The organism is Buchnera aphidicola (Chaetogeoica yunlongensis) (assembly GCA_039829965.1).
GTDB classification, from domain to species: Bacteria; Pseudomonadota; Gammaproteobacteria; order Enterobacterales; family Enterobacteriaceae; genus Buchnera_B; species Buchnera_B aphidicola_BA.
On record CP139909.1, the window covers coordinates 403,701 to 519,043 of the forward strand.

At 23.7% G+C, this 115,343-nt stretch carries 107 protein-coding genes, 9 tRNA genes, 2 rRNA genes, 1 other RNA gene and 1 pseudogene (2 of these 120 cut by a window edge); 50 read left to right on the forward strand and 70 right to left on the reverse strand.

From position 1 onward, the window contains the following. From alaS to UAR70_01815, 6 genes and pseudogenes are all read left to right on the forward strand, one after another. Window positions 1–1,235: the final stretch of an alanine--tRNA ligase gene (alaS, locus tag UAR70_01790; GenBank protein XBC39600.1), read on the forward strand. Its footprint begins 1,402 nt before the window's first position; 1,235 of the gene's 2,637 nt are visible here — the last part of the coding sequence; its start codon lies off the left edge, out of view; the stop codon is at window positions 1,233–1,235. A 186-nt stretch (window positions 1,236–1,421) separates the two neighbouring features. Then, a complete protein-coding gene (gene csrA, locus UAR70_01795; GenBank protein ID XBC39601.1) occupies window positions 1,422–1,613 on the forward strand; it encodes a carbon storage regulator CsrA in 192 nt (63 codons plus the stop codon). Between the two features lie 165 nt (window positions 1,614–1,778). Continuing rightward, window positions 1,779–1,866 (forward strand) — tRNA-Ser (locus tag UAR70_01800). Window positions 1,867–1,886: 20 nt separating this feature from the next. Next, a tRNA-Arg gene (locus UAR70_01805) sits at window positions 1,887–1,960 on the forward strand. Window positions 1,961–2,097: 137 nt separating this feature from the next. After that, window positions 2,098–3,672 carry a glutamate--cysteine ligase gene (gshA, locus tag UAR70_01810; protein XBC39602.1) on the forward strand — a complete coding sequence of 525 codons (1,575 nt, stop codon included), beginning with the start codon at window positions 2,098–2,100 and terminating at the stop codon, window positions 3,670–3,672. A gap of 154 nt (window positions 3,673–3,826) precedes the next feature. Beyond that, a pseudogene (locus UAR70_01815) lies at window positions 3,827–4,542 on the forward strand (endonuclease). A 258-nt stretch (window positions 4,543–4,800) separates the two neighbouring features. On the opposite strand, the gene rpiA reads toward UAR70_01815, so the two are convergent. The 4 genes from rpiA to UAR70_01835 all read right to left on the reverse strand — a co-directional run bounded on the left by rpiA (window position 4,801) and on the right by UAR70_01835 (window position 6,014). Continuing rightward, the gene (gene rpiA / locus UAR70_01820; protein XBC39603.1) at window positions 4,801–5,460 is read right to left on the reverse strand and encodes a ribose-5-phosphate isomerase RpiA; all 660 of its coding nucleotides are present in this window, start codon (window positions 5,458–5,460) and stop codon (window positions 4,801–4,803) included. Between the two features lie 236 nt (window positions 5,461–5,696). After that, window positions 5,697–5,768: transfer RNA gene (locus UAR70_01825), tRNA-Gln, on the reverse strand. 44 nt (window positions 5,769–5,812) lie between these two features. Next, window positions 5,813–5,896 (reverse strand) — tRNA-Leu (locus UAR70_01830). A gap of 44 nt (window positions 5,897–5,940) precedes the next feature. Next, a tRNA-Met gene (locus UAR70_01835) sits at window positions 5,941–6,014 on the reverse strand. Window positions 6,015–6,188: 174 nt separating this feature from the next. Between UAR70_01835 and glnS the strand changes: the two genes are divergently transcribed. Then, entirely contained in the window at window positions 6,189–7,841 is a 1,653-nt protein-coding gene (glnS, locus tag UAR70_01840; GenBank protein ID XBC39604.1) for a glutamine--tRNA ligase, read from the forward strand. A gap of 1,646 nt (window positions 7,842–9,487) precedes the next feature. Further along, window positions 9,488–10,780, forward strand: coding sequence for a phosphopyruvate hydratase (gene eno / locus UAR70_01845; GenBank protein ID XBC39605.1), 1,293 nt, complete (start codon window positions 9,488–9,490; stop codon window positions 10,778–10,780). Window positions 10,781–11,199: 419 nt separating this feature from the next. Here the strand turns inward: eno and UAR70_01850 are convergent, their stop codons facing one another. Together UAR70_01850 and mutS are read right to left on the reverse strand one after the other, a co-directional pair. Continuing rightward, window positions 11,200–11,367 carry a hypothetical protein gene (locus tag UAR70_01850; protein XBC39606.1) on the reverse strand — a complete coding sequence of 56 codons (168 nt, stop codon included), beginning with the start codon at window positions 11,365–11,367 and terminating at the stop codon, window positions 11,200–11,202. 583 nt (window positions 11,368–11,950) lie between these two features. After that, window positions 11,951–14,359 (reverse strand): DNA mismatch repair protein MutS, encoded by a 2,409-nt coding sequence (gene mutS / locus UAR70_01855; GenBank protein ID XBC39607.1) that lies wholly within the window; start codon window positions 14,357–14,359, stop codon window positions 11,951–11,953. Between the two features lie 194 nt (window positions 14,360–14,553). Between mutS and UAR70_01860 the strand changes: the two genes are divergently transcribed. Then, complete coding sequence (locus tag UAR70_01860; GenBank protein ID XBC39608.1) at window positions 14,554–15,186, forward strand: DsbA family protein; 633 nt, start codon at window positions 14,554–14,556, stop codon at window positions 15,184–15,186. A gap of 109 nt (window positions 15,187–15,295) precedes the next feature. After that, window positions 15,296–16,216 (forward strand): 5'-3' exonuclease H3TH domain-containing protein, encoded by a 921-nt coding sequence (locus UAR70_01865; GenBank protein ID XBC39609.1) that lies wholly within the window; start codon window positions 15,296–15,298, stop codon window positions 16,214–16,216. A gap of 285 nt (window positions 16,217–16,501) precedes the next feature. Here UAR70_01865 and yihA read toward each other — a convergent pair whose 3' ends face one another. Further along, complete coding sequence (yihA, locus tag UAR70_01870; GenBank protein XBC39610.1) at window positions 16,502–17,095, reverse strand: ribosome biogenesis GTP-binding protein YihA/YsxC; 594 nt, start codon at window positions 17,093–17,095, stop codon at window positions 16,502–16,504. A 256-nt stretch (window positions 17,096–17,351) separates the two neighbouring features. Between yihA and typA the strand changes: the two genes are divergently transcribed. After that, window positions 17,352–19,181 carry a translational GTPase TypA gene (gene typA / locus UAR70_01875; GenBank protein ID XBC39991.1) on the forward strand — a complete coding sequence of 610 codons (1,830 nt, stop codon included), beginning with the start codon at window positions 17,352–17,354 and terminating at the stop codon, window positions 19,179–19,181. Window positions 19,182–19,231: 50 nt separating this feature from the next. Here typA and gmk read toward each other — a convergent pair whose 3' ends face one another. The 6 genes from gmk to prfB form a co-directional block, all read right to left on the reverse strand. Continuing rightward, complete coding sequence (gene gmk, locus UAR70_01880; GenBank protein XBC39611.1) at window positions 19,232–19,855, reverse strand: guanylate kinase; 624 nt, start codon at window positions 19,853–19,855, stop codon at window positions 19,232–19,234. A 132-nt stretch (window positions 19,856–19,987) separates the two neighbouring features. After that, a complete protein-coding gene (thyA, locus tag UAR70_01885; protein XBC39612.1) occupies window positions 19,988–20,782 on the reverse strand; it encodes a thymidylate synthase in 795 nt (264 codons plus the stop codon). Next, window positions 20,730–21,650 carry a prolipoprotein diacylglyceryl transferase gene (lgt, locus tag UAR70_01890; protein ID XBC39613.1) on the reverse strand — a complete coding sequence of 307 codons (921 nt, stop codon included), beginning with the start codon at window positions 21,648–21,650 and terminating at the stop codon, window positions 20,730–20,732. Before lgt ends, thyA begins: the two co-directional genes overlap by 53 nt. A gap of 255 nt (window positions 21,651–21,905) precedes the next feature. Beyond that, window positions 21,906–23,108: a diaminopimelate decarboxylase gene (gene lysA, locus UAR70_01895; protein ID XBC39992.1), complete on the reverse strand. Its 1,203-nt coding sequence runs from the start codon at window positions 23,106–23,108 to the stop codon at window positions 21,906–21,908. Window positions 23,109–23,286: 178 nt separating this feature from the next. Beyond that, window positions 23,287–24,774, reverse strand: a complete 1,488-nt coding sequence (gene lysS, locus UAR70_01900) for a lysine--tRNA ligase (GenBank protein ID XBC39614.1) — start codon at window positions 24,772–24,774, stop codon at window positions 23,287–23,289. A gap of 64 nt (window positions 24,775–24,838) precedes the next feature. Beyond that, window positions 24,839–25,940, reverse strand: a protein-coding gene (prfB, locus tag UAR70_01905; GenBank protein ID XBC39615.1) for a peptide chain release factor 2 whose coding sequence is annotated in 2 segments (ribosomal slippage) — window positions 24,839–25,873 and window positions 25,875–25,940 — 1,101 coding nt in all. Because the reading frame shifts where the segments join, the coding sequence is not laid out codon by codon here. A 246-nt stretch (window positions 25,941–26,186) separates the two neighbouring features. Between prfB and ygfZ the strand changes: the two genes are divergently transcribed. The 9 genes from ygfZ to tusA all read left to right on the forward strand — a co-directional run bounded on the left by ygfZ (window position 26,187) and on the right by tusA (window position 35,913). Further along, window positions 26,187–27,155, forward strand: coding sequence for a tRNA-modifying protein YgfZ (ygfZ, locus tag UAR70_01910; GenBank protein XBC39616.1), 969 nt, complete (start codon window positions 26,187–26,189; stop codon window positions 27,153–27,155). A gap of 128 nt (window positions 27,156–27,283) precedes the next feature. Beyond that, window positions 27,284–28,621: a tRNA (N6-isopentenyl adenosine(37)-C2)-methylthiotransferase MiaB gene (gene miaB / locus UAR70_01915; GenBank protein XBC39617.1), complete on the forward strand. Its 1,338-nt coding sequence runs from the start codon at window positions 27,284–27,286 to the stop codon at window positions 28,619–28,621. Between the two features lie 83 nt (window positions 28,622–28,704). Then, window positions 28,705–29,187, forward strand: coding sequence for an rRNA maturation RNase YbeY (gene ybeY / locus UAR70_01920; protein ID XBC39618.1), 483 nt, complete (start codon window positions 28,705–28,707; stop codon window positions 29,185–29,187). A 58-nt stretch (window positions 29,188–29,245) separates the two neighbouring features. Continuing rightward, entirely contained in the window at window positions 29,246–30,097 is an 852-nt protein-coding gene (corC, locus tag UAR70_01925) for a CNNM family magnesium/cobalt transport protein CorC (GenBank protein ID XBC39619.1), read from the forward strand. Between the two features lie 45 nt (window positions 30,098–30,142). Beyond that, complete coding sequence (locus UAR70_01930; GenBank protein ID XBC39620.1) at window positions 30,143–30,727, forward strand: hypothetical protein; 585 nt, start codon at window positions 30,143–30,145, stop codon at window positions 30,725–30,727. Then, window positions 30,715–31,662 carry an apolipoprotein N-acyltransferase gene (gene lnt / locus UAR70_01935; GenBank protein XBC39621.1) on the forward strand — a complete coding sequence of 316 codons (948 nt, stop codon included), beginning with the start codon at window positions 30,715–30,717 and terminating at the stop codon, window positions 31,660–31,662. The genes UAR70_01930 and lnt overlap by 13 nt, the downstream gene beginning before the upstream one ends. A gap of 48 nt (window positions 31,663–31,710) precedes the next feature. Further along, complete coding sequence (gene leuS, locus UAR70_01940; protein XBC39622.1) at window positions 31,711–34,287, forward strand: leucine--tRNA ligase; 2,577 nt, start codon at window positions 31,711–31,713, stop codon at window positions 34,285–34,287. A 47-nt stretch (window positions 34,288–34,334) separates the two neighbouring features. Further along, window positions 34,335–35,333 carry a DNA polymerase III subunit delta gene (holA, locus tag UAR70_01945; protein ID XBC39623.1) on the forward strand — a complete coding sequence of 333 codons (999 nt, stop codon included), beginning with the start codon at window positions 34,335–34,337 and terminating at the stop codon, window positions 35,331–35,333. A 334-nt stretch (window positions 35,334–35,667) separates the two neighbouring features. Next, window positions 35,668–35,913 carry a sulfurtransferase TusA gene (gene tusA, locus UAR70_01950; GenBank protein XBC39624.1) on the forward strand — a complete coding sequence of 82 codons (246 nt, stop codon included), beginning with the start codon at window positions 35,668–35,670 and terminating at the stop codon, window positions 35,911–35,913. Window positions 35,914–36,060: 147 nt separating this feature from the next. Here tusA and asd read toward each other — a convergent pair whose 3' ends face one another. Next, entirely contained in the window at window positions 36,061–37,170 is a 1,110-nt protein-coding gene (gene asd, locus UAR70_01955; GenBank protein ID XBC39625.1) for an aspartate-semialdehyde dehydrogenase, read from the reverse strand. 371 nt (window positions 37,171–37,541) lie between these two features. Between asd and UAR70_01960 the strand changes: the two genes are divergently transcribed. The 8 genes from UAR70_01960 to UAR70_01995 all read left to right on the forward strand — a co-directional run bounded on the left by UAR70_01960 (window position 37,542) and on the right by UAR70_01995 (window position 50,528). Beyond that, on the forward strand, window positions 37,542–38,144 hold the full coding sequence (locus tag UAR70_01960; protein ID XBC39626.1) for a YhgN family NAAT transporter: 603 nt from the start codon (window positions 37,542–37,544) through the stop codon (window positions 38,142–38,144). 233 nt (window positions 38,145–38,377) lie between these two features. Further along, window positions 38,378–39,556: a phosphoglycerate kinase gene (locus UAR70_01965; protein ID XBC39993.1), complete on the forward strand. Its 1,179-nt coding sequence runs from the start codon at window positions 38,378–38,380 to the stop codon at window positions 39,554–39,556. Window positions 39,557–39,631: 75 nt separating this feature from the next. Then, entirely contained in the window at window positions 39,632–40,711 is a 1,080-nt protein-coding gene (fbaA, locus tag UAR70_01970) for a class II fructose-bisphosphate aldolase (protein ID XBC39627.1), read from the forward strand. A 147-nt stretch (window positions 40,712–40,858) separates the two neighbouring features. After that, complete coding sequence (mscS, locus tag UAR70_01975; GenBank protein ID XBC39628.1) at window positions 40,859–41,719, forward strand: small-conductance mechanosensitive channel MscS; 861 nt, start codon at window positions 40,859–40,861, stop codon at window positions 41,717–41,719. A gap of 2 nt (window positions 41,720–41,721) precedes the next feature. After that, entirely contained in the window at window positions 41,722–45,054 is a 3,333-nt protein-coding gene (locus UAR70_01980; GenBank protein ID XBC39629.1) for an exodeoxyribonuclease V subunit gamma, read from the forward strand. A gap of 49 nt (window positions 45,055–45,103) precedes the next feature. Beyond that, window positions 45,104–48,655, forward strand: coding sequence for an exodeoxyribonuclease V subunit beta (gene recB / locus UAR70_01985; protein XBC39630.1), 3,552 nt, complete (start codon window positions 45,104–45,106; stop codon window positions 48,653–48,655). A 53-nt stretch (window positions 48,656–48,708) separates the two neighbouring features. After that, the gene (locus UAR70_01990) at window positions 48,709–49,986 is read left to right on the forward strand and encodes an AAA family ATPase (GenBank protein ID XBC39631.1); all 1,278 of its coding nucleotides are present in this window, start codon (window positions 48,709–48,711) and stop codon (window positions 49,984–49,986) included. Then, window positions 49,956–50,528 carry an ATP-binding domain-containing protein gene (locus UAR70_01995; GenBank protein ID XBC39632.1) on the forward strand — a complete coding sequence of 191 codons (573 nt, stop codon included), beginning with the start codon at window positions 49,956–49,958 and terminating at the stop codon, window positions 50,526–50,528. The genes UAR70_01990 and UAR70_01995 overlap by 31 nt, the downstream gene beginning before the upstream one ends. A gap of 46 nt (window positions 50,529–50,574) precedes the next feature. Here the strand turns inward: UAR70_01995 and UAR70_02000 are convergent. Beyond that, window positions 50,575–50,651: transfer RNA gene (locus UAR70_02000), tRNA-Met, on the reverse strand. A gap of 82 nt (window positions 50,652–50,733) precedes the next feature. Between UAR70_02000 and mltA the strand changes: the two genes are divergently transcribed. The 4 genes from mltA (at window position 50,734) to nusB (ending at window position 54,264) form a co-directional block, all read left to right on the forward strand. Next, on the forward strand, window positions 50,734–51,792 hold the full coding sequence (mltA, locus tag UAR70_02005) for a murein transglycosylase A (GenBank protein XBC39633.1): 1,059 nt from the start codon (window positions 50,734–50,736) through the stop codon (window positions 51,790–51,792). Window positions 51,793–51,848: 56 nt separating this feature from the next. Then, window positions 51,849–52,334: a 6,7-dimethyl-8-ribityllumazine synthase gene (gene ribH, locus UAR70_02010; protein XBC39994.1), complete on the forward strand. Its 486-nt coding sequence runs from the start codon at window positions 51,849–51,851 to the stop codon at window positions 52,332–52,334. A gap of 178 nt (window positions 52,335–52,512) precedes the next feature. After that, window positions 52,513–53,748 carry a bifunctional diaminohydroxyphosphoribosylaminopyrimidine deaminase/5-amino-6-(5-phosphoribosylamino)uracil reductase RibD gene (ribD, locus tag UAR70_02015; protein ID XBC39634.1) on the forward strand — a complete coding sequence of 412 codons (1,236 nt, stop codon included), beginning with the start codon at window positions 52,513–52,515 and terminating at the stop codon, window positions 53,746–53,748. Between the two features lie 87 nt (window positions 53,749–53,835). After that, complete coding sequence (gene nusB / locus UAR70_02020; protein XBC39635.1) at window positions 53,836–54,264, forward strand: transcription antitermination factor NusB; 429 nt, start codon at window positions 53,836–53,838, stop codon at window positions 54,262–54,264. 239 nt (window positions 54,265–54,503) lie between these two features. Here nusB and UAR70_02025 read toward each other — a convergent pair whose 3' ends face one another. Beyond that, entirely contained in the window at window positions 54,504–55,709 is a 1,206-nt protein-coding gene (locus UAR70_02025; GenBank protein XBC39636.1) for an MFS transporter, read from the reverse strand. Window positions 55,710–55,824: 115 nt separating this feature from the next. Between UAR70_02025 and UAR70_02030 the strand changes: the two genes are divergently transcribed. Beyond that, window positions 55,825–56,109 carry a TusE/DsrC/DsvC family sulfur relay protein gene (locus UAR70_02030; protein ID XBC39637.1) on the forward strand — a complete coding sequence of 95 codons (285 nt, stop codon included), beginning with the start codon at window positions 55,825–55,827 and terminating at the stop codon, window positions 56,107–56,109. Between the two features lie 53 nt (window positions 56,110–56,162). Here UAR70_02030 and cyoE read toward each other — a convergent pair whose 3' ends face one another. The 5 genes from cyoE to cyoA form a co-directional block, all read right to left on the reverse strand. After that, on the reverse strand, window positions 56,163–57,017 hold the full coding sequence (gene cyoE / locus UAR70_02035) for a heme o synthase (protein ID XBC39638.1): 855 nt from the start codon (window positions 57,015–57,017) through the stop codon (window positions 56,163–56,165). Between the two features lie 2 nt (window positions 57,018–57,019). Then, window positions 57,020–57,349 carry a cytochrome C oxidase subunit IV family protein gene (locus UAR70_02040; GenBank protein ID XBC39639.1) on the reverse strand — a complete coding sequence of 110 codons (330 nt, stop codon included), beginning with the start codon at window positions 57,347–57,349 and terminating at the stop codon, window positions 57,020–57,022. A 7-nt stretch (window positions 57,350–57,356) separates the two neighbouring features. Further along, entirely contained in the window at window positions 57,357–57,941 is a 585-nt protein-coding gene (locus UAR70_02045) for a cytochrome c oxidase subunit 3 (GenBank protein ID XBC39640.1), read from the reverse strand. 37 nt (window positions 57,942–57,978) lie between these two features. Next, the gene (cyoB, locus tag UAR70_02050; GenBank protein XBC39641.1) at window positions 57,979–59,964 is read right to left on the reverse strand and encodes a cytochrome o ubiquinol oxidase subunit I; all 1,986 of its coding nucleotides are present in this window, start codon (window positions 59,962–59,964) and stop codon (window positions 57,979–57,981) included. Between the two features lie 61 nt (window positions 59,965–60,025). Continuing rightward, entirely contained in the window at window positions 60,026–60,889 is an 864-nt protein-coding gene (gene cyoA / locus UAR70_02055; GenBank protein ID XBC39642.1) for a ubiquinol oxidase subunit II, read from the reverse strand. 313 nt (window positions 60,890–61,202) lie between these two features. On the opposite strand from cyoA, the gene UAR70_02060 reads away from it, so the two are divergent. The 7 genes from UAR70_02060 to UAR70_02090 all read left to right on the forward strand — a co-directional run bounded on the left by UAR70_02060 (window position 61,203) and on the right by UAR70_02090 (window position 72,015). After that, window positions 61,203–61,526, forward strand: coding sequence for a BolA family protein (locus UAR70_02060; GenBank protein ID XBC39643.1), 324 nt, complete (start codon window positions 61,203–61,205; stop codon window positions 61,524–61,526). A gap of 599 nt (window positions 61,527–62,125) precedes the next feature. After that, window positions 62,126–62,746 (forward strand): ATP-dependent Clp endopeptidase proteolytic subunit ClpP, encoded by a 621-nt coding sequence (gene clpP, locus UAR70_02065; protein XBC39644.1) that lies wholly within the window; start codon window positions 62,126–62,128, stop codon window positions 62,744–62,746. A 105-nt stretch (window positions 62,747–62,851) separates the two neighbouring features. Next, window positions 62,852–64,135, forward strand: coding sequence for an ATP-dependent Clp protease ATP-binding subunit ClpX (gene clpX, locus UAR70_02070; protein XBC39645.1), 1,284 nt, complete (start codon window positions 62,852–62,854; stop codon window positions 64,133–64,135). 176 nt (window positions 64,136–64,311) lie between these two features. Next, a complete protein-coding gene (gene lon / locus UAR70_02075) occupies window positions 64,312–66,642 on the forward strand; it encodes an endopeptidase La (GenBank protein ID XBC39646.1) in 2,331 nt (776 codons plus the stop codon). A gap of 149 nt (window positions 66,643–66,791) precedes the next feature. After that, on the forward strand, window positions 66,792–68,255 hold the full coding sequence (locus tag UAR70_02080) for a SurA N-terminal domain-containing protein (protein XBC39647.1): 1,464 nt from the start codon (window positions 66,792–66,794) through the stop codon (window positions 68,253–68,255). Window positions 68,256–68,559: 304 nt separating this feature from the next. Further along, on the forward strand, window positions 68,560–70,305 hold the full coding sequence (locus UAR70_02085; protein XBC39648.1) for an ABC transporter transmembrane domain-containing protein: 1,746 nt from the start codon (window positions 68,560–68,562) through the stop codon (window positions 70,303–70,305). Between the two features lie 21 nt (window positions 70,306–70,326). Further along, window positions 70,327–72,015 (forward strand): ABC transporter transmembrane domain-containing protein, encoded by a 1,689-nt coding sequence (locus UAR70_02090; GenBank protein XBC39649.1) that lies wholly within the window; start codon window positions 70,327–70,329, stop codon window positions 72,013–72,015. A gap of 87 nt (window positions 72,016–72,102) precedes the next feature. Here UAR70_02090 and ffs read toward each other — a convergent pair. Next, window positions 72,103–72,198: signal recognition particle sRNA small type (gene ffs / locus UAR70_02095), an RNA gene on the reverse strand. Between the two features lie 159 nt (window positions 72,199–72,357). Here ffs and dnaX point away from each other — a divergent pair. The 4 genes from dnaX to UAR70_02115 all read left to right on the forward strand — a co-directional run bounded on the left by dnaX (window position 72,358) and on the right by UAR70_02115 (window position 76,729). Then, on the forward strand, window positions 72,358–73,464 hold the full coding sequence (dnaX, locus tag UAR70_02100) for a DNA polymerase III subunit gamma/tau (GenBank protein XBC39650.1): 1,107 nt from the start codon (window positions 72,358–72,360) through the stop codon (window positions 73,462–73,464). 224 nt (window positions 73,465–73,688) lie between these two features. Then, a complete protein-coding gene (locus UAR70_02105; protein XBC39651.1) occupies window positions 73,689–74,024 on the forward strand; it encodes a YbaB/EbfC family nucleoid-associated protein in 336 nt (111 codons plus the stop codon). Between the two features lie 106 nt (window positions 74,025–74,130). Further along, a complete protein-coding gene (gene htpG, locus UAR70_02110) occupies window positions 74,131–76,038 on the forward strand; it encodes a molecular chaperone HtpG (GenBank protein ID XBC39995.1) in 1,908 nt (635 codons plus the stop codon). A gap of 28 nt (window positions 76,039–76,066) precedes the next feature. Beyond that, the gene (locus tag UAR70_02115) at window positions 76,067–76,729 is read left to right on the forward strand and encodes a nucleoside monophosphate kinase (GenBank protein XBC39652.1); all 663 of its coding nucleotides are present in this window, start codon (window positions 76,067–76,069) and stop codon (window positions 76,727–76,729) included. Between the two features lie 12 nt (window positions 76,730–76,741). On the opposite strand, the gene UAR70_02120 is transcribed toward UAR70_02115, so the two are convergent. Next, window positions 76,742–76,815, reverse strand: a tRNA-Arg gene (locus tag UAR70_02120). 120 nt (window positions 76,816–76,935) lie between these two features. Here UAR70_02120 and folD point away from each other — a divergent pair. Next, window positions 76,936–77,796 carry a bifunctional methylenetetrahydrofolate dehydrogenase/methenyltetrahydrofolate cyclohydrolase FolD gene (gene folD, locus UAR70_02125; GenBank protein XBC39653.1) on the forward strand — a complete coding sequence of 287 codons (861 nt, stop codon included), beginning with the start codon at window positions 76,936–76,938 and terminating at the stop codon, window positions 77,794–77,796. 30 nt (window positions 77,797–77,826) lie between these two features. Here the strand turns inward: folD and cysS are convergent, their stop codons facing one another. Continuing rightward, entirely contained in the window at window positions 77,827–79,227 is a 1,401-nt protein-coding gene (cysS, locus tag UAR70_02130) for a cysteine--tRNA ligase (protein ID XBC39654.1), read from the reverse strand. A 404-nt stretch (window positions 79,228–79,631) separates the two neighbouring features. On the opposite strand from cysS, the gene ybeD reads away from it, so the two are divergent. Then, window positions 79,632–79,901: a DUF493 family protein YbeD gene (gene ybeD / locus UAR70_02135; protein XBC39655.1), complete on the forward strand. Its 270-nt coding sequence runs from the start codon at window positions 79,632–79,634 to the stop codon at window positions 79,899–79,901. Window positions 79,902–80,011: 110 nt separating this feature from the next. Here ybeD and cspE read toward each other — a convergent pair whose 3' ends face one another. From cspE to aroE, 5 genes are all read right to left on the reverse strand, one after another. Beyond that, entirely contained in the window at window positions 80,012–80,221 is a 210-nt protein-coding gene (gene cspE / locus UAR70_02140; GenBank protein XBC39656.1) for a transcription antiterminator/RNA stability regulator CspE, read from the reverse strand. A gap of 262 nt (window positions 80,222–80,483) precedes the next feature. Next, a 5S ribosomal RNA gene (gene rrf, locus UAR70_02145) occupies window positions 80,484–80,599 on the reverse strand. 102 nt (window positions 80,600–80,701) lie between these two features. Further along, window positions 80,702–83,665, reverse strand: a 23S ribosomal RNA gene (locus UAR70_02150). Between the two features lie 167 nt (window positions 83,666–83,832). Further along, window positions 83,833–83,905: transfer RNA gene (locus UAR70_02155), tRNA-Glu, on the reverse strand. 174 nt (window positions 83,906–84,079) lie between these two features. Next, the gene (gene aroE, locus UAR70_02160) at window positions 84,080–84,913 is read right to left on the reverse strand and encodes a shikimate dehydrogenase (protein XBC39657.1); all 834 of its coding nucleotides are present in this window, start codon (window positions 84,911–84,913) and stop codon (window positions 84,080–84,082) included. Between the two features lie 633 nt (window positions 84,914–85,546). Here aroE and def point away from each other — a divergent pair. Both def and fmt read left to right on the forward strand, forming a co-directional pair. Next, window positions 85,547–86,053, forward strand: coding sequence for a peptide deformylase (def, locus tag UAR70_02165; protein XBC39658.1), 507 nt, complete (start codon window positions 85,547–85,549; stop codon window positions 86,051–86,053). Continuing rightward, window positions 86,043–87,011, forward strand: coding sequence for a methionyl-tRNA formyltransferase (gene fmt / locus UAR70_02170; GenBank protein ID XBC39659.1), 969 nt, complete (start codon window positions 86,043–86,045; stop codon window positions 87,009–87,011). Before def ends, fmt begins: the two co-directional genes overlap by 11 nt. A gap of 1,074 nt (window positions 87,012–88,085) precedes the next feature. On the opposite strand, the gene rplQ is transcribed toward fmt, so the two are convergent. The 36 genes from rplQ to UAR70_02350 form a co-directional block, all read right to left on the reverse strand. Further along, a complete protein-coding gene (gene rplQ, locus UAR70_02175; GenBank protein XBC39660.1) occupies window positions 88,086–88,475 on the reverse strand; it encodes a 50S ribosomal protein L17 in 390 nt (129 codons plus the stop codon). Window positions 88,476–88,522: 47 nt separating this feature from the next. Further along, window positions 88,523–89,518 carry a DNA-directed RNA polymerase subunit alpha gene (gene rpoA, locus UAR70_02180; GenBank protein XBC39996.1) on the reverse strand — a complete coding sequence of 332 codons (996 nt, stop codon included), beginning with the start codon at window positions 89,516–89,518 and terminating at the stop codon, window positions 88,523–88,525. Between the two features lie 27 nt (window positions 89,519–89,545). Further along, on the reverse strand, window positions 89,546–90,166 hold the full coding sequence (gene rpsD, locus UAR70_02185; protein ID XBC39661.1) for a 30S ribosomal protein S4: 621 nt from the start codon (window positions 90,164–90,166) through the stop codon (window positions 89,546–89,548). Window positions 90,167–90,205: 39 nt separating this feature from the next. Further along, entirely contained in the window at window positions 90,206–90,595 is a 390-nt protein-coding gene (gene rpsK / locus UAR70_02190; GenBank protein XBC39662.1) for a 30S ribosomal protein S11, read from the reverse strand. 14 nt (window positions 90,596–90,609) lie between these two features. Beyond that, entirely contained in the window at window positions 90,610–90,966 is a 357-nt protein-coding gene (gene rpsM, locus UAR70_02195; protein ID XBC39663.1) for a 30S ribosomal protein S13, read from the reverse strand. A gap of 143 nt (window positions 90,967–91,109) precedes the next feature. After that, a complete protein-coding gene (gene rpmJ / locus UAR70_02200) occupies window positions 91,110–91,226 on the reverse strand; it encodes a 50S ribosomal protein L36 (GenBank protein ID XBC39664.1) in 117 nt (38 codons plus the stop codon). A 25-nt stretch (window positions 91,227–91,251) separates the two neighbouring features. Beyond that, window positions 91,252–92,580: a preprotein translocase subunit SecY gene (gene secY, locus UAR70_02205; GenBank protein XBC39665.1), complete on the reverse strand. Its 1,329-nt coding sequence runs from the start codon at window positions 92,578–92,580 to the stop codon at window positions 91,252–91,254. 25 nt (window positions 92,581–92,605) lie between these two features. Then, the gene (gene rplO / locus UAR70_02210; GenBank protein XBC39997.1) at window positions 92,606–93,046 is read right to left on the reverse strand and encodes a 50S ribosomal protein L15; all 441 of its coding nucleotides are present in this window, start codon (window positions 93,044–93,046) and stop codon (window positions 92,606–92,608) included. Window positions 93,047–93,056: 10 nt separating this feature from the next. Continuing rightward, window positions 93,057–93,233, reverse strand: a complete 177-nt coding sequence (gene rpmD / locus UAR70_02215) for a 50S ribosomal protein L30 (GenBank protein XBC39666.1) — start codon at window positions 93,231–93,233, stop codon at window positions 93,057–93,059. After that, window positions 93,226–93,741, reverse strand: a complete 516-nt coding sequence (gene rpsE, locus UAR70_02220; GenBank protein XBC39998.1) for a 30S ribosomal protein S5 — start codon at window positions 93,739–93,741, stop codon at window positions 93,226–93,228. Before rpsE ends, rpmD begins: the two co-directional genes overlap by 8 nt. Before the next feature lie 10 nt (window positions 93,742–93,751). After that, window positions 93,752–94,120 carry a 50S ribosomal protein L18 gene (rplR, locus tag UAR70_02225; GenBank protein ID XBC39667.1) on the reverse strand — a complete coding sequence of 123 codons (369 nt, stop codon included), beginning with the start codon at window positions 94,118–94,120 and terminating at the stop codon, window positions 93,752–93,754. 1 nt (window position 94,121) lies between these two features. Next, window positions 94,122–94,661, reverse strand: coding sequence for a 50S ribosomal protein L6 (gene rplF, locus UAR70_02230; protein XBC39668.1), 540 nt, complete (start codon window positions 94,659–94,661; stop codon window positions 94,122–94,124). Window positions 94,662–94,678: 17 nt separating this feature from the next. Beyond that, on the reverse strand, window positions 94,679–95,071 hold the full coding sequence (gene rpsH / locus UAR70_02235; protein ID XBC39669.1) for a 30S ribosomal protein S8: 393 nt from the start codon (window positions 95,069–95,071) through the stop codon (window positions 94,679–94,681). 29 nt (window positions 95,072–95,100) lie between these two features. Further along, window positions 95,101–95,406: a 30S ribosomal protein S14 gene (gene rpsN, locus UAR70_02240; GenBank protein XBC39670.1), complete on the reverse strand. Its 306-nt coding sequence runs from the start codon at window positions 95,404–95,406 to the stop codon at window positions 95,101–95,103. Window positions 95,407–95,426: 20 nt separating this feature from the next. Continuing rightward, window positions 95,427–95,966: a 50S ribosomal protein L5 gene (gene rplE / locus UAR70_02245; protein XBC39671.1), complete on the reverse strand. Its 540-nt coding sequence runs from the start codon at window positions 95,964–95,966 to the stop codon at window positions 95,427–95,429. Window positions 95,967–95,988: 22 nt separating this feature from the next. Next, window positions 95,989–96,303: a 50S ribosomal protein L24 gene (gene rplX, locus UAR70_02250; GenBank protein ID XBC39672.1), complete on the reverse strand. Its 315-nt coding sequence runs from the start codon at window positions 96,301–96,303 to the stop codon at window positions 95,989–95,991. Window positions 96,304–96,317: 14 nt separating this feature from the next. Further along, window positions 96,318–96,686, reverse strand: coding sequence for a 50S ribosomal protein L14 (rplN, locus tag UAR70_02255; protein ID XBC39673.1), 369 nt, complete (start codon window positions 96,684–96,686; stop codon window positions 96,318–96,320). 180 nt (window positions 96,687–96,866) lie between these two features. Continuing rightward, window positions 96,867–97,115 (reverse strand): 30S ribosomal protein S17, encoded by a 249-nt coding sequence (gene rpsQ / locus UAR70_02260; GenBank protein ID XBC39674.1) that lies wholly within the window; start codon window positions 97,113–97,115, stop codon window positions 96,867–96,869. After that, on the reverse strand, window positions 97,105–97,305 hold the full coding sequence (gene rpmC, locus UAR70_02265) for a 50S ribosomal protein L29 (GenBank protein ID XBC39675.1): 201 nt from the start codon (window positions 97,303–97,305) through the stop codon (window positions 97,105–97,107). Before rpmC ends, rpsQ begins: the two co-directional genes overlap by 11 nt. Beyond that, entirely contained in the window at window positions 97,302–97,715 is a 414-nt protein-coding gene (gene rplP / locus UAR70_02270; protein XBC39676.1) for a 50S ribosomal protein L16, read from the reverse strand. The genes rpmC and rplP overlap by 4 nt, the downstream gene beginning before the upstream one ends. 11 nt (window positions 97,716–97,726) lie before the next feature. Then, window positions 97,727–98,428 (reverse strand): 30S ribosomal protein S3, encoded by a 702-nt coding sequence (gene rpsC / locus UAR70_02275; protein ID XBC39677.1) that lies wholly within the window; start codon window positions 98,426–98,428, stop codon window positions 97,727–97,729. A gap of 27 nt (window positions 98,429–98,455) precedes the next feature. Next, window positions 98,456–98,788, reverse strand: coding sequence for a 50S ribosomal protein L22 (gene rplV / locus UAR70_02280; GenBank protein XBC39678.1), 333 nt, complete (start codon window positions 98,786–98,788; stop codon window positions 98,456–98,458). Window positions 98,789–98,821: 33 nt separating this feature from the next. Further along, window positions 98,822–99,100 carry a 30S ribosomal protein S19 gene (gene rpsS / locus UAR70_02285; protein XBC39679.1) on the reverse strand — a complete coding sequence of 93 codons (279 nt, stop codon included), beginning with the start codon at window positions 99,098–99,100 and terminating at the stop codon, window positions 98,822–98,824. Window positions 99,101–99,120: 20 nt separating this feature from the next. Continuing rightward, window positions 99,121–99,942 (reverse strand): 50S ribosomal protein L2, encoded by an 822-nt coding sequence (gene rplB, locus UAR70_02290; protein ID XBC39680.1) that lies wholly within the window; start codon window positions 99,940–99,942, stop codon window positions 99,121–99,123. A gap of 35 nt (window positions 99,943–99,977) precedes the next feature. Continuing rightward, complete coding sequence (gene rplW / locus UAR70_02295; protein XBC39999.1) at window positions 99,978–100,280, reverse strand: 50S ribosomal protein L23; 303 nt, start codon at window positions 100,278–100,280, stop codon at window positions 99,978–99,980. An 11-nt stretch (window positions 100,281–100,291) separates the two neighbouring features. Continuing rightward, window positions 100,292–100,900: a 50S ribosomal protein L4 gene (gene rplD / locus UAR70_02300; protein XBC39681.1), complete on the reverse strand. Its 609-nt coding sequence runs from the start codon at window positions 100,898–100,900 to the stop codon at window positions 100,292–100,294. 12 nt (window positions 100,901–100,912) lie between these two features. Then, window positions 100,913–101,551, reverse strand: a complete 639-nt coding sequence (gene rplC / locus UAR70_02305) for a 50S ribosomal protein L3 (protein XBC39682.1) — start codon at window positions 101,549–101,551, stop codon at window positions 100,913–100,915. 35 nt (window positions 101,552–101,586) lie between these two features. Next, window positions 101,587–101,898 carry a 30S ribosomal protein S10 gene (gene rpsJ, locus UAR70_02310; protein ID XBC39683.1) on the reverse strand — a complete coding sequence of 104 codons (312 nt, stop codon included), beginning with the start codon at window positions 101,896–101,898 and terminating at the stop codon, window positions 101,587–101,589. Window positions 101,899–102,372: 474 nt separating this feature from the next. Then, window positions 102,373–103,557, reverse strand: coding sequence for an elongation factor Tu (gene tuf / locus UAR70_02315; protein XBC39684.1), 1,185 nt, complete (start codon window positions 103,555–103,557; stop codon window positions 102,373–102,375). Between the two features lie 55 nt (window positions 103,558–103,612). Beyond that, window positions 103,613–105,742 carry an elongation factor G gene (gene fusA / locus UAR70_02320; GenBank protein ID XBC39685.1) on the reverse strand — a complete coding sequence of 710 codons (2,130 nt, stop codon included), beginning with the start codon at window positions 105,740–105,742 and terminating at the stop codon, window positions 103,613–103,615. Window positions 105,743–105,829: 87 nt separating this feature from the next. Beyond that, complete coding sequence (gene rpsG, locus UAR70_02325) at window positions 105,830–106,300, reverse strand: 30S ribosomal protein S7 (protein ID XBC39686.1); 471 nt, start codon at window positions 106,298–106,300, stop codon at window positions 105,830–105,832. 85 nt (window positions 106,301–106,385) lie between these two features. Continuing rightward, entirely contained in the window at window positions 106,386–106,757 is a 372-nt protein-coding gene (rpsL, locus tag UAR70_02330) for a 30S ribosomal protein S12 (protein ID XBC39687.1), read from the reverse strand. Window positions 106,758–106,846: 89 nt separating this feature from the next. After that, window positions 106,847–107,134, reverse strand: a complete 288-nt coding sequence (gene tusB, locus UAR70_02335) for a sulfurtransferase complex subunit TusB (GenBank protein ID XBC39688.1) — start codon at window positions 107,132–107,134, stop codon at window positions 106,847–106,849. Between the two features lie 18 nt (window positions 107,135–107,152). Continuing rightward, on the reverse strand, window positions 107,153–107,515 hold the full coding sequence (tusC, locus tag UAR70_02340) for a sulfurtransferase complex subunit TusC (GenBank protein XBC39689.1): 363 nt from the start codon (window positions 107,513–107,515) through the stop codon (window positions 107,153–107,155). A gap of 11 nt (window positions 107,516–107,526) precedes the next feature. After that, window positions 107,527–107,919 carry a sulfurtransferase complex subunit TusD gene (tusD, locus tag UAR70_02345; GenBank protein ID XBC39690.1) on the reverse strand — a complete coding sequence of 131 codons (393 nt, stop codon included), beginning with the start codon at window positions 107,917–107,919 and terminating at the stop codon, window positions 107,527–107,529. 76 nt (window positions 107,920–107,995) lie between these two features. Beyond that, on the reverse strand, window positions 107,996–108,787 hold the full coding sequence (locus tag UAR70_02350) for an FKBP-type peptidyl-prolyl cis-trans isomerase (GenBank protein ID XBC39691.1): 792 nt from the start codon (window positions 108,785–108,787) through the stop codon (window positions 107,996–107,998). Window positions 108,788–109,456: 669 nt separating this feature from the next. Here UAR70_02350 and tsgA point away from each other — a divergent pair. Continuing rightward, on the forward strand, window positions 109,457–110,620 hold the full coding sequence (gene tsgA / locus UAR70_02355) for an MFS transporter TsgA (GenBank protein XBC39692.1): 1,164 nt from the start codon (window positions 109,457–109,459) through the stop codon (window positions 110,618–110,620). On the opposite strand, the gene trpS is transcribed toward tsgA, so the two are convergent. The 4 genes from trpS to aroK form a co-directional block, all read right to left on the reverse strand. Next, on the reverse strand, window positions 110,617–111,624 hold the full coding sequence (gene trpS / locus UAR70_02360; protein ID XBC39693.1) for a tryptophan--tRNA ligase: 1,008 nt from the start codon (window positions 111,622–111,624) through the stop codon (window positions 110,617–110,619). The genes tsgA and trpS overlap by 4 nt on opposite strands. 116 nt (window positions 111,625–111,740) lie before the next feature. After that, complete coding sequence (rpe, locus tag UAR70_02365; GenBank protein ID XBC39694.1) at window positions 111,741–112,439, reverse strand: ribulose-phosphate 3-epimerase; 699 nt, start codon at window positions 112,437–112,439, stop codon at window positions 111,741–111,743. 99 nt (window positions 112,440–112,538) lie between these two features. Continuing rightward, on the reverse strand, window positions 112,539–113,621 hold the full coding sequence (gene aroB / locus UAR70_02370; protein XBC39695.1) for a 3-dehydroquinate synthase: 1,083 nt from the start codon (window positions 113,619–113,621) through the stop codon (window positions 112,539–112,541). Between the two features lie 23 nt (window positions 113,622–113,644). Beyond that, entirely contained in the window at window positions 113,645–114,178 is a 534-nt protein-coding gene (gene aroK, locus UAR70_02375; GenBank protein XBC39696.1) for a shikimate kinase AroK, read from the reverse strand. A gap of 478 nt (window positions 114,179–114,656) precedes the next feature. Here aroK and UAR70_02380 point away from each other — a divergent pair. Continuing rightward, window positions 114,657–114,746 (forward strand) — tRNA-Ser (locus tag UAR70_02380). Window positions 114,747–114,847: 101 nt separating this feature from the next. Here UAR70_02380 and deoD read toward each other — a convergent pair. Then, window positions 114,848–115,343, reverse strand: the 3' portion of a protein-coding gene (deoD, locus tag UAR70_02385) for a purine-nucleoside phosphorylase (protein XBC39697.1). It continues 224 nt past the right edge of the window; the window shows 496 of its 720 coding nt (coding positions 225–720); its start codon lies off the right edge, out of view; it ends in the stop codon at window positions 114,848–114,850.

Below are 115,343 nucleotides of genomic sequence, written 5' to 3' on the forward strand. Positions count from 1 at the left end.
ACACTACATCAATTATTAATTCAATTATTGTTGACGATAATATAGATATCTGCATTAAAAAAGATCAACATGGAATAGTATTTTTAGAAAAAACTACTTTTTATGGAGAAGCTGGTGGACAAATAGGAGATACAGGAATCATTAAAAATGATACAGGGACGTTCATAGTAAACGATACTAAAATATTTGGAAACAAAATAGGTCATATAGGAAAAATAACATCAGGATATCTTAACAAAAATGATATTGTAAATGCTGAAATTGAAATATTAAAGAGAAAAAAAATACAAAATAATCATTCAGCTACTCACTTATTACACGCATCACTTAGAAAAATATTAGGAACACATGTATTTCAAAAAGGATCATTTATTTCAGACAAAATTATAAGATTTGATTTTTCTCATGACAATTCCATAAGTTTAAGTCAACTTCATAAAATAGAAACAATTATTAATTCAAAAATACAAGAAAATATTTTAATTCAAACAAAATGTACTATTTTAAAAAAAATAAAGAACAAAAATATCATGGCGTTATTTCAAGAAAAATATAAAAAAATAGTACGAATGGTTTCCATAAATAATTTTTCAATAGAGTTATGTGGTGGCACACATACAAAAAATACAGGAGATATTGGTATTTTTAAAATTATTTCTGAAAATAATGTATCTTCAGGTATTAGAAGAATTGAAGCAGTCACAGGAGAACAAGCATTACTTGAAATTCAAAAACAAGAAAAAACTATACAAAAACTGTGCATTACATTAAATACCAATAAAATTAATATTCAAACAGAAATTAATAAATTATTAAATAAATATCAAATTCTAGAAAAAAAGACTAATACTTTAATTCAAAAACAAATCAATAATACAATTTCAAAATTAAGCAAAAAATCTATCTTAAAAAAACACACAAATATTATTATAGAGTGTGTTTACGATGAAAATATCTTGTCGCTAAGAAATATAATAGATCAATTAAAAAATAAATTTAAATCTAGTATTATTGTTATAATAAATTTTTTAGAAAATAAAGGTATTATAATAATCGGAGTAACACATGATTTAATACATAAATTTTCTGCAAAAAAAATGCTAAAAAAATTTATTGAAAAATTAGGAGGTGAAGGAGGCGGTAAACATAATCTCGCTGAGGGAAAAATTAAAAATTTAACATTATTACCAAAAGAATTAAAAAAAATAAAAAAATGGATTGACTCTAAATTATAAATTAGACATATTTGTAAACATACGTTAATTTTTAAAAAAAATATTTATTCACAAATATTTAAAATATATAATTTATAATTTAATCTTATCAAAATACTTTATTTATTTAGTTTGTGTTTAGTCTTGTATATTGCATAATGCCAACAAACGGATAGGCACAATCTTCTAAAATTTTAAGGAAAAAAAATGCTTATTCTAACTCGTCGAGTTGGTGAGACACTTATAATTGGTGACAATATATCTATTACTGTATTGGGAGTAAAAGGAAATCAAGTTAGAATTGGTGTAAATGCTCCAAAAGAAATATCAGTACATAGAGAAGAAATTTATCAAAGAATTCAAGCTGAAAAAAAAACAAAAAACAATACAAACCAATAATAAACATAAGCATCTTGCCAATTACCAATGCAAGATGCTGTTTTATGTTTTAAGTTGAAAACATAAAATAAAGTAATATTTTTAAGAAACATATATACATCTATTTAAATAATATGATATATTTAAAATCAAAAAATATACAAATTTAACATCAACTTTTTTATAGGTGAGATGGCCGAGCGGTTTAAGGCGCTCCCCTGCTAAGAGAGTATGCAAAAAAATTGCATCGAGGGTTCGAATCCCTCTCTCACCAAAACAAAATACTAATTTTTAGCATCCGTAGCTCATTAGGATAGAGCACTCGGCTACGAACCGAGAGGTGAAAGGTTCAAATCCTTTCGGATGCACAATAATATAATATATAAAAATTACATTAAAGTTTTTTATTCTACGTTATAAATTAAATATATTTTTTTGAATCAAAAAAAAATTGATATATTATACACTTAAAAAATTATTTTATATCCTTGAAATAGAGGTTAATTTGATTCCTACAATCTATAAAAAAATTAGTTGGTTACAATCTAATCCAACTATACTAAAAAAAATATTCAGAGGTATCGAACGAGAAACATTAAGAACTACTAAATACGGAGAAATAATTAATAAACATCATCCATATAATACATTAGGTTCATCTTTAACACATAAATGGATTACTACTGATTTTTCTGAATCTTTGCTGGAATTTATCACTCCAACTCATATAAATATAAATTATACACTAAAATTTTTACAAGATATCCACAAATTCGTTCAAAATAATCTCAATAAAGAATACTTTTGGCCATTAAGTATACCTCCATATATAAAATCTATAAATTCTATACTGCTCGCTAAATATGGAACATCTAATATTGGAAAATTAAAAACATTATATAGAAAAGGATTACAAAATCGTTATGGAACACTAATGAATATAATTTCAGGAGTTCATTATAATTTTTCATTTTCAAATAATTTTTGGAACTTATGGATAAAAATAAAAAACATAAAAAACTCTAAATCAAACTCGATTTCTAAAGGATACTTATGTTTAATTAGAAATTATCATAGATATGGATGGATTATACCTTATTTATTTGGTGCTTCACCAGCAATAGAATCTTTTTTTTTAAAAAATAAACAAAATATCTATAATTTAAAAAAACACAAAAAAATATTATATTTACCATGGTCTACGTCTTTACGATTAAGTAATTTAGGACACACTAATCTTACTATAAATAAGCTATCACTAACTTTTAACTCCCTATCTGAATATCTTTCAACATTAAAATATTTTATGCATACTTCATCTAAAAATTTTGAAAATATAGGAATGTATGATAACGAAGGTAATTTAAAACAAATAAATACTAATTTATTACAAATAGAAAATGAGCTTTATACCTATATTAGACCAAAACCAAAATTTAAAAAAAATGAAAAATTATCTGTTACTCTAAAAAAAAAGGGAATTCAATATATTGAAATAAGAACGTTAGATATAAATCCATTTTCATGCATAGGTATAGAAAAAAATCAAATACTTTTATTGGACTTATTTTTAATTTGGTGTATACTAATTGAATCACCAAAAATATGTCAAAATGAACTCAAATCACTAATAGAAAATTGGAATATTGTAATTTTAAAGGGACGTAAGCCACAACAAAAAATAAATATTTATACTTACAATTGTAAAAAAACTATTGAAACTATTGGAAAAAATTTATTTCAAGATTTTTTTTATATAGCTGAAATTTTAGATTATCAATCCAAAACAAATAATTATCAAAAAGCATGTAATCAATTAATAAACTACTTTGACCATCCTGAATTAACTTATTCTGAAAAAATTCTTAATCACTTTATAAATTTTGGAATACATGAAACAGGCATGATTCTTTCTTCAAAAAACAAAAAAAAAATCAATCGCACACCATTTAAGAAAATGTCAAATAAAAAATTAAAAAATGAAGTATTACAATCAAAAATAAATCAAAAAATAATTGAAACTGAAGATAAATTAAATTTCGAACAATACTTAAATTTATACTATAACACTAATTTTTAAGTAAACAAAATAACAAAAATTTTTATATAAAATATTCTAAGTAATAATACTTTTCAATATCAAAAATTTTTATCAACTAAAAAAATTCTAAAAAAATTATATTCAAAAATTTAAAATTTTTTCTTAACTATAATAAATACAGTAAATTTTTATGATATTTAAATTAATATTTTTTTTTGTAATCTTAATATTTAGTACATCATCTTTATCAAAAAAAAAAATTTTTATCCAAAAAATTTTTTCCAAATCAAAAAAATAGCACAAAAAATACACGCTAACTCACCAGGTACTTTTTACTGTGGTTGTAAAATATTTTGGACAGGTAAAAAAGGCATACCAGAATTAAATAGCTGCGGATATAAAATTAGAAAAAATAAAAATCGAGCTACTCGAATTGAATGGGAACATGTTGTACCAGCATGGCAATTCGGACACATAAGATCTTGCTGGAAAAATGGAGGAAGGAAAAACTGTACACATGATTCTAATTACAAAAAAATAGAAACAGATCTCCATAATCTACAACCCGTTATCGGAGAAATAAACGGAGATCGAAATAATTTTATGTACAGTCAATTTCAAGATATATTTTTAAAAAAACAATACGGAGAATGCTCTATGAAAATAGATTTTAAAAATCGATTAGCTGAACCACCAGATAGATCAAAGGGAGCCATCGCTAGAATTTATTTTTATATGAGTAAAATGTATCATTTAAAATTATCTAAAAAACAAAAAAAATTATTTTCAATATGGAATAAAAAATTTGAAGTAAATACTTGGGAATGCAAAAGAGATGAACTAATTTTTAAAATACAAGGTAATCACAATCCATATGTAAATCAACCATGCAAAAAAATACTAAAATAAATAAAACATAATTACATACATTATTAAATAAAATTTTAACATATGTATTTTTATAAAATTTATATCAACTTTAGTATTAAAGTAATTACTCTAACATTATAGTAATTTGTTATTTACATAAAAAATAACTTATAAAAATAAAAAATTTTTTTATAAGTCTCAACTTAATAATCACAATAAAAAATATATTTTTAAAAAAATAAAAAAACAAACTTATCACACACTTAAACTAAACATTAAAATTAAAAACTTAATTAACTAACTAATAACTTGTATGTTTCCAGAATATTTGCTAATAAGTACAATATCTGCTTTTCTGTTCGCGAATATACCGACACTAACTACTCCAGGAAAAGAATTAATTTTGTTCTCCAGAGATACTGGATTTTTTATTTTTAAATTAAATATATCAACAATAATGTTGCCATTATCTGTAATAACATTATTTCTAAATTTAGGTATACCTCCTATTTGAATTATTTGTTTATAAATATAAGATTTAGCCATAGGAATAATTTCAACTGGAAGAGGAACATTTCCTAATATATCTACCTTTTTAGACTCATCTACTATACATATAAAAGTTTTAGCTGTAGCTGCAATTATTTTTTCTTGGGTTAAAGCAGCTCCTTTACCTTTAATCATTTGCAATTCAGAGTTTATTTCATCAGCGCTATCAATATATAACATTAAAGAATTAATCTCACACAAATTATATACAGGAATTCCTATTTTTTTTAAATATAACGTAGACACTCTAGAACTAGATACAGCTCCCGAAATTAGATTTTTCATAGCACCTAACGCTTCAATAAAATATGAAATCGTCGTTCCAGTTCCAATTCCAATAATAGATCCAGGATTAATATATTTTATAGCTTCTTTTGCTACTAATTTTTTTAATTTATCGATATTCATAAAACGATGAACCTATAACTAAATAATTTAATTAAAAAAATATCTCACAAAAACTATGCATAAATATGAAAATAGTATTTTGATTCTAATTAAAATTTTTAAAACTAAAAAACATTCTTATATAAAATACCAATAATTAAATTAATTATCAAATTTATATCAACTAAAACAATGAATATCATAAAAAATTTTTTTATAATATCGCTCATATTTTTATAAAAACAATAATATATTTACTGGGATACCTGGATTCGAACCAGGGAATGCCGGTATCAAAAACCGGTGCCTTACCACTTGGCTATATCCCATCTTTAAAATTTATAAATAAACATACTAAAAATACAATATAAAATACGGAAGGCGAGACTCGAACTCGCAATGTCTAAAAGACGCCAGAACCTAAATCTGGTGCGTTTACCAATTTCGCCACTTCCGCATAATAATAATTTTATTTATAGTATAAAATATATAACACTTATTTAGCTACGACAGGAATTGAACCTGTGACCTCAGCGTTATGAGTGCTGTGCTCTGACCAACTAAGCTACGTAGCTATAACAAAAAAATTTATAAATAAAATATTTAAATGCTTTATTATAAAAATCTATTTAAAATTAAAGAAAAAAATTATAACATAAAAATAAAATAAAATATATACTTTAATATAATACGTTCTTTTTAAAAAATTTTATGCGTATATTTTTAATATAAAACTATAAAACAAAAATATGAAAAATAAAGCAAAAAAAACTACTAATTTTATTCAAAAAGTTATTTTAAAAGATTTAAAAAATAATAAACAAATTTCTAATATAAAAACACGTTTTCCACCTGAACCAAATGGATATTTACATTTAGGACATGCAAAATCTATATGTTTAAATTTTAATTTAGCAAAACAATTTAAAGGAACATGCAATCTTAGATTTGACGATACTAACCCTAAAAATGAAAATGTTCATTACATAAACAGTATTAAAAAAGATATAAAATGGCTAGAATACACGTGGGATAATATCTATTATACTTCATCTTATTTTGAAACAATGTACAACTATGCAATTCAACTCATTAAAAAAAATTTAGCATATGTTGATCAATTAACTAAAACAGATATAAAAAATTTTAGAGGTACACTCACTACACCAGGAATTGAAAGTCCTTATAGAAATCAAACTATTAAAGAAAATTTGTTGTTATTTCAAAAAATGAAAAAAGGTTATTTTAAAGAAGGTGAAGCATGTTTAAGAGCTAAAATTGATATGAAATCTAATTTCATTGTCATGAGAGATCCAGTACTATATCGAATAATATTCTTTCAACATCATCAGACAAAAAATAAATGGTGCATATATCCCACTTACGATTTTTCACATTGTATTTCAGATGCTTTAGAAAATATAACACACTCATTGTGCACATTAGAATTTCAAGATAATAGAAGAGTATATGAATGGATTTTAAACAACATTGATATCGACCATCATACTTATCAATATGAATTTTCCAGATTAAAATTAGAATATACTGTATTATCTAAAAGAAAATTAAACATGTTAGTAAAAAATAAAATTGTCAATTCTTGGGAAGATCCAAGAATGCCTACAATTTCCGGATTAAGAAATCGAGGATATACACCTTCCTCCATAAGAACCTTTTGCGAAAAAATAGGAATTACAAAACAAGAAAATACTATTCAATTGTCATTTTTAGAATCATGTATCCGTTCTGATTTAGATTTAAAAGTTCCTCGTTATATGGCTATAATTAATCCCATTAAAATTAAAATTTGCAATTTATCTGATAATTATCAAGAAATATTAAAAATTCCCAATCATCCAAAAAAAACTAACATGGGATATCGTAAATCTATTTTTAGCAATATACTATATATTGACAAAAATGACTTTTATGAACATGAATCACATTTAAAAAAAAAATTAACAGTTGGTAAAGAAATTCGTTTACGTTATGCATATGTTATTAAAGCATATAAAATTAAAAAAGATAAATTTAACAATATTGATACTATATTGTGTACATATGATAAAAATACTTTAGGAGTAAACCCAAAAAATAGAAAAATATCTGGAGTTATCCACTGGATTTCTAAAGAAAATGCTTTACCATCAAAATTTTTTTTATATGAAAAACTATTTCTAATTCAATCTCCAGATACTAAAAAAAATTTTTTAAATTATATTAATAAAAATTCATTTACCATAAAAAATGGATTTGTAGAAAAAAATATATTACAAAATAAATCTACAACTACATATCAATTTGAAAGAGAGGGTTATTTTTGTATCAATAAAAATTATAATTTTACCGATAATCTTACCTTTAATAGAATTGTTACTTTAAAAGACAAAATTAAATAAATTCATATTTTAATTTAAATAGTTCTAAAAACAACTAAATTTTTTTATTAAAAAAGTATTAATTTATTTTAAATTACTACACGTATAAAGATACTTAACTAAATGTTTTTATTTCGAATAAAAATTTTATAAATTCGTCATTTATTCAACAATTCAAAATTATGTTACTATTAAAATAAAATTTATACTTAACATAAAAATATTTTATTTTTAAAACAAAATAAATTTGTTTCATAATTAAGAAATAATTGTTATAGTTTTTATCAACTTTAATTCTTGAAGTATACACTCTAAATACAAATATTATAGCATTAACACCATATATATCAACATAGATTCAAACACTATCTATTTCTATACAACATGTTAAAATATTTAAAAAAATAATTCAAAAAAAAACTGACACTAAAATAATTAGAAATGCTTTATTAAAAATAAAATAGTAAGATATAAAAATTTTACCATAAAAGTGATAATATATATTCACGAATACTAAATAAAAAAAAATAAGAAAAAATTTAAGTACTTCTATTCAAATAATTATAAATAAAATCAATATAATTAAAAATAAAATTAAAATATTTTTAATAAAATAAATATAACACTTTTAAAAATTAAAAAATCCATAAAAAAATGAAATAAATTTCATTTTTAAACATAGTATAATGTTGCTATAAATACTAAAAAACATTGTACATATTTAACTTTAATTACTTATATATCCTTAATAGGAAAAAAAATACAAAAAATTACTTAATATTCTATAAAAAAACTATTATTAATATAGAAACATAATAAGACATATTAATTTATTAATAAAAATCTACTATTTTTATATAAAATAATCAAAGAATTAATTTATTTTATAGTGCATGAAAAAATCAGTCATTTTATCAAAAAAAAATTTACTTTAATTATAAAATTTCTAAATTATTATGTTTACAAAAAATTAATCAAATTATATATCATCGCTTTTATATACAAAATAAAATTTTAAATTTATTAAAATAAGATTAAATAACATATAATAAATATCATTTATAAAAATAAAATAGATTAATTCCAAAGAATAGAAAACAAACTTTAAAAAAATAGATTTATATAAATACACAAATTGTAACGATATAATTATCAATAAAAATAATAAATTTTATAAGATATTAATTCTACAAAATGATATCAACTAAAAATTTTTAGTGAGATCTTAAATTTTACAATAAAAATATTATTTTATACCAAAAAATTTTTTGATGATGTAATTAAATAAAAAAAAAAAATATAAACTTCTAATTTTTAAAAAAACTGACAGTATGTTTTATCGATTATATAGTTAAAAAATAACTTTTAAACTACATAAATATAGATATGCAGTAAATAAGAGATATGCATATAAAAAACAAAAAAAACATGAATCACAAATTACAGATATATCTTCAGTAAAAAAATAATAAAAATAATTGAATTGTCGAACCATTTCTAGTTTAAAATCTATAAATTTAATTCTAAATTAACTTCCATACCTAGAAGTAAACACTCTATATTTATAAATTTTATAAAAACAGCAATACAATAAAAAAATTTAAAATAAATTAATTTATACTCATATAACATTTAAAATATTAATTATTAATTATTATGAGAAAAATATGTCAAAAATTAAAAAAGTAATATCTAGAGAAATAATCGATTCTCGAGGATTCCCAACAGTTGAAACTGAAGTCCATCTAAATAATGGATATATTGGAACAGCTTCAGTTCCATCAGGAGCTTCTACAGGTTCTAAAGAAGCTATTGAGTTAAGAGATAATGATAAATCAAGATTTTTTAAAAAAGGTGTAACAAAAGCCGTATCAATAATAAATAATGTTATATCTGATGCTATACATAAAAAAGATGCTTGTGATCAAAAAACTATTGACGAAATTATGATTACATTAGATGGAACCACAAATAAATCAAAACTAGGTTCCAATTCTATATTATCAGTTTCTTTAGCAGTATCAAAAGCTGCCTCTAAATCACAAGGTATATCCCTATATCAACATATAGCTAATTTACATAATACTGAAAAAGCATTTTTAATGCCGTTACCCATGATTAATATTATTAACGGGGGTAAACATGCAAATAACAATATTGATATACAAGAATTTATGATTCAACCCATTAAAGCAAATACAATAAAAGAAGCTATACAAATAGGATCAGAAATATTTTATAACTTAGGACTCATTTTAAAACGAAGAGGATTTAGTACTACTGTAGGAGACGAAGGAGGATACGCACCAAATTTAAAATCTAATGAATTAATATTCTTACTACTAGAAGAAGCTATTTTTCAATCTAAATATCAACCAGGAAAAGATGTAACTTTTTGCATAGACTGTGCTGCCTCTGAATTATATAATAAAAAAAACAAAACTTATGAATTAACGAATGAACAAAAGATTTTTACTGCAAAAGAATTTACTCAGTACCTAGAAATTTTAACAAATAAATATCCTATCATCTCCATTGAAGATGGTTTAGACGAATCTGATTGGACTGGTTTTAAATATCAAACAAAAAAATTAGGAAATAAAATACAATTAGTTGGAGACGATTTATTTGTTACAAATAGTAATATTCTCGCAAAAGGAATAAAAAATAATATTGCAAATGCTATTTTAATTAAACCTAATCAAATAGGAACATTAACTGAAACTTTAAATACCATAAAATTAGCTCAAAATTCAAACTATAATACCATTATCTCACATAGATCCGGGGAAACTGAAGATACTACTATATCCGATTTAGCTGTGGGCACTAATTCAGGACAAATAAAAACTGGATCCATGTGCAGATCAGAAAGAGTTGCTAAATACAACAGATTAATTAGAATAGAAGAAAAACTAGGAAAGGAAACTAAAATATTTAAAAAAAACTTATCATTTTAAAAACTAAAAATATTAATTTCTTTATTATAACTAAAAATATAGCAGGCATAATAATTTTAAATCTTGCCTGTTATAAATTTATTATTTAGATAACTTCTTATTAATATTAATCAGACATGAAATTATAAAGTATATCAATTAAAAACATTTCAACTTAACAATATTAAATTAATTTTTTATCTAGATAAAAAATATTTAATTTTCTATATAAACAAAACATTAAATATAATAATTATGTGTATCATATATATTTAAATATTTATTAAAAAACAATCATATAGTACTAAAAATAAATCAACTTATTTAAATTAATATTATGTAAATATATAAAAATTATCTAAAAATTTTACTATATTCACAACATAAAACAATAAAATTAAAATCTATATCTCTAAATATTTTAAAAATAAATTTTAAAATTAATATCCTAAAATACATTTAGAAGATTTATAATAAGATACTTGTGATTTTAAATCAGAAAGTTCTCGATTTAATCTTATATACTCACGCAATCCATTTTGCCCAAAAATAAACTTCATTTGCAACCAAAAAAATAATATTAATAGTCCAATTGTTGATTTTTTCATATTTATTCTCTGCTTGGATAAAATTTAGAATTTAAAAATTTAATATACTTGAATAAAATAAACGTTATTGTAAATAATTTATAAAAACTTTAACAACACTATAAAATTTATAATAAAACTCTAATTAAAAAATGATATTAAAATAGAAATATAATAATACTTTTAACTTTATACAAATGAATAAAAATGATTAATCACTATAGTATTAATATGAATACATTATTTTATACATCGCATTATACCTTTAATTATTTAAACAAACATTTTTTTAAAATTTTATTAATAAATATATGTATAAAAAATCATGTTTTCTATTTACAATAAATTTATTAAAATTTTAAAACGAAATTAACATCTTATCTTTAAATTTAAAGTACAAAACAAAATAAACTTTATTTAAAATATCACACATTAAATTTTAAAATAAATTACTAAACTAAAAAAAATTATTTTTAATATTATTAAAAAAAATTTTTATGACTATTACTAAGATAATGAAAATTTATTTTATATATCATTTAATTATTAAAAATTTTTATATCTTTAAATTGTAATCCATTCAAAAGTTAATTTAAATCATCAATTAACTAATCTTATTAATACGTTCAAGGAGTAATTTATTTAACTTTTTTTTCGCAGATAATAATACGCAGCTAGGTATTTTAGCTAATTTTGCAACAAATAAACCATAACTTTTATTAATTGATCCAAACTTTAAAGTATACATAAATGAAACTTTATCTTCATATTCAACAACATCAAAATAAACATTTTTTATATTAAAAAAATGATGCTCTAATTTTGTTAATTCAAAATAATGAGTAGAAAATAAAGTCATAGAATTTATTTTTTGTGCTAAATATTCTATACATGCCCAAGCCAAAGATAATCCATCATGCATAGAAGTACCTCTACCTAATTCATCTATTAATACTAAGCTGTGTGATGTAGCATTATTTAAAATACTTGCTGTTTCTGACATTTCTAGCATAAAAGTAGATTCCCCACTAGCTAAATTGTCAGAAGCACCTATTCTAGTAAAAATTTTATCAAATATTTTAATACATGCATAACTAGCTGGAACAAAACTTCCTATATGTGTCATAATTACAATTAAAGCTATTTGACGCATATATGTACTTTTGCCACCCATATTTGGACCTGTAATAATTAACATATTAGATTTTTTTGACAAATTAATGGAATTAGAAATAAAAGGAGTTAATAATAAAGTTTCAATAACAGGATGTCTTCCACCAATTATAGACAATGTATATTCAGAAGAAATTTTAGGACACACATAATTTAATACACACGAACGTTCTGCTAAATTATTCAAAACGTCTAATTTAGAAATCACTAAAACACTTTTTCTTAAAATATCTAAATGTGGTATTATTAAATCAAACAATTGATCATATAAAAATTTTTCTATTTCTAAACTTTTTTCTTTTGCACGAATAAAATTATTTTCATACTCTATCAATTCTGGATGCGAATAACGCACGTAATATTTTAAAGTTTGTATTTTATTATACTTTTTTGGAATAGATTTAGTATATTTCTTACTAATTTGGAGATAATATCCCAATACTTTATTTTTATTAATTTTTAAAGATTTTATACCTAATAATTTCTTTTCTTTACTTTCAAATTCTTGTAAATATTTTTCAGCGCTTTTTTCTATCGTTCTCCATTTATCTAAATTATCATTATAATTATCAGAAATAACATTACCTTCTTTAATTGTTAATGAAGGAGAACTTTTTATAGCTCGAAATAATAATTCTTGTATAATTTTAAATTCTTTTAAACTTAAAATTTTAAAATTATCTAATTTAAAATTTTTTAATACAGTGACAATTTTAGAAAATTGAGATAACGAAATACGCATAGACAAAAAATCTTTAGGAGATGCTAAACGAAGTGCTATTCTAGACACGATACGTTCTAAATCACCAACTTTCTTTAATATTGGTGATAAAATCATATATATAGTCCTTAAAAATTTAATCTTATTTTGTCTATCATGTATTAAATTAATATTTCTAACAGGAAAACTTAACCATTTTTTTAACATTCTACTCCCCATGGCAGTAGAAGTATGATTAAGAACCGAAAATAAAGTATTATCATATCCTCCAGAAATATTTTTAATAATTTCCAAATTTCTTTGAGTAGCTGTATTCATAAATACATAATCATGATTATGTCTCATTTGTATTAATTTTATATGCGGTAAAGAAAAATATCGAATAGATTTTAAATATTTTAATAAACAACCAGCTACAGAAATCACTAAATTATTATTTTCTATACCAAAACTTTTTAAATTTATAGTACCAAATTGAAGATTTAACTGTCGATAAGAACTATTAACTTCAAAATAATGAGAAGAACATAACTTCACACCTTTTCGATTCTTAAAGTAATTAACATATAAAAAATTTTCTGGTATTAACAATTCTTCCGGGTCTGTACATTTTAATTCTGATAACAAATCTTCAAAAGTATTATGTGCAGATACATAGAAATCGCCAGAACATAAATCTAGTACAGAATATCCAAATTGTTTCTTACTATAATATATTGCACTTAATAAATTATTTTTAAAATTATCTAAAAAACATTCGTCTATTGTAGTACCTGGAGTAACTACTCTTGAAATCTTTCTCTCTATCAAACCAGATTCCTTATTTAGAATATCAGTTTGTTCACATATTACAGCTGATTTTCCTATTTTAATTAATTTTGATAAATAATAATTCAACGACAGATATGGAATACCAGCCATTGGAACTTTTTTACCTAAAGAATAACCACGTTTAGTTAAAGTAATATTTAATAAACAAGAAATTTTTTTAGCATCATCAAAAAATAATTCATAAAAATCACCTAATCTATAAAATAAAAATATATCAGGATACTTTGATTTTAATGATAAATATTGTTGTATCATCGGAGTATGATTCAAAATATTATTTTTATTCATTATTAAATGTCTCAAATAAAATATTATAAATTTATATATGTTTTTTTATACTAAAACAAAATTACACTGAAATATTCTATTTTATCTAGAATAATTTTGATATTTTAGATAAAATAATATCTTAAAAAATAATTATATTTACTTAAAATTTAAATATGTTTCATTTTAAATATCATCTAAATAATTTATAAAATATGAAAAAATTTTTAGTTTCACTTATCCTGATATTATTTGAGTATATTAATTTAAATCATGCATACGTCTTTGGAAAAGACTATACTACTATTAACAAAAATTTTATTCATAAAAAATCTATTATAGAATTTTTCTCATTTATATGTCCCTATTGTTATAATTTAGAAAAAAAATATAATATTAATTCTAACATTAAAAAAAATGTTTCTAAAAAAATAAAAATTTTAAAATGTCATGTAAATTTATTAGGAGGAGAATTTGAAAAATTATTAACTAAACTATGGATTATATCTGTAATTAAAAAATTAGAAAAAAAAATTTTTATTCCTATCTTTGAAGGAATACAAAAAACACACACTATTACTAACTTATCTAATTTAAAAAAAACATTTTTAAAACTAACACATATCAATGAAAAAGAATATCACTTACTTATGAATAGCTCTATTATAAAATCATATATTTATCAACAAGAAAAATTACAAAAACTAATAAAACTAACACACGTACCAACTATATTAATAAATGAAAAATATATTATTAATAATGATATTTTTATCAACAAATCTACAAAACAAGCTATTGAAAAATATATAAATTTAGTTAAACATCTATTAAACAAAAATTCATAAAATCAATAAATATTTATATAAAATATAAGTATAATAAAAATATAAAACTTAAAAAATACCTTATATTCATCTAATACGATGAATAACCAACTAAAAATTTCTAATATAAATGAATATTAATGAAAAAAAAATTAACTACTTACTTATAGATGGAACTGCATATTTATATCGAGCCTATTATACATTTCCTACATTAAAAAATAATCTTAACAAACCATGCGGAGCAATATTTGGTGTAATAAACATGGTAAAAAAAATATTATTAAAGTATCCTTATACAAAAATAATAATAGCTTTCGATTCTCCCCAAAAAACATTTAGAAATAAAATATTTTTACCATATAAAAAAAATAGAAATAAAATGCCAATAAAATTAAAACAACAAATTATGCCATTATTTTATACAATAAAAAATATAGGTATACCTATTATCTCGATACCAACTTTCGAAGCTGACGACATAATAGGAACATTAGCAAAAAAACTATATACACAAAATAAATCAATCTTAATTAGTACTTATGATAAAGATTTTGCACAACTAGTCAATAGTCACATAAATATTTTAGTAGGTACATCTGACATAATTTTAGATGAAACTAAAGTAAAACAAAAATACGGAGTTATTCCTAAATTAATTCCAGATCTATTAGGACTCTCGGGAGATTCATCAGATAACATTCCTGGAGTCCCTAAAATAGGAAAAAAAACAGCATTATATTTAATAAAAAATTTTGGTTCACTAAATAAAATTTACGAAAATATAGAGAAAATATCTAAATATCCAATAAGAAATTCAAAATTAATACATAAACAACTGAAAAACTACAAAAATTTAGCGTTGCTATCAAAAAAATTAGCTACTATTAAAACTAATATTTCAAAAAAATTAATTATAATAGATAAACTAACTATGTTACCGCCATCCATAAAAAAATTATCATATATCTTTAAATACTATAATTTTCAACGTTTGTTAAAATTACTAGAAAAAGGCATATGGTTGAAGAGTATTAAAAACATACAATAACATATTTAATGCAAGTATATTCATAAATTTATCCTTACTAAATAATATATTTATTAACTATTTTTTATTAAAAAAATAATAATCTTTAATTTTAACTACATCTAATAATATTACGTATATACTATAAAGTAAAACTTTATTTTAAATAATAAATATTTAATAGAATATATAAATAAAATGTTATAAAATCAATAGTATTTTTAAAATATTATAAAATGTATTAATAATATTTTATTTCTATATTATTAAATAACAATTTTAAACAAATAAAATAATACTACTATATTATTTGTGAATTAACCAATTATCTACAACTAATCTTAATTTATCAACACCTATTTTTTTTTTTGCAGAAAATAATTCTACAATTATATTTTTTGATAAACTATGCATTATAGCACGAATCAAATATAATTGTTTATTTTTAAAAGACCACGTTACTTTATCTATTTTATTTAATAACAATAATATCGGAATATTCAAAAAAATAGCTGCATCTATAACAATTTTATCAATTTTTTTTATTAAACAACGAATATCAACTATAACTATTAAACCCTTCAAACATTTTTGAATATTTAAATACTTAAATACCATTTTTTTCCATTTCAAAGATATATGCTGAGGAACTGTAGTATAACCATATCCTGGTAAATCAACTAATCGAACTCCATCAGAAACTTGAAAAATATTTATTAACTGAGTTCTTCCAGGAATTTTACTAATTTTAGCTAATTTATTTTTATTAACTAAAGCATTAATTGTAGATGATTTTCCTGAATTAGAATAGCCAATAAATGCAACTTCGGATCCAAAATTATATTTCTCTTTACTAATATTATGTATACTTTTCAAAAAAAATGTCGAATTATAATTCATAAAATTAATTTCTAAGCGATTTTAAAATAACTTGGAATAGGTTAGCATAATTAAACATATAACACTATTAAAAAATAAAACTAAATACAACGCGAATTATATCCTATCTTAAACAATAAAAATTTAATTCTAATTATTAATATTAACAATTATTTAAATAAACAAAATATATTTATTCATAAACATGATATTATTAATTATTATAAAATTATATACTAATATTAATTACTAAAATTTAATACTTATGACAAAAGAAATAAATCATACACTAAGAAATATAGCTATCATTGCACATGTTGATCATGGAAAAACAACTTTAGTAGACAAATTACTTCAACAATCAGGTACTTTTCAAAATCATAAAGAATTCCTTGAAAGAGTTATGGATTCTAGCGATTTAGAAAAAGAAAGAGGAATTACCATTTTATCCAAAAATACGGCAATTCAATGGAAAAAATATAAAATAAATATTATTGATACTCCAGGACACGCTGATTTTGGAGGAGAAGTAGAAAGAATACTATCTATGGTAGATTCTGTTTTATTAGTAGTAGACGCACTTGATGGACCGATGCCACAAACAAGATTTGTTACACAAAAAGCTTTTAACTATGGATTAAAGCCCATTGTAGTTATAAACAAAATAGACAGAACATGCTCTAGACCAAATTGGGTTGTCGATCAAATCTTTGATTTATTTGTAAGTTTAAATGCTACAGATGAACAACTTGACTTTCCTATCATATATACTTCTGCATTACTAGGCACCTCAGGAACTTCTCATGCTCATATGAAATCTGATATGACTCCACTATACAATGCCATAATACAGTACACACCAGCTCCAAAAGTCTATCCTAACGATCCTTTCCAAATGCAAATTTCTCAATTAGAATACGATAATTATTTAGGAATTATTGGAATTGGAAGAATTAATAAAGGAGTTATTACACCCAATCAATCTGTTATTATTACCAATAATAAACAACTAAAAAAATCTGGAAAAATAATTAAAATACTAAAATATTTAGGATTGAATAAAATTGAAACAAACTCAGCTAAATCTGGAGACATAATAGCTATTACTGGAATAGAAAAATTAAATATTTCAGATACTATTTGTGATCCTAAAAATATTATTACTTTACCAGAAATTCAAATCGACGAACCAACAGTTAAAATGTTCTTTGCTGTAAATAGTTCACCATTTTCAGGCCAAGAAGGAAAATATCTTACTTCTAGACAAATATTTAATCGTTTAAAAAAAGAAGAACATTACAATATAGCATTAAAAATTCAAACTACAGAAAATACTAATACTTATTCTGTATCTGGACGAGGAGAATTACACTTATCTATATTAATTGAAAATATGAGAAGAGAAGGTTATGAATTAGAAGTTTCGCGACCAAAAGTAATATTAAAAAAAATAAATGGATTAATACATGAACCAATAGAAATAGTTACCTTAGATATTGAAAATAAACACCAAGGAATAATTATACAGACAATAGGACAAAGAAAAGGAAAAATTTCAAATATTATACCTAATCATAATGGAATTAGAATTAGATTAGATTGCGTAATGAGTAGTCGGTCATTAATTGGTTTTAGAACAGAATTTTCCACATTAACATCTGGATCAGGACTGTTTTATTCAACTTTTAGTCATTATCAAAAAGTAAGCGAAGACACAACTAAACAACGTAATAATGGAGTTTTAATTTCTAATAAAACAGGTTATTCAGTTGGATTTTCAATTTTTAATTTACAAGATCGCGGAAAATTATTTATAACACATGGACAAAAAATATATGAAGGACAAATTATAGGTATACATAACAGAAAAAATGACCTCACAGTAAACTGTTTATTAGGAAAAAAATTAACTAATATGAGAGCATCAGGTTCAGACGAAGCGATTACTTTAATAACACCAATTACTATTACTTTAGAATATGCAATTAGTTTTATAAATGAAGATGAACTAGTAGAAGTTACTCCAAAATCTATAAGATTACGAAAAAAATTTTTAAAAGAAACTGATAGAAAAATAGAACTACGAAAACTCACCAACACAAATTAAAAAAGAATACAATTAATTAAATGAATAAAAATATATTATATAAAAAATTTTTATTCATTTAATAAGTTTTTAATTAATAAATTATTATTTTTTATTTGAAATTTTCTAGATAAATGCTCAACTCTAACTATTTTATTTAAATCAGAAACAGCTAAACTAAAGTTGTCATTAATAATTAAATAATCATACTCAACATAATGATTCATTTCAGATACTGCTTGATTCATTCTTTTTTGTATTACTAAATCATTATCTTGCCCTCTATTATATAATCTTCTATATAGTTCTTGTTTAGATGGAGGTAAGATAAATATACTTTTAGATTCTGGTATTTTATTACGAACTTGTTTCGCTCCCTGCCAATCTATATCCAAAAAAACATCTATACCAATAGATAAATTATAATAAACTTGATCTTTGGAAGTACCATAATAATGATTAAAAACTTTTGCATATTCCAAAAACTGATTTTCCTTAATCATTTTTTTAAATTTTTTATTTGAAACAAAAAAGTAATGTTTTCCATGAATTTCTCCCAGTCTCATTTTTCTAGTAGTATAAGAAATTGAAACTTTAACAGTATGCAAAAAACTAGTTTTTATTAGTTCCTGAATCAAACTAGATTTTCCCGTTCCACTAGGAGCAGAAATAATAAATAATAAACCCTTAGTCACATAATACCTTTAATGATAAAATAAATATGCCTGTGATATATCATATAAATTATACAAATAAATAATATCCTGAGAAATTATTTTTGGAGTTATATTTCTAAAAATAAAAATACTAAGATATATATCCAACCTTTATATTGCTATTTTGGCACGAATAGGTGAATGAAATTTATAATTAATCAAACTAAAATCTTCAAAAAAATAACTAAAAATTCCCTTAGGTTTTTTATTAATAATTAATTTTGGAAGAGGATATGGTTTCCTAATAATTTGTTGTTTTACGTGTTTAATATGATTAATATATATATGAACATCACCCCCTGTCCACATAAAGTTACCTACTTCTAAATTACATTGTTGTGCTAACATATGAATTAATAAAGAATAACTTGCTATATTAAAAGGTAATCCAAGAAATACATCACAAGAACGCTGATACAATTGACAATTTAAAAAATTTTTATAAATATAAAACTGAAATAAAACATGACATGGTGGTAACGCCATTTTATCTAAATCTCCCACGTTCCAACTAGATACTATTATTCTTCGAGAATAAGGATCTTTTTTTATTAAATTTATTACATGACTAATTTGATCAATAATTTTTCCATCTTTAGATTCCCAAGATCTCCATTGTTTTCCATAAATAGGACCTAAATTTCCTGATTTATCAGACCACTCATTCCAAATAGATATATTATTATCATTTAAATATTTTATATTAGTATCTCCTTTTAAAAACCATAAAAGTTCATGAACTATAGCAGGAAAATAACATTTTTTCGTTGTCACTAAAGGAAATCCTAACTTAAGATTAAATTTTAAATGATATCCAAAAATTGACAGAGTTCCAATCCCAGTTCTATCTTTTCTAACATTTCCATCTTTTAATATTTTTTTTAACAAATTGATATAATTTTCCATACATGTCTAAATTTAAAATAACCTTATGATAAAAAATATTTAACCAAATAAAAAATCCAAATACAATCATAGGAACGGATAATATTTGTCCCATACTAAAAATATTTAAATAAAATCCTATTTGTGGATCTGGTTGTCGAAAAAATTCAGAAAAAATTCGAAAAATACCATATAAAATTAAAAAAAGACCAGACACAAAACCAGAACTAAAATTTTTCTTTGTAAAAAAATTTAATATAAAAAATAATAAAACACCTTCTAAAATACATTCATAAATTTGCGATGGATGTCTAGGTAATACACCAAATTTATTTATTAAATGTTGAAACTGAATATTATCTTTTGATAATTCTAGATCTAATAACTTAGAACTGGGAAATAAAATAGAAAATGGACAATTAGGTGCTATTCTACCCCATAATTCACCATTAATAAAATTTCCTAATCTTCCTAAACCTAACCCAAATGGTACTAATGGAGCTACGAAATCAGATAAATCAAGAAATTTTTTATTTAATTTTTTTGAAAAATATAATAAAACTACTAAAATTCCTAATAGACCTCCATGAAATGACATACCTCCTTCCCATACCTTTAATATACATAAAACATTCTGTGAAAAAAACATAGGATTATAAAACATTACATATCCTATTCTACCACCTATAAACAAACCAAAAAAACAAGAGTATAATAAATTATCGACTTCAATTTTTGTTAAATTATAATATTTAGCCTGAACATTCCCTCTCCATACAGCAAATATAAATCCTAAAAAATACATAAAACCATACCAACGTATTGAAATAGAAAACACAGAAAAAATAATAGGATTGATATGAGGAAAACTAATATAAGTATTATACATAAAGCATCATCTTAATTTTAATACACTTTATTAATATAAATTTACTGTTAAAAATTGTTGATTTGAACATTAAAATACAATACAAAACTTTAAAATATATTAATTTTATAAAATATTGATTAAATATTTTATTTTAAATATTAAATATAAAATTACTATTAAAATTTTAAATTTTTATTTCACATTTAAAATATTAGATTAATTTTTAGAAAAATAAAAAAAAATATTAATAAAATTATTTCTAAAATTAAAAAATTAACAAGAATTTATTTCTAGTTCTAATAATTCTTCTATTGTTTGACGTCTTCTAATTACACGAAATTTATTATTTTTAAATAATATTTCAGGAATTAACGGGCGACTATTATAAATTGAAGACATAGATGCCCCATATGCACCAACATCATGAAATATTAAATAATCTCCCAATTTAACATTAGGTAATTTCCTAGTTTCTATATCACCATATTCATTTTGAGTAAAAACATCACCAGATTCACACAAAGGACCGCCAACTACTACATCCGTAGTATCATTTTCATCAAGAAATCTACCATCTTTTGGAATGACAGATATATAGTGATAACTTCCATACATCACTGGTCTCATTAAATCATTAAAACCAGCATCAATTAAAATAAAAGTCTTAGTGCTAGTTTTTTTTATTGCATATACTGTAGATACTAATATTCCTGATTCTGCTACCAAAAATCTTCCTGGTTCAATTTCTAATTTAATTGATCTATTTAAGTAATTAGAAATCAATTTACGAGAATTATCCCAAATCTTAAAATATTTTTTAATGTCTATCGATGCATCATTACAGCGATAAGGAATCATTAAACCACCTCCAGCAGAAATAGAACGTATGTTTAAATTAAATTTTAAAACATAATTTACCATCGTTTTACATGCTTTTTCTAAATAAATATAATCTACTCCAGAACCAATATGCATGTGCAAGCCACATAACTTAAGAGAATATTTCTTAATATACGGCAATGCAGAACTGACATCCCAAATTCCATGCTTGCTATTTTCTCCACCTGTATTAGTTTTTTTACTATGTCCATGACCAAATTTAGGATTAATTCTTAACCAAATTTTATGACCAGGAGATTTTATTCCAATTTGTTTTAACATATCTATAGATCCAACATTCACAGAAATGTCATGTTTAATAACCTCATTTAATGTTTGATCATCAATTATATCAGCTGTAAAAATAATGTCCTGATTGATTGTAGAAACATATCCTGCACATAATCCTCTTCTTATTTCACCAAACGAAACAGCGTCAATTTTAACATTGTATTTTTTTAATAAACTTAAAATATGAATATTTGAACAAGATTTTTGTGCAAAACGAATTGTATCAAATTTCTGTAATTCCTTAATTTTTTTTAAAATCACATTAAAATTATACATCCATAAAGGTGTGCCGTATTTAGAAATCATATCTATAACATCATTAAAATTGAAAATATTTTTTTTTCGTAATAAGTTAGACACACTTTTTCCTTCTATAAAATAATAAGTTTATTTTGAAACTTAAATAATTTATTAAAAAATTAAAAAAATACATTCATATTCATTTAATAAATATTCTATAAAATAAATAATTTAATTCTTTAAATTACACCGAAGGTTTAAGAGTAGGAAAAAAAATTACATCACGGATGCTTTTTTGATTAGTTAATAACATAATTAATCTATCAATTCCTATTCCTAATCCAGATGTAGGCGGTAAACCATGTTCTAATGCAGTTATATAATCTTTATCATAAAATATATTATCTACATTATTAACATTATTCGTATTCTTTTCACAAAATTGCATTAAAAACCTATTACGTTGATCGTCAGAATCATTTAATTCTGAAAATCCATTGGAAATTTCATAACCAGCAATAAATAATTCAAATCGATCAGCAATATCTTTATCAAAATCGTTTCTACGAGATAATGGAGATACTTCTATTGGATAATCTAAAATAAAAGTAGGTTGAATTAATTTTTTTTCAACCGTTTTATTAAAAATTTCTATAATTAGTTTTGAAATACTTAATTCCTTGTCAGCATTAATTCCTAATTGATTAGCAATTTTTTGTACTCTTGATTTATCATTTAGATCTAATAACTTAATATTGGAATTATATTTTAATATTGCTTCTTTAAGAGAATATCTAACAAATTTATTTTCAAAATTAATCATATCACAATCATATTTTATTTTATATTTACCAATAATTTTTTTTATTAACATCCTTAATAATTCTTCAGTGAATGTCATCATATCATTATGATCTGAATATGCCATATATACTTCCATCATAGTAAATTCAGGATTATGACGAGTAGATATTCCTTCATTACGAAAACTTTTACTAATTTCAAAAATTCGATTAAATCCTCCAATAACTAATCTTTTTAAATATAGTTCAGGAGAAATTCTTAAATATAAATTCATTTCTAAAGAATTATGATGAGTAACAAATGGACGAGCGGAAGCGCCACCAGGAATATTTTGTAATATAGGTGTTTCTACTTCTAAAAAATTTTTATTAAGCATAAATTCTCTAATATAAATAAAAACTAAAGATCTTATTCTAAAAATAGAATATAATTTTCTATTACTTATCAAATCTAAATATCTTTTTCTATAACGAGTTTCTTTATCTAATAATCCATGAAATTTACTTGGTAAAGGTTTTAATGCTTTTGTCAATAATTCTATCTTAATACAATGAATAGATAACTCACCAGTCCGTGTTTTAAATAAAATACCTTCTACACCTAAAATATCACCCAAATCCAATTTTTTTACATCGTTGCTATACAATTCCGAAAAACTACTACTTTTATTTACATATAATTGAATTTCGCCTTCACTATCTTTTAATACAAAAAAAGAACTTTTACCCATAATACGTTTATTTAAAATTCTACCCGCTACACTCACTAAAACATTTAACTCATTCAATTCTTCACGAGTACAACCTTTATATTTTAACAATAAACTTAAAAAATCATCCTTAGGTTTAAAATTATTCGGGAAATCATATCCTAATCTTTTTACATAATTTAATTTTTTTATTCTTTCTAGTTCTTCATTAACTAACATACTAATATATTACCTATCTAATTAAAATATTTCTATTTAAAAATAAATTTTTTAAATAAATTTATTATAATCCATTTTTTAAACTAGATTCAATAAATAGATCTAAATCCCCATTTAAAACCGATTGAATATTTTTATTTTCTATACCTGTCCTCAAATCTTTAATCCGTGAATCATCTAATACATATGAACGTATTTGATTTCCCCATCCTATATCTAGTTTAGTCTTATTTAAAAATTTTTGTTTATTCTTTTTTTCATTAAGTATTCTTTCATATAATTTTGATTTTAACTGTTTAATTGCTTGATCTTTATTTTTATGTTGAGACCGGTCATTTTGACATTGAACTACGATACCTGTAGGGAGATGTTTTATTCTAACCGCTGATTCAGTTTTATTCACGTGTTGTCCTCCAGATCCTGAAGCACGATAAACATCAATTTTTAAATCACTTATATTTATATTAACATCAATAGAATCATCAACAACAGGATAAACATATACAGAAGAAAAAGATGTATGTCTCATATTATGTGTATTAAAAGGACTTTTTCTCACTAATCGATGTATACCAGTTTCTGTTCGAAACCAGCCAAAAGCATAGTCTCCTAAAATCTGAACAGTAACAGATTTTATTCCAGCAATTTCACCGTATGACTTATTAATAATATTAGTTTTAAAACCTTTTGAATCAGCCCATCGTATATACATACGCAGTAACATACTTGCCCAATCTTGTGCTTCAATACCACCAGATCCAGATTGAATATCTAGATAACAATTTAAATAATCATTTTTATTTAAAAACATACTATTTATTTCTAATTCATGAATTTGTTTTTCTAAATTATTCAACTCATATGAAAAACTACCTAATATATCTTTATCACTATTCCATGTTTCTAACTTTAAAATATCACATAACTCTTTCAAGTCATGATCTATTTTATCAATTTTACCAACTATTAAAAATAATCGACTCCTTTCTTGATTGAGAAATTTAATTAAATTTAAATTTTTCCAAGTTTTAGGAAGTTCTAATTTTAAATTAATTTCTAATAATCTATCTTTTTTATTTCTATAATCAAAGACACCTCTTTAAACTAATTAATCTACTAAGCATAGTTTTTATACAATCGTCAATTATTACATTTTTTTCTAACATAAAAACCTCTTGTTACATTTTAAATTTCTTATATAAATAAAAATTTAAAAAATAAATAATATTCTTTATACTATTCTATAGTAAATTTTTATTAATTTATTTTCTAAAATAAAAAAACTAAATATAAAATTATTTATTATAAAATACATTTTAACTGATAAATAAAAATAATAACTTCACTATGTATCTATATATAATTTAATATTATAGATCATTGAAAATTTATGATACAACTAAGACTTTTATATGAAAAAAAATATATACGATTTAATTAATTCTAAAAAAATAACATTAACATTTTTAAAAGATTGGACCTTCATAACAATCACTGGAAAAGATTGCTTACGTTACTTACAAAATCAATTTACATATAATCTGTACTTACTAAAACAAAATCAGCATGTAATATGTGCTCACTGCTCAATAAATGGCAAAGTACTTAGTGTTTTTCATCTATTTATGTATGATCAAGGGTACGCATATATACAAAAAAAAAGTATTTCTAAACTACAAGTTAATGAACTAAAGAAATATTCTATTTTTTCTAATATAAATATATGCCAAAACCGTGACACATTATTAATAGGATTAATTGGAGCCTGTGTTAATGAAAAATTATCTAAAATTTTAAAAAACTTGCCTGATAAAAAAAGTTTTAATCATCAAGAAAAAAATATTACTGTGCTTAAATTTCACAAACCCTACGATAGATTTTTAATAATTATTAAAAAAAATAATTCCATTTTAAAAAAAATATTAAAATTAACAAATGAAATATATCATAACAATATTTGGCTAGCATTAAACATAATGTCTGGATTTCCTAATATTAATCATATAACTTACAAAAAATTTTTTCCACAATCACTTAATCTAGAAAAATTAAATGCACTTGACCTAAAAAAAGGATGTTTCTATGGACAAGAAATGATAGCCAAAGTACATTTTAAAAAACTTAACAAATATCAATTATACTGGTTAATTGGAAATGCATATCCAAAACCAAAAATAGGAGATAATCTTATATTAAAATATAACAAAAACAATTATAATTGTGGTTCAATTTTATCCACAGTTAATATTTCTAATTCTAAATTATGGATACAAGCAATACTAAAAAAAAACACAAATTATAAAAATAATTTTGTCAGAATAAAAAATAATATAAATAGCTTCTTTTATATAAAAAATAGCACATATAACATACAATCATAGTAATTATTAAAATAAATTGTTAAAAATAAAGATAAAAAACCATATCTTATCTTAAAAATATACAAAACTATTTTATATATTTAAAAAACACCAATAACTATAAATATACTATTTTAAAAATAAATATTATGAAGAACAATAAGATATATATAAAAACATGGGGTTGTCAAATGAACGAATACGATTCATCCATGATAACTCAATTATTAGAACAAAAACATGGATATACAACTACAAAATATTCTAACTTAGCTGACATATTAATATTAAACACTTGTTCTATAAGACATAACGCACAAGAAAAAGTATTTCACCAAATAGGAAGATGGAAAAAATTAAAACAAAAAAATCCAAATTTAATAATTGCTGTAGGAGGTTGTGTAGCAACCCAAGAAGGTAAAAATATATATAAACGTGCTAATTATGTAGACATAGTTTTTGGCACACAAACTTTACATCATTTACCTAAAATGATAGAAAAAATAAAAAAATCTCAAAAACATATTACTGATATTTCTTTTCCATTAACAGAAAAATTCAACTTTATACAATACCCTAAAAACCCTAAAGTCACATCTTTTGTATCAATTATGGAAGGATGTAATAAATTTTGTTCTTTTTGTATAGTCCCATATACTAGAGGACATGAAATTAGTCGACCTGTAGATGATATTTTATTAGAAATATCTAATTTATCAAATAAAGGAGTAAAAGAAATTCATTTACTCGGACAAAATGTAAACTCATACAAAGGAAAAACTTTTAATGGAAATATTTGTAAATTTTCAGAACTGTTAAAATTAGTTGCATCTATTAAAGGAATTTATAGAATAAGATTTACAACTAGTAATCCATTTGAATTTACAGATGATATTATTAATGTATACTCTAAAATTCCTGAAATAGTTAGTTTTCTTCATTTACCTATTCAAAGTGGCTCTAATAAAATACTCAAGTTAATGAAAAGAACACATACTACAAATGAATACAAAGAAATTATAAAAAAAATTACTAAAGCACGTCCTAATATTCAAATTAGTTCAGACTTCATTGTTGGTTTTCCAGGAGAAACATCATCAGATTTCGAAAAAACCTTAAAAATAATTCAAGAAATTAATTTTGATATGAGTTATAGTTTTATTTACTCTCCGAGACCAGGAACACCTGCTACAGAACTAGAAGATAACACTACACTACAAGAAAAAAAAGAAAGATTATATATACTCCAAAAACTAATCAATAAAAATACAATAAATTGGAACAATAAAATGCTAGACAGTGTTCAATCAGTATTAGTAGAAGGATCATCTAAAAAAAATTCACAAGAATTATTTGGACGAACAGAAAATAACAGAATAGTAAATTTCAAAGGGAACAAAAAAATGATTGGTCAATTTATAAATTTAACAATAACAAAAATAAATCCTAATTCTTTAAGAGGTGAGTACATAAAAAATAATAATTAAACATTACTATCTTAAAAATATAAATTCATTATTTCAAAAACATATTTACACTTCATTTTATAAATGAAATTTAACTCTAAAAAATGAAAAATAAAATTATTTTAAATATACAAACAGCCAGTAAAGTACTAACATCCTTTCCACCAAAACATCAATATCTCAAATGGATACAATCCAGTTTAAAAAATACAAAAAACGATAATATTAAAATTTTAATAAGATTGGTAGAAAAATCAGAAATAAAATTCTTAAATAATAAATTTAGAAAAAAAAATAATGTAACAAACATACTATCATTTTCATATATTAATGATAAAATAATAAAATCTAATTATATAGGAGACTTAATTGTTTGTGGAGAAGTAATAGAAAGAGAAGCAATAAAAAAAAAAATAAGCACAGAATCACATTGGGCTCATATTATTATACATGGCATACTACACTTATTAGGATATACACATTCTAATATCACGAATAGAGAAAAAATGGAATCTTTAGAAACTAAAATCATGCAATCTTTAAATTATAAAAATCCTTATTCTAATATTAAAAAATTAATTTATTAAACAAAATAAACATAAGATTAAAAATCTATATTAATTACGAAACAGAAATTAAAATTCCATGAGTAATAATAATTCCAAAAATAGTAATAAAGAAGAAAAAAAAGGATTCTTTTCTATCTTATTAAGTCAAATATTTCAAGAAGAACCACCTAAAAATAAAGAAGAACTATTAAAATTAATAAGAGATTCTGAAGAAAACTCACTAATAGATCAAGATACTTATAATATGCTAAAAGGAGTGATTGACATCACAAAAAAAAGAATAAAAGATATTATGATTCCAAGACCACAAATGATTACTTTAAAACTAAATTATTCTTTAGATCAATGCTTAGATATAATAATCAAATCCGCACATTCTAGATTTCCTGTAATAAGTCAAAATGAAAACTATGTTGAGGGCATGTTAATTGCTAAAGATTTATTACCACTCATAAAACATAATACTACTACTTTTTACATAAAAAAGATGTTACGACCTACAATAGTTGTTCCTGAAAGTAAATATGTAAATCTTATGTTAAAAGAATTTAGATTAACCAAAAATCATATGGCAATTGTTATCGATGAATTCGGTGTTGTTTCTGGATTAATTACAATTGAAGACATACTCGAATTAATAGTAGGAGATATTGAAGATGAATACGACGAAACAACTCTAAACATTCGACAACTAGATAAATATACCTTTGTCATTAAATCATTGACTCCTATTAAAGAATTTAATAATAAATTTCAAACTAATTTTAATGATGAAGAAGTAGATACTATTGGTGGTTTAATTATGAAAAAAATTGGACACTTACCTATCAAAGGAGAAGTTATTAACATTAACAAATTTAAATTTAAAATTAATATTGTAACTAATAGAAGAATTATATTATTACAAGTGACTATTCCAAATAAATAAAAAAATATACATTATTAATATTTTATATAAACTTTATATATACCTATGATAAAATTTTTCCAAATATTAATAGCATTTTTTTCAGGAAGTATCGGAGTACTATCTTTTTCTCCATGGGAATACTGGCCTTGTGCTATAATTTCTTTTATAGGATTAAAAACAACATTGCATTTTTCAAAAAAAAAAAATATACAAGTAAGTACAATTGGATTTTTTTGGGGCGTTGGTTTATTTAGTAATGGAATATATTGGATTTATATAAGTCTTAGATTTTTATATAAAATTCCAACATGCACCTCATTACTAATATTACTTATATTAATAGCATATCTTTCACTCTATCCTATGCTATTTTCTATTATAATTACATATATACAATCTAAATTTAAATCTCAATTTTTTCTTATTATATCATCTTCGTTATTGTGGATAATAATAGAATACATAAGAGAAAACTTATTTACTGGGTTTCCATGGCTAGAATTTGGTTATAGTCAAATAAATAGTCCTTTAAAAAATATTGCTCCAATTATGGGAATTCATGGAATTACTGTTATATTAATAACTATATCAGAACTACTATATTTATTCTTATTAAAAAAAAAATACTATACTTATTGTCTTCCATAATCATTCTAATTATTTGCCATTTACTATCAACATTTTCATGGTATAAAAAAAATGAACTCAAACAAATAAATGTTACTTTAGTACAACCAAATATAATTCCAAAAAAACAAATAACTACAAAAAACGTCATAAAAATACTAAACAAATATTTAAATATAATAAAACTAAATAAAATTAAAAATTCTTTAATAATTTTTCCTGAATCTTCTATTCCTAATTCTATAATTAATAGAAAAACTATATTAAACTTATTCAAAAAATCAATCAAAACAAATCATAACGTACTAATAACTGGTTGTATAAACAATTATATTAAAAATAGTAAAACATATAGCTATAATTCCATATTAATGATTACAGAAAAATCACATATACAACATACAAAAATTATTTACAATAAATACCATTTAGTACCATTTGGTGAATATATTCCATTCTCTTTTCTATTTAAATATTTATTTAAAATATTTCTAAATATTTCTATTAAATCACTTAATAAAGGTTCTTATATACAATTTCCAATAAGTATTAATAACTTATATTTTTCTACATCTATATGTTACGAAATTGCTTTCGGAAATCAAATTAGAAATAATTTTATTCCTAATGTTAATTATTTAATATCAATATCAAATAATGCTTGGTTTAAAAATTCTATTCAACCCTGGCAACAATTCCAAATAGCCAGAATGCGAGCATTAGAATTAGGTAGACCATTATTATATAGTTCTAATACTGGTATTACAGCTATTATTAACGCAAACGGAACAATTAAAAACATAATACCACAATTTCAAGAAAAAATATTAAATGGAAACGTAAATTCTACCTCAGGTATTACACCATACTATAAATATGGAAATATCCCTTTAATTTTAATTGAAATATATTTTATACTATACATAATTATAAATATTGATTTTAAAAAGCGATAGAATTTTAATTTCAAATGAAAATTTATAAAACATGGGTTAACTAAAAAAATGAAAACGGAATATTTTCCTCATAAAATTGAGCCACAAGTTCAAAAATTTTGGAAAGAACACAACACATTTAAAGTTACTGAAAACACTAAACAAAAAAAATTTTATTGTTTAGCTATGATCCCTTATCCTTCTGGAAAACTTCATATAGGGCACGTAAGAAATTATACAATTAGCGATGTTATTGCAAGATATCAGCGCATGTTAGGAAAAAATGTATTACATCCTGTAGGATGGGATGCATTCGGGTTACCAGCAGAAAATGCAGCTATACAAAATCAAACTCAACCTGATAAATGGACTTATGAAAATATTAAATACATGAAAAAACAATTAAAAAAATTAGGTTTTAGTTATGATTGGAATAGAGAAATAACTACATGTAAACCAGAGTACTACAAATGGGAACAATGGCTATTTATAAAACTATATAACAAAAAACTTATATATAAAAAAAAATCATGGGTTAATTGGTGTGAACATGATAAAACAGTACTTGCTAATGAGCAGGTAATAAACAAATTATGTTGGCGTTGCAATAATAAAACAACAAAAAAAAAAATTTCTCAATGGTTCATTAAAATCACGCAATATGCTGAAGAATTACTAAAAGACTTAAATAATTTACCAGATTGGCCTATTCAAGTTAAAAATATGCAGACTAAATGGATAGGAAAAAAAACTGGAATAAAAATAAAATTAGCACTATTAAACCAAAAAAAAACTTTATTCGCTTTTACATCAAGACCTGATACTTTAATGGGAGTAACTTTTATTATACTTTCTCCTTTTCATAAATTTTCAAAACAAATTTCTCGAAAAAATCCAAAAATTAAACAATTCATTAAACAATTTTTTGATATAAATATTTATAATGATATTTACAATGAAAATATAGGAATAAATACCAATGAATTCGCTATACATCCAATAACGAAAAAAAAAATACCGATATGGATTGCTAACTATATATCCATAAATTATGAAATTAAAGCAATGTTATGTACACCTGCACATAATCAAAACGATTTAAATTTTGCTATAAAATATAATTTAGAAATTAAAACGGTGATTTTAGATTCAAATAAAACTATACCAGAAATAAAAGACACTGCTATGACGTACAAAGGAATACTTTTTAATTCTAAAATATATGATAATTTCAATAATGTAGAAGGATCATCAAAAATAATTCAAGATTTAAAAAAAATGAAAATAAGTAAAAAAATTACTTATTATAAATTAAAAGACTGGGGAGTATCTAGACAAAGATCTTGGGGAACTCCTATTCCTATGGCCACTCTTCAAAACAAAAAAATAATTCCAATACCTGAAAAATATTTACCAATTTTATTATCTAAAAATCTAACAGTACAAAAAAAATCAAAAAAAAATATAAATAATAAAACAATCTACATTAACAAACAAAAAGCAATATGCGAATCTGATACTCTAGACACATTTCTAGCATCTTCATGGTATTATGCAAGATTTACATGTACAAATTTTAATACAGGTATAATTGATAAAAATTTAGCTAATTATTGGCTTCCCATAGACCAATATATTGGAGGAATTGAACATGCTGTCATGCATTTAATATATTTTAGATTTATACATAAAGTATTAAGAGATTTAGGATTAATTAAAACTAATGAACCAGTTAAAAAACTACTATGTCAAGGAATGGTATTATCTGATGCGTTTTATTATTTAAATGAAAAAAAACAAAAAAAATGGATTTCTGCTCAATCTATAAAAATAGAATATGATACTAATTTTAATATAAAATCATCTTTTTATTTCGATAATAAAAAAATATTTCATGAAGGCATGATAAAAATGTCTAAATCAAAAAACAACGGCATAGAACCAGAAAATATAATTAAAAAATATGGCGCTGACACAATAAGATTATTTATCATGTTTGCGGCACCAGTTGAAGCAGACTTAGAATGGAAAGAATCAGGAGTAAAAGGAATACACAAATTTTTAAAAAAACTATGGAAAATCTCTTATAATCATATTCAAAACTATAATTGCAAAATTAAACTTAAAATTAACGAACTAAACATAACACAACTAAAAATTCGTTCCGATTTATATAAAACTATTAACATAGTTTCAAAAAATATTAATAAAACACAATCATTTCATATAGCTATCTCTAAAATTATGGAATTCGTAAATAAATTAACATCTATACCATTAAATATAGAACAAAATCAAGCTATAATGCAAGAATCTTTATTAGCTATTATAAAAATGCTTTATCCCTTTGTTCCACATTTTAGCTTTATAATATGGAAATATCTATCCAATAAAAACAAAAATATTGATTTTATTTCATGGCCTAAAACAAATAAACAAGCGATTTTATTGAATTCTCACTATACTATAATTATACAAATCAACGGAAAGATGAAACACAAAATATCCGTAAAAAAAAATATTTCTAAAGAAAAAATACTCAATATTGTATTTAAAGAAAAAAAAATAAAGAAATATGTAGAAATTGAATCTATAAAAAATGTTATCTATATCCCTAATAAAATAATAAATTTAGTTACAATTTAACTAAATAAAATGTTTTTTTATTTTAAACAACACAAAACTATTCTTTTATGCAAACAATTCATTCCGAAAATTTATTTCCATCTTTCTTTAAAAAATTAAGTCTTTACTATTTAATTATAGGTGATATTGAATATCTTATTCAAACAAGCGAAAAAATTATACTAAATTTAGCAAAAAAAAATGGATTTCTAGAAAAATTAATAATAAAATTCGATAATAATACTGATTTAGAAAATATATTATTTTCTATACAATCAAAAAATTTCTTTTTTAAAAAAAAAATTATATGTATTTTTTTAAAAAAAACATTATCAATACAAAAAATTCAAAAATTCTTATTTGAATTCAAAAAATATATTTCTATCGATGTATTATTAATAATTTATATAAATAAATTAAATAAATACATATTGAATAATATACAAAAAGAAAACTTAAATATACATGGAACATATATATTGTGTGATTCTCTAAATCATAAAAAATTATCTACTTGGATTAATAATAAAATTCAACATATAAATATAAATATAACTAATAATGCAAAAATATTTGCTCTAAATAATTGTCAAGGAAATATTTTATATTTAAATAACATATTAAATATTACATCATTAATATGGACACACGAAAAGATTCACACTAAATTACTAACTTATGTAATAGATGATTTAACTATTTTTGATCCTCATCAATGGATAAACGCATTATTAAATAGCAATTTACTGCTATCACTTAGAATTCTAAACAGACTACATGATTTAAATGTTAATCCTATAATATTAATACGAATCTTACAAAATAATTTACTAACAATATTACTAATACAAAGAGAACACAAAAAAAATTATGTATGTATCTTAAAAAAAAGAAATATTAAAAAAAATAAATATACATCATTAATAAATTTTTCAGAAAACAAAAATTTTAAAATTATTCATAAAGCATTTAAATTATTAGTATCTATTGAAATGAAAATAAAAAATAATAATATTCAATTAGCATGGCTTCAATTAACAACTTTATCTTTTATACTATGTTCATAAAAAAATTTTATTATCTTAATCTTTAAGATGGCTATGTATATCATTTATATAAAATATAAAGCTTAATAAATTTAACGTATAATTATTTTAAAAAAAACTAAAGATATTTTCAGATAAAACTATTTCAAAATAAAATAGTATTATTATCCCTATAATTTTCTAATTTTTATAAATAAAAATAACTTTAATAAAATTCAATACTCAATATCTATTGTTTTAAATTATTTTAATTAATTATAAAATATATAAAAATTTTTATATCAATAAACAAAATAAAATATATTTATAATAAAAATTTATAATACAAAAAAAAATTCATTTTAATTTATAAAATATGAACAAAAAACAAGATTATTTCTTAGATTTAAGAAAATTGCGGTGTCCAGAACCAATAATGTTAATAAGAAAAAAAATGAGAGAAATTAACTTTGGAAATACACTACTTATATTATCAGATGATCCATCAACTATACGAGACATCCCAAAATACTGTCAATATTTAAATCATAAATTATTAAAAATAAATACAAAAAATATATTTTTTCAATTTTTAATAAAAAAATGTAATAAAAAAATATAATCTTACTATAAAATATACTTATAAAAAAATCCAATCTCATTTTAAAATAAATATAGCTTAATAATAAAACTACTAACTTTCTTTCAAAAAAAATCACTAACAATTATTAATTACTTTAATAGTTGCTAGTGAATAAAATATTTTAAATTAAATTAAAATTTTTAACATTCTACGCAACGGCTCCGCAGCTCCCCATAACAATTGATCACCTACAGTAAAAGCAGATAAATATTTATTTCCCATATTTAATTTTCTTAATCTTCCAATAGGTATACTTAAAGTACCAGTTACTGCTGTAGGAGTGAGTTCAAAAATGGAATCACGCTTATTATTAGGAATTATTTTTATCCAAGAATTGTGATTAAATAATAATTGTTCAATTTCATGAATAGTAATATCCTTTTTTAATTTTATAAAAAAAGATTGACTATGACAACGTAATGATCCAATTCGAACACATAAACCATCAATTAAAATTTTTGGATTACACATTAAAATTTTATTCGCTTCTTCTTGAATTTTCCATTCTTCACGAGTTTGTCCATTATTTTGTTTTATATCAATCCAAGGTATTAAACTACCTGCTAAAGGAACTTCAAAATTATTTTTAGGAAAATTAATAGAACGACTAATCCAAGAAACTTTTTTTTCTATGTCTAAAACAGTTTTAGCAGGGTTCTCTAAATCATCAGCGATAGTATTATGTATAACACCCATTTGTATTAACAACTCTAAAATATGTCTAGCACCACTTCCTGAAGCTGCTTGATATGTTGATACCATAATCCATTCTATTAAATTTTCTGTAAATAAACCTCCTAAAGACATTAACATTAAACTTACAGTACAATTTCCTCCTACAAATGTCTTTATACCAAAGTCAATTGATTGTTTTATTAAATCATAATTAACAGGATCTAATACTATTACTGCTTCTTTGTTCATTCTTAATATTGATGCAGCATCTATCCAATATCCATTCCAACCACTATTGCGTAATTTATAATATACCTGGTTCGTATAATTACTACCTTGACATGAAATAATAATATCTAATTCTTTTAAAATATCAATATCATAAGCGTCTTGTAATATACCAAAATATTTTCCACTAATTATTGGACCATTTTTATATTTTTGAGAAGTAGAAAAAAAAATAGGATCGAAACACTGAAAATCGTTTTCGTGAATCATACGATCCACTAATACAGAACCAACCATACCTCTCCAACCAACTAATCCAACACGTTTTTTCATCAAATAAAATATCCAATTAATTAAAAATTATTCATTTTTTTAAAATAATTAAAGTAATACACCATAATAAATAAAATTTATATATTTGTATAAAAACACAAAAACAATTGTATTTTATATGTTATATTTAATTTATTACACTACTTATATTAAAATTTTTTATATATTCATAATATTAAATTCATACTATATATTACATAAAATTTATTTAAAATAATTATAATACAAATTAAAAATTATGTATTAAATACAAATTAAAGTATTCTATTAAACCATAAAATTTTACAAAATTATAAAATATTTTAAATTAATTACTATATAAATATTACATATTAACTTATCATTATTCTATTTATTAGGAAACATCCACTATGACAGAAATAATTTCTGAAACAACTTTGTTAATTTTAATTATGGATCCTCTAGGAAATCTTCCTATATTTATGTCTATATTAAAATATTTAGAACCTAAAAGAAGAAAAAAAATATTAATTCGAGAAATGATAATTGCTCTACTAATTATGTTATTATTCCTGTTTTCAGGAGAAAAAATTTTATCAGTATTAAATTTACAAGCTGAAACAGTATCTATCTCTGGAGGAATAATATTATTTTTGTTAGCAATAAAAATGATTTTTCCAAAATCTGAAAACAATAATAAAAATTCTAATGATGTTCTCAAAAAAGAAGAACCATTTTTAGTACCTTTAGCAATTCCTTTGGTTGCTGGACCATCACTTTTAGCAACATTAATTCTATTATCACACCAACATCCTAAAAATCTTTTATATTTAGTAGGAGCATTATTTATAGCTTGGATTACAACAGTAATAATTTTACTACTATCTGATATTTTTTTACGTTTGTTCGGATCAAAAGGAATAAATGCTTTAGAACGATTAATGGGATTAATTTTAATAATGTTATCTATTCAAATGTTTTTAGATGGCATAAAATCATGGTTACATACATAATAATATTATTAATTTTAACATTCAAATAAAATATATAAAAATCAGTTCCTTTTGTTTAAAAAAAAATAATAATTTAAAAATTTTTAAATATTTCAATTTAATTTAAATATTCAATATTTAACATGATATTTTAAAAATTTTTTAATTATCAATACACAAGCAATTATTAATTTTATAATATAAAAATCACAATATTAAGTATTTCTATTAAATAAAATTACATGGTAAAAATTATGCCTACTATAAAAATTACTGATCTTAATCTTAAAAATAAAAAAATACTAATTCGTTCAGATTTAAACGTTCCAATACAAAACGAAAAAATTTTATCTCATACACGTATTCATGCATCACTTCCAACGATACAATTTGCTCTTAAAAACAAAGCTAAAGTAATTGTTGCTTCACATTTAGGAAGACCAATTGAAGGAAAACATGAAAAAAAATTTTCATTGTTTCCTATTTTTAAATATATTAAAAAAATATTACCCGATACTAATGTATACTTTATTAAAAAATTTACTGATAATATTAAAATACAACCTGGAGAATTAGCCATATTAGAAAATGTTAGGTTAAATATTGGAGAAACAAAAAATGATACAAATTTATCTAAAAAATATGCAACATTATGTGATATATTTGTTATGGATGCTTTTGGCACTATACATAGAGATGAATCATCTACAAACGGAATAATAAAGTATTCTAATATTGCATGTTGTGGATTATTATTAACATCAGAATTAAAAGCTTTAAAAAAAGCTTTAAAAAATCCAGAAAGACCTATGATATCAATAGTTGGAGGAGCAAAAGTATCAACAAAATTTAATACATTAACTGAGTTAGCAAAAATTTCAGATAATTTAATAGTAGGAGGAGGAATTGCGAATACATTTATAGCTATCAATCATAATGTTGGAAAATCTCTCTATGAACCTAAGTTCATAAATCAGGCTAAATTATTAAATAAACACTATAATATTTTTATTCCAACCGATTCTAGAGTTAAAAATACGTTAAAAAATGATAACTTTGCTATAATAAAAAAAGTATCTGATATTAATTCTAATGATGAAATTATGGATTTTGGAGATACTAGTATCATAAATATGAAAAATATAATTAAAACAGCAAAAACCATCTTATGGAATGGACCAATTGGTGTCTTTGAATTTAAAAATTTTAGAAAAGGCACACAAGAATTATCTAAAGCGATTGCCTCTAGTAACGCGTTCTCTATAGCAGGTGGTGGAGATACATTATCTGCCATTGAAAAATTTAAAATACAAAATAAAATTTCATATATTTCTACAGGAGGAGGATCATTTTTAAAATTTTTAGAAGGAAAAAACTTTAACATAATTAAATTACTAAAAAAACATTTTGAAAAACAAAAAATTAATAATTAATTATTAATTATACATATAACTATTAATTGTTAATTAATTATAAGCTATCTTACTATTAGGTTAATTTAATTCATCATGTGCAATATTTTAAATCACATAAAACCTGGCGTGTTAACAGGGAAAGAAGCACTAAAATTATTTGAAATAGCAAAAAAAAATAAGTTTGCTATACCAGCAATAAATTGTATAAATACAGATTCTATTAATATAGTATTAGAAACAGCTAAGATAGTTAAAAGTCCAGTTATTATACAATTTTCTTATGGCGGTTCAGAATTTATTTCAGGGTTAGGATTAGAAAAACATAAACAGCACAAACGAGCTATTTTAGGAGCACTATCAGGAGCACAACACGTTCATATAATGGCAAAAAACTATCAAGTGCCAGTAATTTTACACACAGATCACTGCCACAAAAAAATACTTCCATGGATAGATGAATTAATTAAAATAGGAACAAAATATTTTAATAAACACAATAAACCTTTATTTACATCTCATATGATTGATTTATCTAATGAAAATCTAGATTATAATATTCATATTTGTTCAAAATATTTAAAAAAAATCAAACAAATAAATATGATATTGGAAATAGAACTAGGATGTACAGGAGGTGAAGAAGATGGAATAAATAATACTGAAATAAAAAAATCACTGCTATACACTAAACCAAATGAAGTTAACTATGCATATGAATATCTTTCTAAAACTGGACCAGAATTTATCATAGCAGCATCTTTTGGAAATGTACATGGAGTATATCAAAAAGGAAATATTAATTTACAACCAAATATTTTAAAACAATCACAAAAATATGTAAGTACAAAACATAATTTACCACATAATCCATTAAATTTTGTATTTCACGGAGGTTCTGGATCTTCTACATATGATATAAAAAAATCTATAGATTATGGAGTAATTAAAATGAATATTGATACTGATATACAATGGGCTACTTGGAAAGGAATTTTAAATTTTTATAAAATAAATAAAGAATATTTGCATAGTCAAATAGGTAATTCAAACAATCAAAATATACCTAATAAAAAATATTATGATCCAAGAACATGGATACGATTTTCTCAAAATTTTGTATTTCAATATTTAAAAGAAAAATTTTATATATTAAATGCTTACAATTTATTATAAAATTTAAAACACATTATTAAATATTAGAAATTACTAAAAATTAGAGAAGAATTATATCACACTCTCTCTAATTTTAAATATCATATAATACTAATTATATAATATTTAAAAATCTATAATTCTATCTAATCATTATTAAGTAAAAACATGACTCAACTAAATGTAGTGAATGATATAAATCATGCAGGAAACTGGATAATAAGAAATCAAGAATTGTTACTTAGTTATATTATAAACATAATTTCTGCAATAATTATAATAGGATCAGGACTGTTTATATCAAAAATAATTTCTAATGTAATCAATAAAATACTCATCGCACAAAATATCGATACTACTATTTCTCATTTTTTATCTTCGTTAGTAAAATATGTCATAATTACTTTTTCACTTATAGCTGCATTAGGATGTATTGGAATACAAACTACTTCTATAATTACAATATTAGGAGCTGCAGGAATGACAATTGGATTAGCATTACAAGGCTCTTTATCAAATTTTTCCGCGGGAGTACTGCTAGTAATGTTAAGACCATTCAAAACAGGAGAATACGTGAATTTAGAAAAAATTTCAGGAACTGTACTAAATATACATATATTTTATACAACTTTTAGAACGTTAGATGGAAAAATTGTCGTTATTCCAAATGGAAAAATAATTTCAGGAAATATAATTAATTACTCTAGAGAAAAAGCAAGAAGAAATGAATTTATTATTAGTGTATCTTACGATTCAGATATTGATAAAGTAATAAAAATATTAAAAGAAGTCATAGAATATGAAGATAGAGTACTCAAAGATCGAGATATTATAGTAGGATTAAATGAATTAGCACCCTATTCATTAAATTTTATCGTACGTTGTTGGAGTAATACTGATCATTTAAGTTTAGTTTATTGGGATTTAATGGCTAAATTTAAAAAAGCGTTAGATGAAAATAATATTAATATTCCTTATCCACAATTTGAAATTAACTTTAAAAAAAATATTAACAAAAATTTAAAATAAACATGTTCATTTTATATAAATCTATCGAATTTGATTTACTGATCAAAAAAGCATACGATATTATTTTAAATAAACCATTATCAAATCCACTAAATCAAGAAATATTTATTGTTTCAAACAAAGATACAAAACAATGGATAAAAGTATTTATAGCAAATACATATAAAATCACCTGTAATATAAAATTTTTAAAACTAAAAAATTTTATTTTTAAAATATTTAATAATATTATTCCTAACAATAACTCTCAACTAGAATTTAGTCAATCATCAATAACATGGAAAATTATAAATAATCCAGACATAATTAATCTTATTCAACAAATCATTTTAAAAACAAATGATCAAAATAATATTTTTTATATAGCATCTCTAATATCAAACCTATTTCAAGCATATTTAATATATCGTCCAGATAAAATAAATGCATGGACAAAAAATAAAACTGAAAAAAAAAATTTAAAAAAATATTGGCAACAAATTATTTGGCAAAAAATTATCAAATACACAAAAACAAAAAAAAAAACATGGCATTTTTCAAATTTATTATTCACTACTATAAAAAAAATACAAAAAAAATTTTTTAACAGAAATTTTTTACCTACTAGAATTTTCATATTTGAAACAAAACCAATAAACTTAGCTTATATGCTATTACTAAAATCTATTAGTAAACATTGCTTTGTATATTTTTTTTATGTTACTCCTAAATACGAAGAAAAAAAAATATTTTTTAATACAGAATTAAATTACAAAAAAATACAACAAGAAATCAAAAAACATACTCTATTATCTTTTTTTTATTCCAAAAAAAATAATACTTTATTTAACAAAATAATATCTGACATAAATGAAAAAAATTTCACTTCACAATCATTTTGGAATATATATGAATATGAAAAAATATTATTATTAAAATTTATAAAAGATAAATCTATTAATTTAATATCTAAACAGAAATCACCATGCTTGTTAAGCATGTTAAAGAAAAAAATATTAAAACATAACTGTTGTTTTAAAATCAAAAATCAAAAACAACATAAAAAAGTTTTAATTTCTAACAAAGATAATTCTTTTTCTATACATGCTTGCTACAATATAATTAAAGAAATAGAAATTTTACATGATAATTTACTCAATATTTTAAATAAAAATCGTAATATTTTATTTCAAGATATACTTGTAATTAGCAAAAATTTAGATAAATATGTTCCTTATATAAATTATATATTCACTTCAGTTATACCTAAAAATTATATTCCTTTTTGTATTACTCATAACACACCTAAAAATTCAATACTGTTTAATATTTTTTTACAATTAATTAATTTACCCAATATTCCAATCGATATTAATCATGTTACTGATTTTTTAAACATTTTACATTATTTAAAAAAAACAAAACTACATGATAAAGAAATATCTATACTGTTAGAAATAATTAATAAAACCAAACTAAAATGGGAAAATGATAATATTTTATCAAATTATTCATTTTCTGAATATACAATAAAATATTGGGAACACGGAATAAAAAGAATATTTCTAGGTAAAGTAATAAATAAGCAAGACTATGAATCTTGGAATAAAATTATCGCATTTGATGAAATAAACACATCTTATTACGAAATTTTTAATAAACTAATATCATTAATATTTTTTCTTGATAAATGGAAAAAAATATTATCTAAACCAAAATTTTTATCAAAATGGAAAATTACATTCAAATACTTTTTTAATGATTTCTTTACTCAAGAACAACAAGAAAACTCAGAATTAAAATTTATAATAAAAAAACTGAAAAAAATAATAAATGGTGGAATTAAAGAAAAATATCCAAAAAAAATCTCTATAAATTTATTTAAAAATGAAATAACACACATGTATACGTATACTGCTAATGTAAATAATTTATTTTCTGGGAAAATAACTTTTTCACATAATTTTTCTCTTATAAATATTCCATTTAAAGTAATTTATATATTAGGAATGGACGATTCTTTCACTTCTGAAAAATATAATTCGTTAGAAATATATAACCTCATAAATATTCATCCCAGAATATGCGATCCATCATATGAAAAAAAATATCTACATTTATTTCTAAAAACACTACTATCATCAAAAAAATTTTTTTACATTAGTTATAATCAAAATTCTCAAGATAAAAACAAATCAAATGATCCTTCTTTTATCATAAAAGTATTATTAGAATACATAACTAAAAAATTTTTTATTATAAAAAAACATAATCAAGAAAAATCTTTTGAAAATATCAAATCTCATATTTATCATATTCATACCCAAGATTCATACAATAAAAAAATACTTTTAAAAAAAACTCATTATCCTACATTAAATAACATACGTCTTACATTCATAACTGATATTCCTAACGTTAACAAAAAATTCATATACAATTTATCATCAATAAAAAACACTACTATAAATAAAAATACATTAATTTCATTTTGGAAAAATCCAATCCAAACATTTTTCAATAAAAGACTCAATGTAAAGTTAAATCATATCTATAAACAAACAGAACTACAATATCACTCTCCTTATATAAAATCTCATCAATATGAAATCAACAAAAATATCTTAAATTTTCTTATAAATAAAAAAAAAACTAGTAAATTATTTAAATATTACCAAAATATCGGCATAATACCAAATAATAATATCGGAGAAATATTTTGGGAAAAAAAAATACAATTAATAACACCATTATTTAAAAAAATTCTAAGAATAAAAAAAACATTAAAAACAATTGATTTTAATATTATTATTAATAAAAAATATAAACTTATAGGAACATTAAAAAATATAAATAGTACAGAAGGATTATTATATTGGACAGCAAATACTACTAGATTTGAAGATATTATATCAGTATGGTTAAAACATCTAATATACTGTTCATTATATGAAAATAAAAACACTCTTCTCATAGGACTTGACAATAAAATAATAAAATTTTCTAAACTAAAAAAAACTCAATCTGAAAAATATCTACAAAAATATATATATGGATATTTTCAAGGTATGAAAAAACCAATATATTTAACAAATTCAGGAATTAATTGGATAAAAAAAAATTATACTCATATAAATAAAAAAAAAAATACAAATAAACAAAACATTTTAATTAACAATAAAATTATTTGTGAAACATGGAATGGAAATAACTGGTTTCAAGGTGAAAAAAAAAACTTATATGTGCGTAAAATTATTACAGAATTAAATCAAAAAAATATATTTAATATTTGTAAAACCGCTAAAAAATGGATAATGCCAATATTAAAAAATATATCATACTCTAAATATAATTAAAAAAATAAAATTATATTTATATTATATAAATAACACTTTTAAAAAAAAAATGGAAAAAATAAAATCTAAACTTATTGATATAATAAATTTTCCCTTATTTGGAAAAATATTAATCGAATCTTCTGCAGGAACTGGAAAAACATTTTCACTAGCAATTATATACCTACGTTTATTACTGGGTATTACCAATAACGCTAAAAATTCTAAGAAACTTTTAGTAAAAGAAATCTTAGTAGTAACTTTCACAGAGCATGCCATACAAGAACTGAAATCAAGAATAAATAAAAATATAAAAACCCTAAAAAAAGCATGCATAAATAAATATAGTAATGATAAAACATTCACTAAATTATTATCTAAAATTACTAATTTTTCTCAAGCTATTAATATATTAACACAAGCAGAATATTCTATGCATGAACAATCAATATATACTATACATAGTTTCTGCTATAAAATAATAAAATTTAATCAATTTTCTTCAGAAAAAATACTTAACGGTAAATTATTAGAAAATACATATTCACTATATCTCAAATCTAGTATAAAGTTTTGGAAATACTATTTTATTTTTTTACCCAAAGAAATTACTACCATTTTATTAACATACTTTAACAACGCAATATCTCTTTTACAAAAAATTTTTTCTACCTTACAAAATATATCGTCAACAAAAGAATTATTAAAAAAAAGAAAAAAAAATATTATCCAACACTATCGTGAAATAATAGATAAAATAATTATATTTAAAAAAGAATGGTTATATTATAAAAATATTATCTATACATCAATCATAAAAACTAACATTAATAAACACATCTATACTAAAAAAAATTTAAAAAAATGGATAAAAAACATTAATATATGGGCTAATGCACAAAAAACAGAAAATTTTTTTGTACCAAAAGAATTAAATTACTTTAAAAAAAGTACATTAATCCAAAATAGTATTTCTAATCAATCTTCCAATGAATTAATTTTTGAAATAATAGAAAATTTTCTAAATACAAATTTTTCTTTAAAAAAATTTTTTCTTTTAGATGCATGTTTAGAAATAAAAAATATATTTTTAAAAGAAAAAAAAAAAAATAAATACTTTGAATACAACGATTTAATTGAATTATCAAATAATATATTAAAAAAAAACTACCTAAACATATCAAAAAAATTACTATTAAAATATCCAGCTGTATTAATTGATGAATTTCAAGATACTAATAATCAACAATATAACATTTTTAAAAAAATTTACACAAATAAAAAAAATTTACTAATTTTAATTGGTGATCCTAAACAATCAATTTACAGTTTTAGAGATACAGATATTTGTTTTTACTTAAAAATAAAATCAAAAATAAAACAACAATACTATCTAAATATTAACTGGAGATCATCTCCAGAAATGATAGATAGCATTAATACATTATTTTTACAATCAAACAATCCTTTTTTAATAAAAGAAATTCCATTTTATCCAGTTATACATTCTAGTACTCAAAACTCAATTAAATTTCAAATTAATGAAAAAATTTATCCTGCATTACAATTTATTTTAAATAAAAAAAACATGACAAATCAAGAATATCAAAAATGGATCTCTAAAACTGTTTCAAAATATATATTTTTTTGGTTATCTAATGGAAAAAAAGGAAATGCAACTCTTACTACACATAATGATACTCATAATGTGACTGAACAAGATATAACTATAATAGTTCGAAATAAATTAGAAGCTAGTATAATCACTAACGAACTTAAAAAATTAGATATAAAATCAGAATATCTATCTTCAAAAAAAAATATTTTTAATAGTCACGAAGCTACAGAAATATCATGGATATTACAAGCAATTTTAAATCCTAAAGATGAATATTATTTAAAACGAGCTATGTCTACCGATATTATTTTTAAAAATACTAAGCAAATTCTTTCTATTGATAATAATCCAAAATATTGGTTAAAATTATTACAAGAATTTAATAGATATTTAAATATTTGGAACACACAAGGTATATTAAATGTACTTAAAACATTAATTAATAATAATACTAATTCATCTATACTAAATAAATCTGAATATACTATTCAATGTAACTATGCAAATATAATAAACATAGGACACATACTTGAAAAAAAATATCTCGTACTAAAAAATAAATATCTCTTAATACGATGGTTAGAAAATAAAATTGCTCAAAATGAAAATGAAACAAAAAATAAATATATAAAAAAAAACAATAACCTAAAACATAATATAAAAATCACAACTATACACAAGTCGAAAGGTCTTGAATATCCTATAACTGTAATTCCTTTTTTATCTACACTATTTAAAAATACTACAATTTTATCTGAAAAAATTAATATTAACTCACAATATCCTAAAAAAATAATCAATACAAGCCAAAATAAATTTCTTAAAATAGAAAAACATAAATTTTCAGAAGAAATAAGATTATTATATGTAGCACTAACTAGATCTAGTGTACATTGTAGTATAGGAATTTCTCCAATTAAAAAAAAAATACAAAAAAAACAACAAGAAAGCATCTATCAATCAACTAGTGCTCTAAGATATATTATCCAATCTGGAAAAATTAATAATTCTGAAAACTATTTATACAAAAAGCTATCTTTTCTTTCTAAAAACAAAAACATAAAAATATCATCTAAGATTTTTAATGTAGACATAAAACCAAAAAACACCATAACTCAACCAATTATTAAAAAAAATTTACTCCATGAAAAAATAACTAAAAAATTAAATTATAACTATAGATTTACTAGTTATTCAGAAATAATAAAAAATAAACATTTATTAATAAATGAAATATCAAGTGAAACATACAAACAAACTCTTACAAAAATTAATGATGATAACTTAAATAAAGATACAATATTTTCATCTCACACTTTTCCTAAGGGAAAAAAATATGGAATTTTAATCCACAGAATACTAAAAAATACACCATTCAATAAAAATATTGAATCTAAATGGTTATTTAATGAATTAATAAAATATAATCTTGATACAAAGTGGATTAAAAAATTACAAGTTTGGATTAATACAATATTCTGTACTACCTTAAATGAATCTTCTAATCTAAAACTATGCGAACTAAACTCAAAAAAATATATAAAAGAACTAAAATTTTCACTACCAATAAAAAAAATAACTAAAACACAACTAATACAAATTTTAAATATTAAAAAAAATAATATACATATATTAGATAATACAAAATTTTATCCAATTCAAGGAATATTAACAGGAATAATTGACTTAATCTTTTTTTGGAAAGGAAAATATTTTTTACTTGATTATAAAACAAATTGGTTAGGTTCTTCAAATCAAGACTATTCTAAAAATACTATTCATCAAATAATCAAACAATATCATTACGATTTTCAATATCAATTATATAGCCTAGCATTGAATAGATATTTAACACAAAAAGTAAAAAATTATAATTTTTCAAAACATTTTGGAGGAATATATATCCTATTTTTAAGAGCAATAAATGAGAATAAATCTAAAAATGGAATTTTCTATACATTACCAAATATAAATATAATAAAACAATTAGAAAATATTTTTTAAAAAAAAATAAATTAAAAATAACATTTATGAAAATAACACATATATTAAAAACAATGATTAAATACAAAATAATAACATCATCAGATTTTTACTTTTCAACAATTTTATTTAATAATCAAACATTAAAAATAAAATTTTTAGCTTTATGTATTAATCATTTTATACACAATGGACATATATGTCTTCCTTCTGTTTTAATTGAACAAAAAAAAGTTTTTCTTACAAATAAAATAAACTTAATCAATAAATTATGGAGTTTAATACAAATAAATAAAAATTTTTGGATAAATGAATTACTGAAAGATTCTCATATCATCAGTAATGGACTAAAAAAAACACCATTAATATTTAATAATAAAAACTTTTATACATACAAACTATGGTTAGCTGAAAAAAAAATTTGGAAATTTATTAACCAAAATCAAAATATTCAAACAAATAACACAAACATAATTAAAAAATTATTAAAAAACTCACTAAAAGAAGATACTGACTTAACCCAAAAAATAGCTATAACTTTATCTATGATTAGTAACATAATATTTATTATAGGAGGCCCTGGAACTGGTAAAACTACAATAATATCTAAAATAATACTAATATTTATTAAATTATTTTCAAGAAACGTCAAAATAAAATTAACAGCATTAACAGGTAAAGCTTCAAATAATTTAACTGAATCAATTAATAAAAATATTAAAAAATTTAATATTACTAACGAAAAAATAAACATTCCTGACTATAAAGCAACAACTTTACACAAATTACTAAATATTAAATACGAAAATAAAATCAAAATTACAAACACTAAAATTGATTTATCTAATATAGATCTATTAATAATAGATGAAGCATCAATGATAGATATAGAAATTATGGAAAAACTCATTGATAACATACCAATCACTTTAAAAGTAATTTTTATTGGAGATCACAATCAATTACCTTCAATATCAGGAGGTCATATCCTAAAAGATATATGTAGTTACTATCGAGAAGGATTTAGCAAAAATATGACGCATTTTCTTGAAACTCTCTTAAATAAACAAAAAATCATAAAAACTATAAAAAATTACAAATTTTCTAATATAAATGACAAAATTATAATGTTAAAAAAAAACTATAGATGCAATTTAAACTCAGATATTTTAAATTTTTCAAATATATTAAAAAAAAATAGTATAAACAACAAAAAAATATTATATAATAATACTTATCAAGATATAAAATTTAAAAATATATTTCATAATTTAGAATATAAAAAAATAATATCTCAACTAGCAAAGATTTATAAAAAATATTGGTTAATCTTAAAAAAAAAAAATCATTAAAAAAAATAATAAATATTTTTAACAATTGTAAATTATTATGTATTCTCAAAAAAGGATTATTTGGAGTAGAAGGATTAAATTTAGCTATAGAAGAAAAAATGAAACAATTAGGATGGATTAAAAAAACTATAAATATTAATCAAACCACATGGTATTTCGGAAAACCTATAATTATTTTAAAAAATGACACAAAAATGAATCTATATAATGGTGAACTAGGAATAACACTCCTAAATAAACAAAACAAGTTAGCTGTGTTTTTTTTAAGTAAAAATACAAAAAAAAATACCTCTATTCCAATAAATTTAATTCCAAAACACCAAACAAATTGGGCAATGACAGTACATAAATCTCAAGGTTCAGAATTTTTTAATGTAACTCTATTATTACCACCAAAAAACATTCCTATATTAACAAAAGAATTAATTTATACTGCTATCACTAGATCAAAGAAAAAATTAACAATATATTCTAAAGAAAAAATATTTATAGAATCCATTAATAAAAAAATAAAAAGATATAGTGGAATATCAATATCTTAAAATATTTTTAATTTTAATTTAAAAATAAAACATGATAATATCTTTGTGGTTGCGGGAGTTGGATTTGAACCAACGACCTTCGGGTTATGAGCCCGACGAGCTACCAAACTGCTCCACCCCGCTTTCTTTGTAAAATTAGATATTAGTCTATTTTATTACCAAAATCAATCTTTTTTTAATAATATTTAATATTCTAAAAATAAACATGCATAAAAAATCTATTATAACAGCAATAATAATATTCATAAATACAATTTTAAATAGTGGAATCACTCATGAAAATTTTAATATAAAAAATAAATATGTCATAAGTTCTATTAAAAATATTAATTTACCAAATAACTTAAAAATTATTAATACAAAAGAATCAATTATTCAAATACAAAAAATACAACAGTATTCTCCAAGATTATATAAAAAAAACCTTTATATATATACAATAATAAAAAAATGGTTACAAAATAATGGAAGCATCAAAGAATTAAAAAAACTTAACATTAAATTATATACTTTAAAAAACGTCTATAAAAAAAATAACATAAAATTTACAAGTTATTATACTCCTATAATTAATGCTAAAAAAATACCTGATAAAAATTTTCTATATCCAATTTATTCAATACCATACAACCTAGTAAAACATTCTATTTTACCTACCAGAAAAAAAATTTATCAAGGGATCTTAAATAAAAAATACATCCTTGCATATAGCAATTCTCTAATACAAAACTTTTTTATGGACATACAAGGTAGTGGATTAGTAAATTTTAAAAATAAAAAACCTCTAGTATTATTCAGTTATTCTGGAAAAAATCACTGGCCATATACTAGTATTGGAAAAACTTTAATTCATACCAAAATAATAAAAAAAAAAAATGTATCATTACTAACTATTTTAAATTGGAGTAAAAGAACACCTATTTATAAAATAAAAAGCGTGCTAGAAACCAACAAATCATTCGTATTTTTTAAACCAAGAAAAAAAAGGATCATAACAGGAGCACTATGCGTACCATTAATTCCTAAAACAGCAGTAGCTTCCGATAAAACAATCATTCCTCCTGGTAGTATAATTTTATCAAAATTTCCTGTACTAGATAAAAATGGAAAATACAAAAATTGCGAAATAAGATTACTAATAGCACTAGATACAGGTGCTGCTATTAAAAATCAAAAATTAGATATCTATCAAGGAATTGGTGAATTATCAGGAATAAAAGCAGGATTTTATAATCACTACGGATCTATTTGGATATTAAAATAATAATAAAGTTACTCTATTTAAAATAAATTCAATCATATTAACAAAATAAAAAAATTATTAACAATAAAAAAACTATGATAACTAAAAATGAAACAAAAATTGCTATAATTATTAGTAGATTTAATTATTCTATCAACACAAATTTATTAAATGGAGCCTTAGATACACTACAAAGAATAGGAAAAATTACCTTAAAAAATATATCTATAATATACGTACCAGGAGCATATGAAATACCCACCATTTCTAATATTATTGCCAACAAAAAACAACATCATGCTATTATTACTTTAGGAACAATCATAAAAGGAAAAACATCACATTATTCATATATCTCTAATACGATCATTTCAGAACTATTAAAAATTAGCATAAAAACTAACATACCTATTTCTCTTGGAATAATTACTGCAAATAATATTGAACAAGCAGTAGAAAGATCAGGACTCAAATTAGGAAATAAAGGAATAGAGTCAGCACTAGCAGCACTAGAAATGATTGATGTTATTAAAAACATAAAAAAACAACATTATTCAAAATAACAACTATCAATTTTTAATAAAAAAACAATTGACAATTGTTAATAAAAAAGTTTTAAAAAATATAATTAAACTATACCAAAATACTAAGTTGTACTTAAAAATAAATTAAACTTTTAATAATATAAAAAATATGTGATGATAAATAATCATTTAAAAATTTTGTAAATTAAAAAAAAATATGAACAAAATTTTATCAATAAAAAAAAATTATTATCAATCTACTGTAAATAAAGATATATTTTATATGCAAAAAGCTATAAAACTAGCAAAAAAAGGAATATTAACTACATCTCCTAATCCTAATGTAGGATGTGTTATTGTTAATAAAAATACCATCGTTGGTAGTGGTTGGCATAAAAAAACAGGTATGCATCATGCAGAAATACATGCTATAAAAAAAGCTGGCATAAAAGCTCAAGGGGCAACTGCATACATAACTTTAGAACCTTGTAGCCATTTTGGCAAAACACCTCCATGTTGTATTGCATTAACAACTTGTGGAATTTATAAAGTAGTAATAGCTACATTAGACCCTAATCCAAAAGTTTCTGGAAAAGGAATCCAATGGTTAAAAAAAAATGGAGTATTGGTAAAAGTAGGAATTCTACTTAAAGAATCTATACAAATAAATCAAGGATTTTTTCAAAGAATGAAAACAGGAAAACCATGGATACAACTAAAACTAGCAAGTTCTCTAGATGGACGTACAGCATTACAAAATGGAAAAAGTAAATGGATCACCTCAACTGAAGCTAGAAAAGACGTACAATATCTTAGAAAAAAAACAGATGCTATCATTAGCAGTAGTAGTACTATACTTGCTGATAATCCATTGCTTACTATACGAAACACCAATAAAAACATCAAAACTAAAAAATTATCTACATCAAAAATAGAAAAAAAAAATGAAAATTACTATAAACAACCTATTAGAGTAATAATTGATAGCAAAAATAGAGTATTACCATTACATAAATGTATCCAACAACCAGGAAAAATATTATTAATACGATTAATTCACGATAAAAAAATTTGGCCTAAAAATGTTGAACAAATAATTTTAGATAAACAAAATAAAAAAATAAATCTTAAAAAATTAATATATATACTAGGAAAAAAAGAAATTAACAATATATTAATAGAAGCAGGACCAACACTTTCTAGTGAATTTTTAAAACTAAATCTAATAAATGAATTAATTATATATATTGCACCTAAATTACTAGGGCATTGCGCGTATCCGTTATTTTTTTTAAAGAACTATAAAATATTATCTCATGCACCAAAATTTAAGTTTAATGAAATTATTAAAATAGGCACAGATTTAAAATTAACATTAACTCAAATGCATTCACATCAAGAAAATAAATACACATATTTAAATAAAAATTTTAATAATAAAAAGACTAATTGATTATTTCTAAATCAATTTATATAATTTTTAAAAAATGAAAATTTTAAATAATTAATTATAGAAAAATTATAGGATATTTTAAATTATATGCAACCTAAAACAAGAAGAAAAGCAAGAGAATATGCAGTTCAAGTATTATATTCATGGCAAATTTCTAAAAACAACATACATGATATTTTACAAGAATTTAAAAATCAAAAAAAAAACAAAGAAGTTGATTATATATACTTTACAGAAATCATTATTGGAGTTTTTGAAAATATAAAAATTTTAGATAAATTAATGGAGCCATATCTATCAAGAACCATCAACGAACTTGGTCAAATTGAAAAAGCAATACTCAGAATATCCTTTTTTGAATTAGAAAAAAGAAAAGATATTCCCTATAAAGTAACTATAAATGAGAGCATTGAATTAGCAAAATTATTTGGAGCAAAAGATAGCCATAAATTTATTAATGGTGTATTAGATAAAGCTTCTTATAAATTCAAAATACATAAAAAAAATAAATTTTAATCATTCTATTAACTATTTATAAGCAATATACACATTAAATTTTTAAATTTAAAAATAAATTAAAAATTATTTGTATTTATTATATATTTTAATAAAATTAAAATATTAATTCTATACACACATCTAAGTCATAAAGAATATGAAATCAACATTCTCTTAATAAAAAATAACCCATATTTTTAAAAAAATATTTTGTTTAAAAAAATTTTTTTGATAAAACTAATATTATAAAATATCAACTAAATTATTAAAAAATTTTTAAATTTAAAAAATATACTAATTAAAAACCAAAAAACTATCAATATTAATTCAAAACAAGATATTTCAAAAAAATTTAAATAATCAAATAAAAACCCTCCTAATATTCCTCCTAACGCAGAACCTAAAAATTGACTCGTAGAATATATAGCCATAGACGTACCTTTATAATTCACAAGAGAAAACTTTCCGACTAATATAGGAAGTATAGTTTCTAACAATACAAATACTATAAAAAATATCTGTAAAGAAAACATTAATAATAAAATACTAGTTTTGTAAAATAGTAAAAGTATGTAACATAAAAGAAACATCATTGTAGATATAATTATAGTATTCATATTATAAAAATAAGCAGTTTTAATAAACATCATTGCTAAAAAAACAACTAAAAATGATATTATAAATATTAATATATAAAATATGTTTAAACTATATCCAAAATATCCATAAACATTTTTAAATATTACAGGAATAGTAATAAAATTTAAAATTAATAAAAAATGAATAAAAAATATACTTAAATTTATCTGAAATAATTGTACATTTTTAAGAATTTTAAAAATGTTTTGTAATTCTAATTTAAAATTTATAACATGTTTATTATTATTAATAGAAAATTCTGGAATAAAAAATATAGAAATAAAAATACAAAATATAGATAAACATGAATTAATAAAAAATAAATAATAAAAACCAAATAAATTAATAATAATAGGACCTAATATCATTGCTAAAAAAAAACTAATTCCAAAAAATATCCCTAAAATTCCCATAATTTTTATTCTATTTAAAGAAGATATTACTGAATCAGATAACAAAGCCATACAAACAGAAGAAATAGCTGCTGACCCCTGTAAACCTCGACCTACAATAATTCCAAAAATAGAATCAGAAAACCAACATAAGATATTTCCCAATAAAAATACAATTAATCCTAGAATTATAATTTTTTTCCGACCAAATTTATCCGATAACCATCCACAAGGAATTTGAAAAATAAATTGAAAAATACCATAAATTCCAATAGCTATTCCAATTAAAAACATATTACTATTTTTTAAAATCAACCCGCATGTACTTAAAGAAGGAACAACCATAAACATTGCAAATATTCTTAAAAAAAGAATTAAACAAACTCCTACTATAACTTTAATTTCACATATATTTAATTTAGCAATAAACATTTTATACTGTATTTCCTATTGAAAAATTTAATATATTAAATATAATAAACTAAAATATTTTCATTTTATTATAAAAATTTTGCAAAAAAACTATAACTAAAAAAAACAACAAACTATGAATTTTATAAATAACTGGAATAAAAAAATAGCACAAGATATTGCAAAAAAAGAATTTATAAAAATGACAAAAAATCACTGGGAAATAATTTATATTCTGAGAGATTTTTATTTAAAATTTAATTTAGCACCATCTATGAGAATTTTAATTAAACTATTAGAAAAAAAACAAAAATTTACAAAAAAATATTCTAGTAGATATATATTAAAATTATTTCCAAATAATTCTATCAAAAAAGCTAATAAAATAGCAGGAATTCCAACTTCTAATAATTGTATATAATTTTTTTTAACAATAATCTACGTAGTATAACAAAATGAAAATATTATTTTTTACTACACAATATAATCAAAAGAAATAAAAACATCCAATAAAAAAACTACAATAATAGACCACTGAAATACCTTTTTAGCCCATAATTTACTATTATCATGTGTTAATTTCAAACACGAATAATATAACCATACCGAACACAACACAAATAAAACTATAAAATATTTATAACCTAAAAAATTTAATATAAATAAACCACAAGAAAAAATAAAAAACAAAATAATAGTAATTACTATATTATACTGAGTAATTTTCAACCCATAAATAATTGGAAAAATCGGTATATTAGCCATTCTATAATCTTCTAAATAAAATATACATAAAGAATAAGAATGAGGTATTTGCCAAAAAGCAAACATAAGAAATAAATATAATACACAAACATCTAAATTATTAATAACTGAACAATAACCAATTATAGGAGGTAAAGCACCAGAAATACTACCTACAACTACAGAAAAAGCTGATTTTTTTTTTAACAGAAAACTGTATATAAATACATATACAAACCATCCTATAATATACAAAATACAACATAATATGTTTATAAATGTAATACAAACACAAATACCTAATGAAAACATAATTATAGAAAAAATAATAACTGAATTACAATATTTTGTATATTCAACTAATATTCTATGTTGAGTTCGCAACATAAATTTATCTATTTTTCGATCAATAACATTATTAAGAATGCATGAAGAAGCAACTACTAAAAATAAACATAACGAATTAAAAAAAAACAATTTAAAATTTAAATTACCCCTGGATCCTAAAAAATATCCAGAGCATAAAGACACCCAATTTGCCAAAATTATTTTTGGTTTTAATAATTCAAAAAAATAAAATATCATAACTATATCATACAAAAAACATTATGATTCAAATTTTGCATTATCCAAACAGAACCGAATAATATAACTATTCCTACAAAAAAAACAAAAATAAAAAAAAATAAATTCAATCTATTTTTAATTGAAAAATCAACATGAAGAAAAAATTTTAACTGAATTAAAATCTGACAAAATAAACAAAAAAGAACAAAAAAATCATTATACATCTTAGAAAAAATTTTATTTATAACTATAAAAAAAGGAAAAATACTTAACAAACTTAAAGAAATCAACACTAAAAAATAAATAACATATTTATTTTCTAAAAAAGATGAAGATTTTAATTTAAACATTGTTTACTTATGTCACTCCAAATAAATATACAATAGAAAATAAAAAAACCCATACTATATCTAAAAAATGCCAAAACAAATTCAAACACAATATACGACGATAAACTATATTAGATATACTAAATATAAAAATATCTCGTATTATCACCAAAATCCATAACAACCCTAAAAACACATGAAATCCATGCATAGATATTAAAGCAAACAAAGATGATAAAAATCCACTACAAGATGGACCATATCCTTTAGAAATTAAATTAAAAAATTCAAATATTTCCAACAAAAAAAATCCAGAACCTAATAAAAACGTAAACAATAACCAAAAAATAGTTTTAAATTTGTCTCCTTGTTTAAATTTAAATAATGATAAACTACAAGAAAAAGAACTAAACAAAAGCAAAAAAGTTTCTTTTATAATCACAGTATATTGAAAAATATCATTACCTGAAGGACCATGCGAAATATTATTTTTTAAAATAAAATAAACAGAAAACAACGTAAAAAAAATAATACAATCACTCATTAAATACAACCAAAAACCAAACAATTCTTTTGAAAAAAAAGTAGTATTCAATTTATAATTTACATTCATATATTTCCTTTACTCTAAAATTAAAACTCAAACTAAACTACATTAATCTTCTTTTAATATGTAAACGTTTATTTTCAGTTTTAATTATATCTTGTACAGTAACAATAAAATTACATTTCGTATTTAAACTTTTTAAAATTATGCAACATACAATAAAAAAAATAGAAGAAAAAAACAACCAAAAAATATACCAAACAGCAGAAAACCCCAATAATAACGAAAAAAAACTAATAACTACTCCATAACTAGTATTTTTAGGCATATAAAAATTAACATACTCATGTTTTCTATAATAAATTTTATTTTTACGTTTCGATTCCCAAAAATCATCTCTACACTTAACTATAGGACGTACCGCAAAATTATAAAAAGGAGGAGGAGATATAGTAGACCATTCTAATGTTCTTCCATCCCAAGGATCTCCAGTAACATCTTCGTTTTGATTTCTATGTTTGATTGATACAATTACCTGAATAATTTGACATAATATTCCAATAGAAATTAATATTGTACCACAAGAAGCAATAGTTAACATACAATGAAACTGCGTATCAATATTTTGACTAAGACGTCTAGTCATACCCATCATTCCTAAAACGTAAAGCGGCATAAAAGCAAAAATAAAACCAAAAAACCAAAAACAAAAAGAAATTTTTCCCCATTTTTCAGATAATAAAAATCCGAATAATTTAGGAAACCAATATGTAATTCCAGCAAAACATCCAAAAACTACTCCCCCAATAATAACATTATGAAAATGAGCTACTAAAAACAAACTATTATGTAATACAAAATCTATTACAGGTAAAGATAACAGAACTCCAGTCATGCCTCCAATAGAAAATGTCACTAAAAATCCAAGAGTCCATAACATAATAGAATTAATTTGAATATTACCACGATACATAGTAAACAACCAATTAAAAATTTTTACTCCAGTAGGAATGGCAATTATCATAGTAGCTATTCCAAAAAAAGCATTGACATTTGCACCAGCACCCATTGTAAAAAAATGATGTAACCATACTATAAAAGAAAAAATAGTAATAACAATAGTTGCCCAAACTAAAGAAGTATAACCAAACAAAGATTTTCTAGAAAAAGTAGAAACTACTTCAGAAAAAACACCAAAAGCTGGAAGAGCTAAAATATATACTTCAGGATGCCCCCAAATCCAAATTAAATTAACATACATCATAGAATTACCTCCAAAATCATTTGTAAAGAAATGAAATCCGAGATATCTATCTAATGTCAATAATAATAAACTAACAGTTAGAACAGGAAAAGAAACTAAAATTAGAATATTTGTACAAAAAGCAGTCCACGTAAATACAGGTAATTTAAACCAACTCATTCCGTTGGTTCTCATTTTTATAATTGTCACTAAAAAATTAATAGCTGTTAAAGTAGTACCAATTCCAGATATTTGTAAACTCCAAATCCAATAATCAACACCTACTCCAGGACTATATTTTATTCCAGATAATGGAGGATAAGCTAACCATCCCGTTTGTGCAAACTCTCCAATTCCTAGTGACAAATTAATTAAAATTGCTCCAGAAATTGTTAACCATAAACTTAAATTATTTAAAAATGGAAAAGCAACATCACGAGCACCAATTTGTAGAGGAACTACAAAATTCATTAATCCAACTACTAATGGCATGGCAACAAAAAAAATCATAATGACACCGTGAGCTGTAAACACCTGATCATAATGATGCGAAGATAAAAAACCAAGTCCATTACCAGTAAAAGAAGATGCTAAAAATTGTTGAGTACGCATCATAACTGCATCTATAAAACCTCTAAATAACATTATAAATGCCAAAAAAATATACATTTTAGCAATTTTTTTATGATCAACTGAACAGAACCATTCATTCCATAAATACACCCACTTTTTTAAGAAAGTAATTATTGTTCCAATAACAATAAATATAAACAATACTATACTACAAGTTACCATGATAATAGCATCATGATACGGAATTGAATCTAAACATAATCTACCAAACATTATTTTTAATCCTTATAAAACATTTATTCATCTTATAAAAAAAATAATTATTTTTAATAAATTAAGTAATTAAAGTATTTTTAACAATTAAATTAAATAAATCTGTAGACACATTAGAAAAATATCTAACTGAATTATCTTCATAAAATTTATTAATAAAACGATAAAATACATATATAGAATTCAATCTATACTTAGATAATTGAACTTGTTTAACCCATTCATTAAAAATATAACGATTTGAAACTACTAATACATTAAATTTCATATTTGAAAATCCTTTTCCACTATAATTAGAAGAAAAACCTTTAAATAATCCAGATCTATTTGCAATTAAATTTAAACTAGTTTGCATGCCAGGCATAGTATATATTTGACTTCCTAATGAAGGAATAAAAAAAGAATTCATTACAGAATCAGAAGTTAATGTAAATATTATTGGTGTATTTATTGGAATGACTAATTTATTAATTGTAGCAATTTTTTTATCTGGATAAATAAACAACCACTTCCAATCCAAAGATATTACATTAATTCTAATAGGTTGTACATTATTAGCAACTAAAATAGGTTTTTTAGGATCTAATTCATGTGTCGATTTCCATGATAAAATAGATAAAAACAATACTATAAAAATAGGAATACCCCAAGTTAAAACTTCTATTATATTAGAATGAGACCATGTTGGAGTATATATTTTATTAACATTAGATTCTCTGTAACTTAATAAAAAAAATATTGTCATAAAAATCACTGGAATAATTATAAACAACATAGTTACAAAAGCTATAATAAAAAAATAACATTGCTGTTGAGCAATTAATCCATTTGGAGAAAAAATTGTACTACTACATCCATTAATACAAAACACACAACTTAACAACACAAAATTTAAAATATAACTTTTAAACTTGATAAATTTCATTTTAAAACTCCAAATTTTAAATTCTAGAAATAACAATATCATATTAAATTTTTATATTTAATATATTATATCTTATGATATTATCAAATCTTATAAGAATATCTAAATTTAGAAAATTACATTTATTAAAATATTTTATTATGAATACTATAAAACTTAAAAGCACACTTAATAAATATTAACAAAATAAAACTATCTATTTTTTTAATAAAAAATATAACGACTATCTAATATTCAAATACAAACTTTAAAAAATTAAAAACACAATAAATTATTATATAAATTAAAATTTATCACAAGTGAGTGAATTAAAATGATTAAAAAAAAAATAGAAAAAATTTTGAAAACTAAAATAATTATTCATAAGTTAAAAATATATAATGAAAGCAAAAAACATAATACTACTCCAAATTTAAAAAATACTCATTTTAAAATTATAATAGTAAGTGATGATTTTTTTAAAATTAAACTCATAGATAGACATAGAAAAATACATTTATTACTATCAAAATATATTTATGAACATACAATAAAATCATTATCAATACATACTTATACTATTTCAGAATGGAATAATAATAAAAATATACATTTATTAAAATCTTCAATCTGTATTAACAAAACTCATCTAACATAAATAAAACTTTATAAATTTCAGAAAAAAATATCAATAATGAAATTATTGACCAAATATATATATAAAATTATTCTAAAATATTAATATACTTATTTATATAAACTCTAAAAACGTAATTCAAAAAAGTTTTAACACTATATTCAATAAAATTTCTATAAATAACTTTACATATTAAAAAAATAAAAATATTTGATAATTAATAAATCTATTAAAATTTTTAATTTAAAAATTTTAATATTAAAATAAAAGTCTTATCACTAAAACTAAATTTAAAAAAATTTTTTTCTACATATTTACTATTTTAAAATTACAAATTAAATTTAATCTTACTTAAATAAAAATATATTTTAAACAAAATTAACTATTTTACTGTCATTAAATCATTAATATTTGTAAAATGCTTAAATACAGATAAATATTAAAATAAATATATTATATTTTTTATTTTTAAAAAATATAAACCACCATAATTCATATCCAACTAAATGTTTTAAATTTAAAAAAAAATATTTAATAATGTTATAACACTAAAAATATAAATCAAAAAAAATAAAAAATATAAAATTTTTATATAAATTACAGTATGAGAAAATATTATCATGACCAACAATAACAAAAATATTCATAAAAAAAATATATTATTTGTTCCTACTGTCATAGAAAAAACTTCTTATGGAGAACGATCATATGATATATATTCAAGATTACTAAAAGAAAGAATAATATTCTTAACAGGTGTAATAAATGATAATACAGCTAATATAATAGTAGCACAAATGTTGTTCTTGGAATCCGAAAATTCTAAACAAGATATTTATATTTATATAAACTCTCCAGGAGGAATTATTACTTCTGGAATGTCTATTTACGATACTATGCAATTTATAAAACCCAATGTAAATACAATATGCATAGGTCAAGCATGTTCTATGGCTGCTCTAATCTTAACAGCAGGAAAAAAAGGAAATAGATTTTGCTTACCAAATTCTAAAATTATGATTCATCAACCCCTAGGTGGCATTAATGGACAAGCATCAGATATCGAAATTCACGCTAAAGAAATAATCAAAGTTAAAAAAAAATTAAATGAATTAATGGCATTCCATACTGAACAAAATATAAAAACTATTGAAAAAGATACTGAGCGTGATTGTTTTCTCACAGCTAATCAAGCAATGAAATATGGAATCATAGATACTATCTTAAACAATAGAGAATAATTTCTATCTATATAATTATACAAAACTTCTTAATGAAATAACTATATAACCTTAATTTAATAAGTATAATTAAATCTTATATATTTAAAAATCAAGAGAAAACTAATGACAGATGATAGCAAAATTAATACTACACAGCTATTATGTTGTTCTTTTTGTAAAAAAAACCAAAAAGAAGTGAAAAAATTAATAGCTGGTTCATCAGTTTATATTTGTAACGAATGTATCATATTATGTCATGATATCATTCAAGAAGAACAAAAAAATTCATCATTAACAAATATTTTAAACAAAATACCAACACCAAAAAAAATTTTCCAACATTTAGACAACTATGTAATAGGACAAACACATACAAAAAAAGTACTATCAGTAGCAGTATATAATCATTATAAACGTTTAAATTACTTAAATGTAAAAAATAAAGAAGAAGTTGAGCTAGGAAAAAGCAATCTACTATTAATTGGGCCTACAGGAAGTGGAAAAACATTACTAGCGGAAACACTTGCCAAATTTCTTGACGTTCCATTCTCTATATCCGATGCTACAACATTAACTGAAGCTGGATATGTAGGTGAAGATGTCGAAAACATAATCCAAAAGTTATTACAACAATGTAACTATGATGTTCACAAAACAGAAACTGGAATAATTTATATAGACGAAATAGATAAAATTTCTAAAAAATCTAATAATCCTTCAATAACTCGTGATGTTTCAGGAGAGGGAGTACAACAAGCATTATTAAAATTAATAGAAGGAACAATTGCTTCTGTACCTATGCAAGGAGGACGAAAACATCCTCAACAAGAATTTTTTAAAATAGATACGTCAAAAATTCTATTTATTTGTGGAGGAACATTTTTAGGCTTGGAAAAAATTATTAAAAAAAGAATAAAATCTGGAACAGGAATCGGATTTAACATCAAATACATTGATAACTCGAAAAAATATTCTAAAAATGAATTGCTAAAAATAGTTACACCCGAAGATTTAATCAAATTTGGATTAATTCCTGAATTTATAGGACGATTACCAATACTTACTACACTACATGAACTTGATGAAACCATGTTGACGAAAATTCTCACTGAACCTAAAAATGCACTAATTAAACAATACGAAAAATTATTTGAGTTAGAAGGAATAAAAATAGAATTTTGCAAAAAATTTATAAAATATATTGCACGCAAAGCTATGAATAATAATACTGGTGCTAGAGGTTTACGTGCCATTATTGAAAAACTTCTACTAAACACCATGTATAAATTACCTTCAATGAATAATGTACAAAAAATTTTAATAAACGAATCAACTATAGTTAATAATAATATATCTCCAATACTAATCTACAAAACACACGACTCTAAAAAAAAATCTGATAAATAAAAACTACCTAGTTTCCAATAAAAAATAAATTACTTATTTTGCTTTACTATCATTAAATATCTGAGTCTGTTCTTAAATATATTCAAAATTAACTATACTTTTAAAATAATACATGGTTCTATTCAATAAATTTTCCTCATGCTTAAAAACAATTATTCAAATTAAAAGAAAAGATTATGAATCCAGAACATTTAGAATACATTGAAATGCCAATTTTACCGTTACGTGATGTAGTAGTTTATCCTTATATGGTAATTCCATTATTTGTAGGAAGAGAAAAATCTATAAAATGTATTGAAGCATCAATGAATAAAAAACAAATAATGTTAGTGGCACAAAAACAAGCGGAAATAGACGAACCTACAGAAAACGACTTATTCACTGTTGGAACTACTTCCTCAATTTTACAAATGCTAAAATTACCAGATGGAACAATAAAAGTTTTAGTAGAAGGACTCCAACGCGCAAAAATCAAAAAATTAAAAAATAACAACGGTTTTTTTACTGCTTTAGTTGAACTAATACAAGCACCAAAAATTAAAGAAAAAGAACAATTAGTACTTATTAAAACTGCATTTACTCAATTTGAAACATATGTCCGATTAAATAAAAAAATTTCTTTTGAAATCTTAAATTCCTTAAAAAATATAAAAAATGCAGAACAATTATCTGACATGATTTCAGTTCATATGCCATTAAAACTATCAGACAAACAATTAATTTTAGAAATATTTAATATAAATACAAGATTAGAACACTTGATGACAATCATGGAATCAGAAATTGATTTATTAAAAATAGAAAAAAGAATTCGAAATCGAGTAAAAAAACAAATGGAAAAAAGTCAAAGGGAATATTATCTTAACGAACAAATGAAAGCTATTCAAAAAGAATTAGGAGAAATAGACGAAACTCTTGATGAACATAAAATTTTATCAAGAAAGATTAAAAAAATAAAAATACCAAAAGAAGTAAAAGAAAAATTAGAGTCTGAGCTACAAAAATTAAAAATGATGTCTCCTATGTCAGCTGAAGCAACAGTAGTTAGAAGTTATATAGATTGGATAATACAAATTCCATGGAGTGCTAGAAATAAAGTTAAAAAAAACTTAAAATCAGCACAAAAAATTCTAGATAAAGACCATTTTGGATTAGAAAAAATAAAAGAAAGAATTTTAGAATATCTTGCAGTACAAAGTAGAATTAATAAAATAAAAGGACCAATTTTATGTTTAGTAGGTCCTCCTGGAGTAGGAAAAACATCTTTAGGACAGTCCATAGCAAAAGCTACAGGAAGAAAATACATTAGAATGGCATTAGGTGGAATCAGAGATGAAGCAGAAATCAGAGGTCATAGAAGGACGTATATAGGTTCTATGCCAGGAAAAATAATCCAAAAAATGGCCAAAGTTGGAGTTAAAAATCCACTATTTTTATTAGATGAAATAGATAAAATGTCCTATGATGTACGTATTGATCCTGCATCAGCATTACTAGAAGTTTTAGATCCAGAACAAAATGTAGCATTTAACGATCATTATTTAGAAATAGATTACGATCTTTCCGATGTTATGTTTATTGCTACATCTAATTCTACAAACATTCCAATACCGTTACTAGATAGAATGGAAATAATTAAAATTCCTGGATATACGGAATTTGAAAAATTAAACATAGCTAAATCATATTTAAAACCCAAACAAATAAAAAGAAACGCTTTAAAAGAAAACGAATTAACAATTGAAGATTCTACTATTACTAACATTATTAGATACTATACTCGAGAAGCAGGAGTTAGACATTTAGAACGAGAAATATCAAAAATTTGCAGAAAATCCGTTAAAAATTTAGTATTAAATAAATCCTTAAAAAAAATAAATATTACTATTGAGAATTTACAAGAATATCTAGGTATAAAAAAATATAGTTTTGGTAAAACAGACTATAAAAATCAAATTGGTCAAGTAATTGGTTTAGCATGGACTGAAGTAGGCGGAGAATTACTTACCATCGAAACAGCTTGTATATCAGGAAAAGGAAAACTAATCTATACTGGATCTCTTGGAGAAGTCATGCAAGAATCTATTCAAGCGGCATTAACAGTTGTTAGATCTCAAGCTAAAAAATTAGGAATTAAAAAAAACTTTTATGAACAACATGACATACATGTCCATGTTCCAGAAGGTGCTACACCAAAAGATGGTCCTAGTGCTGGAATTGCTATGTGTACAGCAATAGTTTCCTGTTTAACTAAAAATCCTGTGCGATCAGATATAGCTATGACTGGAGAAATTACTCTAAGAGGTCAAATATTAAATATAGGAGGTCTAAAAGAAAAGCTTCTAGCAGCACATCGAGGAGGTATAAAAAAAGTTCTAATTCCACACGATAACAAAAGAGATTTACAAGAAATTCCAAAAACAATTCTTACAGATTTATTTATACATCCTGTAAAACACATTGAAGAAGTATTAAATTTATCTTTAGAAAATACTCCTTATATATAATTTAAATTAACAAAATAAAAAGTATAATTATATTTTTTAAAAAATTATTTTACCTGTTATCTGGCAAATTTAAATATAGTTTGCCAGACTATTAATAAACTAATTCATAAAAATATTGTAACAAATTATAAACGAATGATATTAAACAGATGAACAAAAAAAAATCAAAAATATATAATATAATGCTATTAGGTACACTAAGTATAATTTTTATTTCATTAATTTTACCGTATATAAATGTTTTTTTTTTTAAAAATACTTCAGATTATGCAATAAAAATAAATAATCAAACAATTAGTCAAGAAGAATTTATAAAAAAATATAATTTAGAATACATCAAGCAAAAAAAAAATACAAAAAACAAAATTACCACAAATATAAACACTAATAATTATTTACTAAAAATATATAAAAAAACAATATCAAACATAATACAAGAATCATTATTAAAACAATATATAATAAAAATTAATTTTAAAATACAAGATTTAGATATTAAAAATTACATATATAGTCAATCTAAATTTCAAACAAATTATTGCTTTGATATAAACAAATATCATCAATACCTGAACATACTGCAAATAAGTTCTAATGAATACATTAAAAAAATTAAAATATATTTAAAAATACAAAAATTTCTAGAAAACATTTATGATACAGATTTTATATTAGAAAACGAAAAAAAAATAATTTTAAAGTTATTTTCACAAATTAGAATGGTACAAAAATCTCATCCTATTAAAATTAAAAGTTTTCATAATGAAAAAAATATCAATAGTAAAAAAATAAAAAAATATTTTAAAAATAATGTAAATGAGCTAATAACTAAAGAACAATTCACAATCAATTATATTTTAATACATAAAAAAAATATTAAAAACATACATAAAAATATACAAAAAAAAAATCAAGATAATATAATTTATACATTACTAAATAACAAAATCACTAGTCCATTATTTAAAAAAACAATCAAAAAAAACAAAATAAAAATTTTTTATACACCATGGATAACCAATAAATCAAAAAAATCAAAAAATCTACCAAGTAAAATTTTGAAATATATAATTAAAAGTAAACTCTTATTTAAAAAAAATAACACTTCTATAAAAAAATATCCTACTACAATAAAAACTAAAAAAAATAATTTATACATACTATGGATAAAAAAATATCAAAAACAACACATAAAAAATATTTTAAACACCGAACAAACACAGCATAAATACCAAAAAACTCTTAAAAACATAATATATAAATTAAACTCTGGATCACAAATTTTACTCAATAAAATTAATCTGAAATTTAAACATCCAAAATATTATTTTAGATTTAATACTAATAATAAATTAACCAAAATAATTTTTTCACAACCTTCTCCCACAAAAAGAAACAGTGTTTATTTTAGTTTTTATCAAAATAAAAAATTTTATATATATAAATTTTCTAAAATACTTTATTTTAAACTAACATCAAAACAAAAAAAAATAATCATCTCTAAATTTCTAGAATTACATTCAAAAGCTATATTCAATACAATTTTAAAAAATTTATATAAAACAGCTAAAATTTTATATGGATCATCACTAAAACAATATACTATTGTATAACAATAATTAACTGTATAAAAATTCTAATTATAATAATAAAAAAAATTAAAAACTTTTTACTAACATGTTAAAAATAAAAATTACTCTAAAAATATATATTTAACAAAATAAAAAATTAATGACTAAAACTTATCATAAAAAATAATACTGCTAAAAATATTTATAATATTCAATAATTCATCTTAATTTAATAAAACCATATATCTTAAAAACTATTAAAAAAAAATTAACCACTAGAATCTTGATCTAAAATATAAAAAACTTCTAAACTTTAATTTTAGCATCTCAACACAGGAATAAATATGTGAAATTATTAAAACAACTGAAATGGTATTTTTTTCAAGAATATAAAAAATATTTAATAACAATATTCTTACTAATTTCTATTTCTATTTTACAATTATATCCACCAAAATTAATAGAAATACTTATAGATTCTATCAACAATAAAACAATAAATACAAAAAAAATGTTTTTTTTAATCTCATTAATACTCATTATAGCAACAATTATTTATATTTTACGCTATATGTGGAGAATATTTTTATTTGGAACATCATACAAATTAGCCATAATACTAAGAACAAAAATTTACAATTATTTAACTAAAAAAAACAATTATTTTTATTTAAATAATCCAAAAGGAGATTTAATAACTAAAGCAACTAATGATGTAGATAGAATAGTATTCTCAGCAGGAGAGGGAATATTAACACTGCTTGATTCTTTAATCATGGGAATATCTGTCATCGTAATTATGATTACTAAAATAAACTGGAAATTAACTATTGTTTCCTTACTACCGATGCCAATTATGGTTTTAATAATAAAACATTTTGGTAATACGTTACAACATAGTTACCAAAAAGCTCAACAATCATTTTCTTTTCTTAATAATTATACACAAGAAAGTCTTAATAATATTTACATGATAAAATCTTTCGGATTAGAAAAATATCATAATAAAAAATTTATTGACATTGCTAAAATCACTAGTCAAAAAAATATAGAAACAATAAAAATAGATGCAAAATTTGATCCAGTCATTCATTTATCAATTTCTATATCTCACCTTTTAACTATTGTGATTGGAAGTTATATGGTAGCTAATAAAGAAATTAGCATAGGACAACTAATAAGTTTTATACTTTATCTTGGATTAATGATTTGGCCTATGCTAGCATTAGCATGGATGTTTAATATCATGGAACGAGGACATGCATCATGGAATAGAATAAAATTAATGATTAAAAATACTGCTATAAATCAAAAAAATTACAAAAAAATACCAAAAAATTTAGAATTATTAAATGTTAAAATTAATAGTTTTAAATACGAAAAAAACAAAAAATTTATACTAAAAAATATTAATTTTTCACTGTATCCAGGACAAATACTAGGCATTTGTGGACCAGTAGGATCCGGTAAAAGTACATTATTAAAATTACTTCAACAACAACTGAAAATTAAAGATGGAAATATATCATATAATTCTATTCCAATCCAAAAATTTCATATTTCTCATTGGAGAAAAAAAGTTACAATAGTAGATCAAACGACTTTCTTGTTTTCAGACACTATTTTAAATAATATTAAATTAGGAAAAAAACATACTTCCGAACAAGAAATAAAATATGTCACTCATTTGTCAGATTTTTACCAAGATATTACACAACTTCCTAAAAAATACAATACTCAAATTGGAGAGAAAGGTGTAATGTTATCCGGAGGACAAAAACAAAGAATATCTATTGCTAGAGCACTATTATCAAATCCAGAAATATTAATTTTAGACGATGCTCTATCAGCAATAGACTTTTACACAGAAAAAAAAATATTAAAAAATTTTTACACCTGGAAAAAAGATCATAATACTATAATAATATGCAGTCATAAAATATCTTCACTAAAAAATGCAAATATAATTTTAGTAATTCAAAATGGCTCTATTACACAAAAAGGAACACATTCTCAACTCATTAAAGATACAAAACAATGGTATGGTAAAACATATTTTCGTCAAAAAAAAATAATATCAAACAATAAATAAAAAAAGGTAATGTTTCTAAAAATGAATAATATTATAAATTTTTGGCCAATATTAAAAGAACTATTAAAATATGGCATAAATATCAAAAAAAAACTACTTTGTGGATTAGTTATATTAATATTTTCATCCATTGCTGAAGTGTTAAATCCAATACTTATTAGTTATTTTATAAAAAATAGTTTTTTTAATAAAATATTATCCTACTATTCATTTAAAATAATTTTTTACTACCTTGTTTTACAAATATTAGCAACCATACTAAATTACTATCAAGATATAATTTTTAGCAAACTTTCAATTACTATTATTCAAAAACTACGTTGTGATATAATGAAAGCTACACTAAATCTTTCCATGGACACATTTGATCAACAACCAATAGGACAATTTATATCAAGAATTACCAATGACACCGAAACAATCAAAGAACTGTATAATACTGTAATAACTACACTATTTAAAAATTTTATATTAATAATAACCACTCTAATAACAATGTTTATTTTAAAATGGAAAATTGCCTGCATATCATCAATTATATTTCCTACAGTAATTATAATCATGTATTTATATCAAAAACACAGTAAACCTATGCTAAGAAAAATGAAAAATTACGTTGCTAACATTCACAACTTTTTTCATGAAATAATAAATGGTATGCATATTATTCAACAATTTAATCAAGAAGAAAAATTTAAAAATACTATTAAAGATCTTAGTCAAAAACATTATAATATTCGAATGAAACTACTAAAATTAGAAAGTTTTTTATTAAGACCTTTATTAAACTTATTTTCTTCAGTAACACTATGTGGATTAATATTATTATTTGGAACACGTCCAATAGAATACTTTGACATAGGAATACTATATGCATTTGTAACCTATCTAGGAAGATTGCATGAACCATTAATTACTATTGCATCTCAACAATCAATTTTTCAACAAGCTATCGTAGCAGGAGAAAGAGTTTTAGAAATAATTAAACTACCAAAACAACAATATGGATTTGATTCATCATACCTAAAAACAGGAGATATAGAAATAAAAAATCTATATTTTAGTTACAAAAAAAATTCTAAAGAATTTCAACTAAAAAATATCAATTTATCTATTCCTTCAGGAAATTTCGTAGCATTCGTAGGAAGAACAGGAAGTGGTAAAAGTACTTTAGCAAAACTTATTATGGGACACTATCCCATTCAAATAGGTGCTATTTATTTAAATAAAAGAAATATTTTATCATTGAGTCATAAAGTATTAAAAAAAGGCATATCTATCGTTCAACAAGATCCTATAATACTCAATGATACTATTTTAGAAAATATTACATTAGGTAAAAAGTATCCTAAATATAAAATTATAAACATATTAAAAAAAATAAAACTAATAAATTATATAAATTCTCTTCCCAATGGTCTATATGAAAAATTAGGCGAAAATGGGAATATGTTATCAACCGGTCAAAAACAACTTTTATCCATTGCAAGAGTATTAATTAAACATCCTAAAATTTTAATATTAGACGAAGCTACATCAAATATAGATCTAAATACAGAAAATGATATCAAATATATATTATCCTCTATAAAAAAAAAATCTATCACTCTAATTGTAATTACACATAGACTCTCTATTATCGAACAAGCAGATACAATATTTACATTTAAAAATGGAAAAATTATAAAACTAGATAAACAAAATTTATAATAAAATAAAAAAAAAATATCAAAAACAAATAATAATTTTAATTCATACATAATACTTAAAAAATAACTCTAAAAATTATGTAAGTCTCTATTAATAATGTTCATAGCACCTGCATTACTTAATATGGCTGCTATTTTCCAATCCTGACCAAATTTTTAAGATTACAGTGCTATAGAGTACTAATAAAGACCTACAATAATAATTGTACATTAAAAAATATTAATTGTAAATTTTTTTAATTGTATATAATTATATATACTTCTAAACATCTTCTTTATTAAAAAATTTTGTGATAAAATAAATTCTTTAAATTTAACATTTTAATCCAATAACTTATAAACTATGCATTATCAAATTTTAGCTAGAAAATGGAGACCTCAATTATTTAAAGACGTAATTGGGCAAAAATATATTGTTACTGCTATATCTAATAGTTTAATATTAAATAGAATACATCATTCTTGGTTATTCTATGGTATGCAAGGAACAGGAAAAACTACTCTCGCAAGACTATTAGCAAAAAGCTTAAATTGCAAACTAAAAATATCTCCTAATCCATGTAGAAAATGTTCTAATTGTCTAGAAATTGAACAAGGAAATTTTATTGATTTACATGAAATAGACGGTGCATCTAAAACTAAAGTAGAAGATATTAAAGAATTATTAGAAAATATTCCATATCGACCTACCAAAGGAAGATTTAAAATTTATTTAATTGATGAAGTACATATGTTATCACGACATAGTTTTAACGCTTTATTAAAAACTATAGAAGAACCACCTAAACATATTAAATTTATTTTAGCAACTACAAACTTAAAAAAAATACCAGATTCCATTCTTTCACGCTGTTTATATTTTCAATTAAAACCTATTAACTTTAAAAAAATTTTTTTACATATATCAAATATATTAAATCAAGAAAATATCTTATATGAAAAAAAAGCTATAATGTTAATATCTCAACATGCTAATGGTAGCCTAAGAGAAGCCATCACACTAATAGAACAAATAATTTCTATTAGTAATAATAATATTACTGAAAAAATAGTCAAATGTACTCTAAATATATCAAATAATGATATAATTTTAGAAATTTTTATGACTATAATTAATCAAAATATAAAAACATTTTCACTATTATTAGATAAAATCTCTACATCAAATATTAATTGGGAAAATATATTAATAGAAATATTAAAAGCTTTACATTATATTTCAATGTTTCAAATAAACCCTGAAATAAAATCTCAATCTTTCTATTCTAAAAAAAATACAAAACAAATAGAGGAAATTTCAAACTCATTAAACCATCAAAGTATCTATTCATATTACAAAATTGCTTTACAAGGAAAAAAAGAACTATCCATAACTCCAAATCAAAAAATGAGTGTAGAAATGACATTATTAAGAATGCTTAATTTAAACACCACATTATTACACGCATAAACCATACATAAAATTAAAACCATTAAACATTAAATAATTTTACTAAAATATCAATCTAAAAAATGATAAAAATAAACTAATACTATTAGCTATCACTCAATATATATTTATATAAACACTTCTTTTATAATATATAGTTTTAATTTACAAGCTAAAGTACTATTCAATTATCAATTATAAATTTTTTGCAATAATATTTTAAATAAATAAAAAAAGGATTGTATATGTTTTCAAAAGATGGGTTAAAAAATTTGATGCAACACGCACAACAAATACAAGAAAAAATGAAAAAAGCACAACAAGAAATATCCGATATAGAAGTTATCGGAAAATCTGGAGCAGGAATAGTACAAATTACTTTATTAGGTTCTCATTATTGTAGAAAAATAGAAATAGACAAAAATTTTATTTTAGAAAATGATAAAGAAATACTAGAAGATTTAATAGCAGCAGCATTTAATGATGCAGTAAGAAAAATTTCTGAACTTCAAAAACAAAAAATGTCATCTGTATCCTCGGGAATAAAATTATCTAACGAAGATACAAATCTACCTTTTTAATAAAAAAACATGCATTATAAAAAATAGTAAAAATGTTAATTAAAACATTTATAAAATTTAACTACAAAATTTAAACTTAATTTAGTTATGGTAATAAAATATGAATATACAAAAAAAACAAACATATACTTTTAAATCAGAAACAAAAGAATTACTACATTTAATGATTCATTCTCTTTATTCAAATAAAGAAATATTTTTAAGAGAACTAATATCTAATTCTTCAGATGCAATTGATAAACTTAAATTCAAAGCAATTACATCACAAAAATTATACGAAAATAATTTTAATTTGTACATAAGAATCATGGTTGATAAAAACAATAACACTTTAAAAATTATTGACAATGGAATAGGTATGAAATATGAAGAAGTAATTAATAACTTAGGTACAATAGCAAAATCTGGAACAAAAAAATTTTTAAAATCTTTAGAAAAAATAAAACAAACAAAAAATAATCTTATTGGTCAATTTGGTGTTGGTTTTTATTCCTCTTTTATTGTATCTAAAAAAGTTTCTGTAAAAACTAGATTTGCCGGGCTAAATAAAGAAGAAGGTGTACTGTGGACGTCAGATGGTAAAGGAGAATATGAAGTTAGTAAAATTACTAAAGAAGAAAGAGGCACTGAAATTACATTACATTTAAATGAAGAAAACAAAGAATTTTTAGAAGAATGGAAAATACAAACTATAGTTAGTAAATATTCTGATCACATTTCTATTCCTATAGAATTAAACACATACAATGAAAAAGAAAAAACATTTTCTTGGGAAAAAATTAATCAAGCAATCGCTTTATGGACAAAACCAAAATCTGAAATTACAGAAAATGATTATAAAAACTTCTATAAAAAACTAACACATGATTCTAACGATCCATTAACCTGGACACATAATAAAGTTGAAGGTACACAAGAATACACCATTCTATTATTCATTCCTTCAAAATCTACTTGGGATATCTGGAATAGAGAAAATAAACATGGAATAAAATTATATGTAAAACGTATATATATCATGGACGAAGCAGAACAATTTTTACCAAACTATTTAAGATTCGTAAAAGGAATTATAGATTCTAATGATTTACCTTTAAATATTTCTAGAGAAATACTACAAAATAATAAATTAATTCAAAATCTTAAAAAATCACTTACAAAAAAAGTATTACAGACAATTAACTATTTAAGTAAAGATATTACTATATACCAAAAATTTTGGAATGAATTTGGACTAATTTTAAAAGAAGGACCAGCTGAAGATTTAGAAAATAAAAATACAATTTCGAATTTACTAAGATTTTCTTCTATGCTAAGTAATACTCCAAATCAAACAATGTCTTTAGAAGAATATGTATCAAACATGAAAAAAAATCAAGAAAAAATCTATTATATAACGTCTGATAATTATACTTCAGCTATTAGTAGTCCGCATTTAGAATTTTTCAAAGAAAAGAATATAGATGTATTAATTTTATCTGATAAAATAGATGAATGGATGATGAATTATTTAATTGAATATAATGGAAAAAAATTTCAATCAGTGAGTAAAGATGATCAATCTATTGAAAAACTAAATAATAATACTGATACTACTCACACCAAAAAAACTGTTTCTAATAGTAATATGAACGAGTTTCTAAACAAAATTAAAAAAACATTAGGAGATAAAATTAAAGATGTAAGAACTACATATAAACTAAAAAATACACCATCCATAGTAATTACTGATGCAAATGATATGAGTACCCAAATGGCAAAATTATTTTCAGCTGCTGGACAAAAAATTCCAAAAATAAAATACATTTTAGAAATTAATCCTAATCATCCTCTAATAACAAAAATACAAAATACAAAAAACCAACACGAACTTAAAAACTGGATTTATTTACTCTTTGAACAAGCTTTACTTGCCGAAAAAAATACATTAGAAAACCCAAATAAATTTATATCTAGAATAAATAATTTTTTAATAAATTGTAAAACAAATTTTATAACAACACCTAAAAAATAAAAATATTAAATATTTTTAAGGATAAAAAATGAAGATTGTTTTACTAGGAGCACCTGGAACAGGAAAAGGAACACAAGCACAATTTATTGCAAATAAATATAAACTCTCAATTATTTCTACTGGAAATATATTAAGAAACGAAATCAAAAAAAAAACAAATCTAGGATTTAAAATTGAAGAATTTATTATAAAAGGAAAACTAGTTCAAAATTCTATAATTATGGAAATTATAAAAAATGAACTGACTCAAAAAAAATATAAAAATGGATTTATTTTAGATGGATTTCCTAGAACTATTGAACAAGCTGAATACTTAAAAAGGAACAAAACTATAATAAATTATGTTTTTGAATTTAAACTATCTGAAGAAAAAATATTACAAAGAATAAAAAAAAGAAAAATAGATGCTATAACAGGATTAACTTATAATAAAAAAATTTTCAACAAAAATAATTTTCAAGCTAATAATCTAATAAGTAGATCAGATGACCGAGAAGAAATAATAAAAAAAAGACTAACAGAATATAAAAAATATATTGTTTCTTTAAAAAATTTTTACATGCAAGAAAGTAATAATTACAATCTCTTATATTATGAAATAAATAGTGAAAATAAAATTGAAATAATAAACCAAAAAATACAAAATTATTTAGAAAATAAAAATATTAATTATAAATGTAAAACTTATTAAAAATAAATAAATTGCGCTCTATAGGATTCGAACCTATGACCTACGGCTTAGAAGGCCGTTGCTCTATCCAACTGAGCTAAGAGCGCAAATATACACATATTATATTTTTAATTTACGTATACTACTGTGTTAATATAATACCATTAATTTAATAAAAATAAATTACTTTTAACTAAATTTTAATAAAATAATTTTTACGCTTAAATATGAAATCAAAAATATTAAATGGGCAATATATTGCAAATAAATTACAATTAAAAATTTCAAAAAAAGTTCAATCTAAACTAAAAATAGGAAAAAGACCCCCTGGACTAGCTATAATTTTAATAGGATCTAATTTAGCATCACAAATTTATGTTTCAAAAAAACTTGAAGTATGTAAAAAAATAGGATTTATATCACAACTTTGGAAATTTTCAAATTTAGTCAAAGAATCAAAAATTTTAAATCTTATTGAAAAATTAAACAAAGATTCTACAATAGATGGAATATTGATACAATTACCAATTCCAAAACATATAAATAAAAAAACTTTATTTAGCAGTATTAACCCAAATAAAGATGTTGATGGTTTTCACCCATATAATACAGGATTGTTATGTCAAAAAATACCATACTTAAGACCATGTACTCCATTAGGAATTATTACTCTACTTAAATATTATAAAATTAAGATTAAAGGATTACACGCTGTTATGATAGGAGCATCAAACATTGTAGGAAGACCTATGAGTATGGAATTGTTGCTATCAGGTTGTACTACTACAATTACACATAGATATACAAAAAAACTAAAAAAATTTACAAAACAAGCCGATCTAATAATTATAGCTATTGGACAAGCAAATTTTTTAACAAAAAAATGGATCAAAAAAGGAGCTATAATAATTGATGTCGGAATAAATAGATTGGATAACGGAAAAATTGTAGGAGACATAAATTTTAACTCAATCTATAAAAAAGCTTCATATCTAACTCCAGTTCCAGGAGGGGTTGGACCTATGACCGTAATCACATTATTAAAAAATACCTTAAAAGTTTATGAACAAAATTATTATAAAAAATAATATTTATAAAAAAATATCAATTTAACTTTTTTATTTTAAAGATCTCCAAATAGTTCCCAAATAAGTATCTTCTAATATTATTCCCATTTCTAATAATTCTTTTCGTATCTTATCAGATTGTTGCCAATCTTGACGATTTCTAGCATTAGTTCTTCTATCTATTAAAGAATTTATTACCTTAAGAATATCAATATTACCAATGAAAGTATTTTTTAAAAAACTATCCGGATGTTGAAATAATAAACCTAAAATATTACCTAATTCTACTAATATAAAAGCTAAAAAATTTGCTTTCGTTTTGTCTATTAATTTATATTTATTAATTTTTTTAGATAACTCTACTAATATTGATAACGCAACAGGAGTATTAAAATCGTTATTCAAAGCATTTAAAAAATCTATTTTATAATCACGATTCATTACTAAGTTAGTAATAGCGTTACTATCAGTATCTCGTAAAGACAAATATAATTTTTTTAATAATTCTCTAGAACGATATAAACCTTGATAACAAAAATTTAAGGGATGCCTATAATGTGTAGACAATAAAAAATAACGTATACTTTCTGAATCAAAAGAAAACAACAAATCCTTCAATAAAATAGTATTTCCTAAAGACTTAGACATTTTTTTATCATTTATAATTACTAAACCAGTATGCATCCAATATCTCGTAAAAAAATTTTTATTAATACATACAGATTGAGCTAATTCATTTTCATGATGTGGGAATAACAAATCTATACCTCCACCATGAATGTCTATTCTATCTTGAAATTCTAATATGCTCATAGATGAACATTCAATATGCCATCCAGGTCTTCCAGCGCCCCAAGGAGATTCCCAAGTTATAAAATCACTTTTTTTCTGTGCTTTCCATAACACAAAATCTAATGGATTCTGTTTTACATTTTTATTAGAAGATATACGTACAAAATGTTTTAGCTGATGTAACACTTGTTTAGACAACATTCCATAATCAGAATAACTATCTACTGAGAAAACTATATCTCCATTATATGCCACATATGCATATTTTTTTGCTAATAGAATAGAAATTTTTTTAATAATATCACTTATACATTCAGTAACACGAGGTTCACGATCAGGAGATAAAACATTTAATAAAGAAAAATCTCGATGCATATTAATAATCATTCTGTTAGATAAACTAAAACAACTTTCTTTATTTACTAAAGATTTTTTAATAATTTTATCATCAATATCCGTAATATTACGAACATATTTTAATTTATAACCTAAATAACGTAAATAACGTGCTACTATATCAAAAAATATTACAGTTCTACCATGACCAATATGACAGAAATCATAAACCGTCATACCACATACATACATCTTAATCATATTGTCTTGATGAACTATAAAATTCTCTTGCTTGCCAGTATAAGAATTAAAAATTTTTAACATAAAATATAACTTTAAAAAAGAAAAAATATTATTTCATAGTATAATAAATATTTAAATAATTAACATATATAATATTCAAAAACTATGATATTTTTTTAATTTATCATTAATATATAGATAAATATTAACAGTAAAAATCAAAAAAATATAACATCTTATTGAAACATAATCTATATTTTTCTTTAATACAAAATACTAATAATCTATTCATATTTTAATTTAATTTGTATTTATTAATACATTTCTTTGTATCTAAAAAAAATAAACCTCTATTTTAAAAATTTTTTAATATAAATATTAATCTAATCAATCCTCAACTACAAATGAATATTTATAAATGTATCTTTATTTATTAACAATATTAAAAATATTCTCTTATGTATCACACTAAAAAAAGGAAAAATATGAAAAAAAAAAGCAAACTTGAAAAAATGTTAAAATTTCCTTGTTTATTTACTTATAAAGTGATTGGATTAGCTCAACCAGAATTAGTTGATAAAATAATTAAAATTATTCAACGTAAACTACCTGGAGATTATATTCCTCAAATAAGATCTAGTAATAAAGGAAACTATCTATCTATTTCCATTACTATATGCGCACGTACTTTTGAAGAAATAGAAAGTCTTTACTATGATCTTGGAAATATTAACACAGTTAGAATGGTTTTATAAAACAATAAAAATTATTTACTATATATAAAATATTCATAATATGTAATGCAGCTTTATTACCATGCTGCATTACAAAATCAAAATATTTTTAAAATAGTTTTAATAAAAAATTATAAACTAATTACATTAGCCGCTGATGGGCCTTTTGCTCCTTCGGTAATTTCGAATTCAACACTTTGACCTTCTGACAAAGTTTTAAATCCGTTGCTTTGGATAGCTGAAAAATGAACAAATACATCTTTGCTTCCATCTTCAGGAGTAATGAAACCAAACCCTTTAGATTCATTAAACCACTTTACATTACCTTTAATCTTGGACATCTATAATTACCTTCACATAAAAAAATATATACTAAATTTTAAATTATTAGCTAATACAAAATTGTAAATTGTTTTTTATAAATAATTTACAATTAAAATCTTTAAATAAATACTACTATTTAAAAAAATATATTAACACATATCAATACTTAAATTGCAAAAAATACTTTTTTAAATATAAAATTATAATAAACTTAATATAAAAAAATTTTTATTTTTAATTAATATAAAAAAAAATCCGAAATAGTTTCGGATTTTTTTAACCTGGCAATGTCCTACTCTCACACAGGGAAGCCCCGCACTACCATCGGCGTTGAAATGTTTCACTTCTGAGTTCGGAATGGTTTCAGGTGGTACCATAACACTATTTTTACCAGGTCTTATATTCTTAAAAATGCAAATAACAAATAGTTTAAGAAAAATACATCGGATACAAGAATATTTTATTAAACATTTTTATTTAAACATCTCTGGTGTTGTAAGGTTAAGCCTCTCGGGTCATTAGTACTGGTTAGCTAAACATATTACTATGCGTACACATCCAGCCTATCAACGTCGTAGTCTTCAACGTCCCTTCAGTAAACTAAAAAAATAAGTTTCAGGGAAGACTAATCTTGGAGCAAGTTTCGTGCTTATATGCTTTCAGCTCTTATCTTTTCCGCATGTAGCTACCGGGCAATGCCATTGGCATGACAACCCGAACACCAGAGATGCGTCCACTTCGGTCCTCTCGTACTAGAAGTAGCCCTCCTCAATCTTCCTACGCCCACGGCAGATAGGGACCGAACTGTCTCACGACGTTCTAAACCCAGCTCGCGTACCACTTTAAATGGCGAACAGCCATACCCTTGGGACCTGCTTCAGCCCCAGGATGTGATGAGCCGACATCGAGGTGCCAAACACCGCCGTCGATATGAACTCTTGGGCGGTATCAGCCTGTTATCCCCGGAGTACCTTTTATTTGTTGAGCGATGGCCTTTCCATACAGAACCACCGGATCACTAAGACCTGCTTTCGCATCTGCTCGCATTATCATGCTCACAGTTAAACTGGCTTATGCCTTTGCACTAACCTTACGATTTCCAACCGTAATTAGCCAATCTTTGTACTCCTCCGTTACTCTTTGGGAGGAGACCGCCCCAGTCAAACTACCCACCAGACACTGTCTCTATACCGGATTACGGCACTAGGTTAGAAAATTAATTTTTAAAGGGTGGTATTTCAAGGTTGACTCAAATTAAACTAGCGTCTAATTTTCTCAGTCTCCCACCTATCCTACACATTGAAAACAAATTTTCAGTGTCAAGCTATAGTAAAGGTTCACGGGGTCTTTCCGTCTTGCCGCGGGTACACTGCATCTTCACAGCGATTTCAATTTCACTGAGTCTTGGGTGGAGACAGTCTGACCATCATTACGCCATTCGTGCAGGTCGGAACTTACCCGACAAGGAATTTCGCTACCTTAGGACCGTTATAGTTACGGCCGCCGTTTACCGGGGCTTCAGTCTAGAGCTTTAAGGATAATTAATGATTTTCCTTTAACTCCTTCGATTAACCTTCCGGCACCGGGCAGGCGTCACACCGTATACTTCCACTTTCGTGTTTGCACAGTGCTGTGTTTTTAATAAACAGTTGCAGCCAGCCATTATCTTAGACTAGATTTAGCTCATAAAAGTTAATTTTACTCACTTACTACTAGCGTGCCTTCTCCCGAAGTTACGGCACTATTTTGCCTAGTTCCTTCACCCAAGTTCTCTCAAACGCCTTAGTATTCTCTACTTAACTACCTGTGTCGGTTTGTAGTACGATTTAATATTATCTTAATAGCTTAGAGGCTTTTCCTGGAAGTATGGTATAGGTTACTTCATCATTATAATGATTCGTCTTCTCGCCTGGTATTAAAGAAGATCGGATTTACCTAATCTTCATACGTACACGATTAAACCAGGACAACCGTCGCCTGGATAACTTAACCTCCTTCGTCCCCCCTTCGCAATAATATTAAGCACAGGAATATTAACCTGTTGTCCATCGATTACGCCGTTTGGCCTCACCTTAGGAATCGGCTAACCCTGCCTCGATTAACGTTGGACAGGAAACCTTAGTATTTCGGCGAACAAGTTTTTCACCTGTTTTATCGTTACTCATGTCAGCATTCGCACTTCTGATACCTCCAACATATCTTACAATATATCTTCTCTGGCTTACAGAACGCTCCCCTACCCAATAAAAAAGTATAACAATTTTATTGTCGCAGCTTCGGTACATAATTTTAGCCCCGTTAAATCTTCCGCGCAAGCCGACTCGACCAGTGAGCTATTACGCTTTCTTTAAATGATGGCTGCTTCTAAGCCAACATCCTGGCTGTTTATGCCTTCTCACATCGTTTTCCACTTAATTATGATTTTGGGACCTTAGCTGGCGATCTGGGTTGTTTCCCTTTCCACAACGAACGTTAGCACCCGCTGTGTGTCTCCCATGATAACATTCTTCGGTATTCGGAGTTTGCATCGGATTGGTAAACCAGGATGGTTCCCTAGCCGAAACAGTGCTCTACCCCCAAAGATGAATTCATGAGGCGCTACCTAAATAGCTTTCGGGGAGAACCAGCTATCTCCCGGTTTGATTGGCCTTTCACCCCTAACCATAGGTCATCCGCTGATTTTTCAACATCAGTCGGTTCGGTCCTCCAGTTAGTTTTACCTAACCTTCAACCTGCCCGTGGCTAGATCACCGGGTTTCGGGTCTGTATCCTGAAACTAAAAAAAAATCGCCTATTTAGGACTCGGTTTCCCTTCGGCTCCCCTTATTTTCGGTTAACCTTGCTACAGAATACAAGTCGCTGACCCATTATACAAAAGGTACGCAGTCACTCTCTCTTTATAATAACAAAAAAAGCTCCTACTGCTTGTACGTACACGGTTTCAGGTTCTATTTCACTCCCCTTACCGGGGTTCTTTTCGCCTTTCCCTTACGGTACTAGTTCACTATCGGTCAGTCAGGAGTATTTAGCCTTAGAGGATGGTCCCCCCATCTTCAGACAAGATTTCTCGTGTCTCGCCCTACTTTTCGAACGTATAAATAAAATTGTTTTCGTATACAGGACTATCACCTTTTATTGTCATTTTTTCCAAAATGTTCTACTAACAACTTATATTATAACTATGTTCTAGGCTGTTCCCGTTTCGCTCGCCACTACTTAGGGAATCTCGTTTGATTTCTTTTCCTCAAGGTACTTAGATGTTTCAGTTCCCCTGGTTTGCTTTACTAACCTATGTATTCAGTTAAGTAATGATACTTCTAAAAAGTATCGGGTTTCCCCATTCGGAAATCACCGGTTTATAACGTCTCATATCAACTCACCGATGCTTTTCGCAGATTTGCACGTCCTTCATCGCCTCTGACTGCCAAGGCATTCACCATGTACGCTTTTTATGCTTAACCTCACAACCCACAGATGTTTATTGTAAAAGTTTAATATAATTTTTCTTGATTCCGAATTTTTAAAGAACATACTTTAATTTAACTACTGTTTAAATCAAAACAAAGGATAACATATTCATTAAATGAAGTACACAAATAAATAAAATTATTTTATTAAATTTATTCATTGTCCCCTAGGGGATTTGAACCCCTGTTGCCGCCGTGAAAGGGCAGTGTCCTAGACCTCTAGACGAAGGGGACATAATTAAAAAGTATGTACCCAAGTTTATATTAAAAATAAAAATTTTTTACTAATTCTATGTTACATAATGAAAAAAAAGAGTCAAGTTTTTTTTTTAAATTATAAAAATTAAATTAAATACTGAAAATATTTCTAAAATTTAATTTTATAATTTATTAAAAATACTAAATATGTTATTTTACTAAAATATTAATTACCTCATCAATATTAGGTAAAAAACCATACCATAAATAAAATGAATAAGCAGCTTGACTTACTAACATACCAATACCATTAGAAATACGAACTGCTCCATTCTCTAAACACCATAAAATGAAAGAAGTATTTTTATTTTTTTTTAAATAGTTTATGTCATAACAACATATATCTTTATTTATAAAACACTTAATTCTATCTAAATCAGGATTAAAATATAAATTTACTGTAGCGTTAATAATTAAATCAAAATGATAGTTTAATCTTAAATCATCATTAAAAATAGAAATAGAACCGATCTTATTCTTAAAGCATTCTAATAAACATTTCACTTTACTAATTGTTCTATTCACAATAACAATATTACAACCAAATGATAATAAAGTAAAAATTATCCCTCTAGCAGCTCCACCAGCGCCAATCAATAAAACATTATTACGAATTTTAGTAATAAAATTAATTCTACGTAAATCATAAAAAATACCTATTCCATCAGTATTATCTCCTAAGATCAAATTATTCTTTAATTTTTTAAATGTATTTACTGAACCAGACATTTTAGCTCTATCAGTTAAAACATGAGAAAAAAAGTATGCTTCTTCTTTAAATGGAACTGTTATATTGGCACCTTTACCATTATTCAAAAAAAAATCTATCATATAATTCTTAAATTCATTTAATGGAACTAATTTTGAACTATATTTATAACTAATTCCAGTTTGAATTGAAAATAATTTATGAATATATGGAGATTTAGTATGATAAATAGGATTTCCAAAAACATAAAAATCATCTTTAAATAATTCAACCATTTTTCATTAAATTTCCATTAATAATAATTAAAATTTTAAATAAACTATTTTTGTTTCTTTACTTTCCATATAATATTAAAATAGCAATTATACAGTTACTAAAAATATTTATATATACTGACATAATATGTCTAAAAAAATGTCAATACTAATAGATACCATAAATCGTACAGATAAATTATATAAACCATTAATGATTTTCTTTTTAAAAAATAAATTTTTATACAATTACAATTTAAAACTTTTCACACCATCCTTTTTTTATATCTCTATACTTTTATTTTAATAACTTAATTACTAAACTATTATCTTCAAAATTACAATCAAACTAATTCTAATAATATTAATTTTTTATCAAAAACTATAATAAATAAAAAATTTTATCTTAATTTTCTCATATATTCATATAATAAAATAGAAATTGATATCCAATATTTTACTAAAAAATTAAAACTTATTATCAGAAATTTACTATCTAATACAAAATATTAAACACAAAATAATTTTTATCAAATTTTATAAAAATATAATACATCTAACAAAATATTAATTTTAATTATTAATTAATATTAAATTACTTTATAATAAATATTATATAAAATAATTAACTAATGCTAAAACATTCAAATCACTATGTCAGTACTAAAAATATTAAAATATCCAGATTATCGTTTAAGAAAAATTGCAAAACCAATATCAAACATAAATAGTGATATACATAAGATCATTAAAGATATGTTTGATACAATGTATTTTTACAACGGAATTGGATTAGCTGCTACACAAGTAAATATCCCATTACAAATAATAGTAATGGATGTAATTCTTGAATCAACTAATCCTATTACATTAATCAATCCTAAAATTATAAAAAAACACGGAACCATTATCACTCAAGAAGGATGTCTATCAATACCGTATTATCAAGAAAAAATCACAAGAGCAAAAGAAATTACAGTTGACGCATTCAATTCAACAGGAAAAAAAATTAAAATACATACAAAAGAAAATTTTACATTATCTATTTGCATTCAACATGAAATCGATCATTTGCTAGGAAAACTATTTATAGATCATCTTTCAGATCTTAAAAAAAAACGATTTATTAAAAAAATAAACAAAAAAAAATATGATTCTTAAAAATTCAAAAACTTTAAACATCGTTTTTGCTGGAACAAACGATTTTTCAAAAAACCACTTAAAAGTACTTATAAAACAAACTAGTCATAAAATCTTAGGAATAATTACACAACCAGATAAACCCTATGGAAGAGGACAAAATGTCGTTTCTACACCAACAAAAATTTTAGCTAAAAAATTTAATATTCCTGTTTTTCAACCAATATCATTAAATACAACAGAATTTTATAATCAAATACTTAATCTTAATGCAGATATTATGATAGTAGTGTCTTATGGAAAAATTATTCCCCAAACTATACTAAAAATTTTTCCATTAGGGGGAATAAATATTCATACATCTTTATTACCCAAATGGCGAGGCCCATCACCAATACAATCTTCTATTCTATATGGAGATAAATTAACTGGAATTACCATCATAAAAATGAGCAAAAATATTGATACTGGAAATATAATCTATTCATCACCTTGTATTATTAAAAATACAGATACCTGTTCGACTTTACAAAAAAGATTACAAACATTAAGTTGTAAAATATTAACTAAAATACTAATAAAATTTTTAAATAACTCTTATTACTCCATTCATCAAAGTAAACTAACTAAATATTCAAAAAAAATTAAAAAAACAGATGCTAAATTACTTTGGTCAACAGATGCAATAAAATTAGAAAGATTAATAAGAGCATATAATCCATGGCCTATTTGTTATTTTACAATTAATAAAAAATTGTCCATTAAAGTATGGTCAGCCAATGTTATAAGTAATCTATCTCAATACAAATATAAAACTGGAGAAATAATTTTAATAAATAAATATGGAATACAAATTAAAACAAAAAAAAATATTTTAAACATCCAACAAGTACAATTACCTGGAAAAAAAATTATGCTTGCAAAAAACCTATGTCATCCTAAATATCCATGGTGTAAACCAGGAATTCAATTAAAATAAAAAATTCAAATAAAACACAATCTAAAAAAACTTCTAAATTTAATACAAAAACTTTATTTGTAATCACAAAAACTAAACTATCATAATATTCTAAAAATAGTATGATGCTAAATTTTTAAAATATCTTGATTTTTATAATAAAAAACACTATTTCTAATTCCTAATGATAAATGTAATACACTTATTTTGTTTTTAAATATAAAGACACATAAAGTATTCTATAACTAAAACTTCTAAAATCTCAATATTAAATCATGTAATAAAAACACCAAAAATTTCTATACCTCTAATATAAGATATTGTTAATAAAATAATCAAATATTCACAAAAATTTATTGAATTAATAACATTCGTTAAATCTATATATTCATCTTCTTTTACTATTACAAATATTATTTTGACTTTTAATTTTTTTAATGAATTAAATCAAAAATTTTACATTACTATAATAAAAAATTATTTTATAAAATACATCAATTTTATTTAAATATTTCATTAATATTTCTATGTTTTTATAAAATAATAAAATAACAAATACATCATCTAGTTCTAAGTTAATAAAAGAATAAAAATAATTATTTTTATAAAAAATAAAATACTCAACAAAAAAATTATCTCATTATACTAAATAGATTATCGCTATCACCAAAATAAGATTCCTAAATAGTCCTAAATCTCTTAATGCTCTAGAAGTACCACATATCTTAAAATCACTTTAAAATTATATTTATCTCAAAACTAAAAAATAAAAAAATCATTAATATCCATTAATTTCATATTTTTTTCAGTCACTAAACACTTAGCTAAATTTCTTCCAATATACCTAACATCTAAAATAATAATTTTTATAAAATATGCTTCTCTCTCGAATTGTAACGTTTTAATTAAATAATTCTATATCTAAAATTAATTATTTATATATCTTGTGTTATAACTTCATAATCCTAACTAATTCATTCTATACTAGAATACAAAATTATTTATATGACAAACAGAACGGCAAATAAATGCCGTTTGTTACTTTACAAAACAACATTTTATTTAAAATTAAAATAATAATAATAAATTATAACTTTATTTTAATAAATTTTTCGTTTTTTTATTTTTAAATCTATCCACTAATTGAACATAAGCCATTGGAGCATTATCTCCACTTCTAAAACCACACTTTAAAATTCTAGTATATCCACCACATCTATTTAAAAAATGAGGACCTAAATCTCTAAATAACTTAAAAACAATTTCATTATCACGAACTTTTGAAAAGATAAGACGACGATTTGACAAAGAATCTTTTTTCGAACAAGTAATCAAAGGCTCTGCGATACGACGCAACTCTTTTGCCTTAGATAACGTAGTTTTTATCATTTCATAACGAAATAATGAACATACTATATTTTTCAACATAGATTTTAAATGAGAATTACTTCTATTAAATCTACGACCAATCTTTCTATGCCTCATAACTTCTAGTCACTCCTGAAAATACAAACCTAAAATTATCTAAAACATCAATTATCTAAAATATTCATAGGAGGCCAATTCTCTAAACGAAGACCTAATGATAATTTTTTTGCAGCTAATACATCTTTTATCTCAGTTAAAGATTTTTTGCCTAAATTTGGAGTTTTTAATAATTCTACTTCTGTTTTTTGCACTAAATCACCAATATAATGAATACATTCAGCTTTTAAACAATTTGCTGAACGTACAGTCAATTCCAAATCATCCACTGGACGAAGTAAAATAGGATCAAATTCTGGCTTTTTTTCCTTAACTTCAGGTTCCTCAATATCTTTTAAATCAACAAAAGCTTCTAATTGACTGGATAAAATTGTAGCTGCTCTTTTAATTGCTTCTTCAGGATCAATCGTACCATTAGTTTCCATTTCAATAATTAATTTATCTAAATCTGTTCTCTGTTTAACACGAGCAGCTTCAACTTTATAAACAATTCTCTCTATTGGACTATAACAAGCATCTACTAATAATTTACCTATATAGTTTTCTTTGTTATCATTTCCTAAATGTAATCTTGAAGATGCAGGAACATAACCTCTACCACGTTGCACTCTAATTCTCATAGATATTGATGAATTTGCATCAGTAAGAGTACAAATAACATGATTAGGATTGATTATTTCTACATCATTTCCATGGTTAATATCAGATGCAATAACAACCCCAATTCCCGATTTAACTAACGTTAAATATACATTATCCTTTCCATGTACTTTAACTGCTAACCCTTTTAAATTTAATATTATTTCAATAACATCTTCTTTTATACCTTCTTTAATACTGTATTCATGGAGAACACCATCAATTTCTACTTCTGTTACTGCATATCCAGGCATGGAGGATAATAAAACACGACGTAAAGCATTTCCTAAAGTATGTCCAAAACCACGTTCTAATGGCTCAAGAATAATTTTTGCATGTGTTAAACTAATCTGTTCAATATTCACTAATCTAGGTTTTAAAAACTCAGTTACGGAACCCTGCATCATATCCCCATACAATAATATTTTTACTTATTTTGAATAAAGTTCAACAATTAAATACTCATTTATTTCTGTAGATAAATCAGAGCGTTCAGGAAATCTTTTATATATACCTTCCATTTTAGATATATTTACTTCCATCCAAATCGATTTTTCACGTTGTTCTGATAATTCCAAAGATGCTTTAATACGAGACTGTAATTTAGACTTTGTATGAACACTAACTACATCACCAGAAGAAACCTGATACGAAGGAATGTTTACTATACAGTTGTTTACTAATATAGATTTATGATTTATTAATTGTCGTGATTCAGATCGAGTAGCACCAAAACCCATTCGATACACTACATTATCCAAACGATTTTCCAATAAATACAATAAATTCTCTCCCGTATTTCCTTTTAATCTAGATGCACGTTTATAATAATTTCTAAATTGAGATTCTAAAATGCCATATAATCTTCTTACTTTTTGTTTTTCTCTTAATTGAATACCATAATCAGATAAACGTTGTCTTTTAATACCATGTTGACCAGGTAATTGATCTAATTTACATTTAGAATCAATTGAACGTATACCAGATTTTAGAAATAAATCAGTACCTTCCCTACGAGACAATCTTAATTTTGGACCTAAATATTTTGCCATAACATATTAATTCCACAATAAAATAATATAATAACGTCATTATACACGACGTTTCTTGGGAGAACGACAACCATTATGAGGAATAGGAGTCACATCAGTAATATTAGTAATACGAAACCCAATAGAATTTAACGCTCTAATACTAGATTCACGACCAGGTCCAGGACCTTTCACCATAACTTCTAAATTTTTTATACCATAATCTTTAACAATTTCAGCACAACGCTCAGCAGCAACTTGAGCTGCAAACGGAGTAGATTTTCTAGAACCACGAAATCCTGATCCTCCTGATGTTGCCCATCCTAAAACATTACCTTTTCTATCACTAATAGAAATTATAGTATTATTAAAAGAAGCATGAATATGCGCTATTCCATCTAAAATTTGTTTCTTAATGCGTTTTTTTACATGATTTAATTCTTTTACCATAATTTTCTCTTACACTATTTTTTAATTAATTTACGAGGACCTTTTCTAGTTCTAGCATTTGTTTTAGTTCTTTGCCCTCGAACAGGCAGACTCTTACGATGACGAGAACCACGATAACAATTAAGATCTTGTAAACGTTTTATATTTAAAGTCACTTCTCGACGTAAATCACCTTCAATAACAAATTTCAATACTTCATTTCTTAGCAATTCTAATTTTTCTTTAGTTAAATTCAATATTTTGGTATTTTCGGCTATCTCTAAATTTAAACAAATCAATTTCGATCTGGATTTTCCAATACCATATATATCAGTTAAAGCCACTAAAACGTGTTTTTTATCAGAAATATTTATACCTGCAATACGAGCCACTATATAAACTCCTAACTCTTTTATATTATTTATAATTTTAAAAACATTAAAAATCATTTAAAAATAAATTCTTCACTGTAAAATTCAAATCTCTATGTAAAAATAATTCAATATATATTAAAATAAAAATTACTATTTTATAATTATCCTTGACGTTGTTTATGCTTAGGTTCTAATTTACAAATTACACGAATAACATTATATCTACGAACTATTTTACAATTTCTACACAATCTTTTAACCGAAGCACGTACTTTCATTATTACCTCAAATTTTTATTTAATTCTAAAATTTAAATTTATTTTTTTTAAGTACTGATGCATATTGAGTAGATATAATACATGTTTGCAGTTGAGACACAAAATCTATAATTACCACAACAACAATCAGTAAAGATGTACCTCCAAAATAAAAAGGAACGCCCGTAATTACCCTAAGACATTCAGGTACTAAACAAATAAATGTCATATATACCGAACCTATAGAAGTTAAACGAAACATAATTCGTTTAATATATTTAGCTGTTTGCTCACCTGGTCTAATGCCAAAAATAAAAGCTCCAGATTTCTTTAAATTTTCAGATGTTTCTCTAGGATTAAAAGCTAATCCTGTATAAAAAAAACAAAAGAAAATTATTGATACAATATAAATCAAAATATACAATGGTTGAGCAGGCTGTAAATAATACGAAACTATTACAAGCCATTTTAAATAACTCACATTACCAAACCAAGATACAATAGTTACTGGAAATAAAATTATACTAGATGCAAAAATAGCTGGAATAACACCTGCCATATTTAATTTCAATGGCAAATAAGTATCACTTGCTACATAAGAAGATCTTTTAGCTAAATGCCTTCTTGAATAATTTATAGTAATTTTTCTCTGGCATCTTTCAATAAAAACAACAAAAAAAGTAATTGAAAAAATTAATATTCCAATAAAAAAAAATAATAAAATATTCAAATTACCTTGTCTAATCTGTTCAATAGAATGCATAAAAGATAAAGGCAAACCAGATATAATACCAGAAAATATAATTATTGAAATTCCATTACCAATTCCTTTTTCAGTAATTAATTCACCTAACCACATTAAAAACATGGTTCCGGTAACTAAACTAATCACTGCTAAAAAATAAAACGACATACTAGGATTTATAATTAAATTTTTTAAACCCGATATATTAGGAAAACTGATTGACATACCCAAAGACTGAAAAAAAGCCAAAACTAAAGTAACATATCTTATGTATTTATTAATTTTATAACGACCTTGTTCACCTTCTTTTTTCATTTCAATAAATTTAGTATGAGTTAAAGTCAATATTTGAATAATAATAGATGCAGAAATAAAAGGCATAATACCTAAAGCAAAAATAGAAGCTCGACTTAAAGCACCACCAGAAAACATATTGAACATTTCTAAAATAGTTCCTCTATGTTGTTCTAATAAAGACTCCAAAGCTATAGTATCAATTCCAGGAATAGGAATATAAGAACCTATTCTAAACACTATTAAAGAACATATTAAAAACAATATTCTTTGTTTTAATTCACTAAATTTATCACTAAAATTTCTTAAACCTGTTCCAATTGTTTTTTCTATCATAAAAGCAACACCTACTAATTAATAATTAATCTTCAATTTTACCACCTACTGCTTCAATAATAATTTTCGCACCTTTTGAAACAGATAAATTTCGAATAATTAATGCATTAGCTATACTAATTTTTGACGATATTATTTTAACATATTTTATATTTTTTTTTATAATTCCTAAATTTTTTAATAAATTTAAATCAATAATTTTATATTCAGTAATTTTTTTTAAATCACTCAATCTCAATTCAGCTGTCTTTAATTTTTTTAGAGACACAAAACCAAATTTTGGAACCCTTCTATACAAAGGTGTTTGACCACCTTCAAAACCTCTTTTTAGTTTGCTACCTGAACGTGATTTTTGACCTTTATGTCCTCTTCCAGATGTTTTACCAAAACCAGATCCAATACCTCTTCCAACTCTTTTAAATTTTTTAAATGATTTAACTTTTGGAGATAAAGTATTCAAATACATTTCCATATTCCTAATTAATTTTTAACATAAAAGATAGAGACCTAATCATTCCTAAAATATCAGGTGTTTTTCTAAGCTTCACCGTATGACCAATATAACGCAATCCTAATCCAATTAATGTTGCTTTATGTTTAGGTAAACGACCTATAGAACTTTTTACTTGAGTTACACTAATAAATTTATCCATGGCAATTTCTCATAATTTCTTTTATCGACTTATTTCTCTTTAATGCAATCATTTTTGGAGATTTCATACGCTCTAATACTAATATTGTAGCACGTACTACATTGATTGGATTAGTAGATCCATAAGTTTTAGCCAAAACATTGTGTATACCAGCCACTTCTAATACAGCTCTCATAGCACCACCTGCAATAATTCCAGTACCATCTGATGCTGGCTTCATAAATATACATGAACTAGTATATGATCCTATTACAGGGTATTGTAAAGTACCGTTATTTAATTTAATATAAATCATATTTCTACGTGCTTTTTCCATTGCTTTTTGAATAGCGGCAGGAACCTCTCGTGCTTTTCCATATCCAAATCCAACTCTACCTTTTCCATTTCCAACCACAGTTAATGCCGTAAAAGAAAAAATTCTTCCTCCTTTAACTGTTTTAGATACACGATTTACAGAAATTAATTTTTCTTTTAGATCTCCATTCATATTTTTATCAACGTTACCCAAAATTTCTACCTCAAAACTTAAGTCCTGTTTTTCTTGCAGAATCTGCAAGCGCTTTAATTCGGCCATGATATTGAAAACCAGAACGATCAAAAGAAACTTTTTTAATACCTTTTTTCAAAGCTCGTTCTGCAATTATATTACCAATATAACTAGACGCATTGATATTGCCAGTATATCCAATAATAGCTTTAGACAATTTTTTTTCCACTGTAGAAGCACTAGTTAACACTGTACAACCATCAGAATCTATAATCTGTGCATACATATGCCGAGAAGTACGATGCACAACTAAACGAATAAAATTCAAACTCTTAATTTTATGACGAGTTTTCATGGAACGACGCAAACGAATTTTTTTTTTATTTATAGTAGTTATCATATTACTTCTTTTTAGCCTCTTTTACACGAATAATTTCATCACTATAACGAATTCCTTTACCTTTATAAGGTTCCGGTTTTCTATAAGACCTCAAATTAGCCGCTACTTGTCCAACCAACTGTTTGTTAGCACCTTTTACAATGATTTCTACTGGAGAAATGCTTTCTACAATAATTCCTACAGGTAAAATATATTCAATAGGATGAGAATATCCCAAAAACATACTGACAGTTCTTGAATTAGTAACTAAAACTCTGTATCCTACCCCTAATAACTGTAATTTCTTGAAGAAACCTACAGTTACTCCTATGATCATAGAATTAACTATTGATCTACAAGTTCCAACTTGAGCCCAACTCTTATGATTATTATTAATTCTACTAGAAAATATTAAACACGAATTTAAACATTTCACCGATACATTACTATGAATTAAACATGATAATTCACCGTTTTTTCCTTTTATAAAAACTTTTTGATCAGTTAGCAAAACACTGACCTCAGAAGGAATAATAACATTTTTTTTTGCAATACGTGACATTGTGTCTCCAAAAAAAATTAAGAAACATAACAAATAATTTCTCCACCTAAACCTTTTCTACGAGCTAATTGATCAGTAAAAACTCCTTGAGAAGTAGAAACAATAGCAACTCCTAATCCAGACATAACACGTGGTAACTTACTTTTTTTATTATATATTCTCAGACAAGGAGAACTAATTCTGGTAATATTTTCAATAACAGGCTTACCATTAAAATATTTTAAAAATAATTCTAATTGAGATTTCTTAGAATGAAATACAGAAAAATCTTTTATATATCCTTCTTCTTTTAATACATTACTAATTGCTATTTTAAATTTAGATGATGGCATATTTACCGAAATTTTATTCGCTAATTGTCCATTTCTAATTCTGGTTAACATATCTGCTATAGGATCATGCATACTCATATAATATTTATCCTTTCAATATAAACATTTTACCAACTTGCTTTTTTTAAACCAGGAATTTCACCTTTCATAGCAGCTTCACGAACTTTTATCCTACTTAAACCAAATTTTCTTAAAAAAGCATGTGGTCTACCAGTTTGCCGACAACGATTTCTCTGACGAATAGGACTGGAATCACGAGGCAAAGTTTGTAATTTAAAAATAGCATTCCATTTGTCTTTATCCAATGATTTTTTATCCGAAATAATTGATCTTAAGTTCATCCTTTTAGTAAAATATTTTTTTGCTAATTTTATTCTTTTAACTTCTCTAGCTTTCATAGACTGTTTAGCCATTAACTTCTTCCTATATTAATTTATGATCGAAATGGAAAATTAAACAAAGATAACAGTGCATGACCTTCTCTATCAGAAAAAGCAGTTGTAGTAATTGTAATATTCACTCCTCGAATTCGATCAATTTTATCAAAATCAATTTCTGGAAAAATAATCTGTTCACGTATTCCAATACTATAATTTCCTCTACCGTCAAAAGATTTATCAGAAAACCCTCTAAAATCTCGTATTCTGGGAATTACAATATAAATTAATCGTTCAAAAAAATCCCATTTTCTATTACCTCTTAAAGTTACTTTACAACCTATAGGATATCCTTTTCGAATTTTAAAACTAGCAATAGATTTTTTTGCCTTTGTAACGATAGGTTTTTGTCCAGATATTTTAGTTAAATCTGATATCGCGTATTCAAGATTCTTTTTATCTACAGTGGCTAAACCTACACCAATATTAAGAGTAATTTTATCAATTTTTGGAACCTGCATAATAGAAGAATAACTAAAATCATACATCAATTTTTTAGATACATCATTTTTATAATAATTATACAAATCCACCATATATAAATAGACCTCAAAATTTTTATTTATAAACAATGTTGTTAGATTTAAAAAATCTAATTTTTTTTCCATGTTCTATTCTAAAACCAATACGATCAGGCTTATTAGTCGTTAAATTAATAATAGCTACATTAGAAATATCAATAGAAGCCTCCTGCTCTATAATCCCTCCTGGTTTATTTTGAGAAGGAATTGGTTTAATATGTTTCTTAACAAAATTAATACCTTCTACTATTACTCTATTTTTAGATATAACTTTTTTAACTATACCAATTTTTCCTCTGTTTTTACCTATTAAAATGATTACTCGATCATTAAATCTTATTTTCATAGCCATAATGTTTATACCTTTTATAGTACTTCAGGCGCTAAAGAAATAATTTTCATAAATTTTTCATTTCTAAGTTCACGAGTTACTGGACCAAAAATTCTTGTTCCTAATGGTTGATCATTATTATTTAATACTACACAAGCATTAGTATCAAAACGAATAATAGAACCATCTATACGTTTAACACCTTTTTTAGTTCTTATAATCACTGCTTTAAATACTTCACCTTTTTTTACTTTTCCTCTAGGTATAGCTTCTTTAATAGAAATCTTAATTATGTCCCCTATTCCAGCATATCTACGACGAGATCCACCCAAAACTTTAATACACAAAGCACGTTGAGCACCAGAATTATCAGCTACATTCAAAACACTTTGTTCTTGTATCATATGTAACTCCAATTAATAATCCAAAAAAATTTTAATAATTACTCTAATTAAGTAAATACTTGTTGTGACATACATATTTTATACATGTTTTATATATTTATTTATACAAAAATACAAATTATAAAGTTATAAAAAGAAAATTATTCAAATTATTACAAAAACTATGTGAAATAAATTCACTTAAAATGTTTTTAGAATCCGAACTAATATCCAAGATTTAGTTTTAGAAATCGGTCTAGATTCACGAATTTCTACAACATCTCCTACTTTACATTGATTATTTTCATCATGTACACATAATTTCGTTGTCTTTTTTATAAACTTTTTATAAAGCGGATGTTTAATTAATCTTTGTATAGAAACTATAACTGATTTATTCATTTTATTACTAATTACTTTCCCAGACAAAACACGAAACTTATCGTTCACATTCTTTTTCCTTTTCAGATAATATAGTATTAACTCTAGCAATATTACGTCGAATGTTTCTAAGCAAATGAGGTTTATGCAATTTTTTAGAAACATGTTGTAAAATTAAATTTAGTTGTTCTCGCAATAAATTTATTAATTCATTATTTAATTCTTCAACTGTCTTTTTTTTTATATTTTTAAGAATCATGATATTACCTGTTTAATGACAAAAATAGTTTTCATAGGTAATTTGTCTGCTGCTAATTTAAAAGCTTTTCTAGATATTTCTTCAGATACTCCAGATAATTCATATAAAACTTTTCCAGGTTGTATCATAGCTACCCAATATTCAACATTTCCTTTACCTTTTCCCATTCTGACTTCTAATGGTTTTTTAGTAATAGGTTTATCAGGAAAAATTCTAATCCAAATTTTTCCTTGACGTTTAATAAAACGAGTTATCGCTCTCCTAGCCGATTCTATTTGACTAGATTTTAATCTACCCCTTTCAATTGCCTTTAAACCATAAAGACCAAAATGTACATCAGTACCAACGGCTAAACCCCTATTACGACCTTTATGCATTTTTCTAAATTTTGTATTTTTAGGTTGTAACATAAATGTTTCCTTTATTTCCTATATTTTCTAACATGTTTTTTTAATTGAGATATAGGTTTTTCTAAATTAACAAGAGATTTCATACCACCTAATATTTCTCCTTTAAAAATCCATACTTTTACACCAATCACACCATAAGTAGTATGCGCTTCAGACATATTATATTCAATATCAGCACGCAATGTATGCAATGGAACTCTACCTTCTCTATACCATTCTCTTCTTGCAATTTCAGTTCCACCCAAACGTCCACTAATTTCTACTTTAATACCTTTAGCACCCTGTCGCATAGAATTTTGAACAGCTCTTTTCATAGCTCTACGAAACATAATTCTACGTTCTAATTGAGAAACTATATTTTCAGCCACTAATTTTGCATCTAATTCCGGCTTTTTAACTTCAGAAATATTTATCTGAACAGGAACACCAGTTATTTTAGCTATAGATAATCTCAATTTTTCTACATCTTCACCTTTTTTACCTATAACTATTCCAGGTCTAGCACTATATATTGTCACTTTAATACTTTTAGAGGGTCTTTCAATAATAATTCGAGATATTGATGCTTTAAATAACTTTTTTGCTAAAAATTGACGCACTCTAAAATCACTATCTAAATTCTTAGAAAAATCTTTACTATTTGAAAACCATATCGAATTCCAATTCTTAATTATTCCTAATCTTATTCCGTTAGGATTTACTTTTTGACCCATGACTAGTCTCTCCAAAATTTCTATTTATTATTTATCAGAAACAACTACAGTAATATGACTAGTACGTTTTAAAATTCTATCTGAACGACCTTTAGCACGAGGCATCATTCTTTTCATAGTAGGTCCTACGTCAATTAAAATTCTTTTTATTATTAAATTATCTATATCAGAACCATTATTGTGTTCAGCATTAGCAATTGCTGATTCTAAAACTTTCTTTACTAACAAAGCAGATTTTTTATTAACAAAAATTAAAATATTCAATGCACGTTCAACCTGTTTACCTCGAATTAAATTAGCGATCAAACGTAATTTTTGTGCTGAAGAACGCGCTTTATAATGTTTAGCCACAGCTTCCATACATTTTACCTCTTGTATAAGAACAAAAATACTTTAACGTTTTTTTACTTTTCTATCTGCCATATGCCCTCTATATGTACGAGTAAGAACAAACTCACCTAATTTATGTCCTACCATATCTTCGGTAATAAAAACCGGAATATGTTGACGACCATTATGAACTGAAATCGTTAAACCTATCATCTTAGGAAAAACAGTAGAACGACGAGACCAAGTTCGTATTGGTTTTTTATCATGTGTTTTTAATACTTTTTCTACTTTTTTTAATAAAGAAATATCAATAAATGGACCTTTTTTAAGAGAACGCGGCACTTTTACTAAACTCCCAAAAATTATTTATGACGATGGCGAATAATATATTTCTCTGTACGTTTATTTTTTCTTGTTTTTTTTCCTTTAGTTTGTAATCCCCAAGGAGTAACTGGATGCTTTCCAAAATTTTTACCTTCCCCCCCTCCATGAGGATGATCTACCGGGTTCATAGCAGTTCCTCTTACAGTAGGACGTTTTCCAAGCCATCTAGATGCTCCAGCTTTACCTAAAACTCTCAACATTGATTCAGAATTTCCAATTTCTCCTATCGTTGCTCTACAATTTGATTCTATTCTTCTTATTTCACCAGAACGTAATCTTACAGTCACATATAAATTTTCCTTAGATATTAAATTCACATAAGAACCAGCAGAACGAGCTATTTGCCCTCCTTTACCTGGTTTCATTTCTACATTATGAATTAAAGTACCTACAGGAATATTTTTCATAGGTAAACTATTACCTAATTTTATATCTATAGATACACCAGATAAAATTTTCATGCCTGCCATTAATCCTTTCGGAGCTAATATATATCTTCTTTCTCCATCTTGATACAACACTAATGCAATATTAGCAGATCTATTCGGATCGTATTCTAAACGTTCAACTGATGCAAAAATATTATCTTTGTTACGCTTAAAATCAATTATTCGATATGACTGTTTATGTCCACCACCAATATGTCTAGTCGTGATTCTACCAAGATTATTTCTTCCTCCACTTTTATTCTTTTTACTCAGTAAAAAAGAAATAGGCTTTCCTTTATATAAATTAGAATTCACTACCTTCACAGCATGACGACGACCTGGAGACGTTGGCTTACACTTAATAATGGTCATTGATATTCTCTTGTTATCACTAAAAATATATTATTTTATTCTTTATTACCAATAAAATTTAAATTTTGTCCTTTTTTTAAAGTGACATAGGCTTTTTTCCAATTTTTTTCACGACTTATAACATTATTCTTTTTTTTTCTTTTTCCTTTAACTATCAATACATTTATATTACTTACTACTACATTAAACAAACTTTGTACAGCATGCTTAATTTCTAATTTAGTAGAATTTCTAGCTACTTTAATTAAAACAGTACCATACTTTTCTAAAATAATAGAAGATTTTTCTGATACACTCGGACCTAACAATACTTTTAATAAAATTTTATCATATATTATTTTTGGTTTAATCATATTAATAATTCCTCTATTTTCATAATAGCATCAGAAGTCATTAAAACATGATTAAAAAAAATCAAACTTCTTGGATTAATACAATTTATAGTCTGAACATCTACTTTATATAAGTTTCTAGAAGCTAAAAATAAATTATGATCTCTAATTCGAGTGATAATTAACACATCACGCAAATGAATTTTTTTTAACTTATCCACAAGTAATTGTGTTTTAGGAAATTCTATAGAAAACTTTCTAAATACTAATAATCTATTTTGTCGAATAAGCTCCGAAAAAATACTTTTTAAAGCTCCTCTATACATTTTTTTATTAATCTTTTTAAAATAATTTTTTGGTTGAGAAGGAAATGTAATACCTCCAGAACGCCAAAGAGGACTTCTTAATGAACCAGCTCTTGCACGTCCAGTTCCTTTTTGACGCCAAGGTTTTTTACCTGATCCAGATACTTCAGAACGATCTTTTTGAGCACGAGTTCCTTGACGAATACTGGAAGAATAAGCAACAATTACTTGATGCACTAAAGCTTCATTAAAATCTCGATTAAAAATCATATCAGAGACTTTAATAAAATTATGTTCATCGTCTCTCAATATTAATTCCATACTTAAATTTCCTCATGCTTTTTTAATCGCTGGTTTAACAATGATAATTCCACCCGAAACACCAGGTACTGCACCCTTCACTAAAATAAAACCTTTTTCTAAATCTACTTTTATTAAATCTAAATTCTGAACAGTAACACGATTATTACCAACGTGTCCTGACATTTTTTTTCCTTTAAAAACTCTTCCAGGAGTTTGATTTTGTCCTATAGAACCAGGAGCTCTATGAGATAAAGAATTTCCATGAGTAGAATCTTGAGTAGAAAAATTCCATCTTTTTACAGTACCACAAAATCCTTTTCCTTTAGATAAACCTGAAATATCTACTTTCTTAATTTTAGATAATAATTCTAAATTTATGCTCTGACCTACTTTAAATTTGTTTATATTTTTCTCAGAAACCTTAAATTCCCATAAACCAAATCCTATTTTAACTCCAGATTTTAAAAAATTACCACGTTCTGATTTAAGTAATTTATTTAACTTTTTTATTCCAGTTGTTACTTGAATAGCACAGTATGAATCATGACACACAGTTTTAATTTGAGTTATTCTATGTTCCTCAACTTTTATCATAGTTACTGGAAGTGATTGCCCTTCTTCTGTAAAAATTCGTGTCATTTTAACTTTTTTACCTATTAAACCAATCATTATACTTTAAGTTCCGTAATCATTTGTTTATTTAATTAACCTAAACTAATTTGAACATCTACGCCTGCAGCAAGATCTAATCTCATTAAAGCATCAACAGTTTTTTCAGTAGGTTCAACAATGTCGATTAGTCTCTTATGAGTTCTAATTTCATATTGATCACGAGCATCTTTATTAACATGAGGAGAAATCAATACAGTAAATCTTTCTTTATGTGTTGGTAAAGGGATAGGACCGCGAACTTGAGCGCCAGTTCTTTTAGCAGTTTCTACAATTTCTGAAGTGGATTGATCTATCAAACGATGATCAAACGCTTTAAGACGAATACGTATTCTTTGGTTCTGCATAAGTCCCGAATTCCTATAATATAAAATTATAAAAAAAACCTCTTCTAATCTTCTAAAAGAATATGTTTAAATTAAAAATTTTAGTTTCAAAATTAGAAACGTTGTTAAAAATTCTATATAAAAGTTATATAAAATTAAATTTTATTTGATCAATATTAACTATTTTAAAAATAACAAACTAAAAAAATCTATATAAAAATTAACTAAGATATATTCAACCTTATCAACAATTTAAGATAAAATCTAATTTTATTATAATATTTCTACAAAAATATCATTTTGTTTATTCTGAATGAATTTTAAGTTGATAGTTATAACATGTAATATTATATTACACTTTAAAACAATTATTTTCATTAAAAATTTTAATATTAAAAAGTCAAGAAAAAAGTATCTTATAACTTATTTTCTTGACATTTATAAAATAATAAATTCTGAATTAAACTTCTAATTCGAAAATGTTCTAATTTGTTCTTATTGAAAAATTTTCACAACAATACCAGCTCCCACTGTTTTACCACCTTCACGAATAGCAAAGCGTAAACCATTAGACATAGCTATAGGATGAATTAAAGTAACTACCATCTTAATATTATCTCCAGGCATAACCATTTCTATTCCTTCAGGTAATTCAATAAAACCAGTTACATCAGTAGTTCTAAAATAAAATTGAGGTCTATAACCCTTAAAAAAAGGAGTATGACGACCTCCTTCATCTTTAGATAAAACATATACTTCAGACTCAAATTTTATATGCGGAGTAATTGTACCTGGTTTAGATAATACTTGCCCACGTTCAATATCATCTCTTTTGGTTCCTCTTAATAACACACCTACATTTTCTCCAGCTCTACCTTCGTCTAATAATTTTCTAAACATTTCTACACCAGTACATATAGTTTTAGTAGTTGGTTTGATTCCAACTATTTCCACTTCTTCCCCTACTTTAATTACACCGCGTTCTACACGACCTGTAACTACAGTTCCTCGTCCAGATATAGAAAATACATCTTCTATAGGCAATAAAAATGATTCATCAACAGATCTTTTTGGTTCAGGAATATAAGAATCTAAAAAATTAGCTAAATCTATAATTTTTTCTTCCCATTTTGGATCACCTTCCAAAGCCTTAAGCGCTGATCCTCTTATAATAGGAGTGCTATCACCAGGAAAATCATACTGAGTTAATAGATCACGAACTTCCATTTCTACTAATTCTAATAATTCTTCGTCATCAACCATATCACATTTATTTAGAAAAACTATAATATAAGGAACTCCTACTTGTCTACCTAATAAAATATGTTCACGAGTTTGCGGCATCGGACCATCAGTAGCTGCTACAACTAAAATTGCTCCGTCCATCTGAGCGGCTCCTGTAATCATATTCTTAATATAGTCAGCATGTCCTGGACAATCTACATGTGCGTAATGTCTTTTGGAAGTATCATATTCAACATGAGAAGTATTTATTGTAATACCTCTAGCTTTTTCTTCCGGAGCATTATCAATTTGATCAAAAGCACGAGCAGATCCACCATATTTTTTAGCTAATACGGTAGTAATAGCAGATGTTAAAGTAGTTTTTCCATGATCAACATGACCAATCGTACCTACATTGATATGAGGTTTTAAACGTTTAAATTTTTCTTTAGACACAAGTTTATTTCCTTTCTATAAATAAAAATTATAAAATCAACCATAAATAATTTATCTATCTATTTTCTCGTGAGGAAATAATAGATTCAGCAATATTAACAGACATTTCCGAATATTTTAAAAATTCCATAGAATAAGAAGCTCTACCTTGAGTTTGAGATCTCACGTCAGTAGCATAACCAAACATACAAGATAATGGGACTTGAGCACAAATAGATTTTCCCAAAGATAAATCTTTCATGCCTTCAATAACACCTCTTCTTCGATTTAAATCACCTATAACATCACCCATGTATTCTTCAGGAGTTTCAATTTCTACCTTCATTATTGGTTCAAGTAAAATTGGATTAGCTTTTTTAAAAGCATCCTTAAAAGCTAATGATGCTGCTAATTTAAATGCAATTTCAGAAGAATCTACATCATGATAAGAACCAAAATGCAAACGAACACCAATATCTACTACAGGATAACCAGCTAATGGTCCGCTTATGAGTTGTTCTCGTATTCCTTTATCAATTGCAGAAATGTATTCTCCAGGAATAACTCCTCCTTTTATGTCGTTTATAAAAACATATCCAGATTTACTAAGAGGTTTTAATGGAAATAAATCTATAACAACATGACCATATTGTCCTCTTCCACCAGATTGTTTAATATATTTCCCCTCGATGTTTTCTATAGAACGTCGAATAGTTTCTCTATAAGATACCTGAGGTTTACCAACGTTAGCGATTACACCAAATTCTCTTTTCATTCTATCAACAATTATTTCTAAATGTAATTCACCCATACCAGAAATAATTGTTTGATTAGATTCATTATCAACACCTACTTTAAAAGAAGGATCTTCCTTGGTTAATCTATTCAATGCAACACTCATTTTTTCTTGATCAGATTTAGTTTTTGGTTCTACTGCTACGGAAATTACAGGATCAGGAAAATCCATCTTTTCTAACACAATAACTTTAGCAGGATCACATAAAGTATCTCCAGTAGTTACACTTTTTAAACCAATAGCTGCAGCAATATCACCAGCTCTAACTTCTTTTATTTCTTCTCTTTTATTAGCATGCATTTGGACAATTCTACCAAAACGTTCTTTTTTATTTTTTGCTGAATTATAAATAACATCACCAGAACGTACAACACCTGAATATACTCTAAAAAAAGTCAAATTTCCTACAAATGGATCCGTAGCAATCTTAAACGCTAATGCAGAAAATGCCTCTTTATCATTTGCAAAACGAATATTACAATCAGTGGATAATTTACTATCATCATTGTTGTTTGTTATACCTTTAATAGAAGAAACATCTATAGGAGAAGGTAAATATTCAATTATTGCATCTAGTAACGCTTGAACTCCTTTATTTTTAAATGCAGAACCACACGTCACTAAAACTATTTCATTATTTAATACACGTTGACGTAAAGAATTTTTAATGTCTAATTCAGACAATTCATCTCCAACTAAATATTTTTCCATTAAAACATCATTATTTTCTACTGAAGACTCTATTAATTTTTGATTCCATAGATCCGATATTTCTTTTAAATCATCGGGAATATTATCATATATGAAGGTTATACCTTGATCTATATCATTCCAATAGATAGCTTTCTTTTTTATCAAGTCAACAACTCCTGTAAAATTTTCTTCAGAACCTATTGGAATTTGTATCGGGATAGGATCTATTCCTAAACGAAACTTCATTTGCTCAATAACATTAAAAAAATTAGCTCCCATACGATCCATTTTATTTACAAATGCTATTCTAGGAACTTTATATTTATTTACTTGTCTCCATACTGTTTCTGATTGCGGTTGCACTCCCCCTACAGCACAATATACCATGACAGCACCATCCAAAACTCTCATAGATCTTTCTACTTCTATAGTAAAATCTACATGACCGGGAGTGTCAATTATATTAATTCTATGCGGTAAAAACTGTTTAGACATACCCGACCAAAAAGTAGTAGTTGCTGCAGATGTAATAGTAATACCTCTTTCTTGTTCTTGTTCCATCCAATCCATAGTAGCTGCACCATCATGCACTTCTCCAATTTTATGATTAATACCCGTATAAAATAAAATTCGTTCAGTTGTAGTAGTTTTACCAGCATCAATATGAGCGCTAATACCTATGTTTCGGTATTGTATTATAGGTGTTAAACGAGTCATTCTATCCCTCTAATTTTTATATAGTAAATTATTTTACTAATATAGAAATTAATAATAAATATTAATTAATCAAAAAATAACAACATTTTACCAACGATAATGAGCAAAAGCTTTATTAGCTTCAGCCATTCGATGCACATCTTCTCTTTTTTTAACTGCCGATCCTTTATGCTCTGTTGCATCAAATAATTCATTAGCTAATCTTATAGTCATTGACTTGTCACTTCGTTTCCGAGCGGCATAAATAATCCAACGCATAGCTAAAGCATGACGTCGTACTGGACGAACTTCTATTGGAACTTGATAAGTTGAACCACCAACACGACGAGATTTAACTTCTACAGTAGGACGTACATTTTCTAACGCCATTTCTAATGATTCTAATTCAGATTTTCCAATTTTCTTAGCTAATAAAATTAAAGCATCATAAACAATCTCTTCAGCAATGGATTTTTTACCATCAATCATTATAATATTAATAAATTTTGCTACAATTTCTGAAGAAAACTTAGGATCTGGTAAAATTTTTCTATGACCAATACCACGACGTCTTGGCATAATAATTATGCTCCATAAAAATTTTAATTTGAAATAATCCACATGCATAATAAAAATACTATATTTTAATTTTACACATTTTACTCTATTTTTTTATTTTTACTCCATATTTAGACCTACTTTTACTTCGATTTTTTACTCCTGCACAATCTAAAGCTCCTCTAACTACATGATAACGAACTCCAGGCAAATCTTTTACACGACCACCTCTAATTAAAATAACTGAATGTTCCTGTAAATTATGACCTTCACCACCAATATAAGCAGTTACTTCATATCCGTTTGTTAAACGAACCCTACATACCTTGCGTAATGCAGAATTAGGTTTTTTAGGAGTGGTAGTATATACCCTAATACAAACTCCTCGTTTTTGAGGACACTTATTCAATGCTGGAACATTATTTTTTATTAATTTTCTCGTTCTAGATTGTCGAACTAACTGATTCACTGTAGTCATAACAGTACCCTATTACAAATATAAAAATATAAAATTATTAAACAAATCAAAAAACTAAAATAAAAAATAACATAAAAAATGATATAAAATCACCATAAAATTTGCTTTTCATGTTGTTCAGTCAAATTAACAAATTTCTTATAGTCTATTACCTGAACACATGAAGAAATCTTTTTTAATAACCCCCTAGCACATAAATCATCTTCTAAAACATATAAAAAAACAGATAAAGATAATAATTGTTTTAGAAAAATATTATCTTCTAATGCCATTATTACACTATTTTGTAACATTAATACATCATCTAATGATTCTAACATATTGATGAACAATACCATATCAGTTTCAAATGGGGAACGCATTAAAATATGCAACATATAAATAAACCAATCTTTTTAAAAATTAATTATTAAATTACTATCATTCAATTTCATACGGATTTTACTAGAAGATAAAATTGAAATATCTAAAATAAAATCTTTATTTAAGAAAACACCTCTATCTTTTAATGATTGTTTGCACAAATAAAATTTAGTAATACCAAATAATGGCAAAATTTTAAAAGAAGGAAGATAATTTCGTGACAAAATAACTTCTGGTTTTTGAAATCTAAATAACTGAAAAATTCCATCTCCAATAAAAAAAACTGAAATATTACTATGAATAAGAGAAATAGATAACAATAAATCTAAACCTTCGCGACCATAACTAATACCATGAGGAACACAAGAAAAAACGAACGAAATATTTTTTTTCATAATGCTACCAACTAAAATCGTATAATTCGATCACTAATTTCTAAATAATCTGAAAATTTACTCAATCCAGTTAAAATAAAAGATGATCTTAAATTACTTTTCTTTAAAATGTTATCTTGCTGTTTATCAACTATCACATCAACAACACCTCTTCTCGATGCAGCACTCATACAAACAAATAATTTTACTGAATGTTGTTTATGTAATATAACCCACTTCCTAACTAAATCATATTCGTCACTACTAAAAGATATAAATCCATTAGCATTTAATACTCCATCGCAATAAAAAAATGCACTTAATAATCTATTTTTACTAGCAACTAGTGCATTACAAAATAGTAATGCAGTAGTAGAATTCTGAGTTCCGTATGGTGCACCAGTAACTAAAATCGTATAATTCATATTAATTTATAACCTTATATTACTGATATATATAAATTAAAATTAAAAAAATCTATATAACTATTTATATAAAATATCATTTATGTTTTACATTTATTAACTCTATCTCAAATATAAAAATTAAATTCTTAGAAATTTCAGAAGTTCTATATTTTACATATGTCAAATTTTGAGGTATAATTAATGTTATTTTTCCACCTTTTCTTATATACTTCAAACCTTCTTGCCATCCTAGTATTACACTATTTAAAGGAAACGATACTGGTATACCACGTTTATAAGAGTTATCGAATTCACTACCATTAACCAACGACCCTTTATAATGAACTGTAACAACATCATCATCTTGTAATTTTCTACCATAACCTTTTTTTTGAACAAAAAAAATCAAACCAGAAGAAGTTTTTTTAAAATGATTTTTTGTTAATGCTTTCTTAATATACTTTTCACTTGCAATTTTATTATTTTTAGCTTGTATTTTTAAAATCAACTCTTCAGCACATTTTAACTTTTTTTCTAATTGTATTAACCTTAAAGTAATCTCTTTTTCAGAAAAAACAGATCTTCCTAAAATAGAGTCTCTTATACCTAATAATAAACTATCTCTATTTAAAATTACTCCTAACTTTTTTTGCTCATTAACAGAATGATTAATATATTTTCCTAACGATATTCCTAAAGCATAAGCCTGTCTATTAGAAATACTATTTAAATTATTTTTAACAACATCACGTCTTAAATTAATTAAAAATGTATCAGCATATAAATTTTTTTTATAAAAAAATAATAAAAAAATTATAAAAAAAATTAAAAATAAATTTTTAAATATAGCCATAATTTCTCCAAAAAAAATTATTTCTTCAATCATAATCTATATGTCAATAAATAATTAATACTTATTTACACTAAAATTTTTATTTAAAACATAGAATTAAAATAATTTTTATTTTTTACAACTATGACTAAATACTCATATATATGAAAATATAAATAATAAATTTAATAATAATAAATTCCACTTTGAAAAAGAAAAATTTACTATTATATTAAAATACAACTAATTTATATATCTAACATTATTAAATTCTCAAATTAAACTTCTGAAAATATTACACAAAAATTTAAACTAAAATAACTGAATATACTATTCATTAATACAATTCTACTAATTATTTTAAAATACATCAAAAAAAAATATAAAATTATAAAATTTTACATATAAACAAATAACATAAAATACATAATTATTTATGTATGCTTTACTAAAACAAATACTACATTTATTACACTAATTTATTAATTTAGTCCAACTCTTCACCAATATTATAAATATTTCGAATAAAAAATTTAAATAATTACTACAAATATTAAAATATAAATATTAATAAATTATTGTTTAAAACACTATTTTATACATAAATATTTTAAATTATTAATAATATAAAAAACTGAATGAACATACATATTAATGATTTATTATAATTAACTATTAAAACTACTAAATTTAATCTAATAACTAAAATATAGGTTATTAAAAATGAAAAAAAAAATACACACAATAGGACTAACTTGCATTAGTTTTCTTTCCTATTCTTTAATAGGTGCTTTAATCACAGTTACTGGAGTCATTTTAGAAAATATTTCTGAATATTTTAACGTAACACTTACAAAAATGAGCAATACATTTACCTTTTTAAATGCTGGAATTCTATGCGCAACTATTTTAAATTCTTGGTTTATTAATATTTTTAAAATTAAAACACAATTAATTTTTGGATTCATATCCACTATTATTTCTTTAATAATTCTAATTCATAGTAATACTCTTATAAATTTTTCTTTAAGCTTATTTATGTTAGGATTAATTAGTGGAAGCACTATGTCTATAGGAACATTTTTAATTACTAATCAATACAACCAAAAAGCACGAGCTTCTATGCTGTTATTGACTGATTCATGCTTTAGCATGTCAGGAATAATATTTCCAACTATTACAGCCTTAATTATTTCAAATAATATAAAATGGTACTGGATATACATAATTATAGGTACAATTTACTCAATAATATTTTTATTAGCTATAAATATTAAATTTCCTAAAACTTTCAAAAAAAAATTCAATATAACAAAAAAAACATGGAATATTCCTATATTTTGTTTATCAATATCAGCTTTACTCTACATTTTAGGACAATTAAGTTTTGTATCGTGGATGCCTGAATATACCATGCAATACATTCATTTAAATATTAATCAATCTGGACAATTAGCTAGTAAATTTTGGATGGCTTACATGATAGGAATGTGGTTTTTTAGTTTTATATTGAAATTTTTTAATTTAAAAAAAATAATAATAACATTATCAGGTCTGTCTTCATTATTAATGTATTTATTCAATAATTTCTATAACTACACATTATTAAATATTTTAATATTATTATTAGGATTTTTTTCAAGTGCTATTTATACTATTATTATTACATTAGCTTCACAACAAACATGTGCATCTTCTCCTAAAACAATTAATTACATTTTAACTAGTGGTACAATAGGGACACTATTAACATTTATATTAACTGGACCTATTGTTAAAAAATATGGAATTTTTTCAGCTCTCATCACCTCAAATATACTATATACTATAGTATTTTTATCACTAATAATATTTTATTTTTTAACAAAAAAAATACGTTTAATTTAAAATAATCCTATTAAAACTTTTATTTTTTTTAAAAATACACTTGCATGAATACTAGCTTTCTTAGCACCTTCATTTAATAAATTCTCTAAATATTCTTCATTTTTTCTAAAATTAAAATATAATTTTTGAAACTTAATTAAAAAATCAGCTACTACTCTTGCCACTTCTGATTTAAAAAATTCATACGATTTGTTATAAAATTCTCTTTCTATATCAACTATCTCTTTACCAGTTATACCAGAAAAAATATCTATTAAATTAGAAATCCCCATTTTATTTTTCATATCATAAAAAATTCTAGGAGGAGTATCAGAATCAGTAACTGCAAATTTAATTTTTTTGATTACAGATTGAATATCATCTAACAAAAAAATTACACCATTAACATTAATATCTGATTTAGACATTTTTTTTGTAGGATTAGATAAAGATAAAATATTAGATCCCTGATGCACAATTCTACTCATCGGAATCTTAAAAATATTTCCATACAATTTATTAAAACGACGAGCTATTCTGCAAACTAATTCCATATGTTGTTTTTGATCACGTCCAATAGGAACCAAATCAGTATTATATAACAAAATATCTGAAGCCATCAAAATAGGATAATTTAACAAACCAGAATTAATATTTTTAAAATATTTTAACGATTTTTCTTTAAATTGAATCATTCTTGAAAGTTCTCCATAATAAGTATAACACGTTAATAACCAATGTAATTCAGAATGTTCATGAACATGAGATTGTAAAAAAACAACACTTTTGCTTGGATTAATGCCACATGCTAAATATATTGCAAATACATCTAAAATATTTTTTTTTAATAAATTAGAAGCACGTCTAACAGTGATAGCATGTAAATCTGCAATACAATAAAAACATCTATAATCCTGTTGAATTTTAATCCATTCACGTAATACTCCAATATAATTTCCTATAGTTAAACTACCTGAAGGTTGAATAGCACTAAATACATTTTTTTTTACATGTTTTATAATCATAAAATTATTTCTTTTAAAATTAAAATTTAAAATATTAATACTCTTAACTAGACCTTATATCTTATAATAACAATAATCAAAATAAATACTTTAATATTCATATTAAAAATATTATTTTAACGTACACTTCTACTAATAAAATTAACTTTTTTCAACTCATTACGCAAACACCTTATGGTTTCAACATAATTTATAGTATTAAAAATAGCAGAACCTATTACAAAAATATCAACTCCACAATTAGCAATTGCAAATATATTGCTTTTATTAATTCCACCATCTACTTCTAATAAAATATTTCTATTACTCTTATTAATTAAATTTCTTACTATTCTTATTTTATCCAATACAGATGAAATAAATACTTGACCAGGAAATCCAGGATTTACAGACATTAATAAAATTAAATCAATTTTATCTATAAATTTATTCAAAATATTTAATGAAGCGAAAGGATTTAATACCAATCCAACTTTACAATTATAATTCTTAATTAACTTAATGGTTTCATTTACATTCGTAGTAGATTCTGGATGAAAAGAAATAACTTCAACATTTAATTTTGCAAATTTAACCACTAAATCATCTACGGGTGAAGTCATTAAATGTACATCAAACTTAGCATAACGAATTTTTTTATATTTAAATAATGACTCTAATACTAAAGGACCAATTGTTAAATTTGAAACAAAATGATTATCCATAACATCAAAATGAATCATATCACTACCAGCATCCAATACATTACAAATTTCCTCACCTAATTTCGAAAAGTCAGCAGATAAAATAGAAGAAGCTAAAAGAAAATTTTTCATATTTTTTCCAAAAATAAAATCACTATATAATATAGTGACTCATAAAAATATAATTTATATTAACTAAAACATATATATAATATATAGAAATATTAACTTTTAAAATTTTTGTATCACTGATATTAATACATCTTCACTTACATCAGAAAAAATTTTAACTTTTCCTATTGACACTGGTAAAACAAATCTTAATAAACCTGACACAACTTTTTTATCTCTCCTAAAACTTAACATATAGGATTGAAAACACATATTTTTAGGTCCTGTAACTGGTAATCCAATTCTTTTTAATAAAGTAACTATTCTAATAAAATCTATTTTATTTAAAAATCCCAACAATTCTGAAGTTTTAGCAGCCATAACCATCCCAACTGAAATAGCCTCACCGTGCAACCATTTACCATATCCTAAAAATGTTTCAATAGCATGTCCATAAGTGTGCCCTAAATTAAGCAACATTCTATCGTTTATTTCTTTTTCATCTTTTTCAACAATATGTTTTTTAATTCTACAACATTTATTAATACAATAAAATAACGCTTTTTGATCCAAATCTAAAAGTAATTTTATATTTTTCTCTAACCAATCAAAAAATTTTTTATCGAACGAAATAGCATATTTTACAATTTCAGCCATTCCAGATATTAATTGATTTTTAGGTAACGTAGATAAAAAATTTAAGTTTATAATAACAGAACTAGGTTGCCAAAAAGAACCAATCATATTTTTTCCTAAAATATGATTTACTGAAGTTTTTCCACCAATAGAAGCATCTACCTGTGCTAATAATGTTGTAGGAATTTGTATAAACCTAATTCCTCTTTGATAAATAGAAGCAATAAAACCAGACAAATCACCAATTACCCCACCTCCTAATGCAATTAAAACTGTATCTCGACTATATGATTTTTCTAATAACTTAGATACAATTTTTTCTACAATAGTAATATTCTTATAAATTTCTCCATCATTTATAGTGATATTACTAAATTTCACTCTTAATTTACTTAAACAATAAGAGATACTACTATTCCAAAGATTAAATATTATCTTATTAGTAATAATAACTACTTGAGTATACGACTGAATAGGAAAAAAAATATTCTTGATGGAAAATAAATCAAATCCAATATAAATCGGATATTCATTATTCTTCAAATTTACAATTAACTTTTCTAACACGTATTATCTCCAATAATTTTAAATCACACTGAATAATTTTTTAATAAATTAATAATATAACATACAGTTGCTTTTATACTTTTATTATTCATATGTACTGTAATATCAGCTATTGATTCATATAGAGGATTTCTATTATCAGCTAATACTTCCAAAACTGACTGAATAGACATGTTATTATCAATTTGTAACAAAGGACGCTTTTTATCTAATTTTGTTCTTAGTAATTGTTTTTCTATAGAAGTTTCCAAATAAACAACAATCCCTCGAGATGATAACTTATTTCGTATTTCACTAGAAAGCACAGATCCTCCACCAGTAGATAGTACAATCCCTGTCTTATCAATAATTTCATTAATTACCAATTTTTCTCGTTTTCTAAAACCAGATTCACCTTCAATATCGAAAATCCAACTAATATCTACACCTGTGCGGTTTTCTATTTCCTGATCTGAATCAAAAAATTCCATGTGTAATTTTTGAGCTAATTTACGACCAATTGTACTTTTTCCTGCACCCATAGGCCCAACTAAAAAAATATTTCGTTTCTCTGCCATTTTTATTAAATTGTTAAAATAATCTGTTAAATATCTCATACACAGCGTTATAAAAACTGGTAAGATGTGAAATTTTAATATAAATCATTTAAAATAATTATATTAAAAATAAATATATACTAAAAATATAGCAATATTAAAATTAGTGTATTTCTAAATAAATTTATATAATGCAACACTTCATAATGCTATACAAACATATATAAATCTATGTAAAATCACTATATATAAAATATTACTTAAAAATCATCTTAAAATAATACAATAAATTCATATATTCATTTTAATAAATAACACAACTTATTTTAAAAAAAAATAAATATTATTAAAATAATTTTAAATTTAAAATGTATTTTACTAATTTATTAAAAATTTACTAGTTAAAGTTTATATATTGACAAACTTATAACTTAAATTTAAAATAAAATTACATTGATAAAATCATCAAAAAAAATAAATTATCATTATAAAATAATAAGGTGAGGTGTCCGAGAGGTTTAAGGAGCACGTCTGGAAAGCGTGTATACGATTTAAAAACGTATCAAGGGTTCGAATCCCTTTCTCACCAAAAAAAGTAAAAAGTTATAAAATACTAAATTTTTAATTTAAAATAATTGAAAAAAATATTTATGAAAAATTTTAATATTCTTAAAATAAACTGAACAAAAGTTAGTTAACATCATCTAATAATAAAGATTCTAAAGACACTTCAATCATATTATTTAAACAAGATTCTCTTTTTTTATAATCTATTTTTTCCTGAGTAACAAGGTGATCTGAAACAGTACAAATAGATGCTGATTGTATTCCTAATTCAGCAGCTAAACTATACATACCAGCTGTTTCCATATCTATACCTAAAATACTATATCGTTTTAATAAATCTAATAAATGAATATTTTTGTTATAAAATAAATCAGTACTAAAAAAATTTCCTACATGAAATTTTATACCTAAATTTTGCGCAGCTATTTTTAAATTACATACTAAATTGAAATCAGCTACTGCAGAAAAATCATTATCATTAAATCTTAATCTATTAACTTTAGAATCAGTAGATGCACCCAAACAAATAATAACATCATTAATATTAACATGTGAAATACATGTTCCACATGTTCCAATACGAATAATTTTTGTTACATTATATTCAAAAACTAATTCT

Coding starts and splice junctions, on each gene's coding strand:
- UAR70_02045 (XBC39640.1), bottom strand. CDS start 57,941: ATGAATGTAAATTATAAATTGAATACTACTTTTTTTTCAAAAGAATTG.
- UAR70_02350 (XBC39691.1), bottom strand. CDS start 108,787: ATGATTGAAGAAATAATTTTTTTTGGAGAAATTATGGCTATATTTAAA.
- lysA (XBC39992.1), bottom strand. CDS start 23,108: ATGATTTCTAAATACGGCACACCTTTATGGATGTATAATTTTAATGTG.
- rplN (XBC39673.1), bottom strand. CDS start 96,686: ATGATACAAGAACAAAGTGTTTTGAATGTAGCTGATAATTCTGGTGCT.
- glnS (XBC39604.1), top strand. CDS start 6,189: ATGAAAAATAAAGCAAAAAAAACTACTAATTTTATTCAAAAAGTTATT.
- mscS (XBC39628.1), top strand. CDS start 40,859: ATGACTCAACTAAATGTAGTGAATGATATAAATCATGCAGGAAACTGG.
- rplF (XBC39668.1), bottom strand. CDS start 94,661: ATGTCACGTATTGCAAAAAAAAATGTTATTATTCCTTCTGAGGTCAGT.
- cyoA (XBC39642.1), bottom strand. CDS start 60,889: ATGAAATTTATCAAGTTTAAAAGTTATATTTTAAATTTTGTGTTGTTA.
- tsgA (XBC39692.1), top strand. CDS start 109,457: ATGAAAAAAAAAATACACACAATAGGACTAACTTGCATTAGTTTTCTT.
- UAR70_02115 (XBC39652.1), top strand. CDS start 76,067: ATGAAGATTGTTTTACTAGGAGCACCTGGAACAGGAAAAGGAACACAA.
- nusB (XBC39635.1), top strand. CDS start 53,836: ATGCAACCTAAAACAAGAAGAAAAGCAAGAGAATATGCAGTTCAAGTA.
- rplE (XBC39671.1), bottom strand. CDS start 95,966: ATGGTGGATTTGTATAATTATTATAAAAATGATGTATCTAAAAAATTG.
- clpX (XBC39645.1), top strand. CDS start 62,852: ATGACAGATGATAGCAAAATTAATACTACACAGCTATTATGTTGTTCT.
- UAR70_02080 (XBC39647.1), top strand. CDS start 66,792: ATGAACAAAAAAAAATCAAAAATATATAATATAATGCTATTAGGTACA.
- def (XBC39658.1), top strand. CDS start 85,547: ATGTCAGTACTAAAAATATTAAAATATCCAGATTATCGTTTAAGAAAA.
- miaB (XBC39617.1), top strand. CDS start 27,284: ATGAAGAACAATAAGATATATATAAAAACATGGGGTTGTCAAATGAAC.
- UAR70_02040 (XBC39639.1), bottom strand. CDS start 57,349: ATGTTTAAATTAAAATCTTCATCTTTTTTAGAAAATAAATATGTTATT.
- UAR70_02090 (XBC39649.1), top strand. CDS start 70,327: ATGAATAATATTATAAATTTTTGGCCAATATTAAAAGAACTATTAAAA.
- rpsL (XBC39687.1), bottom strand. CDS start 106,757: ATGACTACAGTGAATCAGTTAGTTCGACAATCTAGAACGAGAAAATTA.
- rplB (XBC39680.1), bottom strand. CDS start 99,942: ATGACCATTATTAAGTGTAAGCCAACGTCTCCAGGTCGTCGTCATGCT.
- UAR70_01965 (XBC39993.1), top strand. CDS start 38,378: ATGCCTACTATAAAAATTACTGATCTTAATCTTAAAAATAAAAAAATA.
- rpsH (XBC39669.1), bottom strand. CDS start 95,071: ATGAGTATGCATGATCCTATAGCAGATATGTTAACCAGAATTAGAAAT.
- corC (XBC39619.1), top strand. CDS start 29,246: ATGAGTAATAATAATTCCAAAAATAGTAATAAAGAAGAAAAAAAAGGA.
- trpS (XBC39693.1), bottom strand. CDS start 111,624: ATGATTATAAAACATGTAAAAAAAAATGTATTTAGTGCTATTCAACCT.
- asd (XBC39625.1), bottom strand. CDS start 37,170: ATGAAAAAACGTGTTGGATTAGTTGGTTGGAGAGGTATGGTTGGTTCT.
- tusD (XBC39690.1), bottom strand. CDS start 107,919: ATGAATTATACGATTTTAGTTACTGGTGCACCATACGGAACTCAGAAT.
- tusB (XBC39688.1), bottom strand. CDS start 107,134: ATGTTGCATATTTTAATGCGTTCCCCATTTGAAACTGATATGGTATTG.
- UAR70_01930 (XBC39620.1), top strand. CDS start 30,143: ATGATAAAATTTTTCCAAATATTAATAGCATTTTTTTCAGGAAGTATC.
- leuS (XBC39622.1), top strand. CDS start 31,711: ATGAAAACGGAATATTTTCCTCATAAAATTGAGCCACAAGTTCAAAAA.
- lon (XBC39646.1), top strand. CDS start 64,312: ATGAATCCAGAACATTTAGAATACATTGAAATGCCAATTTTACCGTTA.
- UAR70_01990 (XBC39631.1), top strand. CDS start 48,709: ATGATTAAATACAAAATAATAACATCATCAGATTTTTACTTTTCAACA.
- aroK (XBC39696.1), bottom strand. CDS start 114,178: ATGGCAGAGAAACGAAATATTTTTTTAGTTGGGCCTATGGGTGCAGGA.
- rpsG (XBC39686.1), bottom strand. CDS start 106,300: ATGCCAAGACGTCGTGGTATTGGTCATAGAAAAATTTTACCAGATCCT.
- cyoE (XBC39638.1), bottom strand. CDS start 57,017: ATGATATTTTATTTTTTTGAATTATTAAAACCAAAAATAATTTTGGCA.
- rpmC (XBC39675.1), bottom strand. CDS start 97,305: ATGATTCTTAAAAATATAAAAAAAAAGACAGTTGAAGAATTAAATAAT.
- rplR (XBC39667.1), bottom strand. CDS start 94,120: ATGATAACTACTATAAATAAAAAAAAAATTCGTTTGCGTCGTTCCATG.
- ribD (XBC39634.1), top strand. CDS start 52,513: ATGAACAAAATTTTATCAATAAAAAAAAATTATTATCAATCTACTGTA.
- holA (XBC39623.1), top strand. CDS start 34,335: ATGCAAACAATTCATTCCGAAAATTTATTTCCATCTTTCTTTAAAAAA.
- rpsC (XBC39677.1), bottom strand. CDS start 98,428: ATGGGTCAAAAAGTAAATCCTAACGGAATAAGATTAGGAATAATTAAG.
- dnaX (XBC39650.1), top strand. CDS start 72,358: ATGCATTATCAAATTTTAGCTAGAAAATGGAGACCTCAATTATTTAAA.
- rplQ (XBC39660.1), bottom strand. CDS start 88,475: ATGAGGCATAGAAAGATTGGTCGTAGATTTAATAGAAGTAATTCTCAT.
- lgt (XBC39613.1), bottom strand. CDS start 21,650: ATGTATAATACTTATATTAGTTTTCCTCATATCAATCCTATTATTTTT.
- secY (XBC39665.1), bottom strand. CDS start 92,580: ATGATAGAAAAAACAATTGGAACAGGTTTAAGAAATTTTAGTGATAAA.
- UAR70_01960 (XBC39626.1), top strand. CDS start 37,542: ATGACAGAAATAATTTCTGAAACAACTTTGTTAATTTTAATTATGGAT.
- UAR70_02060 (XBC39643.1), top strand. CDS start 61,203: ATGATTAAAAAAAAAATAGAAAAAATTTTGAAAACTAAAATAATTATT.
- aroE (XBC39657.1), bottom strand. CDS start 84,913: ATGGTTGAATTATTTAAAGATGATTTTTATGTTTTTGGAAATCCTATT.
- folD (XBC39653.1), top strand. CDS start 76,936: ATGAAATCAAAAATATTAAATGGGCAATATATTGCAAATAAATTACAA.
- UAR70_02025 (XBC39636.1), bottom strand. CDS start 55,709: ATGTTTATTGCTAAATTAAATATATGTGAAATTAAAGTTATAGTAGGA.
- ygfZ (XBC39616.1), top strand. CDS start 26,187: ATGAAAAAAAATATATACGATTTAATTAATTCTAAAAAAATAACATTA.
- rpiA (XBC39603.1), bottom strand. CDS start 5,460: ATGAATATCGATAAATTAAAAAAATTAGTAGCAAAAGAAGCTATAAAA.
- ybeY (XBC39618.1), top strand. CDS start 28,705: ATGAAAAATAAAATTATTTTAAATATACAAACAGCCAGTAAAGTACTA.
- recB (XBC39630.1), top strand. CDS start 45,104: ATGGAAAAAATAAAATCTAAACTTATTGATATAATAAATTTTCCCTTA.
- UAR70_01850 (XBC39606.1), bottom strand. CDS start 11,367: ATGAAAAAATCAACAATTGGACTATTAATATTATTTTTTTGGTTGCAA.
- rplX (XBC39672.1), bottom strand. CDS start 96,303: ATGGCTATGAAAATAAGATTTAATGATCGAGTAATCATTTTAATAGGT.
- rplD (XBC39681.1), bottom strand. CDS start 100,900: ATGGAATTAATATTGAGAGACGATGAACATAATTTTATTAAAGTCTCT.
- rplV (XBC39678.1), bottom strand. CDS start 98,788: ATGGAAGCTGTGGCTAAACATTATAAAGCGCGTTCTTCAGCACAAAAA.
- UAR70_02030 (XBC39637.1), top strand. CDS start 55,825: ATGAATTTTATAAATAACTGGAATAAAAAAATAGCACAAGATATTGCA.
- csrA (XBC39601.1), top strand. CDS start 1,422: ATGCTTATTCTAACTCGTCGAGTTGGTGAGACACTTATAATTGGTGAC.
- fusA (XBC39685.1), bottom strand. CDS start 105,742: ATGACTCGTTTAACACCTATAATACAATACCGAAACATAGGTATTAGC.
- cyoB (XBC39641.1), bottom strand. CDS start 59,964: ATGTTTGGTAGATTATGTTTAGATTCAATTCCGTATCATGATGCTATT.
- rpe (XBC39694.1), bottom strand. CDS start 112,439: ATGAAAAATTTTCTTTTAGCTTCTTCTATTTTATCTGCTGACTTTTCG.
- rpmD (XBC39666.1), bottom strand. CDS start 93,233: ATGGATAAATTTATTAGTGTAACTCAAGTAAAAAGTTCTATAGGTCGT.
- cspE (XBC39656.1), bottom strand. CDS start 80,221: ATGTCCAAGATTAAAGGTAATGTAAAGTGGTTTAATGAATCTAAAGGG.
- eno (XBC39605.1), top strand. CDS start 9,488: ATGTCAAAAATTAAAAAAGTAATATCTAGAGAAATAATCGATTCTCGA.
- cysS (XBC39654.1), bottom strand. CDS start 79,227: ATGTTAAAAATTTTTAATTCTTATACTGGCAAGCAAGAGAATTTTATA.
- UAR70_02105 (XBC39651.1), top strand. CDS start 73,689: ATGTTTTCAAAAGATGGGTTAAAAAATTTGATGCAACACGCACAACAA.
- tusA (XBC39624.1), top strand. CDS start 35,668: ATGAACAAAAAACAAGATTATTTCTTAGATTTAAGAAAATTGCGGTGT.
- thyA (XBC39612.1), bottom strand. CDS start 20,782: ATGGAAAATTATATCAATTTGTTAAAAAAAATATTAAAAGATGGAAAT.
- rplO (XBC39997.1), bottom strand. CDS start 93,046: ATGTATTTGAATACTTTATCTCCAAAAGTTAAATCATTTAAAAAATTT.
- fmt (XBC39659.1), top strand. CDS start 86,043: ATGATTCTTAAAAATTCAAAAACTTTAAACATCGTTTTTGCTGGAACA.
- rpsK (XBC39662.1), bottom strand. CDS start 90,595: ATGGTAAAAGAATTAAATCATGTAAAAAAACGCATTAAGAAACAAATT.
- mltA (XBC39633.1), top strand. CDS start 50,734: ATGCATAAAAAATCTATTATAACAGCAATAATAATATTCATAAATACA.
- rpsD (XBC39661.1), bottom strand. CDS start 90,166: ATGGCAAAATATTTAGGTCCAAAATTAAGATTGTCTCGTAGGGAAGGT.
- UAR70_01980 (XBC39629.1), top strand. CDS start 41,722: ATGTTCATTTTATATAAATCTATCGAATTTGATTTACTGATCAAAAAA.
- mutS (XBC39607.1), bottom strand. CDS start 14,359: ATGAATAAAAATAATATTTTGAATCATACTCCGATGATACAACAATAT.
- tusC (XBC39689.1), bottom strand. CDS start 107,515: ATGAAAAAAAATATTTCGTTCGTTTTTTCTTGTGTTCCTCATGGTATT.
- UAR70_01865 (XBC39609.1), top strand. CDS start 15,296: ATGAATATTAATGAAAAAAAAATTAACTACTTACTTATAGATGGAACT.
- yihA (XBC39610.1), bottom strand. CDS start 17,095: ATGAATTATAATTCGACATTTTTTTTGAAAAGTATACATAATATTAGT.
- fbaA (XBC39627.1), top strand. CDS start 39,632: ATGTGCAATATTTTAAATCACATAAAACCTGGCGTGTTAACAGGGAAA.
- clpP (XBC39644.1), top strand. CDS start 62,126: ATGACCAACAATAACAAAAATATTCATAAAAAAAATATATTATTTGTT.
- rpsN (XBC39670.1), bottom strand. CDS start 95,406: ATGGCTAAACAGTCTATGAAAGCTAGAGAAGTTAAAAGAATAAAATTA.
- lysS (XBC39614.1), bottom strand. CDS start 24,774: ATGTTAGTTAATGAAGAACTAGAAAGAATAAAAAAATTAAATTATGTA.
- rpoA (XBC39996.1), bottom strand. CDS start 89,518: ATGCAGGGTTCCGTAACTGAGTTTTTAAAACCTAGATTAGTGAATATT.
- rplP (XBC39676.1), bottom strand. CDS start 97,715: ATGTTACAACCTAAAAATACAAAATTTAGAAAAATGCATAAAGGTCGT.
- rpmJ (XBC39664.1), bottom strand. CDS start 91,226: ATGAAAGTACGTGCTTCGGTTAAAAGATTGTGTAGAAATTGTAAAATA.
- rplC (XBC39682.1), bottom strand. CDS start 101,551: ATGATTGGTTTAATAGGTAAAAAAGTTAAAATGACACGAATTTTTACA.
- rpsJ (XBC39683.1), bottom strand. CDS start 101,898: ATGCAGAACCAAAGAATACGTATTCGTCTTAAAGCGTTTGATCATCGT.
- ybeD (XBC39655.1), top strand. CDS start 79,632: ATGAAAAAAAAAAGCAAACTTGAAAAAATGTTAAAATTTCCTTGTTTA.
- UAR70_01860 (XBC39608.1), top strand. CDS start 14,554: ATGAAAAAATTTTTAGTTTCACTTATCCTGATATTATTTGAGTATATT.